This window comes from Streptomyces sp. NRRL S-1813, from assembly GCF_000719605.1.
In the GTDB taxonomy this organism is placed as follows: domain Bacteria; phylum Actinomycetota; class Actinomycetes; order Streptomycetales; family Streptomycetaceae; genus Streptomyces; species Streptomyces decoyicus.
In genome coordinates this window covers 1-114,921 of sequence record NZ_JOHB01000007.1, presented here as the reverse complement: position 1 = coordinate 114,921, position 114,921 = coordinate 1, and the positions used below count along the sequence as shown (strand labels likewise).

At 71.0% G+C, this 114,921-nt stretch carries 98 protein-coding genes, 2 tRNA genes and 1 riboswitch (1 of these 101 only partly in view); of the genes, 45 read left to right on the top strand and 55 right to left on the bottom strand.

Annotated elements, in window-relative coordinates; translation table 11 throughout:
* A protein-coding gene (locus tag IF67_RS0113650) for a TIGR01777 family oxidoreductase (RefSeq protein ID WP_030985422.1) crosses the window boundary here: on the top strand, positions 1-932 show its 3' portion. It extends 22 nt beyond the left edge of the window; the window shows 932 of its 954 coding nt (coding positions 23-954); its start codon lies off the left edge, out of view; the stop codon is at positions 930-932.
* A gap of 23 nt (positions 933-955) precedes the next feature.
* Here the strand turns inward: IF67_RS0113650 and IF67_RS0113645 are convergent, their stop codons facing one another.
* From IF67_RS0113645 to IF67_RS0113630, 4 genes are all read right to left on the bottom strand, one after another.
* Entirely contained in the window at positions 956-1,807 is an 852-nt protein-coding gene (locus tag IF67_RS0113645; protein WP_030985421.1) for a DMT family transporter, read from the bottom strand.
* Complete coding sequence (locus tag IF67_RS0113640; RefSeq protein ID WP_030985420.1) at positions 1,804-2,319, bottom strand: YbaK/EbsC family protein; 516 nt, start codon at positions 2,317-2,319, stop codon at positions 1,804-1,806. The genes IF67_RS0113645 and IF67_RS0113640 overlap by 4 nt, the downstream gene beginning before the upstream one ends.
* A gap of 99 nt (positions 2,320-2,418) precedes the next feature.
* Positions 2,419-4,071 carry a penicillin-binding transpeptidase domain-containing protein gene (locus IF67_RS0113635; protein WP_030985418.1) on the bottom strand — a complete coding sequence of 551 codons (1,653 nt, stop codon included), beginning with the start codon at positions 4,069-4,071 and terminating at the stop codon, positions 2,419-2,421.
* Positions 4,072-4,259: 188 nt separating this feature from the next.
* On the bottom strand, positions 4,260-5,990 hold the full coding sequence (locus tag IF67_RS0113630; protein ID WP_030985417.1) for a dolichyl-phosphate-mannose--protein mannosyltransferase: 1,731 nt from the start codon (positions 5,988-5,990) through the stop codon (positions 4,260-4,262).
* 97 nt (positions 5,991-6,087) lie between these two features.
* On the opposite strand from IF67_RS0113630, the gene rsmI reads away from it, so the two are divergent.
* The 6 genes from rsmI to IF67_RS0113600 all read left to right on the top strand — a co-directional run bounded on the left by rsmI (position 6,088) and on the right by IF67_RS0113600 (position 11,748).
* Positions 6,088-6,975: a 16S rRNA (cytidine(1402)-2'-O)-methyltransferase gene (gene rsmI / locus IF67_RS0113625; protein ID WP_030985416.1), complete on the top strand. Its 888-nt coding sequence runs from the start codon at positions 6,088-6,090 to the stop codon at positions 6,973-6,975.
* Positions 6,976-7,191: 216 nt separating this feature from the next.
* Positions 7,192-7,641, top strand: a complete 450-nt coding sequence (locus IF67_RS0113620; RefSeq protein WP_030985415.1) for a hypothetical protein — start codon at positions 7,192-7,194, stop codon at positions 7,639-7,641.
* A gap of 33 nt (positions 7,642-7,674) precedes the next feature.
* Complete coding sequence (locus IF67_RS0113615) at positions 7,675-8,550, top strand: TatD family hydrolase (RefSeq protein ID WP_030985414.1); 876 nt, start codon at positions 7,675-7,677, stop codon at positions 8,548-8,550.
* Positions 8,551-8,718: 168 nt separating this feature from the next.
* Positions 8,719-9,873 (top strand): resuscitation-promoting factor, encoded by a 1,155-nt coding sequence (locus IF67_RS0113610; RefSeq protein ID WP_030985413.1) that lies wholly within the window; start codon positions 8,719-8,721, stop codon positions 9,871-9,873.
* A gap of 22 nt (positions 9,874-9,895) precedes the next feature.
* Positions 9,896-10,846 (top strand): 16S rRNA (adenine(1518)-N(6)/adenine(1519)-N(6))-dimethyltransferase RsmA, encoded by a 951-nt coding sequence (gene rsmA, locus IF67_RS0113605; RefSeq protein WP_078889418.1) that lies wholly within the window; start codon positions 9,896-9,898, stop codon positions 10,844-10,846.
* Positions 10,843-11,748 (top strand): 4-(cytidine 5'-diphospho)-2-C-methyl-D-erythritol kinase, encoded by a 906-nt coding sequence (locus tag IF67_RS0113600; RefSeq protein ID WP_030985411.1) that lies wholly within the window; start codon positions 10,843-10,845, stop codon positions 11,746-11,748. Before rsmA ends, IF67_RS0113600 begins: the two co-directional genes overlap by 4 nt.
* A gap of 220 nt (positions 11,749-11,968) precedes the next feature.
* On the opposite strand, the gene IF67_RS0113595 is transcribed toward IF67_RS0113600, so the two are convergent.
* Genes IF67_RS0113595 through IF67_RS0113585 form a run of 3 tightly spaced genes read right to left on the bottom strand, consistent with a single transcriptional unit; the run spans position 11,969 to position 13,262 of the window.
* Positions 11,969-12,187 (bottom strand): DUF397 domain-containing protein, encoded by a 219-nt coding sequence (locus IF67_RS0113595; RefSeq protein WP_030985410.1) that lies wholly within the window; start codon positions 12,185-12,187, stop codon positions 11,969-11,971.
* Between the two features lie 18 nt (positions 12,188-12,205).
* On the bottom strand, positions 12,206-12,403 hold the full coding sequence (locus IF67_RS0113590) for a DUF397 domain-containing protein (RefSeq protein ID WP_030985409.1): 198 nt from the start codon (positions 12,401-12,403) through the stop codon (positions 12,206-12,208).
* Between the two features lies 1 nt (position 12,404).
* Entirely contained in the window at positions 12,405-13,262 is an 858-nt protein-coding gene (locus IF67_RS0113585; RefSeq protein WP_030985408.1) for a helix-turn-helix domain-containing protein, read from the bottom strand.
* Between the two features lie 189 nt (positions 13,263-13,451).
* Here IF67_RS0113585 and IF67_RS0113580 point away from each other — a divergent pair, with 189 nt between their 5' ends.
* The gene (locus IF67_RS0113580) at positions 13,452-13,667 is read left to right on the top strand and encodes a hypothetical protein (protein WP_030985407.1); all 216 of its coding nucleotides are present in this window, start codon (positions 13,452-13,454) and stop codon (positions 13,665-13,667) included.
* 95 nt (positions 13,668-13,762) lie between these two features.
* Positions 13,763-13,999, top strand: coding sequence for a hypothetical protein (locus tag IF67_RS0113575; RefSeq protein ID WP_030985405.1), 237 nt, complete (start codon positions 13,763-13,765; stop codon positions 13,997-13,999).
* 22 nt (positions 14,000-14,021) lie between these two features.
* Here IF67_RS0113575 and IF67_RS0113570 read toward each other — a convergent pair whose 3' ends face one another.
* Entirely contained in the window at positions 14,022-14,831 is an 810-nt protein-coding gene (locus IF67_RS0113570; RefSeq protein WP_030985404.1) for a hypothetical protein, read from the bottom strand.
* Between the two features lie 30 nt (positions 14,832-14,861).
* Positions 14,862-15,227 (bottom strand): hypothetical protein, encoded by a 366-nt coding sequence (locus IF67_RS0113565; protein ID WP_234341080.1) that lies wholly within the window; start codon positions 15,225-15,227, stop codon positions 14,862-14,864.
* Between the two features lie 147 nt (positions 15,228-15,374).
* On the opposite strand from IF67_RS0113565, the gene IF67_RS0113560 reads away from it, so the two are divergent.
* Positions 15,375-17,174: an ABC-F family ATP-binding cassette domain-containing protein gene (locus tag IF67_RS0113560; protein ID WP_030985402.1), complete on the top strand. Its 1,800-nt coding sequence runs from the start codon at positions 15,375-15,377 to the stop codon at positions 17,172-17,174.
* A 109-nt stretch (positions 17,175-17,283) separates the two neighbouring features.
* Here the strand turns inward: IF67_RS0113560 and IF67_RS0113555 are convergent, their stop codons facing one another.
* The 5 genes from IF67_RS0113555 to IF67_RS39130 form a co-directional block, all read right to left on the bottom strand.
* A complete protein-coding gene (locus IF67_RS0113555) occupies positions 17,284-17,616 on the bottom strand; it encodes a hypothetical protein (protein WP_158713085.1) in 333 nt (110 codons plus the stop codon).
* A gap of 190 nt (positions 17,617-17,806) precedes the next feature.
* A complete protein-coding gene (locus IF67_RS43685; protein ID WP_158713084.1) occupies positions 17,807-18,103 on the bottom strand; it encodes a hypothetical protein in 297 nt (98 codons plus the stop codon).
* A gap of 68 nt (positions 18,104-18,171) precedes the next feature.
* Entirely contained in the window at positions 18,172-22,980 is a 4,809-nt protein-coding gene (locus tag IF67_RS45720; protein ID WP_267959190.1) for a putative T7SS-secreted protein, read from the bottom strand.
* Positions 22,981-23,046: 66 nt separating this feature from the next.
* On the bottom strand, positions 23,047-23,664 hold the full coding sequence (locus tag IF67_RS0113545) for a hypothetical protein (RefSeq protein WP_037839308.1): 618 nt from the start codon (positions 23,662-23,664) through the stop codon (positions 23,047-23,049).
* Positions 23,661-24,092, bottom strand: a complete 432-nt coding sequence (locus IF67_RS39130) for an SseB family protein (protein WP_078889416.1) — start codon at positions 24,090-24,092, stop codon at positions 23,661-23,663. Before IF67_RS39130 ends, IF67_RS0113545 begins: the two co-directional genes overlap by 4 nt.
* Before the next feature lie 566 nt (positions 24,093-24,658).
* Here IF67_RS39130 and IF67_RS0113535 point away from each other — a divergent pair.
* Positions 24,659-25,426, top strand: a complete 768-nt coding sequence (locus IF67_RS0113535; RefSeq protein WP_051817997.1) for a response regulator transcription factor — start codon at positions 24,659-24,661, stop codon at positions 25,424-25,426.
* A gap of 98 nt (positions 25,427-25,524) precedes the next feature.
* On the opposite strand, the gene IF67_RS0113530 is transcribed toward IF67_RS0113535, so the two are convergent.
* Positions 25,525-25,833, bottom strand: a complete 309-nt coding sequence (locus tag IF67_RS0113530; protein ID WP_030985396.1) for a hypothetical protein — start codon at positions 25,831-25,833, stop codon at positions 25,525-25,527.
* A gap of 29 nt (positions 25,834-25,862) precedes the next feature.
* Positions 25,863-27,533 (bottom strand): sodium:solute symporter family protein, encoded by a 1,671-nt coding sequence (locus IF67_RS0113525; RefSeq protein ID WP_030985394.1) that lies wholly within the window; start codon positions 27,531-27,533, stop codon positions 25,863-25,865.
* Between the two features lie 267 nt (positions 27,534-27,800).
* On the opposite strand from IF67_RS0113525, the gene galT reads away from it, so the two are divergent.
* The 4 genes from galT to IF67_RS0113505 all read left to right on the top strand — a co-directional run bounded on the left by galT (position 27,801) and on the right by IF67_RS0113505 (position 32,103).
* Positions 27,801-28,895, top strand: a complete 1,095-nt coding sequence (gene galT, locus IF67_RS0113520) for a galactose-1-phosphate uridylyltransferase (protein WP_030985393.1) — start codon at positions 27,801-27,803, stop codon at positions 28,893-28,895.
* Positions 28,892-29,866 carry a UDP-glucose 4-epimerase GalE gene (galE, locus tag IF67_RS0113515; protein ID WP_030985392.1) on the top strand — a complete coding sequence of 325 codons (975 nt, stop codon included), beginning with the start codon at positions 28,892-28,894 and terminating at the stop codon, positions 29,864-29,866. The genes galT and galE overlap by 4 nt, the downstream gene beginning before the upstream one ends.
* Positions 29,866-31,062, top strand: coding sequence for a galactokinase (galK, locus tag IF67_RS0113510; protein WP_030985391.1), 1,197 nt, complete (start codon positions 29,866-29,868; stop codon positions 31,060-31,062). The genes galE and galK overlap by 1 nt, the downstream gene beginning before the upstream one ends.
* Positions 31,063-31,332: 270 nt before the next feature.
* Positions 31,333-32,103, top strand: a complete 771-nt coding sequence (locus IF67_RS0113505) for a response regulator transcription factor (protein WP_030985390.1) — start codon at positions 31,333-31,335, stop codon at positions 32,101-32,103.
* 120 nt (positions 32,104-32,223) lie between these two features.
* On the opposite strand, the gene IF67_RS0113500 is transcribed toward IF67_RS0113505, so the two are convergent.
* The 3 genes from IF67_RS0113500 to IF67_RS0113490 all read right to left on the bottom strand — a co-directional run bounded on the left by IF67_RS0113500 (position 32,224) and on the right by IF67_RS0113490 (position 35,783).
* The gene (locus IF67_RS0113500; protein ID WP_030985389.1) at positions 32,224-34,233 is read right to left on the bottom strand and encodes a beta-galactosidase; all 2,010 of its coding nucleotides are present in this window, start codon (positions 34,231-34,233) and stop codon (positions 32,224-32,226) included.
* Positions 34,234-34,295: 62 nt separating this feature from the next.
* A complete protein-coding gene (locus IF67_RS0113495; protein WP_030985388.1) occupies positions 34,296-35,090 on the bottom strand; it encodes an SDR family NAD(P)-dependent oxidoreductase in 795 nt (264 codons plus the stop codon).
* Between the two features lie 195 nt (positions 35,091-35,285).
* Complete coding sequence (locus tag IF67_RS0113490) at positions 35,286-35,783, bottom strand: MarR family winged helix-turn-helix transcriptional regulator (RefSeq protein ID WP_030082551.1); 498 nt, start codon at positions 35,781-35,783, stop codon at positions 35,286-35,288.
* 164 nt (positions 35,784-35,947) lie between these two features.
* Between IF67_RS0113490 and IF67_RS0113485 the strand changes: the two genes are divergently transcribed.
* Both IF67_RS0113485 and IF67_RS0113480 read left to right on the top strand, forming a co-directional pair.
* The gene (locus IF67_RS0113485; protein WP_030985387.1) at positions 35,948-36,772 is read left to right on the top strand and encodes a trans-aconitate 2-methyltransferase; all 825 of its coding nucleotides are present in this window, start codon (positions 35,948-35,950) and stop codon (positions 36,770-36,772) included.
* A gap of 61 nt (positions 36,773-36,833) precedes the next feature.
* Positions 36,834-37,196, top strand: a complete 363-nt coding sequence (locus tag IF67_RS0113480) for a VOC family protein (protein ID WP_030985385.1) — start codon at positions 36,834-36,836, stop codon at positions 37,194-37,196.
* A 171-nt stretch (positions 37,197-37,367) separates the two neighbouring features.
* Here the strand turns inward: IF67_RS0113480 and IF67_RS0113475 are convergent, their stop codons facing one another.
* Together IF67_RS0113475 and IF67_RS0113470 are read right to left on the bottom strand one after the other, a co-directional pair.
* Complete coding sequence (locus IF67_RS0113475) at positions 37,368-38,051, bottom strand: TetR/AcrR family transcriptional regulator (protein ID WP_030985384.1); 684 nt, start codon at positions 38,049-38,051, stop codon at positions 37,368-37,370.
* 22 nt (positions 38,052-38,073) lie between these two features.
* Positions 38,074-39,087, bottom strand: coding sequence for an acyl-CoA desaturase (locus tag IF67_RS0113470; protein ID WP_030985382.1), 1,014 nt, complete (start codon positions 39,085-39,087; stop codon positions 38,074-38,076).
* Between the two features lie 334 nt (positions 39,088-39,421).
* Here IF67_RS0113470 and ppc point away from each other — a divergent pair, with 334 nt between their 5' ends.
* On the top strand, positions 39,422-42,154 hold the full coding sequence (gene ppc / locus IF67_RS0113465; RefSeq protein WP_420708651.1) for a phosphoenolpyruvate carboxylase: 2,733 nt from the start codon (positions 39,422-39,424) through the stop codon (positions 42,152-42,154).
* A 67-nt stretch (positions 42,155-42,221) separates the two neighbouring features.
* On the opposite strand, the gene IF67_RS0113460 is transcribed toward ppc, so the two are convergent.
* The 7 genes from IF67_RS0113460 to IF67_RS0113430 form a co-directional block, all read right to left on the bottom strand.
* Positions 42,222-42,746, bottom strand: a complete 525-nt coding sequence (locus IF67_RS0113460) for a hypothetical protein (protein WP_030985377.1) — start codon at positions 42,744-42,746, stop codon at positions 42,222-42,224.
* A gap of 79 nt (positions 42,747-42,825) precedes the next feature.
* Positions 42,826-43,413: an aminoacyl-tRNA hydrolase gene (pth, locus tag IF67_RS0113455; RefSeq protein WP_030985376.1), complete on the bottom strand. Its 588-nt coding sequence runs from the start codon at positions 43,411-43,413 to the stop codon at positions 42,826-42,828.
* A 144-nt stretch (positions 43,414-43,557) separates the two neighbouring features.
* On the bottom strand, positions 43,558-44,154 hold the full coding sequence (locus IF67_RS0113450) for a 50S ribosomal protein L25/general stress protein Ctc (RefSeq protein ID WP_030985374.1): 597 nt from the start codon (positions 44,152-44,154) through the stop codon (positions 43,558-43,560).
* A 208-nt stretch (positions 44,155-44,362) separates the two neighbouring features.
* Positions 44,363-45,337, bottom strand: a complete 975-nt coding sequence (locus IF67_RS0113445) for a ribose-phosphate diphosphokinase (protein WP_030985373.1) — start codon at positions 45,335-45,337, stop codon at positions 44,363-44,365.
* A gap of 72 nt (positions 45,338-45,409) precedes the next feature.
* Positions 45,410-46,867 carry a bifunctional UDP-N-acetylglucosamine diphosphorylase/glucosamine-1-phosphate N-acetyltransferase GlmU gene (glmU, locus tag IF67_RS0113440; RefSeq protein WP_078889415.1) on the bottom strand — a complete coding sequence of 486 codons (1,458 nt, stop codon included), beginning with the start codon at positions 46,865-46,867 and terminating at the stop codon, positions 45,410-45,412.
* A 130-nt stretch (positions 46,868-46,997) separates the two neighbouring features.
* Positions 46,998-47,069: transfer RNA gene (locus IF67_RS0113435), tRNA-Gln, on the bottom strand.
* A 29-nt stretch (positions 47,070-47,098) separates the two neighbouring features.
* Positions 47,099-47,953, bottom strand: coding sequence for a hypothetical protein (locus IF67_RS0113430; RefSeq protein WP_030985370.1), 855 nt, complete (start codon positions 47,951-47,953; stop codon positions 47,099-47,101).
* Positions 47,954-48,109: 156 nt separating this feature from the next.
* Here IF67_RS0113430 and IF67_RS0113425 point away from each other — a divergent pair, with 156 nt between their 5' ends.
* Positions 48,110-49,588 (top strand): sensor histidine kinase, encoded by a 1,479-nt coding sequence (locus IF67_RS0113425; RefSeq protein ID WP_078889428.1) that lies wholly within the window; start codon positions 48,110-48,112, stop codon positions 49,586-49,588.
* A gap of 265 nt (positions 49,589-49,853) precedes the next feature.
* Here the strand turns inward: IF67_RS0113425 and IF67_RS0113420 are convergent, their stop codons facing one another.
* Both IF67_RS0113420 and IF67_RS0113415 read right to left on the bottom strand, forming a co-directional pair.
* A complete protein-coding gene (locus IF67_RS0113420) occupies positions 49,854-50,417 on the bottom strand; it encodes an SUKH-3 domain-containing protein (RefSeq protein WP_030985368.1) in 564 nt (187 codons plus the stop codon).
* 8 nt (positions 50,418-50,425) lie between these two features.
* The gene (locus tag IF67_RS0113415; RefSeq protein ID WP_030082525.1) at positions 50,426-50,944 is read right to left on the bottom strand and encodes a YwqJ-related putative deaminase; all 519 of its coding nucleotides are present in this window, start codon (positions 50,942-50,944) and stop codon (positions 50,426-50,428) included.
* Between the two features lie 321 nt (positions 50,945-51,265).
* Between IF67_RS0113415 and IF67_RS0113410 the strand changes: the two genes are divergently transcribed.
* From IF67_RS0113410 to IF67_RS0113395, 4 genes are all read left to right on the top strand, one after another.
* The gene (locus tag IF67_RS0113410) at positions 51,266-52,273 is read left to right on the top strand and encodes an HNH endonuclease (RefSeq protein ID WP_037839305.1); all 1,008 of its coding nucleotides are present in this window, start codon (positions 51,266-51,268) and stop codon (positions 52,271-52,273) included.
* A 5-nt stretch (positions 52,274-52,278) separates the two neighbouring features.
* On the top strand, positions 52,279-55,233 hold the full coding sequence (locus IF67_RS0113405; protein WP_030985366.1) for an SUKH-4 family immunity protein: 2,955 nt from the start codon (positions 52,279-52,281) through the stop codon (positions 55,231-55,233).
* Between the two features lie 357 nt (positions 55,234-55,590).
* Positions 55,591-56,526 carry an LCP family protein gene (locus IF67_RS0113400; protein ID WP_030985365.1) on the top strand — a complete coding sequence of 312 codons (936 nt, stop codon included), beginning with the start codon at positions 55,591-55,593 and terminating at the stop codon, positions 56,524-56,526.
* 164 nt (positions 56,527-56,690) lie between these two features.
* On the top strand, positions 56,691-57,698 hold the full coding sequence (locus IF67_RS0113395) for a hypothetical protein (protein ID WP_030985363.1): 1,008 nt from the start codon (positions 56,691-56,693) through the stop codon (positions 57,696-57,698).
* Between the two features lie 26 nt (positions 57,699-57,724).
* Here IF67_RS0113395 and IF67_RS0113390 read toward each other — a convergent pair whose 3' ends face one another.
* Positions 57,725-59,332, bottom strand: coding sequence for an MFS transporter (locus IF67_RS0113390; RefSeq protein ID WP_030985362.1), 1,608 nt, complete (start codon positions 59,330-59,332; stop codon positions 57,725-57,727).
* Positions 59,333-59,737: 405 nt separating this feature from the next.
* On the opposite strand from IF67_RS0113390, the gene IF67_RS40300 reads away from it, so the two are divergent.
* The 3 genes from IF67_RS40300 to IF67_RS0113375 all read left to right on the top strand — a co-directional run bounded on the left by IF67_RS40300 (position 59,738) and on the right by IF67_RS0113375 (position 65,050).
* Entirely contained in the window at positions 59,738-60,301 is a 564-nt protein-coding gene (locus tag IF67_RS40300) for a phospholipase A2 (RefSeq protein WP_158713083.1), read from the top strand.
* 191 nt (positions 60,302-60,492) lie between these two features.
* Complete coding sequence (mfd, locus tag IF67_RS0113380) at positions 60,493-64,038, top strand: transcription-repair coupling factor (protein ID WP_030985359.1); 3,546 nt, start codon at positions 60,493-60,495, stop codon at positions 64,036-64,038.
* A gap of 661 nt (positions 64,039-64,699) precedes the next feature.
* The gene (locus tag IF67_RS0113375; RefSeq protein WP_063754342.1) at positions 64,700-65,050 is read left to right on the top strand and encodes a LuxR C-terminal-related transcriptional regulator; all 351 of its coding nucleotides are present in this window, start codon (positions 64,700-64,702) and stop codon (positions 65,048-65,050) included.
* A 91-nt stretch (positions 65,051-65,141) separates the two neighbouring features.
* On the opposite strand, the gene IF67_RS0113370 is transcribed toward IF67_RS0113375, so the two are convergent.
* The 3 genes from IF67_RS0113370 to IF67_RS0113360 all read right to left on the bottom strand — a co-directional run bounded on the left by IF67_RS0113370 (position 65,142) and on the right by IF67_RS0113360 (position 68,931).
* On the bottom strand, positions 65,142-66,719 hold the full coding sequence (locus IF67_RS0113370; protein ID WP_030985356.1) for a DUF2079 domain-containing protein: 1,578 nt from the start codon (positions 66,717-66,719) through the stop codon (positions 65,142-65,144).
* A 404-nt stretch (positions 66,720-67,123) separates the two neighbouring features.
* Complete coding sequence (locus IF67_RS0113365; RefSeq protein ID WP_030985354.1) at positions 67,124-67,669, bottom strand: GNAT family N-acetyltransferase; 546 nt, start codon at positions 67,667-67,669, stop codon at positions 67,124-67,126.
* On the bottom strand, positions 67,666-68,931 hold the full coding sequence (locus tag IF67_RS0113360; RefSeq protein ID WP_030985352.1) for a hypothetical protein: 1,266 nt from the start codon (positions 68,929-68,931) through the stop codon (positions 67,666-67,668). The genes IF67_RS0113365 and IF67_RS0113360 overlap by 4 nt, the downstream gene beginning before the upstream one ends.
* A 191-nt stretch (positions 68,932-69,122) precedes the next feature.
* On the opposite strand from IF67_RS0113360, the gene IF67_RS0113355 reads away from it, so the two are divergent.
* From IF67_RS0113355 to IF67_RS0113335, 5 genes are all read left to right on the top strand, one after another.
* Positions 69,123-69,365 (top strand): hypothetical protein, encoded by a 243-nt coding sequence (locus IF67_RS0113355; protein ID WP_030985350.1) that lies wholly within the window; start codon positions 69,123-69,125, stop codon positions 69,363-69,365.
* A 241-nt stretch (positions 69,366-69,606) separates the two neighbouring features.
* A complete protein-coding gene (locus tag IF67_RS0113350; protein ID WP_107050215.1) occupies positions 69,607-70,596 on the top strand; it encodes a radical SAM/SPASM domain-containing protein in 990 nt (329 codons plus the stop codon).
* Between the two features lie 102 nt (positions 70,597-70,698).
* Positions 70,699-71,052 (top strand): hypothetical protein, encoded by a 354-nt coding sequence (locus IF67_RS0113345; protein ID WP_030985339.1) that lies wholly within the window; start codon positions 70,699-70,701, stop codon positions 71,050-71,052.
* Positions 71,053-71,412: 360 nt separating this feature from the next.
* Positions 71,413-72,051 carry a SurA N-terminal domain-containing protein gene (locus tag IF67_RS0113340; protein WP_030985337.1) on the top strand — a complete coding sequence of 213 codons (639 nt, stop codon included), beginning with the start codon at positions 71,413-71,415 and terminating at the stop codon, positions 72,049-72,051.
* 168 nt (positions 72,052-72,219) lie between these two features.
* Positions 72,220-73,269, top strand: coding sequence for a nucleoside triphosphate pyrophosphohydrolase (locus IF67_RS0113335; protein WP_078889410.1), 1,050 nt, complete (start codon positions 72,220-72,222; stop codon positions 73,267-73,269).
* A 122-nt stretch (positions 73,270-73,391) separates the two neighbouring features.
* Here the strand turns inward: IF67_RS0113335 and IF67_RS0113330 are convergent, their stop codons facing one another.
* Positions 73,392-74,705, bottom strand: coding sequence for an MFS transporter (locus IF67_RS0113330; protein ID WP_030985333.1), 1,314 nt, complete (start codon positions 74,703-74,705; stop codon positions 73,392-73,394).
* Between the two features lie 142 nt (positions 74,706-74,847).
* On the opposite strand from IF67_RS0113330, the gene IF67_RS0113325 reads away from it, so the two are divergent.
* The 10 genes from IF67_RS0113325 to IF67_RS0113280 all read left to right on the top strand — a co-directional run bounded on the left by IF67_RS0113325 (position 74,848) and on the right by IF67_RS0113280 (position 86,753).
* Positions 74,848-75,723, top strand: a complete 876-nt coding sequence (locus IF67_RS0113325; protein ID WP_030985331.1) for a LysR family transcriptional regulator — start codon at positions 74,848-74,850, stop codon at positions 75,721-75,723.
* Positions 75,724-75,792: 69 nt separating this feature from the next.
* Complete coding sequence (locus IF67_RS0113320) at positions 75,793-77,100, top strand: cytochrome P450 family protein (RefSeq protein WP_030985330.1); 1,308 nt, start codon at positions 75,793-75,795, stop codon at positions 77,098-77,100.
* 313 nt (positions 77,101-77,413) lie between these two features.
* Positions 77,414-78,361, top strand: a complete 948-nt coding sequence (locus tag IF67_RS0113315) for a transglycosylase family protein (protein ID WP_420708644.1) — start codon at positions 77,414-77,416, stop codon at positions 78,359-78,361.
* Positions 78,362-78,571: 210 nt separating this feature from the next.
* Positions 78,572-78,785: riboswitch (cyclic di-AMP (ydaO/yuaA leader) on the top strand.
* Positions 78,786-78,792: 7 nt separating this feature from the next.
* Positions 78,793-79,458, top strand: coding sequence for a transglycosylase family protein (locus tag IF67_RS0113310; RefSeq protein WP_030985326.1), 666 nt, complete (start codon positions 78,793-78,795; stop codon positions 79,456-79,458).
* Positions 79,459-79,861: 403 nt separating this feature from the next.
* Positions 79,862-81,148 carry a phosphopyruvate hydratase gene (eno, locus tag IF67_RS0113305; protein ID WP_030985325.1) on the top strand — a complete coding sequence of 429 codons (1,287 nt, stop codon included), beginning with the start codon at positions 79,862-79,864 and terminating at the stop codon, positions 81,146-81,148.
* 158 nt (positions 81,149-81,306) lie between these two features.
* The gene (locus IF67_RS0113300) at positions 81,307-81,759 is read left to right on the top strand and encodes an FtsB family cell division protein (RefSeq protein WP_030985323.1); all 453 of its coding nucleotides are present in this window, start codon (positions 81,307-81,309) and stop codon (positions 81,757-81,759) included.
* Between the two features lie 105 nt (positions 81,760-81,864).
* Entirely contained in the window at positions 81,865-82,425 is a 561-nt protein-coding gene (locus IF67_RS0113295) for a DUF501 domain-containing protein (protein WP_030985322.1), read from the top strand.
* Positions 82,422-83,366: a Ppx/GppA phosphatase family protein gene (locus IF67_RS0113290; protein ID WP_030985320.1), complete on the top strand. Its 945-nt coding sequence runs from the start codon at positions 82,422-82,424 to the stop codon at positions 83,364-83,366. The genes IF67_RS0113295 and IF67_RS0113290 overlap by 4 nt, the downstream gene beginning before the upstream one ends.
* Positions 83,367-83,818: 452 nt before the next feature.
* Positions 83,819-85,210: an NAD(P)/FAD-dependent oxidoreductase gene (locus IF67_RS0113285; RefSeq protein ID WP_030080449.1), complete on the top strand. Its 1,392-nt coding sequence runs from the start codon at positions 83,819-83,821 to the stop codon at positions 85,208-85,210.
* A gap of 199 nt (positions 85,211-85,409) precedes the next feature.
* Positions 85,410-86,753: an SAM-dependent methyltransferase gene (locus tag IF67_RS0113280; RefSeq protein WP_030985317.1), complete on the top strand. Its 1,344-nt coding sequence runs from the start codon at positions 85,410-85,412 to the stop codon at positions 86,751-86,753.
* A gap of 66 nt (positions 86,754-86,819) precedes the next feature.
* Here the strand turns inward: IF67_RS0113280 and IF67_RS0113275 are convergent, their stop codons facing one another.
* Positions 86,820-89,378: an ABC transporter permease gene (locus IF67_RS0113275; protein ID WP_030985315.1), complete on the bottom strand. Its 2,559-nt coding sequence runs from the start codon at positions 89,376-89,378 to the stop codon at positions 86,820-86,822.
* A 50-nt stretch (positions 89,379-89,428) separates the two neighbouring features.
* On the bottom strand, positions 89,429-90,241 hold the full coding sequence (locus IF67_RS0113270; RefSeq protein WP_030985312.1) for an ABC transporter ATP-binding protein: 813 nt from the start codon (positions 90,239-90,241) through the stop codon (positions 89,429-89,431).
* Positions 90,242-90,712: 471 nt separating this feature from the next.
* Here IF67_RS0113270 and IF67_RS0113265 point away from each other — a divergent pair.
* Together IF67_RS0113265 and IF67_RS0113260 are read left to right on the top strand one after the other, a co-directional pair.
* Positions 90,713-90,794 (top strand) — tRNA-Leu (locus IF67_RS0113265).
* 1,438 nt (positions 90,795-92,232) lie between these two features.
* A complete protein-coding gene (locus IF67_RS0113260) occupies positions 92,233-93,621 on the top strand; it encodes a family 1 glycosylhydrolase (protein ID WP_078889409.1) in 1,389 nt (462 codons plus the stop codon).
* Positions 93,622-93,627: 6 nt separating this feature from the next.
* Here the strand turns inward: IF67_RS0113260 and IF67_RS0113255 are convergent, their stop codons facing one another.
* The 10 genes from IF67_RS0113255 to IF67_RS0113210 form a co-directional block, all read right to left on the bottom strand.
* Entirely contained in the window at positions 93,628-94,389 is a 762-nt protein-coding gene (locus IF67_RS0113255) for an SDR family NAD(P)-dependent oxidoreductase (protein WP_051817985.1), read from the bottom strand.
* A 16-nt stretch (positions 94,390-94,405) separates the two neighbouring features.
* Positions 94,406-94,984, bottom strand: a complete 579-nt coding sequence (locus IF67_RS40295; protein WP_051817983.1) for a hypothetical protein — start codon at positions 94,982-94,984, stop codon at positions 94,406-94,408.
* Complete coding sequence (locus tag IF67_RS0113245) at positions 94,972-97,218, bottom strand: FAD/NAD(P)-binding protein (RefSeq protein ID WP_051817981.1); 2,247 nt, start codon at positions 97,216-97,218, stop codon at positions 94,972-94,974. The genes IF67_RS40295 and IF67_RS0113245 overlap by 13 nt, the downstream gene beginning before the upstream one ends.
* On the bottom strand, positions 97,215-98,360 hold the full coding sequence (locus IF67_RS0113240; RefSeq protein WP_234341079.1) for a 2-aminoethylphosphonate aminotransferase: 1,146 nt from the start codon (positions 98,358-98,360) through the stop codon (positions 97,215-97,217). Before IF67_RS0113240 ends, IF67_RS0113245 begins: the two co-directional genes overlap by 4 nt.
* A complete protein-coding gene (aepY, locus tag IF67_RS0113235) occupies positions 98,357-99,493 on the bottom strand; it encodes a phosphonopyruvate decarboxylase (RefSeq protein ID WP_234341078.1) in 1,137 nt (378 codons plus the stop codon). Before aepY ends, IF67_RS0113240 begins: the two co-directional genes overlap by 4 nt.
* A complete protein-coding gene (locus tag IF67_RS0113230) occupies positions 99,490-100,509 on the bottom strand; it encodes an isocitrate lyase/phosphoenolpyruvate mutase family protein (protein ID WP_063754341.1) in 1,020 nt (339 codons plus the stop codon). Before IF67_RS0113230 ends, aepY begins: the two co-directional genes overlap by 4 nt.
* A 15-nt stretch (positions 100,510-100,524) precedes the next feature.
* Positions 100,525-101,427 (bottom strand): sterol desaturase family protein, encoded by a 903-nt coding sequence (locus tag IF67_RS0113225; RefSeq protein ID WP_030985299.1) that lies wholly within the window; start codon positions 101,425-101,427, stop codon positions 100,525-100,527.
* Between the two features lie 18 nt (positions 101,428-101,445).
* Positions 101,446-102,090 carry a lysophospholipid acyltransferase family protein gene (locus IF67_RS0113220; RefSeq protein ID WP_051817978.1) on the bottom strand — a complete coding sequence of 215 codons (645 nt, stop codon included), beginning with the start codon at positions 102,088-102,090 and terminating at the stop codon, positions 101,446-101,448.
* A 132-nt stretch (positions 102,091-102,222) separates the two neighbouring features.
* Entirely contained in the window at positions 102,223-102,987 is a 765-nt protein-coding gene (locus IF67_RS0113215; RefSeq protein ID WP_030985297.1) for an SDR family NAD(P)-dependent oxidoreductase, read from the bottom strand.
* Complete coding sequence (locus IF67_RS0113210) at positions 102,984-103,547, bottom strand: nuclear transport factor 2 family protein (protein WP_234341077.1); 564 nt, start codon at positions 103,545-103,547, stop codon at positions 102,984-102,986. Before IF67_RS0113210 ends, IF67_RS0113215 begins: the two co-directional genes overlap by 4 nt.
* A 77-nt stretch (positions 103,548-103,624) precedes the next feature.
* Between IF67_RS0113210 and IF67_RS0113205 the strand changes: the two genes are divergently transcribed.
* Both IF67_RS0113205 and IF67_RS0113200 read left to right on the top strand, forming a co-directional pair.
* Positions 103,625-104,929, top strand: coding sequence for a phenylacetate--CoA ligase family protein (locus IF67_RS0113205; protein ID WP_030985290.1), 1,305 nt, complete (start codon positions 103,625-103,627; stop codon positions 104,927-104,929).
* Positions 104,926-105,636 carry a hypothetical protein gene (locus tag IF67_RS0113200; RefSeq protein ID WP_158713082.1) on the top strand — a complete coding sequence of 237 codons (711 nt, stop codon included), beginning with the start codon at positions 104,926-104,928 and terminating at the stop codon, positions 105,634-105,636. The genes IF67_RS0113205 and IF67_RS0113200 overlap by 4 nt, the downstream gene beginning before the upstream one ends.
* A 45-nt stretch (positions 105,637-105,681) precedes the next feature.
* Here the strand turns inward: IF67_RS0113200 and IF67_RS0113195 are convergent, their stop codons facing one another.
* From IF67_RS0113195 to IF67_RS0113160, 8 genes are all read right to left on the bottom strand, one after another.
* Positions 105,682-106,083, bottom strand: a complete 402-nt coding sequence (locus IF67_RS0113195; RefSeq protein ID WP_030985286.1) for a Zn-ribbon domain-containing OB-fold protein — start codon at positions 106,081-106,083, stop codon at positions 105,682-105,684.
* Positions 106,083-107,240: a thiolase family protein gene (locus IF67_RS0113190; RefSeq protein ID WP_030985284.1), complete on the bottom strand. Its 1,158-nt coding sequence runs from the start codon at positions 107,238-107,240 to the stop codon at positions 106,083-106,085. The genes IF67_RS0113195 and IF67_RS0113190 overlap by 1 nt, the downstream gene beginning before the upstream one ends.
* Position 107,241: 1 nt before the next feature.
* The gene (locus IF67_RS0113185; RefSeq protein ID WP_030985283.1) at positions 107,242-108,810 is read right to left on the bottom strand and encodes an AMP-binding protein; all 1,569 of its coding nucleotides are present in this window, start codon (positions 108,808-108,810) and stop codon (positions 107,242-107,244) included.
* Between the two features lie 28 nt (positions 108,811-108,838).
* Positions 108,839-109,909: an amidohydrolase family protein gene (locus tag IF67_RS0113180; protein ID WP_030985281.1), complete on the bottom strand. Its 1,071-nt coding sequence runs from the start codon at positions 109,907-109,909 to the stop codon at positions 108,839-108,841.
* Between the two features lie 95 nt (positions 109,910-110,004).
* Positions 110,005-110,859, bottom strand: coding sequence for a MaoC/PaaZ C-terminal domain-containing protein (locus tag IF67_RS0113175; protein WP_030985279.1), 855 nt, complete (start codon positions 110,857-110,859; stop codon positions 110,005-110,007).
* Positions 110,860-110,922: 63 nt separating this feature from the next.
* Positions 110,923-111,849: a UbiA prenyltransferase family protein gene (locus tag IF67_RS0113170; RefSeq protein WP_030985278.1), complete on the bottom strand. Its 927-nt coding sequence runs from the start codon at positions 111,847-111,849 to the stop codon at positions 110,923-110,925.
* A complete protein-coding gene (locus IF67_RS0113165; protein WP_030985276.1) occupies positions 111,846-113,171 on the bottom strand; it encodes a cytochrome P450 in 1,326 nt (441 codons plus the stop codon). Before IF67_RS0113165 ends, IF67_RS0113170 begins: the two co-directional genes overlap by 4 nt.
* Complete coding sequence (locus IF67_RS0113160) at positions 113,171-114,772, bottom strand: prenyltransferase/squalene oxidase repeat-containing protein (RefSeq protein WP_037839300.1); 1,602 nt, start codon at positions 114,770-114,772, stop codon at positions 113,171-113,173. The genes IF67_RS0113165 and IF67_RS0113160 overlap by 1 nt, the downstream gene beginning before the upstream one ends.
* Between the last annotated feature and the right edge of the window lie 149 nt (positions 114,773-114,921).

The window sequence follows — 114,921 nt, the reverse complement described above, 5'->3', positions numbered from 1 at the left end:
GGACCGGTCAGGTGGGCAACATCCTGAACCGTGCGCTGAGCGCCGCGGGCCATGAGGTCGTGGCGCTGACCAGACGTCCGGTGCGGGAGGGAGAAATGCACTGGGACGGTGCGACGCTCGGCCCCTGGGCGGCGGCGGTCGACGGCAGCGACGTCGTGATCAACCTGGCCGGACGCAGCGTCAGTTGCCGCTACACCCCGGCCAACCTCCAGGAGATGATGAGCTCGCGGGTGGACTCCGCCCGGGTCGTGGGCGAAGCGATCGCCGCGGCCGCCCGGCCGCCCCGCGTATGGCTTCAGATGAGCACCGCCACCCTCTACGCCCACCGCTTCGACGCCCCGCACGACGAGGCGACCGGTGTCGTCGGCGGCTCGGAGCCCGGCGTCCCGGACTACTGGGCGTACAGCGTCGAGATCGCCAAGGCCTGGGAGCGGGCACAGGAGCAGGCCAGGACACCGGACACCCGCAAGGTCGCCCTGCGCTCCGCCATGGTGATGAGCCCGGATCGCGGCGGGGTGTTCGACGTCCTGCTGCGGCTGGCGCGGCTGGGGCTCGGCGGCCCGGTGGCGGGCGGCGCACAGTATGTGTCCTGGATCCATGACCGCGACTTCGTCCGCGCGGTCGAGTTCCTGACCGACCGCGGCGACCTCACCGGGCCGGTGAATCTCGCGGCCCCCGCTCCGCTGCCGCAGCGCGGGTTCATGCGTGCGCTGCGGGCCGCCTGGGGTGTCCCGGTGGGTCTGCCGGCCACCAAGTGGATGGCCGAGCTGGGCGCGTTCGCGCTGCGTTCCGACACCGAACTCCTGCTCAAGAGCCGACGGGTGGTGCCCGGCCGGCTGCTCGAAGCGGGGTTCACCTTCGCGTACGACGCGTGGCCGGAGGCCGCGGACGACCTGGTACGGCGCGTCCGCGGCGCACGAGCCACCGGCTGAGCCGTCCGCGCGGCGCCCCTCCCTCAACCGGTGTGCAGCATCAGGCCGATGCCCACGACCATCAGGCCCGCCGCCGCGATACGGGGGGCGCCGAAGCGTTCCTTGAAGAAGAGGGCGCCGATGGCGGCGCCGACGATGATCGACGACTCGCGCAGTGCGGCGATGGGGGCGAGCGGGGCACGGGTCTGGGCCCACAGGACCAGGCCGTAGGCGAAGACGGAGAGCACCCCGCCGGCCAGCCCGCGCAGCGCGAAGGGGCGGAGTTCGGTGAGGAGCCGGCGGCGGCGGACGGCGAGTGCGTAGGCGGGGATCACGATGCCTTCGAGGATCATCAGCCAGGCGATATAGCCGAGGGAGCTGCCGGAGGCGCGTACGCCCAGACCGTCGACGGTCGTGTAGGAGGCGATGGCGAGGCCGGTGGCGAGGGCGGCGATGATGGCCGGCCAGTGCGGCCTGGTGCCGGAACCGCGGATGCCCCAGAGGGCGACGCCCACCAGCCCGGCGGAGGCCAGGGCGACACCGGCCAGGGCCCAGGTGTCGGGGATCTCGTGGACGAAGACGGCGGCCAGGACCGTGACGACCAGGGGCGCGGTGCCGCGGGCGATGGGGTACATCTGCCCGAAGTCGCCCAGGCGGAACGACTGCATCAGCAGGGCCTGGTAGACGATGTGCAGCACGGCGGAGGCCAGGAGGTAGGGCCAGGCGCCGGCGGCGGGCAGCGGGGTGAAGAAGGCCGCGACGAGACCGCAGAGCGCACCGCCGCCGCCGACCAGGGTGAAGGCCAGGAGCTGGTCGCGGATGCCGTGGGCGATGGCGTTCCAGCTGGCGTGGGTGATGGCGGCTATCAGGACGGCCGCGACGACGAGCGGGGTCACGAGGTGCGCTCGCGCACGTCCACGATCCGGCCCTGGGCGTACTCGATCAGGGACGCGGGGTCGAGCGGGAAGACGGCGTGCGGGGTGCCGGCGGCGGCCCAGACCGTGTCGTGCGCGAGCAGTCCGCGGTCGGCCAGCACACGGGTGCGGGTGCGGTGGCCGAAGGGCGGTACGCCGCCGATGGCGTAGCCGGTGGTCTCGCGGACGAGGGCGGCGTCGGCGCGGCCGACCTCGGTGGCGCCGAGTTCCGTGCGTACGCGTTCCACGTCGACGCGCGAGGCACCGTCCATGAGCACCAGCACCGGCTGCCCGTCCACCGCGAAGATCAGCGACTTGACGATCTGGGCGAGGTCGCAGCCGACGGCCGCGGCGGCCTCGGCGGCGGTGCGGGTGGCCTCGGGGAAGCGGCGGACCTCGACGGTCAGGCCCAGTTCCGTGAGCGCTTCGGCGAAGCGGGGGTGAGCCGGGGAGGGGATGGTCTCCTGGGCGGTGTCGGACCGGGAATCGCTCATGGCCCGCACGCTAGCGAAAGCTGTACGGGCCATGCGAACGGAATCCGGTCGATGAGACAAGAGGCACCCGGGAGGCACCCCGGCAGGCGCCCCGCCTCGTCAGCCGGCGGTGAGGATGGCGCGGACCACCGGGCCCGCGTTGGAGCCGCCGTGGCCGCTCGCCGGGACGACGGCCGCCGCGGCGACATCGTCGCGGTAGGCGGAGAACCAGGCGTTGGGCTTCTTCTGGTTGTCGACCTCGGCGGAGCCGGTCTTGGCGCCGATGTCACCGCTGACCCCGGCCATCGCCTCGGCGGCCGTACCGGAGGTCGCCGTCAGCTTCATCAGCGACTTCAGACCGCTGAGGGTGGACGGCTTCATCGTCCGGGCCGCCTTGGCGAGCGTCCGGTGGTCCAGCGACGGCGAGACGATGTACGGCTGGTGGAACGAGCCGGCGCGGACAGTCGCGGAGAGCGAGGCGACATTGAGGGGGTTCATCCGCACCCCGCCCTGGCCGATCAGCGAGGCCGCCATCTGGGCGTCGCTCTGCACCGGCACCGCACCGTCGAAGGTGGGGATGCCGGTCTGCCAGCTCAGGCCGATGCCGAAGACGTCCCGGGCCTCCTTGGTCAGGTCGTCGTCACTGAGGTCCTTGGCCTGCGAGATGAAGGCGTTGTTGCAGGACGCCGCGAAGCTCTGCGCGAAGGTGCCGTGCGGGATCTCGGACTTGTCGAGGTTCTGGAACTTCCAGCCGCCGACCGTCACGTACTTGGGGCACGGGTGCGCCTTGCCCGGCGAGGTCATGCCCTTGTCCATCAGCATCGCCGAGGTCACGATCTTCATCGTCGAGCCGGGCGCGAGCGACCCCTGCGTCGCCATGTTGAAGCCCTTTTCCGGGGAGTTGGCGAGGGCCAGGATCTCACCGGTGCTGGGCTTGACCGCCGCCGCGGAGGCGGACTTCCTGCCCTTGACCGCGCGCTCGGCCGCCGCCTGGAGCTTGGCGTCCAGGGTGGTCTTGAGCGTGCCCGGTGTCCCCTTGGAGAGCACCTTCAGCGTCTTGTCGGGCAGCTGGTCGGCCGGCTTGGCGCTCTTGGCGCGGTGGATGAACAGCTCCACACCGGGCTTGCCGTCGGTCTTGTCGCCGTACTTGTCCCGCAGGCTGTCCAGCACCCCGGCGAGCGCCGGATGCGCCTCGGGGGTCAGCGCGGCGCCGTTGCGGTCCACGGCCTTGATCGGCGGCGCCTCGGCCTCACCCGTATGCAGCTGATCGCCCTTGGCCAGGCCCGGGTGCAGCATCGCCGGCTGCCAGGCGATCTGCGGCTTCCCGCTGGTCTTGTCGCGCTGCACGGTCGCGGAGGTGCGGTACGAGTAGGCCGCCTTGGTGCCCTTGTAGTCGATCTGCGCGGCGACGGTGTACGGCACCTTGCCGCCGGTCGGCGTGCCCGGCTTCAGCGCCACCTTGGAGAACCGTGCCTGCTTGCCGAGGGACTCCAGCGCGGCCTTGCACTTCTCCGGGTCGTCCGTGAGCCCGGCCGCCTTGGCCGCGTCGCCGGACTGCCAGGCGGTCAGGAACTCCTGTGACGTCGTCTGGACTTCCTTGGCCGACACCGGGCCGGTCGGCACCTCGGGCGAGCCGTCGCCCGCCTTGCCGTCCGCCGACCTGACCTCCTGCGGGGACTCGTCCGAGCCGCCGAACAGCGTGAAGCCGCCCACGACTCCCGCCACCAGGGCCACCGATCCGCCGATCAGCCCGTACTTCACCTCACGGCGCATGCCACCGATTCCCTCCCAGAGCCTCGTCCTTGAATACGCACACAAGAACGTGCCCCGCACTCTAAGGGACACGGGGAGGCGGTGAGTCTCGATCAGGGCACGGTCCGGTGACACGCTGTTGTACAGCTGTTACAGACTTGTCGAACTGGGCCCGGACCGCCCCTGATCGCCGCACCGGGCCCCGTCGCTCACACCCAGGTGTCGAACCACATCCGGTTGTGCCAGGCCGACTTCGGGATCGGCATTCCCGTATAGAGCGGATGGAAGTAGATGAAATTCCACACGATCAGGAGCACCAGGACACCGGCCCCGACCGCACCGATCGTGCGGCGGCGTTCGGCCGAGCCCGGCGGGCCGATGATCGCGCCGATCATCATCGCCAGCGCCAGACACAGGAACGGGACGAACACCACCGCGTAGAAGAGGAAGATGGTCCGTTCCTGGTAGAGGAACCACGGCAGATAGCCCGCCGCGACCCCGCAGACGATTGCCCCGGCCCGCCAGTCCCGCTGGAAAAGCCAGCGGTAGAGGACATAGAGGAGCGCGAAGCAGGCCGCCCACCACAGCAGCGGGGTGCCCAGCGCCAGCACCTCACGGGCGCAGCCCTCGGCCGCCGTGCAGCCGTCCTGGCCGGCCTTGGGGTCCTCGTAGAAGTACGAGACCGGGCGGCCCAGGACCAGCCAGCTCCAGGGGTTGGACTGATAGGTGTGCGGGGTGGTCAGTCCGGTGTGGAAGGAGTAGACCTCGGTCTGGTAGTGCCACAGGCTGCGCAGCCAGTCCGGCAGCCAGGTCCAGCCGCCCCTACGGCCGTCCGGCGTGGTCGCCCAGTCGCGGTAGTAGCCGCCCTTGGTGGCGATCCAGCCCGACCACGACGCGAGATACGTGGCGAGGGCGACGACGACGGTGGCCCCGAAAGCGGGCAGGACATCGCGGCGCAGGGCCGAGCGGAACGGGCGCCGGGCGCCTGCCGTACGGCGTGCCGCGACATCCCACAGCACCGCCATCAGGGCGAACGCCGCCAGGTAGTAAAGGCCGTTCCACTTCGTCGCGGCGGACAGGCCCAGGCAGAGCCCGGCCACGATCCGCCACGGCCGCCACCCCAGCCGCAGCCGGTCGCCGGCCTCTTCGTCCGGGCGGGCCACATGGTCCGGGCCCAGCGGCAGCGCCGCCGCCAGCCGGGCTCTGGTGCGGTCCCGGTCCACCAGCAGCGCACCGAACGCGGCCACCACCCAGAACATGACGATGAGATCGAGCAGCGCGGTCCGGCTCATCACGAAGTGCAGACCGTCCACCGCCAGCAGGGTGCCCGCCAGGCAGCCCAGCGCCGTCGACCGCATCATCCGGCGGCCGATACGGCAGACCAGCAGCACCGAGAGGGTGCCGAGCAGCGCCACCATGAACCGCCAGCCGAAGGGGTTCATCCCGAACGCCCACTCGCCGAGCGCGATCAGCCACTTGCCCATCGGCGGGTGGACGACATACGAGTGCTCGGGCGAGAGCAGCAGCTGCGGCGGATGCCCGACCAGCGCGTCATTGGCGTTCTTGGCCCAGGTGCCCTCGTAGCCGTACTGGAGCAGCGACCAGGCGTCCTTGGGGTAGTACGTCTCGTCGAATATCACCTTCCGCGGGCTGCCCAGGTTCCAGAACCGCAGCACCCCCGCGAACAGCGTCACCAGCAGCGGACCGGCCCAGCCCGACCAGCGTGCCAGCCGGGCCGCGGCGTCCGGGCCCGCGCCGAACACCGCCCACAGGCGTCCGCTCGGCTCGGGGAAGGCGGGCACCAGCCGCGTGCGGACATCGCCCTGCGAGCGGACGGGATATCCGAAGCGGCGCAGTCGCCGCTGCCACACGGGGGGCTGGTCGGCCAGCTCCGGGGCAGGCTGCGCGGCGGCGTCGGTCGCGGTGGTGTCACTCGTCACCGGGCCATCGTAGGGAAGCCGCCTGTGGACCGGTGGGGAGCGCCACCAGGCGATACCGACGGATCGGCGCGCGGCGGCGTCCTGGGAGGATGGGGAGGTGACTGGATTGCTGGTACTTGCAGGGACGCCCATCGGAGAGATCGCGGACGCGCCGCCGCGGCTCGCCACCGAGCTGGCCGCCGCCGATGTGATCGCCGCCGAGGACACCCGGCGGCTGCGCCGGCTGACCCAGGCGCTGGAGGTGCAGCCGTCCGGCCGGGTCGTGTCGTACTTCGAGGGCAACGAGGCGGCCAGGACGCCCGAGCTGGCCGATGCGCTGGCCGGCGGGGCGCGGGTGCTGCTGGTCACGGACGCGGGGATGCCCTCCGTCTCCGACCCCGGCTACCGGCTGGTCGCCGCGGCGGTCGAACGCGGCATCAAGGTCACCGCCGTACCGGGCCCCAGCGCGGTGCTCACCGCGCTGGCCGTCTCCGGTCTGCCGGTGGACCGCTTCTGCTTCGAGGGGTTCCTGCCCCGCAAGGGCGGCGAGCGGCGCACCCGGCTGCGCGAGGTCGCCGACGAGCGGCGCACCCTCGTCTACTTCGAGGCGCCGCACCGCCTGGACGACACCCTCGCCGCGATGGCCGAGATCTTCGGTGCCGACCGGCGCGCCGCGGTCTGCCGCGAGCTGACCAAGACGTACGAGGAGGTCAAGCGCGGGCCGCTGGGCGAACTCGTGCCCTGGGCGGCCGAGGGGGTGCGCGGCGAGATCACCATCGTGGTCGAGGGGGCCCCGGAGAGCGGGCCGCAGGATCTGGACGCCGACGAGCTGGTGCGCCGGGTGCAGGTCCGCGAGGAGGCCGGGGAGCGCCGCAAGGAGGCCATTGCCGCGGTCGCCGCGGACACCGGACTGCCCAAGCGGGAGGTCTTCGACGCGGTGGTCGCGGCGAAGAACGCCGCCAAGGGCTCCGCGAAGGGCGCCCCGAAGGACCCGGCGCGGGATTGATGCGTGGCAGCGGGCGAAAAGCGACTCATCAGAAGGTAAATGGCTGACCGGCAAGGTAAAGCGCAGGTGGTCGCATTGGGGTGATTTTCCTACCGCTGGCCAAATCTGCGCCAATACCCTCGCTGAACTGCTGCGTTGTCGCCGCTGAAGGCGTCCACTGGACGAGGGACGAACGGTTCCCGGAGACCTTGTCCAGCGGACAAGAGGAGCGCGCAGATGAGCGATATCGCCAAGACCACTGGAGCCACCACCGGCGGAGACCACCCCGTCCCCCGGCCCGACGCCGCCGCACACGAGGCCTACGCCTTCGCCTGCATGAGGTGCGGCCACGGCTGGGAGCAGGCGTACGAGATAGTCCACGAGGTCGACGGCAAGGGCCAGATGCATGTCGTCTACTACGCGGGCGCCGAGCGGGTCCCGTCCCCGCTGACCTGCCCCACCTGCCTGAACTGCGGCAGCAACGTCGTACGCATCATGCGCTCCGGCCAGGTCTCGATGGTCTCCGACGCGATCGCGAGCATGCATCAGCGCCGCCCCGGCAGCGGGAAGAAGAGCGAACCGGCCCTCGGGGCGGACCGCGCGGGCAGCACCGCCGAGGAGGACCCCGGACGCCACCACTGGCACCTCTCCGACCTGCTGCACCCCTTCCAGCACCACCGCAAGTGAGGCCCGCGCCGGGTCCCTCGTAGGATCGCGGCCATGGCACCGCAGGACAAGAACACCCCGCCGCCGCTGCCCGAACCACTTCGGGTGGCGGTCGCGGATTCGCACACCCATCTGGACATGCAGGAGGGCACGGTCGAGGAGGCGCTCGCCAAGGCCGCCTCCGTCGGCGTGACCACCGTCGTCCAGGTGGGCTGCGACCTGGCCGGTTCGCGGTGGGCCGCCGAGACCGCGGCCGCCCACGAGAGTGTGCACGCCACGGTCGCGCTGCACCCCAACGAAGCGCCCCGGGTCGTACTCGGCGATCCGGAGGGCTGGTCACGGCAAGGGGCGCGGGAGCCCGGCGGTGACAGTTCCCTGGATGCCGCCCTCGCCGTGATCGACGAGCTGGCCGCGCTGCCGCAGGTCCGCGGCGTCGGCGAGACCGGCCTGGACTACTTCCGTACCGGGCCCGAGGGCATGGCCGCCCAGGAGCGCTCGTTCCGTGCGCATATCGAGATCGCCAAGCGGCACGGCAAGGCCCTGGTCATCCACGACCGCGAGGCGCACGACGACGTGCTGCGGATCCTGCGCGAGGAGGGCGCCCCCGAACGGGTCGTCTTCCACTGCTACTCCGGCGACGCCGCGATGGCCAAGATCTGTGCCGAGGCCGGCTACTTCATGTCCTTCGCCGGCAACGTCACCTTCAAGAACGCCCAGCCGCTGCGCGACGCCCTCGCCGTCGCCCCGCCCGAGCTGGTCCTCGTCGAGACCGACGCCCCTTTCCTGACCCCGGCCCCTTACCGCGGACGGGCCAACGCCCCGTACCTCATTCCGGTCACGCTGCGGGCGATGGCGGAGGTCAAGGCCGTGACCGAGGACGAACTGGCCACTGCCATCGCCGCGAACACGGCGCGGGCCTTCGGTTACTGAGCGCGCCGAAGCCGCCCCGACCGGCCGCTGACGGGCCTCCGGCGCCGCCGGAAAGCCCGTCAACACCCCCGGCTTGACCACGTTCCGTAACGGGTCGACTTTGGAGAGTCGCCAACACTCCGCTACATTCCGGCCGTCAACCGCATCCCGTGGCATGTGGAGCGCGCCGTGAGTCATTCGCAGAGCAGCCACCGCGCCGCGCGCGGCCGTCGTAGACGCCGCGCCGACGGGCCCGAAGCGCTGCGCCGGCTGTTGCCGCAGGCCCTGGTCGTCGCCTTCCTCGCCGGCGGCACCACCGCCTTCATCGCGCACGACAAGGCGATCCGGCTCACCGTCGACGGCACCCCGCGCACCCTGCACACCTTCGCCGCTGACGTCGACGATCTGCTCGCCGCCGAGCATCTCGACATCGGCGCACACGACCTCGTCGCACCCGCCCCCGGCACCGGACTCAGCACCGGCGACGAGGTCGTCGTCCGGCACGGCCGCCCGGTCTTCCTGACCATCGACGGACAGCGCCGCCAGGTGTGGACCACCGCGGGCACCGTCGCCGGCGCGCTCCACCAGCTCGGCGTGCGCGCCGAGGGCGCCATTCTGTCGGCCTCCCGCTCCCGGCGGATCGAGCAGCACGGCATGGAACTGGCGGTACGCACCGAACGCTCGGTGGTCATCGTCGCCGACGGCCGGGAACACCGGGTGCGCACCAACGCCGCCACCGTCCGCGAGGCACTGGCCGAGGCCGGTCTCGCGCTGCGCGACCAGGACACCACCTCGGCGCCGCCGGACAGCTTCCCGCGCGAGGGCCAGACCATCTCCGTGATGCGCATCACCGGCTCCAAGGAGGTCCGCGAGGAGCGCCTCCCCTTCCGCACGATCCTGCGGGCCGATCCGCATCTGGCTCGCGGCGTCCAGTCGGTCGTCCAGCAGGGGCGACCCGGTGTGCGGCGGGTCACCTATCGGGTGCGCACCGTCAACGGCGTCCGGCAGAAGCCGAAGCGGCTGCACAGCAAGGTCGTGCACGCGCCCCGTCCGCAGATCGTGCACCTCGGCACCATGGTGCTGCCCACCTCCGTGCGCGGCGCCGACCATCTCGCCTGGCATGCACTGGCGCAGTGCGAGACGGGCGGGCGGCCGCACGCCGTCGATGCGTCGGGCACCTACGGCGGGCTCTACCAGTTCGACGCCGCCACCTGGCGGGCCCTCGGCGGCCGCGGCCGCCCCCAGGACGCCTCCCCCCGGGAACAGACCTTCCGGGCCAAGAAGCTCTACATCAGACGGGGGGCGAGCCCGTGGCCGGTCTGCGGCCGTAAGCTTCACGGGTGAACGAGCGCAGCGAGGCTTTGGCATGAGCAAGAGCACCACCGACGAATCCGGTCCCCTCCTGGGCGCCGCCGACATCCGCGAGCTGGCCGCCGCGCTGGGCGTCCGGCCCACCAAGCAGCGCGGCCAGAACTTCGTCATCGACGCGAACACCGTCCGCCGGATCGTGCGGACCGCCGAGGTGCGGCCCGACGATGTCGTCGTCGAGATCGGCCCCGGCCTCGGCTCGCTGACCCTGGGGCTGCTGGAGGCCGCCGACCGGGTCATCGCCGTCGAGATCGACGAGGTGCTGGCGGCCGCGCTGCCGTCCACCGTCGCGGCCCGGATGCCCGAGCGCGCCGACCGCTTCGCGCTGGTGCACAGGGACGCCATGCACGTCACCGAGCTGCCCGGCCCCGCGCCCACCGCGCTGGTCGCCAACCTCCCCTACAACGTCGCCGTGCCGGTACTGCTGCACATGCTCGCGACCTTCCCCACCATCGACCGCACCCTGGTCATGGTCCAGTCCGAGGTCGCCGACCGGCTGGCCGCCCGCCCCGGCAACAAGGTCTACGGCGTGCCGTCGGTGAAGGCCAACTGGTACGCGGAGGTCAAGCGGGCCGGCGCCATCGGCCGCAACGTCTTCTGGCCCGCGCCCAACGTCGACTCCGGCCTGGTCTCCCTCGTGCGCCGCGACAAGCCGATCGAGACCTCGGCGAGCCGCGACGAGGTCTTCGCCGTCGTCGACGCGGCCTTCGCCCAGCGCCGCAAGACGCTGCGGGCCGCGCTGTCGGGGTGGGCCGGATCGGCCGCCGCCGCGGAGGCCGCGCTGGTCGCCGCGGGTGTCTCGCCGCAGGCCCGCGGCGAGGCGCTGACCGTCGAGGAGTTCGCGCGGATCGCCGAGCACAAGGGACCGGGCGGGGCGCCCGGCATCCGGCAGTCACGGGGAGAGCGCGCCTCAGGGGGAGAGCAGACATCAGGGGGAGAGCAGGCATGACGTTCACCACCTCGATCACCGTCCGGGTACCGGCCAAGGTCAACGTCCAGCTGGCCGTCGGCGCCGCCCGCCCGGACGGCTTCCACGACCTGGCCAACGTCTTCCTCGCCGTCGGCCTCTACGACGAGGTCACCGCGACCCCCGCCGAGTCCCTGCGGATCACCGCCGAGGGCCACGACGTCGACCAGATCCCGCTGGACCGGACGAACCTGGCCGCCCGCGCAGCCGAACTGCTCGCCGCCCGGCACGGCATCGAGCCGCACGTCCACCTCCACATCACCAAGGACATCCCCGTCGCCGGCGGCATGGCGGGCGGCAGCGCGGACGCCGCCGGGGCCCTGCTGGCCTGCGACGCCCTGTGGTCGACGGGTGCCTCGCGCGAGGAACTCCTTTCCCTCTGCGCCGAGTTGGGCAGCGATGTGCCGTTCAGCCTGGTGGGTGGCGCGGCCCTGGGACGCGGCCGTGGCGAACTCCTGACCCCCCTCCCCGTCGGCGGCGCCTTCCACTGGGTCTTCGCGGTCGCCGACGGCGGGCTGTCCACCCCGGCCGTCTACGGCGAGTTCGACCGGCTGACGGCGGGCACCGAGGTGCCCGAGCCCGAGGCGGACCCAGCCCTGCTGGCCGCCCTGGAGACCGGCGACGCCACCGCGCTCGCCGCGGCCCTCACCAACGACCTCCAGCCCGCGGCCCTGTCCCTGCGCCCGTCCCTGACCGCGACGCTGGAGGCCGGCACCGCCGCCGGCGCCCTGGCCGCGCTGGTCTCCGGCTCCGGGCCGACCACCGCCTTCCTGGCCAAGGACGCGGAGGCGGCAAAGGAAGTGGCATCGGCGCTGCTGGCGTCGGGGACCTGCCGTCAGGTGCGGGTGGCGGATTCTCCGGCGGTGGGGGCGAGGGTTCTTTAGGTCTGGCCCCGGGCGACGCCGGGCGGGCTGAGCCTGCCGGGCTGGGCCCGCCGGGCGGGCCCAGGTCCTGGTGATGGGCCCAGTGATCGGCCCGTGGAGCCCTTGGGGGATGTGGGAACAGATCCCGTAGGGGGTGCGAGCGCCCCCTACGGGGCCACAACGCGGCGGGGGCGGGCGGGTATTCCCGCGGGACCCCGCCGCGCTCAGTTGCCCGGGAGGCTCAAGCGCCCGGCAGGGCAGTGTCCTTGACGGCGGTGACGAAGGACGACCAGGCGGCGGTCGGGAAGATGATGGCCGGTCCGTGTGGGTCCTTGGAGTCGCGGACGGGGACGATGCCGGGGAGGTCGTCGACCACTTCGACGCAGTTCCCGCCGTCGCCGCTGGTGTAGCTGCTCTTGCGCCAGACGGCGGTGCTCAAGTCAATCCGTTCGGTGCCCACTTCGTTTCTCCTCTGCACTTAGATGCCCGGGAGATCGGTGTCCTTGACGGCGGTGACGAAGGACGACCAGGCGTTGGCCGGGAAGACGATCGCCGCGCCGTGTGGGTCCTTGGAGTCGCGGACGGGGACGATGTCGGGGAGGCCGTCGACCACCTCGACGCAGTCCCCGCCGTCGCCGTTGGTGTAGCTGCTCTTGCGCCAGACGGCGGTGCTCAAGTCAATCCGGTTGCTTGTCACTTCGGTAGTCCTCTGCGGCCGCCTCGATCATGGTCAGGGACGCCTCGGGAGCGAGTGCGGCGGCCCTGAGCCGATCGTATGCCTTGCGGTATTTCTTCACGAGGGCCGGATCGTCGATCGTGTCGCCGCTGTACTGCGATTCCAGGTAGGCGAGCGGCGGAGCATCCGCAAAGGTCATGATCTTGGCCAAGCCCACCGTCATGAGGGGATGCGGTCCGCAGTTCCACGGAAGGACCTGTGGAACGATCCGGCGCTTCCGCGCCAGCTCCGTGATGCGGTCGAGCTGATCAGCCATCGCGGCCGCAGGGAGGACCGGGCAGCGCCACACGTACTCGGGGAGGATCACCCAGTATTCAGGGCGCTTGTGGTCACTCTCGAAGAGGCGGGTCCTCGCCGTGCGGGCGCTGACCTTCTCCTCCACCTCCTCGTCGGGCGCCAGCGGATGGGTCGCCCGCACCACTGCCCGCATGTACGGCTCGGTTTGCAACAACCCAGGGATGAGCGTGGGACACCACTCCTCGATGGTCTCCGCGTACTTCTCCGCCTCCAGGACGCGCTCGAAGTACTCGGCATGGCCGCTCCGCCTCGCCTTCCGCACGTCCTCGCAGCGCCGTTGGAAGAAGCCATCCGTCTTGAGCGCCTTGTCCACGTGCTCGGCCAGTTCCGCCGGCATCCGCCGTTCGCCGCGTTCGATCTCGCTGAGGTGGCTTTGGCCGTAGAAGCTGCCCTCGACCAGTTGCTGGAGCGTGAGCCCGGCCAACTCCCGCTGGTAGCGCAGCTCCTTGCCGTAGAAGGTGGGGACTCCGGCCGAGCCGTCAATGTCCTTGCGTCGTGCCACGGTGCACCGCCGTACGTGTCGCTGGTTCACAGTTGTTGCGGACGGACTCCGGCGGTTCCCCGTATTTCCACCACTTCGCTCCACGCACTCCCCGGACGACGACCGGGAGCCCAACCCCCTTTCACGCTACGCCGCGTCACATCACTCTGTAAGCAGTTCGTTGCTATGCGTACAGAAAGGCCCGGCTCCATGCCCCTCGACCGCTCCCTCCCCGACGACGTACACGAAAGCGCCGAAGAGCTGCGCGCCGCGCTGAAGGAGCACGGCATCACGCTGCCGTCGCTCGGCGTCGATCTGCCCGGCTTCGCGGGCGTCTACGGCGTCTCGCTCGTCGCCCTCGGTAACTGCAACGCGGCGACCGCCCGCCGCCTCGCCGAGGTTCTCCGCAAGGCGGCCGCGCGTTGAATGGAGTGCCGCGCCCCGTCCGAACGGGCCTCGGACGGCTGCTGGGTTGGTTACTTCCGGGGCGGGGCGGCCATCGGGCGAGCACCAGTACCGGTGTGCTCGCCGCCACGGCCTGGCCGCCGAAGGCTCCGGCGCGGCGCCGCCTCGTACGCGTCCACGGGGTGCCGCCCGGTCTGCTGCCGCTCTGCGGTGAGGGCAGCGGCCTGGTCCGGCCGTACGTCGCTGCCGCCAAGGCGCGGCAGCGTGCGGCTCAGGACACCCGGCGCCGGGAGTTGGAGGAGGCCGTACGGAGGCTCAACACCTGGTCGTCCGGTGGAGGCGGACGCCGCTGAGGCGCCATGAGGGGCCGGAGCGTCACGCCCCGCCCCGGGCGGCTTCGGCCAGCACCCCGGCCACCAGTCGCCCCGCCCGTACGGCGGGCTCGGCGGTCGTCGGGACGCAGCGGTCCGCCGCCGGGTCGTACGCGGTCATGATCACGCCTGCGTGGTCGGTGTCCGGCTCCTGGAGCGTCACCGCCCGGCCCGGCGCCCGCAGCGTTTCGGCGAGGTCGCGGGAGCGGTGGGCGTCCACGACCGCGTCGCGGCTGCCGTGGACGAGGTGGACCGGTACGCCCGGGTCCCGGCCCGCGGGGAGATCGGCCAGCGGCGCGGTCCCGGTGGTACGTGCCGGAAGGTCGTAACGGCCCGCCACCCCCACCACCGCGCTCGGCCGCCACCCGTCCACGCTCTCCGGACGCAGCGCGACCCCCAGCGCGGCCCCGGCCCCCGCCGACCACCCCGCCAGCACGAACGACTCCCCGTCGCCGCCCAGCCCGCCCGCTTCCTTGCGGACGAAGGCCAGCGACTCCAGCAGGTGCGCCCGGCCGCCGTCCTCGGCGTCCGAGCGCCAGTCCGGTACGAGCACCAGCAGCCCGAGCGCCGCCGCGGCGCGCGCCAGCGGTTCGAGCACCTCCCGCTCGTCGGGGCCGATGCCGTGCCAGAGCAGCACGGTGGGCGCCGCCCCGGATGCCCCTGGCGCCCCGGATACCCCCGACGGCCCGGACGCCCTGGCGGCCCCGGCCGGACGATGGACGTCCAGCCGCTTCCCACTCGGCCCGTAGACCAGCCCGCGTACCGTCTCCACTGCCGTGCCTGCTGTGTCCGCCATGCCCATGTCCGGTGCCATGACGGCACGTTACAACGGGGGCGCGGTGCCTCAGGTGCCCGCGATGGCGTACGACACCACCCAGGCCAGGACCAGCAGACACGGGGCCACCAGGAAGCTGCGCCGGCCGGCAGTACCCCCGTTGCCCATGCCCACCACGGTCAGGAGGGCGGCCACGAAGGCGGCGGCGACCGGCAGGGTGCCGACGATCTGCTGGGCGCCCGTGGAACAGATCGTGCGGGCGTCGCCCTCGGAGCAGCCGTCGCTCGCCATCACCAGAAACGGCGCGAACAGACCGGTCACCCCGGCGAACGCCAGCAGGAGCAGGCCGACGGTGAAGCGGCCCACGGCGGAACCAGTCACCGGCGGTGCGTCGTCGGGCACGGAAGGTGCGGCCGGAGCCTGGTCGTTGATCACGCGGCCCACGCTAGGTCCGCCCGCATCCCCTGCCATCGGTACGGATACTCATCTCCCGGCGGCCCTCCTCCGCACGCCGACTAGGCTGGGTAGGTCGATCGATCTGAAGCGCAGGTCGGAAGCGCAGGTCCGAAGTGCAGGAGTGAGATGGCCGTCAACCTCGTCAATCTGGAAGCCGTCGGCAAGGTGTACGGAACCCGTGCCCTGCTCGACGGTGTCTCGCTCGGCGTCAACGAGGGGGACCGGATCGGCGTCGTCGGGCGCAACGGGGACGGCAAGACCACCCTGATCCGGATCCTCGCCAAGCTGGAGGACGCGGACAACGGCCGGGTCACTCACAACGGCGGCCTGCGCCTCGGCGTCCTTACCCAGCACGACTCCCTCGACCCGGCCGCCACCATCCGGCACGAGGTCATCGGCGATCTCGCCGACCACGAGTGGGCCGGTAACGCCAAGATCCGCGACGTGCTGACCGGCCTCTTCGGCGATCTGCACATGCCGGGCTTCACCCAGGGCCTGGACACCGTCATCGGCCCGCTGTCCGGCGGCGAGCGCCGCCGTATCGCGCTGGCCAAGCTGCTGATCGCCGAACAGGACCTGATCGTCCTCGACGAGCCCACCAACCACCTCGACGTCGAGGGCATCTCCTGGCTGGCCGGGCACCTCCGCGCCCGCCGCTCCGCCCTCGTGGTCGTCACCCACGACCGGTGGTTCCTCGACCAGGTCTGTACGCGGATGTGGGACGTCCAGCGCGGCGATGTCCATGAGTACGAGGGCGGCTACAGCGACTACGTCTTCGCGCGGGCCGAGCGCGAGCGGATCGCCGCCACCGAAGAGGTCAAGCGGCAGAACCTGATGCGCAAGGAGCTGGCGTGGCTGCGGCGCGGCGCCCCGGCCCGTACCAGCAAGCCCCGCTTCCGCATCGAGGCCGCCAACGAACTGATCGCGGACGTCCCGCCGCCGCGCGACAACGCCGAGCTGATGAAGTTCGCCAGCTCCCGGCTGGGCAAGACCGTCTTCGAGCTGAAGGACGTCAGCGTCCAGGCGGGCCCGAAGGTGCTGCTCAAGCACCTGACCTGGCAGCTGGGCCCCGGCGACCGGGTCGGCCTGGTGGGCGTCAACGGCGCCGGCAAGACCTCGCTGCTGCGAGCGCTGGCCGACGCGGCCCGTACCGAGGGCGAGGCGCAGCCGGCCGCCGGCAAGGTCGTCGTCGGCAAGACCGTCAAGCTGGCGTACCTCTCCCAGGAGGTCGGCGAACTCCCCCCGACGCTGCGGGTGCTGGAAGCCGTCCAGCAGGTGCGCGAGCGGGTCGACCTGGGCAAGGGCCGGGAGATGACCGCCGGCCAGCTGTGCGAGAAGTTCGGGTTCACCAAGGAGAAGCAGTGGACGCCGGTCGGTGATCTGTCGGGCGGTGAGCGCCGCCGCCTCCAGATCCTGCGCCTCCTCATGGACGAGCCCAACGTCCTCTTCCTCGACGAGCCCACCAACGACCTCGACATCGAGACCCTGACCCAGCTGGAGGACGTGCTCGACAGCTGGCCCGGTTCGCTGATCGTCATCAGCCACGACCGCTACTTCATCGAGCGCACCACCGACCGGGTCCACGCGCTGCTGGGCGATGCCACCCTGCGGATGCTGCCGCGCGGCCTGGACGAGTACCTGGAGCGCCGCCGGAAGGTCGTCGAGGCCGCAACGCCGGTGCCTGCGCAGCAGTCCGCCGCCCCCAAGAAGGCTGCCGCCGTCAACCGCGCCGCCCAGAAGGAACTCCAGAAGATCGAGCGCCAGTTGGACAAGCTCGGCGACAAGGAGACCAAGCTCCACGCCCAGATCGCCGAAAACGCCACCGACTTCGAAAAGGTCGCCGGCCTCGACGCCCAACTCCGCGAACTGAGCACGGAGAAGGACGAGCTGGAAATGCGGTGGCTGGAGCTGGCGGAGGAGGCGTAGCCACGGACGACGCGCGGCTCCTGGAGCGACGCCGGTCACCGCGGGGAACCGACCTCGTGATCACGTGGTGGCCGGCGGTGCTTCAGCGGGCATTTCCGCATGCGGGGGCTCATGCCAACGGTTTTCTGACCTCACGGCGAATCCCGTCTGCCTTGTCCGCGGATTCCTGGAGGTCGACGGGCTGAGGATCCTTCGCCAGATCCGAGGCATCGGTTCGCTCGATGGCCGTCTCAGGATCGTCGATGACACGGTAAAGCCCCAGCATCACCAGCGACTTGGTCCTCGACGAGTACTGGCCGCCCGTTGCCTTGATGTTGTGCCCATTGGCCCCGTCATGCGGCACCGTGATCCGGTATCTCGGCCCGTCGGACCCGCCCGACGAACACCCGTGTCTGAGAGCCGCGATCGATGCCAGTGTCCCTATCACCAGCACACCGGCCAAGGCGCCAAGGGTGCCCCACGTCTTTCCGGCATTCCGCTTGCTTGGGGGAGTACATCATGCCGCGATCTCCTTGGCAGATTCGTCGCCTCGATCAAGCCGCAATCTCGGCGCATGCGCGACTTCCGCATATCCTCCGCACGCTCATCGCCAGCAACCTCGTGCCACGGACACGCTGAGGTTCACTCTTCCACTATTGAAGCTCGATCTTTGATTTTTCGCGCTCGTAGCAATCGACGGCCCAACCTTCCCCGTCCATGAGGCTCTCCCAGAATCCTGGAACCAGCCAAGGGGAAGGGCAGATGGAAATCCCGCCATGCGCATCGATGAAAGTGTTCCAAGTCGAAGGGATTTCAGTTTGGGAGACTTCGAAGAGTCGGGTATCGAACAGCCCGGGAAGCTGCTGAGGGATGCTTTCGATGCGAACATAATTCTGACCGTCTGACTGGGCATATACTTCAAGTACTGAATATTCCTTTCCGGGGGTCAAGGAAGACGCTCCTTGAGTGATTGCTGCTTCAGAGGAAGGGGCTCCCGTGAATCGGACTTTCACTGTACTTAGCCTCCGAGTTTCGCCTTGTAGTCATAGAGGAGGATTTGGCCTGTCTTTTTGTTCATGTAGTAGTGAACTTCGAAGCCGCCCTGAGGGCTAGAGTACCGCGGCGTGGTGTACTTTCCCCAATCGCTAAGCTCTCCAGGTTGTTGGCGAAATAGTCCACCTTCTCCAGTGAGGTCCTTGTTGCCAATCCTTTCACCTGAAATGATCATTCTGGAATCCTTGATTGCCTGATCGGCCAGAAAGCCATCCTCACGGAATGGGGAGCTGGCTGAATCGAAGCGCAGCTTGTCGGTGAGTTGTCTCGCATTCATGGATCCAGGATTGAAATTCCCGAATTCATCCTTCCCTGCTTTCCCTAGATCGTTAAGGGAGGGTCGTGCAGGCTCGCACTTAAGTCCCATTGGGTCCACTGACGCGTGGGGATTGCGTACGTATGTAGCGGGGTTGGGGGATGGGGTCAAGCCGAGAGGGTCGGGGGAAAAATAGCGGGAGGTGTTTGGGTCGTAATGACGGTAGAAGTTGTAATGTAGTTGAGTTTCGGGGTCGAAGTATTGGCCGGGGAAGCGGAGGGGGGTGTAGGCCGTGGCGTCCCGGTTCCAAGCAGTCGTGCCCCAGAGAGTGCTGCGGGTGCGCCAGGCGATAGAGCCGTTGATGTTGAGGAGTTCGGCTGGGGAGCCGATGAGGTCGGTGGCGATGGCGAAGAAGCGCTTGTCGATGGCCGATTGGGGCGCGTTGGCGAGTGATGTGGTTTTGCGTTCCGTTTGAGTCAACGGAGATAGGCCCCCATAATCCCAGGTAAGGGCAATTGCTTCGCAGTCCCCTGAGGTGTGGGTTGTCTGTTCGGAGAGGGTGGGGCCGTCCCAGGTGAATCCTGTCTGTTGAGTAACCGATTGACCGTTCCGCGTCAGGCGCTGTTTGGCTATTCGACGGCCCAGAGGGTCGTAGAGGTAGCGCCAAGTGGTGCCGTCGGGGGTGATGACGGTGGTGAGCCGATCCTCGGTATTCCAGGTGTACCGCCAGGTGTCGGGTTTGCGGGAGAGGCGGGTTTTTTGGCGGAGGATTACTCGGCCGAGGGCGTCGTGTTCGTAGCGGATGGCGCCGGCTTTGGTGATGCGGGTGCCGGTGTAGGCGCGACTGCCTCGGGCGGAGGGATTAGCGTGCCGATCGGGCCAGGTGGCGTGGGCTTGGTTGCCGGCTTCGTCGTAGGCGTAGGCCTCGGTCCAGTCGGTGGCGTGGACGGCGGTGACGCGGCCGGCGCGGTCCAGGTCAAAGGTGCGGCGTCCGGTGTGAGAGTCGTCGATCGCGGTGAGGTTGCCGTCGGGGCGGTAGGTGTAGCCGCGGTGGAGGACCCGTTGGGCTTCGACAGCGGCAGGGTTCGGTGTCCGGGCTGTCCCGGTGGGGGACTGGAGCCTGTCGGTGGCAGCTGTGGTGAGGGACTGGGTGGTGAGGCGGCCGGTGGGATCCCAGGTGTGGGTGAGCTGGAGATGGTCGCCGATGGTCCGGGTGAGTTCTTGGCCGGCTGCGTCGTGGGCGAAGGCTAGGACATGGCCGGCGATGTCCATGGTGGTGCGGTTGCCGGCGGCGTCGTACGTGTAGGTGGTGGTGTGGCCGGTGGGGGTGGTGCGGGAGGTGCGGCGGCCCAGGGCGTCGTAGGTGAACGTCATGGTGCGGCCGTTGACCGTCTCGGCGGTGACGCGGCCGAGGGTGTCGCGGGTGTAGGTGACTGTGGCGTCAGGGTTGGCCGCTTGGTGGAGGTTGCCGGCGGCGTCGTGGGCGTAGGTAGTGACGAGACCGGCGGCGTCCTTGTGTGTGATGCGGCCGAGGGTGTCGCGGGTGTAGGTGGTGACTTCGCCGAGGGTGTTGGTGCGAGTGGCGAGTTGGCCCGCGGCGTCATGGGTGTAGGCCAGCACTCGGTCGTCGAAGTCAGTCTCGGATATGAGGCGTCCAGCGCCGTCGTATCCGTAGTTCCAGGTGAGACCTTGAGGGTTCGTGACCTGGGTGAGGCGGAGTTCGGTGTCGTGGGTGAACTCGTGGCGGACGCCGTCGGGGTCGGTGCGGGCCGTGAGCAGGTCGAAGTGGCTGTACTCGAAGCGGGTGGTCTGGCCGATGGCGTCGGTGTGGGTGAGGCGGTTGCCTTCGCCGTCGTAGGTCCATTCCTCCGTGGCGCCGGTCGCGTCGATGCGGGCGGCGAGCTTGCCTTCGACTGTCCACAGCATGTGGGTGGTCTCGCCGAGCGGGTCGGTGACGGAGGTGGTGCGGCCGAAGGCGTCGCGGCGGTAGTGGGTGGTGGCGCCCAGTGGATCGGTGACGGTCAGGGGCAGACCGGCCTCGTTGCAGTAGAGGCGGGTGGTGTTGCCGAGGGCGTCGGTGACTGAGGAGACGTGGCCGAGAGGGTCGTGGGTGTAGGTGGTCGTGGCGCCGGTGGGGTCGGTGGTGGAGGTCCGGTTGCCGTCGGCGTCGTAGGTGTGGGTCCAGGTGGTGCCGTCCGGACCGGTGCTGGTCAGGGGCAGGCCGAATTCGTTGTAGCTGGTGGTGGCGGTGGAGTCGTCGGGGAGGGTGACGGTGACCGGGCGACCTTCGTCGTCGTAGTCGATGTGGGTGGTGCGGCCCAGCGCATCGGTGGTGGACAGGACACGGTGCTTGGCGTCCCGGACCGTGCGGGTGGTGGCGCCGGTGGGGTCGGTCTCCGCGACGATCTGGTGGCGGTCGTTGACCTCGTAGCGGGTGACCTGGCCCTGGGAGTTGTGGAGCAGGTTGGTGCGCAGGCCCGTTTCGGGATCAGGGTCGCCCCAGGTGAACTGGGCGCGGAGGTGGCCCGCTATGCCGCCCTGTGAGGTGCAGCGGTCATCGTCGTCGTAGACGTAGGCGTAGCTGCTGTTGTTGGTGTCGGTCCAGGAGGTGATGCGGCCGGCGTCGTCGTAGGTGAAGCGCAGTGGCAGGCCGGAGGAGTTGGTGGTGGTGATGAGGTTGCCGGCGTCGTCGTAGCCGTACGTCATCAGGAGTTGGTCGGTGCCGTCGGGGGCTGCGTCGGCGAGGTGGAGGGCGGTGATGCGGCCCTCGTCGGTGGTGAGCAGGAGGCGGTAGCCGGCGCTGTGGGTGATGGCGGTGGGGGTGCCGTCTTCGGTGTAGTCGAAGGTGTGGTGGTTGCCGCGACGGTCGGATATCTCGTCGAGGACGGCGAGGTCTTCGGTGTAGGTGGTGAAGTAGCGGCGGGTGCCGGTGACCGGGTCGGTGAGGAGATAGTCGCCGTCCGGGGTGCGCTCCAGAGGGTGGCCGTCGCCCTCGGTGGGGAGGGTGGGCACGCCGACGGCCGGGTGCGGGTAGAGCAGGAAGTTGCCCTCCTCGCCGATGAGGATGACGCCCTCGGCGTCGATCTCCAGCCGCTGGTCGACGGTGCTCATCCACGTCGGGCCGAACCAGCGGCCGGTGCGGTAGGACGACTCGAAGGTGCGGGTGAAGGTGAGGGGGAGGCTGCCGGGGAGTACGACGTCGGTCTGCGGCAGGATCATCCGGCCGGTGGCCATGTCGATGGGGTCGTTGCCGAAGGTCTTGCACCAGGCGGTACGGGCCCGGTCCATGACGGTGCGCTTGCCGCCGTCCTTGACGGCCGTCCGCGCGGCCCCCTTGGCCGCGTCCTTCGCCCCCGCCTTCACCATGCCCTTGCCGATGGCGCCGGCGCCCTTGCCGCCGACCAGGTTGGCGATGAGGGCCCCACCCGCATCCCATGGGTCGCTGCCCCAGCCGTCGCCGAGCATCCCCTTGGCCAGGCGGCCGGGGTGGGCGGCGGCACTGGCCAGGCCGAGTCCGGTCTTGGCGACGTTGGCCAGGTACATCTGGGGGTGGGCGAGGTTGTACGGCTCCGCCGGGTTCAGAGTGCGGGCCAGATTGACCGTCTCCACAACGGCCTTGCCCGCACCACCGACGACGTGCATCAGGTTCATGCCGCCGGCCGCGATGCCGTCAGCGGTGTCGAAGGCCGCCTCAGTGGTGAACTTGGGTGCTTGCGGGGCGTGTTCCAGGGCGCCCTTGAGGGCGTGCTGTGCCTTCTCTGCGGCTTCGTTGCGCTGGCTGCGGGCGTTCTTGAGGATGTCCTGCGCCGCCTCGCGGCCCTGGTCGCCGGGGTCGTGGAATTCGCCGGGCTCATCGGGCTTGGGCCCGGGGTCGGAACCCTCGTCCCGCGCGGCGTTGTAGGCATCGGCCTTCGCGAGGTACGTATCGAGCTGGTGGCGGTAGGCGTCTTGCGCCTTCTTGGTCTTGTCCTCGGCCGCCTGCCACGCGTCGATGGCCGACTGGGCCTTCTTCTGGGCCCAGGAGACCGTCTCGGCGTAGGAATCGAGGGCCTTCCACGCCGCCTCACAGGCGTCCGCGGTGTGCATCCATTGTTTGGGGTGCACGTCGAACTTCTCGTGGAAGCTGTCGGCGGCCTTTCCCTTCCAGGATCCGGCGTCCAGTTTGCGGATTCCCTGGCCGACGCGTTCGAAGGCCGTGTAGAAGTCCTTCAGGTGCGCGGCGGATTCATTGATCTTCGCGACGTCTCCGTGGATCAGCTCCTTGGGGTCGTCACTCTCCCCCAGCTGCCGCTCATCGACCTGAGCGCCCAGCGCATCGGCGACGTCGTCACCGGCCGAGCGGACGGCCTTGGCCGCGCCGTCCGCACCGACGAAGTCGAGAGTATCGGCGGTTTTGTCCGTGGCGTAGTCGACCGCCTCGCCGGCCGCTTCCTTTACGCCGTCGACGGCGTTGCCGACCGTGTCGGCCGCGGAATTGATGCCGTCCTTGACGTCCCCGAGCATGTCGCCGAGACCCATCGGTTCTCAACCCCCCAGTTGTGCTGTGCAGCAGTGGATGTGCAGTGGTGGCGGTGCGACGGAGACTCAGGATCCGTCGTGGTCGTTGGCCTGCGCCTGGCTGTCACGCGCCATTTTCAGTGGCCGCATGGCCCAGTTGTGGTCCGCGTCGCCCGCCCACTTGGACGTGGAGAAGTCCTTGCCCGTCTGGTCCGCCGCTTGCTCGACTTCATGAAATGCCTTGCGGGATCTGGCCGAGCTGGGGTCCCAGTCCGCGTCCTCGAACTGGGTGACCGCGTTGTCCTCGCGGACTTGCTTCCACGTCCGGTGCTTCAGCTGTTCCTCCGTCACCGTCGGGTCACCCATCAGCAAGGCATTCGCCCCGACCTTCAACGTCGTCGAAACGTACTGCTCCTGCTCGTGATAAAGCCCGGCGGTCAAATCAAGACGGCGCGCGAATTCGTTGGCCTCATGGATGAGCAGACGAACGCCCCAGCCCCAGCGTTCACAGAACGAATCGAATGTGGAACTTACCTCGGCATGTCCGGCCTCCATGCCGGAGAGAGCCAGCTTGTCGAATCCCTGGCCGAGTTGGGCGCTGGTGTCGAAGCCCAGTTCGTTCAGTTCCGCGATCGCGTCATGGATGCCCTTGGTGACCTGTTTCAGGGCTTCCGGGTCGAGCTCGTAACCTTCGGCGGATGTCATGCCGCACCCCCGGCCGTGGGTGCCTCGGGCCGGCCTCCGGCCTCACCAGGCTCGGTGAGATTGACTGCCACGGAGCCTGGGACGATGCCGCTGACCGGCGGGAAAACCATCGCCTGCTCGCTGCCCGCGTCCAGCACCACGCCCGCGGGCCCCTCGATGGCGGGGATGACGACGTCCAGGAGCCGCGCACCGACCGCGCGGACGTAGGGCAGCTCGGCTTCAGGGTTGGCGCCTCGGGCCACGGCGAAGCGGGCCAGCTCCTGCTCGTCGGAGAAGGCGTACAACCAACGGATACCGGTCAACTCGGCTGACATGAGAGAGTCATTGACAACCGGCACCAATACCGACGTCCGGCGCAACTCACCCACCAGTGCGGCTGGATTCGGATGCCCTGCGTGAGCTGCCGCTACTTCGTCGGCCAATGACATGACGGATCGCTCCCTCCCCCGTTTTCCCTCAACTGCCGAACCTACTTTCGCATATGGCACTGACAGTGCAGGCAAAGGTACTTCGGCGAAAAACCGGCCGCTGGTTCTTTTTGAATTCAACAAGGTGGAGTGGAGCGTGAAGAGCGGCCTGATGGTGGACGCGCCTGGTGTGGGGCCGGCCCTGCTCGCTATGGGACCGCTATGGGACCGCTATGGGACCGCCTTGAGGGCGGCCAGCCGCCCTCAACTTTCCAAGGGAACAGTCGATTTCCGCCGATACCTCGTCTTGCGTGCTACCCACCCGCGGGGCGCGGTTCGCGAACGCCCCGCCGGCGCCGGGATATCGCCCTGCACACCGGCCTTGCACCCGGCCCCGTGCCCCGCCCGGAGAGCCCGGCCCACACCCCCGTAGCAGCGGCAACCAGCCCAGATTGGCCGGGATTCCAGCATTCCGGGGGCTTCTTCCGGGTAGGGGGCGCGCTATTGCAGCCGAGCGTGTAGCTTCCCGGGGACAAGCGGCCCGGCCGGGCCGCGCCGGGGCCCGCCGGAGCGGGGGAGGTTGCTCGATGGGCGTGCGGCTCATGGTGGTCGACGATCATCGTCTGCTCGCGGAGGCGCTCGCCTCGGCGCTGAAGCTGCGCGGGCACCGTGTCCTGGCGGCGGCCGCGCCGAGCGCCGGGGCCGCGGAGCTGGTGGTGAGCCGGGCGCCCGAGGTGTGCCTGCTGGGGACCGCCGCGCCCGCCCGGCCCGGCGCCTTCGACCCGGTCGTACGGATCAAGAAGGAGCGGCCGCAGGTCGCGGTGGTGGTGCTGGGACCGGTGCCCAGCCCGCGCGGGATCGCCGCCGCCTTCGCTGCCGGGGCCTCCGGTTACGTCCGTAACGACGAGCGGATCGAGGGCGTGGAGCGCGCCATGATGAAGGCGCGGGCGGGGGAGTCGGCGGTCTCGCCGCAGCTGTTGCAGCAGGCCTTCGAGGAGCTGCTGCACCCCGCGGCGCAGCCCGACGACGAGGGCGCGCGGCTGCTGGAGCTGCTCACCCCGCGCGAGGTCGAGGTACTGATGCGGGTCGCGGACGGCGAGGACACCCGGCTGATCGCGGCGGGGATGGAGATCGCGCCGAGTACGGCGCGTACGCATGTGCAGCGCGTGCTGATGAAGCTGGAGGTGGGGTCACGGCTGGAGGCCGCGGCCCTGGCGGCGCGTACCGGGCTGCTGGACCGGGCGGCGGGCGGCCGTGCGGCACGCGCCGCGGCGGGGGCGGGGCCGGGGCTGGAGCCGGAGCCGGGGCTGGAGCCGGATGATCCGCCTCCGCCCCTGCCCCCGCTGTCGCAGTAAGCGCGTTCCGCGCCTCCGCCCCCTGCTGTCGCAGTAGGCGAGTTCAGCCCCCGCCGTCGCAGTAAACGCGCCCCGCCCCCGCCGTACCCGCGCTCCCCTCAGCCCTCGGCGGCCCCGTCCTCGGTCGCGGCCTGTAGTTCCTCGGCCGTCGGCGGGACGGCCGGCCGCAGCTTCAGCCATATGAGGAAGAAGAGACCGAGGGCGAGCATGCCCAGGCCCGTCCACAGGTTGATGTTGATGTCCTGGGCCTTCTTGAGGTCGGCGTCCGAGGCCGTCAGGCCGGCGATGGTGACGATCACGCCGTAGACGACGAACAGGCCGCCGATGATGCGCCGTACGTCGAAGAGCCGCGCGGCGGTCGCCGACTCGCGCTCCAGCTCCTCGACCTCGTGCTGGTAGTCACTCATGGTGCGTCAACTCCGCTGTTCAGGCAGGTTCAGAAGGAGAAGGGGATGTAGCAGACGGCGGCGAGGACGACCGCTCCCCAGCCCAGCAGGGCCGGCTTTCGGTACCAGGCGTCGTCACCCTCGGCCGGCAGTTCCTCCATGCCGGGGGACCGCGATCCGTAGACCAGGCCCGCCAGCGATGCGGCCGGCTTGGGCTTGGTGACCAGGGTGACGAGGACCATCACCAGCGCGCCGACGACGAACGCCACGATCGAGGAGACGAAGTTGGCGCCCTGCTCGGAGGGGATCGCGATGATGCCCTGCTTGTAGAGCCAGAAATAGTTGATCATCGCGGCGACCGTGCCGGACAGCAGACCCCAGAAGCCGGCCGCGGCGCTGGTCCGCTTCCAGAACATGCCGATGATGAAGACGACGAACAGGGGGACGTTGAAGAAGGAGAAGAGCGTCTGGAGGTAGTTCATGATGTTGCTGAAGGACGAGGCGATGAAGGCCGTGCCCATGCCGATCAGCACACCGACCGCGGTGACCACGCGTCCGGTCTTGAGGTAATAGCGGTCCTCGCGGCCCTTCTTGAGGTACGCCGCCCAGATGTCGTTGGTGAAGACCGTGTTGAAGGACGAGACGTTGGCGGCCATGCCGGCCATGAAGGCGGCGAGCAGACCGGTCACCGCGATGCCCAGCACACCGTTGGGCAGCAGGTCCCGCATCAGCACCGGGATCGCGTCGTTGTACTGGAGCCCGTCCTTGGACTTGCCCAGCGTCGGCTCCATGACCAGCGCGATCAGGCCCGGGACGACCACCACCAGCGGGATGAATATCTTGGGGAAGGCGGCGATCAGCGGGGTGCGCTTGGCGGCGGAGAGGTTCTTCGCGGACAGCGCGCGCTGCACCTCGGCGAAGTTGGTGGTCCAGTAGCCGAAGCTCATCACGAAGCCGAGGCCGAGGACGATGGTGAGCCAGTTCGCGCCGAGCGCGTTGGTCTCGCCGATGCCGGTGCCCTTCCAGGCGGTGAGGAAGGCGTCGCCGTGCGAGGAGTTGAGTGAGTCCGTCAGGCCGTCCCAGCCCCCGACGCGCTTGAGGCCGACGATGGTCAGCGGGATCAGCGCGGCCAGGATGACGAAGAACTGGAGCACCTCGTTGTAGATCGCCGAGGAGAGGCCGCCGATGGTGATGTACGCCAGGACGAAGACACCCGCCACGACGATCGCGACCCACTGCGGCCAGCCGAGCAGCGCCTGGAGCACGATCGCCATGGCGTACAGGTTCACGCCGGCGATCAGCACCGAGGAGACGGCGAAGATGACCGAGGAGAGGAGATGGGAGGAGGGGCCGAAGCGGTGCAGCAGGAACTCGGGCACCGAGCGGACCTTGGAGCCGTAGTAGAACGGCATCATCACCAGGCCCAGGAAGACCATCGCCGGGATGGCGCCGATCCAGTACCAGTGCACGGTGTAGGCCCCGTACTGCGCACCGTTGGCGGCCATACCGAGGATCTCGGTGGCGCCGAGGTTGGCGGCGACGAAGGCGAGGCCGGTGACCCAGGCAGGCAGGGACCGCCCGGAGAGGAAGAAGTCCAGGCTCGTCTTCACGCTGCGCTTGGCCGCGAATCCGATGCCGAGGACGACGACGAAGTAGATGGCCAGGATCGTGTAATCGAGCCCGTTGGTGGGAAGCCGTAGCCCTTCGGCCAGGGTGATCATGGGCGACTCATTTCGCGGGTCCGGAGGCGCGGCCCCCGGAGGACACATCTTTGTGCGATCGGAACGCACAAAAACGTACGCGCGGTCGTCGCGAAACTGAATACTTTTGTTTGGTTCAGTTGTGCATTCGTGATCGGGCTGGCCGGGATGTCGGGAATGTTCCCCTGGGGTTTCTGTGAGGGCCCAGTGAGGTCCCGGCGTTGACGCAACTGTTTAGTTGTGCTTCATTGTGTTTGTTTGTGTTTGGTAGCAGGGTGAGGAGCTCCCGTGAAAAAGACGTCGACCCGGCTGGCGGACGGCCGGGAGCTCATCTACTACGACTCGCGCGACGACGTCGTACGCGATGCGGTCGACCACCGCCCCCTCGACCCCGTGGCCACCGCCTCGCAGATCCGCCACGACCGGCTCCTCGGCGACTCCGTCGCCATCGCCTCGCACCGCCAGGCCCGCACCTACCACCCGCCGGCCGACGAGTGCCCGCTGTGCCCCTCCCGTGACGGCAGGCACTCCGAGATCCCTGCCGCGGACTACGACGTCGCCGTCTTCGAGAACCGCTTCCCGTCCCTCGCCGGCGACAGCGGCCGCTGCGAGGTCGTCTGCTTCACCTCCGACCATGACGCCTCCTTCGCCGACCTCACCGAGGAGCAGGCCGCCCTGGTCCTGGAGGCCTGGACCGACCGCACCGCGGAGCTGTCCCAACTCCCGGGCGTGGAACAGGTCTTCTGCTTCGAGAACCGCGGCGCCGAGATCGGCGTCACCCTCGGCCACCCGCACGGGCAGATCTACGCGTACCCCTTCGTCACCCCGCGCACCACGCGCATGCTCACCTCGCTCGCCGCACACCACGAGGCGACCGGCGGGGGCAACCTCTTCGACGAGGTGGTCGCCGACGAGCTGGCCGACGGCCGCCGCATCGTCCTCGAAGGCGAGCACTGGGTGGCCTTCGTCCCGTACGCCGCCCACTGGCCCTACGAGGTGCACCTCTACCCCAAGCGCCGGGTCCCCGACCTGCCCGCCCTCGACGACGCCGCGCGCACAGAATTCCCACAGATCTATCTGGAAGTCTTGCGGCGCTTCGACCGGATCTTCGGTGGGGGGGACGGCGGGAAGGAAGGGGGCGGGGATCACGGGCCACGGGCGGCCGGTGCCGCCCGTACGCCGTACATCGCCGCCTGGCACCAGGCCCCGCTGCACGCCGGGCACCGCGGCGAATTTGCACTTCACCTCGAGCTTTTCACCATTCGCCGCACTTCCGGCAAGCTGAAGTTTCTCGCGGGTTCCGAATCCGGCATGAATGTGTTCATCAATGATGTGCCGCCGGAGGCCGCGGCCGAGCGACTGCGAGAGGTAGCGAGCAAGTGAGCAAGAAGTACCTGGTCACGGGCGGTGCGGGATATGTCGGCAGCGTCGTTGCGGCCCATCTGCTCCAGGCCGGTCACGAGGTGACCGTGCTGGACGACCTGTCCACCGGACACCGCGAGGGCGTCCCCGCAGGTGCCCACTTCATCGAGGGCCGCATCCAGGACGCCGTGAAGTGCCTCGACCCCTCCTACGACGCGGTGCTGCACTTCGCCGCCTTCTCCCAGGTCGGCGAGTCCGTCGTGGACCCCGAGAAGTACTGGCGCAACAACGTCGGCGGCACCATGGACCTGCTCGCCGCGATGCGCGACGCCGGCGTCCGCACCCTCGTCTTCTCCTCCACCGCCGCCACCTACGGCGAGCCGAAGTCCACCCCGGTCACCGAGTCCGCCGAGACCGCGCCCACCAGCCCGTACGGCGCCAGCAAGCTCGCCGTCGACCACATGATCAGCGGTGAGGCCGCGGCCCACGGCCTGGCCGCCGTCTCGCTGCGCTACTTCAACGTCGCCGGCGCCTACGGCAGCTGCGGCGAGCGCCACGACCCCGAGTCGCACCTCATCCCGCTCGTCCTCCAGGTCGCCCAGGGCAAGCGCGAGGCGATCTCCGTCTTCGGCGAGGACTACCCCACCCCCGACGGCACCTGCGTCCGCGACTACATCCACGTCGCCGACCTCGCCGAGGCCCACCTCCTCGCCCTCGACGCCGCCACCACGGGTGAGCACCTGATCTGCAACCTCGGCAACGGCAACGGCTTCTCCGTCCGCGAGGTCATCGAGACCGTCCGCAAGGTCACCGGGCACCCCATCCCCGAGGTCACCGCCCCGCGCCGCGGCGGCGACCCGGCCGTGCTGGTGGCCTCCGCCCGGACCGCCATCGACCGCCTCGGCTGGCGGCCCAGCCGCGCCGACCTCGCGGAAATCGTCGGCGACGCCTGGCAGTTCGCGCAGCACCTCGACCGGACGAAGGAGTCCTGATGACCGCTCACGGAGCCGCCGCCCCGGCCACCGGGCGCCCGCACGGCGCCCAGTACACCGCGGACGAATTCGCCGCGGTGTACGGCGCCGCCCCCACGGGCACCTGGGCGGCGCCCGGCCGGGTCAACCTGATCGGTGAACACACCGATTACAACGACGGTTTCGTGATGCCGCTCGCCCTCCCGCACACCACCCTCGCCGCCGCCTCGGCCCGCACCGACGGGGTGCTGCGGCTGCACTCCGGCGGCGCCGACGGCGGCATCGTCGAACTGCGCATCGACGAGCTGCGGCCGGCTCCCCAGGGAGGCTGGGCCGCCTACCCGGCCGGTGTCGTCTGGGCGATGCGGGAGGCCGGACTGCCCGTCGGCGGTGCGGATCTGCACTACGACAGCACGGTGCCCACCGGCGCCGGACTCTCCTCCTCCGCGGCCCTGGAGATCGTCACCGCGCTCGCCCTCAACGATCTGTATGCGCTCGGCCAGGAGCCGCAGCGACTGGCCCAGCTCGCCCAGCGGGCCGAGAACGCCTTCGTCGGCGTGCCCTGCGGGATCATGGACCAGACCGCTGCGGCCTGCTGCACCGAGGGTCATGCCCTGTTCCTCGACACCCGCGACCTCACCCGGCGCCAGATCCGGTTCGATCTTGCGGGGGAGGGGCTGCGGCTCCTCGTCGTGGACACGCGGGTGAAGCACGAGCTGGGGGACGGCGCATACGCGGAGCGGCGCGCCGGCTGTGAGCGCGGCGCGCGGGCGCTCGGGGTGCGTGCCCTGCGTGATGTGCCGTACGCGCAACTGCCGGAGGCACTCGACAAGCTGGCCGACGAGCCCGTCGTCCAGGCCCTCGTCCGGCACATCGTCACCGAGAACCACCGGGTCGAAGAGGTCATCGCCCGGCTCGACGCGGGCCGCACCCGCGCCATCGGCCCGCTGCTGACGGCCGGCCACGCCTCGCTCCGCGACGACTTCAAGATCTCCTGCCGCGAACTCGACCTCGCCGTCGACACCGCCCACGCGGCGGGCGCCCTGGGGGCCCGGATGACCGGCGGCGGCTTCGGCGGCTCGGCGGTCGTGCTCGTCGAGGAGTCCGGCGCCACGGCCGTCGGCGCGGCGGTCACCGAGGCGTTCGCGGCGGCCGGCCATGCCGTCCCGCGGATCTTCGAGGCGGTCCCGAGCGCGGGCGCACACCGCGTCGAGTAGGGCGCGCCGGGCGGCGCGCGGCCACCGCGGCGGCGCCGAACGGCCCGGGTGAGGGAGCAGTTTCGTCAATCACCCTCCCTTGCCGCAACCCGTCCGTACGCTGGGAGCCTGCACCGGTGGGGGCCGGTGCCGATCAGGGGGCGAGACCGTTCGGGTACGGCGCCCGGGGTGGGGTAGTCATGTCGGCACGGCGGCGGCCGTGCGGCTGAGGCGATCTTCAATCCTGGCGTCGTGCCCGCTATGGTCCGTTCACCGGGACAGGGGGTCTCTGTGCAACGCATCCGGGTTCTGGTGGTCGACGACCACCGCATCTTCGCCGAATCCCTGGCGGCCGCGCTCGCCGCGGAACAGGACGTGGACGTCGCGGCCGCGGGCAGTGCCCCCGCGGCGCTGCGCAATCTGGACCGTGCGGTCACCGACGGCCGCCGGTTCGACGTGCTGCTCGCCGACGCCGACCTCGCCGCGCCGCTGCTCGCGGTGCCCGCGCAGGGGGCGGCCCGCGAGACCGTGCCGCGCGCCGTCCCGCGGGACGGCATCGCGCTGGTCTCCGGCCTGCGCACCAGCCATCCGTATCTGCGCACCGTCGTCCTCGCCGACCGCGACGATCCGCGCCGCGCGGCCGCCGCGCTGCAAGCCGGTGCCTCCGGCTGGGTGGCCAAGGACTGCTCGCTCTCCCGGCTGCTCGCCGTCATCCGCGGGGTGCTGCGGGACGAGACGCATCTGCCGCCGGCGCTGCTGACCGGTGTGCTGCGGGAGCTGACGGCGGCCCGCAAACACCGTTCCGAGAGCGAGCGGCTGGTGGAGTCGCTGACCCCGCGCGAGCGCGAGGTGCTGCGCTGCATGGTGGCGGGCCTGGGCCGCAAGGCGGTCGCCGAGCGGCTTTTCCTCTCCCCGCACACGGTCCGTACGCATATGCAGAATGTGCTCGGCAAGCTCGGGGTGCACTCCACTCTCGCGGCGGTCGCGCTGGCCCGCCGGGCCGGGGTCGGCCCGGTCGAGCTGGAGGCGGCGGCCGCGGCGGCCTCGGTGCCGGTGCCGTGAGGGGCTGACGGGCCGAGGGACGGGGGCTGAGCGGCCGAACGTCGGGTGGTCGACGGTCGGGTGGCCGAGGACGGGTGACCGCCCCGCGCCCCACCCGGCCGCCGCGAGCGCGCAAGTGCCCTACGCGCCGGGTTCCGTCAGTACGGCCACACCCCGGGCGCTCAGCGTGACCCGGTCGACGGGCCCGGCCCCGCCCCCGCCCGTCGCGTCCGCCGCCAGCGCATCCCGCATCGGCGCCGGCAGCCCGACCTCGACGGTCCGCGCCCCGTGGTTGAGCAGGAAGACATAGCGCCCGCCGGCGCCCTCGCGGACGGTGGCCTGGACACCCTCCGGCAGCCCCGGCAGGACGGGCGCCACCCCGGCCGCCGCCCGTACGTCGTCCAGCAGGGCCCGCATCAGCGCGGCATCGAGCCGGGTGCCGACGTACCAGACCGTGCCCCGCCCGTAGGCGTGCCGGGTCACCGCGGGCCGGCCGGCGAGGTCCCCGTCCGTGAAGTGGGCGAGCGCCTCGGCCCCTTCGAGGTCGATGACCTCCGACCACAGATCCGCCCGTCCCGTACGGACGCCGTCGCCGACCGCCACCGACCGCCCCTCGTCCAGCGGCCAGAACTCCTCCACCCGCAGGCCCAGCAGCTCCCGCAGCGGCGCCGGACAGCCGCCGGGGTGCACCCGGTCGTGCGCGTCGACGATCCCGGAGAAGAACGACACCAGCAGCTGCCCGCCGTCGCGGACGTAGGAAGCCAGCCGCTGGGCGTCGTCCGCGGTGAGCAGATACAGATTGGGCGCCACGACGAGCCGGTAGCCGGACAGCTCACGCTGCGGCGGGACCACGTCGCAGGCCACACCCGCCTCGAACAGCGGCCGGTAGTGATCCAGCGCGATACGGGAGTGGTCCAGTGCGGTCGACGGCTTGGAGTCCAGCTCCAGCGCCCACCAGCTGTGCCAGTCCGTCAGCAGCGCCACCTCGGCCCGCGACCGGGTCCCCTCGATGCCCGGAACCGACGCCAACTCCCGCCCCAGAGCCGACACTTCGCGGAAGATGCGGGTGTCGGTACCGCTGTGCGGCAGCATCGCCGAGTGGAACTTCTCCGCGCCACCCAGCGACTGCCGCCACTGGAAGTACAGCACCGCATCCGCGCCCTGGGCGACGGCCTGCCAGCTCCACAGCCGCATCGCGCCGGGCGGCTTGGGGCCGTTGCGGGGCCGCCAGTTGACCGCGCCGGGCGCCTGTTCCAGCAGCATCCAGGGCTGTCCGGAGCGCGCCGAGCGCATCAGGTCGAAGACATAGCCGGCCCGGATGTGGTCGTCCGGCACATACGGGTCCTGGTAGAAGTCCAGCGCCATCGTGTCCATGTGCGCCGACCAGGCGAAGGCATCGACGGGCTTGTGCTGCGGCATCAGATTGGTGGTGACCGGAACCTGGGGGGTCACGCGCTCCAGCACCGCCTTTTCGGCCAGGTAGCAGGCGCGCAGGGCCTCGTCGCCAAAGCGCAGATAGTCCAGCTGCTGGGCGGGGTTGGGGAAGGTGGGCGCGGTGCGCGGCGGCAGCACCTCGTCGAAGTCGCCGTACGCCTGTGACCAGAAGGCCGTCGACCAGGCGGCGTTGAGCGTGTCGACGCTCCCGTACCGTGCGCGCAGCCAGCGCCGGAAGTCGTCGGCCGACACGTCGCAGTAGCACTGGCGGGTGTGGCACCCGTATTCGTTGCCGACGTGCCACAGGGCGAGCGCCGGGTGGCCGGCGTAGCGGGTGGCGAGCTGCTCGACGAGGCGTACGGCGTGGGCGCGGTAGACGGGGCTGGAGGGGCAGTAGTGCTGCCGGCCGCCGGGCCAGCGGCGCCGGCCGTCCGCGTCCTCGGGCAGGATCTCGGGGTGTGCGCGGGAGAGCCACGGCGGGGGCGAGGCGGTCATGGTCGCCAGACAGACGGCGATACCGGCGCCCGCCAGCCCGTCCATGACGCGGTCGAACCAGCCGAAGTCCCAGGCGCCGGACCGGGGTTCGACCTCGGCCCAGGAGAAGATCCCGGCGGTGACCATGGTGACCTGGGCCGCCTTCATCAGCTTCAGGTCCTCGGCCCACACCTCCTCGGGCCACTGCTCGGGGTTGTAGTCGCCGCCGAAATGGATGCCCATGGATCCCCCTAAGGATCGAAGCCCGGGCGGGGCGCGGCGGCCCCGCCGTCAGCAGGATCGGCTCACGAAGAGTTCTTGTACACGCTCCAGCCGCCGTCGACGACGAGGCTCGCGCCCGTGACGAAGGACGCCTCGGCCGAGAGCAGAAAGGCGATGGCGGCGGCGACCTCCTCGGGCCGCCCCAGCCGCCGCGCCGCCGTCTCCGCGGCGCTGGCCTGCCGTTCCTCCTCGCCGATAGCGTCCCAGGCCGCCGTCAGAACGGGGCCCGGCAGCACGCTGTTGACCCGTACCTCCGGCCCGTACTCGACGGCCAGCTGGCGCCCCAGACCGGTCAGCCCGGCCTTGGCCGCGGCGTACGCGGGCCGTCCCGGCAGCCCGATCAGCGCATGCACCGACGAGGTCAGCACCACCGCGCCCGCGCGCGCCCGCAGATCCTCCAGGGCGGCGCGCACGCCGAGGAACGAGGCGGTGAGATTGACCGCGAGCTGCCGGTCCCAGTCGGTGAGCGGGGTGCGGTCGGCGGCCGCGACAGAGGGCAGAAAGGCGTTGCTGACCAGCCCGTCCACCGGACCGTAGCGCTGCCGCGCCGCTTCGACCGCCCGCCGCCAGTCGTCCTCGCCCGCCACATCGCAGTGCTCGTACGAGGCCCGGCCGCCGGCCGCCCGGATGCGTCGCGCGGTGTGTTCGCCGCGTGCGTCGTCGATGTCCAGCAGCAGGACGCCGGCGCCCTCGGCCGCCAGCCGGTCGGCGGTGGCCGCTCCGATCCCGGCGGCGGCCCCGGTCACCAGGACCGTGCGCCCCTCGAACCGCTTGCCGTACGGGCCGTTCGCCGGATGCGATGCGCGCTGCTGGCTCATGGCGCGATCCAAGCCCACGGGACGAGCGGCGGGCAAGGGGACGCGGTAGGAGAGGGGCGCGCGCAGATTCAGGGGGCGCGCACACTCCGCTTACGCGCCGTCAAATACGGCGCACGCCGTTTCCCCGGCACGCGGTTTTTCGCACGCGTCGCACTCGTCGCACCCGCCGCCGCCGGCGGGCGCCGCGGACGCCCGCTACCCCGGGATGTTGTCGAACGGCCCGGTCAACCGCCGCAGCAGCCCGGCCAGTTCACCGCGCTGCTGACGGGAGAGCTCGGCGAGAATGGCGCGCTCCTGGATCAGCAGCCCGGCCAGCGACTGGTCGGCCTTGTCACGGCCCTCGGCCGTCAGCCTGACCAGCACTCCGCGCCGGTCGCTGGGGTCGGGCAGCCGCTCGACGAGGTCCTTCTTGGCGAGCCGGTCGATGCGGTTGGTCATCGTCCCCGAGGTCACCAGTGTCTGCGTCAGCAGCGCTCCGGGGGAGAGCTGATAGGGCGCCCCGGCGCGCCGCAGCGCGGTGAGCACATCGAACTCCCAGGGCTCCAGCCCCACCTCGGAAAAGGCGATACGGCGAGCCCGGTCCAGGTGTCTGGCCAGCCTGGAGACCCGGCTGAGCACCTCAAGTGGTTCCACGTCGAGGTCCGGGCGCTCGCGGCGCCATGCTGCGACCAGTCGATCGACCTCGTCCTCCATGACGATCAGTGTAGAGGGTCTGTCGACATGAAGTCTCTTGACGTCGAGATATATTTCCCTGGACTATGGGCATCGTCGGCGAGGGCTCGGTTTCCAGCCGAGACGGCCCGAATCCGACCGTGCCAGCCTTGAGTCAGCCCTGCATCGGCAAAGGGGTTTCGATCATGCATGACGCACCAACCTGGGATCCGCAGCAATACCTCCGCCACTCCGGGCACCGTACCCGCCCCTTCCACGACCTTCTCGCCCGGATACCCGGCCTCCCCCGGCCCGGCCGCCCCGCCCGTATCGCCGACCTCGGCTGCGGCCCCGGAAACGTCACCGCCCTGCTCGCCGCACGCTGGCCCGATGCGCACATCACCGGATACGACAACTCCCCGGAGATGCTCAAGGAAGCCGAGAACCACGCCGGCTTCACCCCGGGCGGCGGCCACCTCGACTTCGCCCTCGCCGACGCCGCCGACTGGGCGCCCGAGGAAACCTACGACCTGATCGTCTCCAACGCGGCGCTCCAGTGGGTCCCCAACCACCCGGAATCCTTCGCCCGTTGGATCGGGGCCCTCGCCCCCGGCGGCACGTTCGCCTTCCAGGTCCCCGGCAACTTCACCTCACCCAGCCACGCCCTGCTCGGCGAGCTGTGCGACGCCCCCCAGTGGCGTGAACGGCTCACCACCCACGGCCGCCGCTTCGTCCACATCCTCGAACCGGCCGAGTATCTGGAACGCCTCACCGACCTCGGCTGCGCCGCGGACGTATGGGAAACCATCTACGTCCAGCTCCTGGAGGGCGACGACCCGGTCCTCGACTGGGTCAAGGGCACCGCACTGCGCCCCGTGCTGACCGCCCTGGAGAACGACCCGGCCGCCCGCGACGCCTTCCTCGCCGAATACCGCGACGCCCTCCGCCAGGCCTACCCCACCGGCCCCCACGGCACCGTCTTCCCGTTCCGCCGCATCTTCGCCGTCGCCCGGAAACCGGCGGCCGGCTGACACCTGCCGCCCGCCTGCCCGCCGCCGCACTCCGGCTCATCCCCTCCGAGGTGACCCCTCCGTGATCACCGGCCTCGACCACATCCAGCTCGCCGCGCCCCCCGGCACCGAAGACGCCCTGCGCGCCTACTACGCGGATCTCCTCGGCATGACGGAGATCCCGAAGCCGCCGGCGCTCGCGGCCCGCGGAGGATGCTGGTTCGAGGCCGGCACGGCCCGGCTGCACCTGGGCATCGAGGCGGACTTCCGCCCCGCGAAAAAAGCCCACCCCGGTATCCGCGTCCACGGCATCGACGCCTTCGCCGCCCGGCTGACCGCCGGGGGCGCCGCCGTCACCTGGGACGGCCATCTGCCGGGCCACCGGCGCTTCTACTCGGTCGACCCGGCAGGCAACCGGCTGGAGTTCCTGGAGCCGCAGGGCTGACCCCCGGGCTGGCCCGGCCCGCGCGACCCAACCGTGCAGCCGGCCCCCGTGACGCAACCGTGCAGCCGGCCCCCGTGACGCAACCGTGCAGCCGGCCCCCGTGACGCAACCGTGCAGCCGGCCCCCGCGCGATCAGGGTCGTGCACCGGCCCCGTCCGAGCGGCCCGCGGCTCAGTTCTTCCGATGCCCTATCAACCGAGGCTTCGCCTCCAGATTGCCCAGCCCGTGCCAGGCCAGATTCACCAGATGGGCCGCCACTTCGGCCTTCTTCGGCTTACGGGCGTCCACCCACCACTGGCCGGTCAGCGCGACCATGCCGACCAGGGCCTGTGCATAGAGCGGGGCCAGTTTCGGGTCGAAGCCACGGGCCTTGAACTCCAGGCCCAGGATGTCCTCGACCTGGGTCGCGATATCGCTGATGAGCGAGGCGAAGGTGCCCGTCGACTGGGCCACGGGGGAATCACGGACCAGGATGCGGAAACCGTCGGTGAAGGTCTCGATGTAGTCGAGCAGCGCGAACGCCGCCTGTTCGAGGAGCTCGCGGGGATGGCCGGCGGTCAGCGCGCTGGTCACCATGTCCAGCAGCTGCCGCATCTCGCGGTCCACGACCACCGCGTACAGGCCTTCCTTGCCGCCGAAGTGCTCATAGACCACAGGCTTGGAAACGCCGGCCTTCGCGGCGATCTCCTCCACTGAGGTTCCCTCGTAGCCCCGCTCGGCGAAGAGCGTGCGACCGATGTCCAGCAGCTGCTCCCGGCGCTCCGCCCCCGTCATCCGGACCCTGCGGGCCCGCCGCGTGCCCGCGGGGGAGTGCTTGCCCTTGCTGTTGCTCGCGCTGCTGTCGTCGATCGCCACCCGTCAATCATGCCTTCCCCGGCTACCGCCGAGAGGCACCCCCGGCGGCCACCTCCGCGCGTCGGGCCTCGATCCGTGACGCGTCCGGCCACCGGACGTCATACGCCCAGCCCGCCTTCTCGAACCAGCGGATCAACCGGGCGCTGGAGTCCAGCTGCCCCCTCAGCACGCCGTGCCGGGCACAGGTCGGGTCCGCGTGGTGCAGGTTGTGCCAGGACTCGCCGCAGGACAGGACGGCCAGCCACCACACGTTCCCGGAGCGGTCGCGGGACTTGAAGGGGCGCTTGCCGACCGCATGGCAGATGGAGTTGATCGACCACGTGACGTGATGCAGCAGCGCGACGCGCACCAGGGAGCCCCAGAAGAACGCGGTCAGCGCGCCCTGCCAGGACCATGTCACCAGACCGCCCACCAGCGGCGGGATCATCAGCGACAGTGCCGTCCACAGGATGAACTGGCGGGAGATCGTACGCATCGCATCGTCCCTGATCAGGTCCGGTGCGTACTTCTGCTGCGGGGTCTGCTCCTCGTCGAACATCCAGCCGATGTGCGCCCACCACAGGCCCTTCATCAGGGCCGGCACCGTCTCGCCGAAGCGCCACGGGGAGTGCGGGTCGCCCTCGGCGTCGGAGAACTTGTGGTGCTTGCGATGGTCCGCCACCCAGCGCACCAGCGGTCCCTCGACGGCCATCGACCCCATGATCGCGAGCGCGATCCGCAGTGGCCGCTTCGCCTTGAACGCGCCATGCGTGAAGTAGCGGTGGAAGCCGATCGTGATGCCGTGGCAGCCGATGTAGTACATCGCCACCATCAGTCCCAGATCCAGCCAGCTCACCCCCCAGCCCCAGGCCAGCGGGACCGCGGCGACCAGCGCCACGAACGGGACGGTGATGAAGAGCAGGAGCGTGATCTGTTCGACCGACCGGCGCTGCTCGCCGCCCAGCGTCGCGGACGGCACCGGAGCGCCGGCGGCCGGGCCGACGGATGAATCAGCAGGAATCGGGGGATCTTCTACGGCTTCAGGTCGAGCGGTCATGGTGTCCCTCGTCGGGGGGCTCGGGGGCACGGCTACGGCTACGGGACCGTAACCTACGGTCTCGTAAGTATGGCAGTGCCGCCGTCACGGGCAAGGCCGTGACAGGCGCCACACCCCTGACCTGTGACGCAGATGCCCACCCAGCGGACGGTGTGATCTGCTGACGCTGGGCAGACCTATCCTGGGGAACGTCGGACAGCGCGGTCCGCAACCCGCCCGCCATCAGACCTGCCCACGCGTCGCCCGCCGCCACCCCTCCCGAGCCGTGGTGCGACGCCCCTGATCGCTGCAAGGAGCCGCACCCGTGAGCAGTGCCGACAACACTCCGGCCGAGATCGCCTCCGTCGAGAGCCTCGACCCCGGCCCGAGCGACAACATCGCCCTGCGTGCCGACATCCGCCGCCTCGGCGACCTCCTCGGCGAAACCCTGGTCCGACAGGAGGGGCACGAGCTCCTCGACCTCGTCGAGCGGGTCCGCGCCCTGACCCGCTCCGACGGCGAGGCCGCGGCCCGGCTGCTGGGCGACACGGACCTGGCCACGGCCGCCAAGCTGGTGCGCGCCTTCTCCACGTACTTCCACCTCGCGAACGTCACCGAGCAGGTCCACCGCGGCCGCGAGCTCGGCGCCCGGCGCGCCGCCGAGGGCAGCATCCTCGCCCGCACCGCCGACATGCTCAAGGACGCCGACCCCGAGCATCTGCGCGAGACCGCCCGCAACCTCGGCGTACGCCCCGTCTTCACCGCGCACCCCACCGAGGCCGCCCGGCGCTCCGTCCTCACCAAACTCCGCAAGGTCGCCGAGCTGCTGGACAGCCCCGACGGCGAGCGCCGCCGCGCCGACCTCCGCCTGGCCGAGAACATCGACCTCATCTGGCAGACGGACGAGCTGCGCGTCGCCCGCCCCGAGCCCACCGACGAGGCCCGCAACGCCATCTACTACCTCGACGAGCTGGGCCGGGGCGCGGTCGGCGACGTCCTCGAAGACCTCGCCGCCGAGCTGGAGCGAGCCGGCACCGAGCTGCCCCCCGGCACCCGCCCGCTCACCTTCGGCACCTGGATCGGCGGCGACCGCGACGGCAACCCCAACGTCACCCCGCAGGTCACCTGGGACGTCCTGCTCCTCCAGCACGAGCACGGCATCACCGACGCCCTGGAGCACATCGACGAGCTGCGCGGCGCCCTCTCCAACTCCATCCGCAACTGCGGCGCCACCGACGAGCTGCTGGAATCCCTCCAGCGCGACCTCGACCTCCTCCCCGAGATCAGCCCCCGCTACAAGCGGCTGAACAGCGAGGAGCCCTACCGGCTCAAGGCGACCTGCATCCGGCAGAAGCTCGTCAACACCCGCGAGCGCCTCGCCGGCGACACCCCCCACGTCCCCGGCCGCGACTACCTCGGCACCACGGAACTCCTCGACGACCTCGCCCTCATCCAGACCTCGCTGCGCGAGCACCGCGGCGGCCTGGTCGCCGACGGCCGCCTGGAGCGCACCCTGCGCACCATCGCCGCCTTCGGCCTCCAGCTCGCCACCATGGACGTCCGCGAGCACGCCGACGCGCACCACCACGCGCTCGGCCAGCTCTTCGACCGCCTCGGCGAAGAATCCTGGCGTTACGTGGACATGCCGCGCGACTACCGGCGCAAGCTCCTCGCCAAGGAACTGCGCTCCCGCCGCCCGCTGGCACCCACCCCCGCCCCCCTCGACGCGGCCGGCGCCAAGACCCTCGGCGTCTTCCGCACCATCCTCAAGGCCAAGGAGACCTTCGGCCCCGAGGTCGTCGAGTCCTACATCATCTCCATGTGCCAGGGCTCGGACGACGTCTTCGCCGCCACCGTCCTCGCCCGCGAGGCCGGACTGATCGACCTGCACGCCGGCTGGGCCAAGGTCGGCATCGTGCCGCTGCTGGAGACCACCGACGAGCTGAAGATCGCCGACCAGCTCCTCGACGAGATGCTCTCCGACCCCTCCTACCGGCGCCTGGTCGCCCTGCGCGACGACGTCCAGGAGGTCATGCTCGGCTACTCCGACTCCTCCAAGTTCGGCGGCATCACCACCTCCCAGTGGGAGATCCACCGCGCCCAGCGCCTGCTGCGCGACGTCGCCCACCGCCACGGCGTACGGCTGCGCCTCTTCCACGGCCGCGGCGGCACCGTCGGCCGCGGCGGCGGCCCCTCCCACGACGCGATCCTCGCCCAGCCCTACGGGACCCTCGAAGGCGAGATCAAGGTCACCGAACAGGGCGAGGTCATCTCCGACAAGTACCTGGTGCCGTCGCTGGCGCGGGAGAACCTGGAACTGACCGTCGCCGCCACGCTCCAGGCCTCCGCTCTGCACACCGAGCCCCGGCAGTCCGACGAAGCCCTGGCCCGCTGGGACGCCGCCATGGAAACCGTCTCCGAGGCGGCCCACGGCTCCTACCGCCGGCTGGTCGAAGACCCCGACCTGCCCGCGTACTTCTTCGCCTCCACCCCCGTCGACCAGCTCGCCGAACTCCACCTGGGCTCGCGTCCCTCGCGCCGCCCCGACTCCGGCGCCGGCCTCGACGGACTGCGGGCCATCCCCTGGGTCTTCGGCTGGACCCAGTCCCGCCAGATCGTCCCCGGCTGGTACGGCGTCGGCACCGGCCTCAAGGCCGCCCGCGAAGCCGGACTCGACAGCGTCCTGGACGAAATGCACGAGCACTGGCACTTCTTCCGCAACTTCCTGTCCAACGTCACCATGACGCTGGCCAAGACCGACCTGCGGATCGCCCAGCACTACGTCGACACCCTCGTGCCCGACGAGCTCCAGCACGTCTTCGACGGCATCAAGGCCGAACACGAACTCACCGTCGCCGAGGTCCTGCGCGTCACCGGGGAGAAGGAACTCCTCGAATCCAACCCGGTCCTGCGGCAGACCTTCCACATCCGCGACGCCTACCTCGACCCGATCTCCTACCTCCAGGTCTCGCTGCTGGACCGCCAGCGCAGCGCCGCCGAGCGCGGCGAGGAGGCGGACCCCGTCCTCGCCCGAGCCCTGCTGCTCACCGTCAACGGCGTCGCCGCCGGACTGCGCAACACCGGCTGACGCACCCCCGCATACGACGGCGGCCCGTCCTCCCACCAGGGGAGGACGGGCCGCCGTCGTATCCGCCCTACAGCGCAGCGAACGCCGCGCCCAACAACACCGCCCCCAACAACCCCATCACCCACGCCGTACGCCGCAGTCGCATCCCCCCGGCCACCACCAGCGCCGCCAGCAGCAACGACCCCGCGAACGGCACCCACGCATGCAATATCCCGGCAGACCCGGTCCGCACCGCCTGCGCCGTACCCGGCTTGACCGTCACCTCGACCCGCTCGCCCTTGTCCGGCGCCGCCGCCTGCACGATCGTCACCTTCGCCCGCGGCCGGCCATCGCCCCCCGTCGGCACATACGAGCCGGTGCACCGCTCGCTCTCACACGCCGACACCGTCATCATTCCGCGCTCCCGCGCCTTGACGAGCATCGCGTACTGCGCCGTGTGCCACGACGTCCACACCCCCGCCACCAGCAGGAGCAACGCCAGCAGACCCATCAACCCCGTCCTGGCGAGAAGCAACGCCCCATAGGCGCTCTCACCGACCCGACGGGTACGGCTGCGTCTGACCGGACTGGTGCGCGTACTGCTTCTGGGCATGGCGGCGATCCTTGGCCATAACCTGCACCCGGTCAACCTCGGACAACGGTTCGTCAGAGCCTGACCCCCACTGTCCCATTCAGGAGTTGTACGTACTCTGCGCCCGTTCCAAACCGTCCACGATCAACGTCTCCACCGCATCCGCGGCACGATCCACGAAGTAATCCAGCTCGCGCCGCTCCGCCGAAGAGAAATCCTTCAGCACAAAATCCGCCACCTGCATACGACCCGGCGGACGCCCGATCCCGAACCGCACCCGGTGATACTCCGCACCCAGCGACTTCGTGATCGACTTCAAACCGTTATGGCCGTTGTCACCGCCACCCAGCTTCAGCCGCAACGCACCGTAATCGATATCCAACTCATCATGAATCGCAATGATGTTGCCGACCGGCACCTTGTAGAAATCCCGCAACGCCGTCGTCGGCCCACCCGACAGATTCATGAAAGACAACGGCTTCGCGACCACGACACGACGACTCGACGGACCCGGCGCACCACAACGCCCCTCCACCACCTGCGCCCGCGCCTTGTGCGCCTTGAAACGGCCACCCATCCGCTCCGCCAGCAATTCCGCCACCATGAAGCCCACATTGTGGCGATTACGCGCATACTCCGGGCCCGGGTTGCCCAGCCCCATCACCAGCCACGGATCAGCGTCCGCCATCTCAGCCACTCCCACATCCGCCGGCACACCCCGCCGGCCCCGACCGCAACTGCCCATGAAACAGCCCAACCGCCACCCCGCACCCGAACGGCGCGCGGCAGCGGCTGGACCACTCGCTGAGAACCTTCCTCAGCGGAAAACGAATCAGGCCTCGGAGCCCTCGGCGCCCTCGCCCGCGGCGCCTTCCTCGGCCGGCGCCTCGGCCTGCGCCGCGACAACCTGGAGCACGACCGCATCGTCGTCCACGGCCAGCGAGGAACCCGACGGCAGCGTGATGTCCTTGGCCAGCACCGAAGCGCCCGCGTCCAGGCCCGCGACGGAAATCGTGACCGACTCCGGAATGTGGGTGGCCTCGGCCTCGATCGGCAGCGTGTTCAGCACGTGCTCCAGCACGAGCTGGCCCGGAGCCAGGTCGCCCTCGACGTGGATCGGGATCTCGACGGAGACCTTCTCGCCCTTCTTCACGGCCAGGAAGTCCACGTGCACCAGGAACTGGCGGATCGCCTCACGCTGCACGGCCTTGGGGATGACCAGCTCGTTCTTGCCGTCGAACTCAAGACGGATCAGCGCGTTCGGCGTCTTCAGGGCCATCATCAGCGCGTGGTTGTGAATCGCCACGTGCTGCGGCTCCTCGCCGTGACCGTAAATCACCGCGGGAACCAGGTCGGCGCGGCGCGCACGGCGCGCGGCACCCTTACCGAAGTCGGTACGAACCTCAGCGGTGAGCTTGACCTCAGCCATGACAGCACTCCTCGTATCGCAGAAAAACCTCTGGTGGGCGTCACCCGGCCCACGACAGACCTGCTACGAAGAGCGCGTCGATAACGGACAGCCACCACAAAAGGGCGGCCTCCCTCGCCGAGCAACTCGATGAGTCTACCCGGCCGGAAGGCCGCCCCAAAGTCGATCAGCGCCGGACTACGTCACAGACCGGCCCGCCGCCGTCAGCTCACTGCTCCTCGAAGAGGCTCGTCACCGAACCGTCCTCGAACACCTCACGCAGCGCACGGGCGATCGTCGGCGCCATCGACAGCACCGTGATCTTGTCCAGCTCCAGCTCCGAAGGCGTCGGCAGCGTATTCGTGAACACGAACTCGCTGACCTTCGAATTCTTCAGCCGGTCCGCCGCCGGACCCGACAGCACCCCGTGCGTCGCCGTCACGATCACATCCGACGCACCATTCGCGAACAGCGCATCCGCCGCCGCACAGATCGTGCCACCGGTGTCGATCATGTCGTCGACCAGGACACACACCCGGTCCTTCACATCACCGACGACCTCGTGCACGGTGACCTGATTCGCCACGTCCTTGTCACGCCGCTTGTGCACAATCGCCAGCGGCGCACCCAGACGGTCACACCAACGGTCCGCGACCCGCACCCGGCCGGCGTCCGGCGACACCACCGTCAGCTTGTCGCGGTCCACCTTTGCGCCCACATAGTCCGCAAGGACCGGAAGCGCAAACAGATGATCCACAGGACCGTCGAAGAAGCCCATGATCTGATCCGTGTGCAGATCCACGGTCACCACACGGTGCGCACCCGCGGTCTTCATCAAATCCGCGATCAGCCGCGCCGAAATCGGCTCACGGCCGCGGTGCTTCTTGTCCTGCCGCGCATATCCGTAGAACGGCACGACCACCGTGATGCTCCGTGCCGAAGCCCGCTTCAGCGCATCGATCATGATGAGCTGTTCCATGATCCACTTATTGATCGGAGCCGTGTGGCTCTGAATCAAAAAGCAATCCGCACCACGCGCCGACTCCTGATAACGGATATAGATCTCACCGTTGGCGAAGTCGAAAGCCTTCGTCGGGACCAGGCCCACACCCAGCTGATGCGCGACCTCCTCCGCCAGCTCGGGGTGGGCGCGGCCGGAGAAGAGCATGAGCTTCTTCTCGCCGGTCGTCTTGATCCCGGTCACAGCAAATCTCCTCGAATCACAGTTTGCGTGCGTTCATCACGGTACGCCCCGCACGGCGCACCCCTAGCACGATCACCGCTCGTCCTCGGAATCCTGACGAGCAGCCGAAGCCGCCTGCGCGGCGGCGCTTCCGGGCCGCTTACGCGCGACCCAACCCTCGATATTCCGCTGCTGGCCACGCGCGACCGCCAGCGAACCCGGGGGCACATCCTTGGTGATGACCGAGCCGGCCGCCGTATAAGCGCCGTCCCCGACCGTGACCGGAGCCACAAACATGTTGTCCGACCCCGTCTTGCAATGCGACCCGACCGTCGTGTGGTGTTTGGCCTCACCGTCGTAGTTCACAAATACACTCGCCGCACCGATATTGGAGAACTCGCCGATCGTGGCATCGCCCACATACGACAGATGCGGCACCTTCGTGCCCTCACCGATCGACGCGTTCTTCATCTCCACGTACGTACCGGCCTTCGCCTTCGGACCCAGATCCGTCCCCGGCCGCAGATACGCATAAGGGCCGACACTCGCACCCTCACCGATACGCGCACCCTCGGCCACCGTGAACGACGCCACCGCGCCCGCACCCACCGACGTATCCGTCAGCCGCGACTGCGGACCCACCTCGGCACCCGTCGCGATATGCGTGGCACCGAGCAGCTGCGTACCCGGGTGGACCGTCGCATCCGGCTCGAACGTGACCGACACATCCACCCACGTCGACGCCGGATCGACCACCGTCACACCGGCCAGCATCGCCCGCTCCACCAGCCGGTCGTTCAGCAGCCGGCGCGCCTGCGCCAGCTGCACACGGTTGTTGATCCCCAGAATCTCCCGGTGATCGGCGGACACCGCCGCACCGACCCGGTGCCCGGCCTCCCGCACGATCCCCAGCACATCGGTGAGGTACTCCTCGCCCTGGCTGTTGTCCGTACGCACCTTGCCGAGCGCATCCACGAGCAGCCGCGCGTCAAAGGCGAAGACCCCCGAGTTGATCTCACGGATCGCGCGCTGGCCGGCGGTCGCGTCCTTGTGCTCGACGATCGCGGTCACCGCGCCGGTGCCCGCCTCGCGCACGATGCGCCCGTAGCCGGTGGAGTCCGGGACCTCGGCGGACAGGACGGTCACGGCATTGCCGTCCGCCGCATGCGTGTCACTGAGCAGCCGGAGGGTCTCGCCGGTCAGCAGCGGGGTGTCACCGCAGACGACGATCACGGTGCCGTCGAGGGCGACACCGCTGTTGCTCAGCTCGTCCAGGGCCGTACGGACCGCGTGGCCGGTGCCCTTCTGCTCGTGCTGCACCGTGGTGTGCGCGGCGGGGTCGATCTCGGAGAGATGCGCCTGCACCTGCTCACGGGCATGGCCGACGACCACGACGAGATGCTCGGGATCCAGCTCTCGGGAGGCGGCGACGACATGTCCGACGAGGGAGCGGCCACAGAGGGCGTGCAGGACCTTCGGGGTCGCCGACTTCATGCGGGTGCCCTCACCCGCTGCGAGAACGACGACGGCTGCCGGGCGGTTGGCGCTCACGGGGATGCCCTTCGGCTTCTTGGCTACTTCGGGTGGTGGTCACCCGAAGGATACCGGTGCGTATAGCAGCCGAAACGCGGGCGGGTCCTGACTTGGTAGTCAGGACCCGAAATTTGCCCGTTGAGCGGGGCTCCCCTGCCAGGACTCGAACCTGGAACAAATCATCCAAAGTGACCCGTGTTGCCCATTACACCACAGGGGAGTGTATAAGCTGCCAAACCGGACATTCCGTCAGGCTGGCCGCTCGGCACCCAACACTATGCCGTACCACCAGCCCTCGATGCGACGGTATAGGTCAGCGCTTTGCAGGACTCGGATCACCAGGCAGCCGTGGTAGGTGTCTCCGGCGTTCTTGCGGACGGTCTTGGGGTTGTGTTTTTTGATGGTGGTCTTGTGGAGTGCGGTCACGGGCACGCCGACAAGATCGGCCCAGTACTGCTCGGCGGCTGCCACGTCGGCGGTGCAGTGGATCATTGCTCGGTAGCCGACTCGCTCCGGTTCCACGCCGAGCAGGTTCAGCCAGGCCAGGTAGAGCCGGATCACATTTGGGTCGCTGTTGACGAAGGTGACGCCCTCCCGTCGGGCGTACGGCTTGTCCTTTGTGCCTTCCGCCCAGTAGAGGGCCACGCCGGCGATGAACAGATCGCGGTCCGAGAGGGCGCCGATTTCTCGCGTGGCATCGGCCTTGGTTTGTTGGCGAGCTTCGTCGCGTCGCTTGAGTGTTGCCTCCCAGCCTCGCCGGGCGATGGCCGAGGCCTCTTCGGGGGTTCGGGGTGGCGGCTTCGGCAGATCCCGTACCCACAGCGAGATCGAGCTCTTCGAGCAGCCCAGCTCGACCTGGATCTCGTCGTAGGTCTTGCCTTCCTTCCGCAGCTCGCGGGCCCGCTCGCGCAGGTCGTCCTTGGCGTTCGGGCGGCGGGTCCAGTCGGGGGCGGGAATGCCTTCGAGGAGGCGGTTGAGGATGTCGTTGTTGTGGACGTGGAGGCGGTCGCGGATCTGACGGCGGCTCAGGCCGGCGCGGCGCAGGGCGACGGCCTGGGGGCGTAACGCCTCGTAGTCGGGGTGGCTCCGATGGGTGTTCGGCATGGGAACAGGGTGCCGCGTCCATGTGTATCGAAGAGGCGAAAATGTGGGCGATTCAACAGTTCGAGGGATAACCGGCGGTAAGGGCTGGTAATGGGCCTGATCCGTGACCGGTATTGGGTCGGGGAATCGGGGGTGGGCGCCCGTAGGCTGGGCGGTATGACCGCGACGGGGGCAAGTGAAGGTGTGGGCGCGCGGGGTGCGCCGGTGAGCGGGCCGTGGTGGTGGGCCCGCAGGCGGAGCGCCGTGCTGGACGTGTTTCTGGCGGCGGCTTCCACGGTGGAGTGCGTGTGGGAGGGCGGCCTCTTCGCGCACGAGGCGCAGCTGCCCGGGCTGCTGGGGATGCTGCTCGGCCTGTTGGCGGGGCCGGTGTTGCTGGTGCGCCGGCGGTGGCCTGTGGTGGTGGTGCTGGTCTCGATCGCGGTGATGCCTGCGGAGATGGGCGGGCTGCTGAGTGTGGTGGGGCTGTACACGCTCGCCGCGTCGGATGTGCCGCGCCGGATTACGGGCTTGCTGGCGGGCATGACGGTCGTGGGGACGTTGGTGACGACCTTCCTCACGCTGCGGGAGGACGTCGCGGCGCAGCAGGACTTCCATCCGCCGATGTGGTTCGTGCCGCTGATGGCGCTGGCGGTGGGCTTGGTGCTGACGGCGCCGCCGGTGCTGTGGGGTCTGTACATCGCGGCCCGGCGGCGGCTGGTGGAGAGCCTGCGGGAGCGGGCGGACGGTCTGGAGCGCGAGCTGTCGTTGCTGGCGGACCGGGCCGAGGAGCGGGCCGAGTGGGCCCGTAACGAGGAGCGGACCCGGATCGCGCGGGAGATGCACGATGTGGTCGCGCACCGGGTGAGTCTGATGGTGGTGCATGCGGCCGCGCTTCAGGCGGTGGCGTTGAAGGATCCGGAGAAGGCGTCGAAGAACGCGGGGCTGGTCGGCGACATGGGGCGCCAGGCGCTGACGGAGCTGCGGGAGATGCTGGGGGTGCTGCGTACGGCCGACGGGGCGTCGGGGCGTGGCACCGCGGCGTCGGGTGCGCCGGAGCGGCTGGCGGCGGTGGCGTCCCGGGCGGGGGCGAAGGCGACGGTGCAGGCGCGGGTTCCGGAGCCGTCGGCGGACGGGGCTTCGGCAGCGTCCTCGTCGGCCGGCTGTTCCGTTGCCGGGGCGGAGTCGTCGGTGCCGGGTGCGGGGGACGCGGATGCCGAGGGGCCGTGTCTGACGGAGCTGGCGGATCTGGTGGGGCAGTCCCGGGCGGCCGGGATGGTCGTCGAGCTGATGGTGGACGAGTCCGCCGAGGGGGAGGCGGCGGCTGTTGCCGGGCGGCGTTATGCGGCGCGGGTGGAGCGGACCGTGTATCGCGTGGTCCAGGAAGCGCTCACGAATGTGCACAAGCATGCGCCGGGCGCGCGGGCGCGGGTGCGGCTGGCGCACCGGGACGGCGAGCTCGCCGTCCAGGTGGAGAACGGGCCCTGTGAGGGCGGCGCGGCCGATGCGGGTCTGCCGAGCGGCGGCAACGGCCTGGTGGGGATGCGGGAGCGGGTGACGGCGCTGGGTGGTGTGTTCGTCTCGGGTCCGACGGAGGCGGGTGGCTTCCGCGTCTCGGCGGTGTTGCCTCTTGGGGCTGTTTCCCACGTTGCCGGGTGAGCCCGCCGTACCTCGTCTGTTGTTCTTGAGGGGCCCCATCCCGGTGGGGGAGCAGTAAAAGACAAAAGACCAGAAGCTCGGCCGCGCGACGATGCGGCCGAGCTTCTGGTCTTTGAGAACACTCCCCACCGGGCGGCGGTCGCCCCACCGGCACCCACCACGCACAGCAAGCGGCCCCCGCCCAAACACGCCCCACCCCCGCCGGAGGCGAAGGAGCGAGAGGAGACGCGGCGCCGCAGCCAAAAACGTGCGGATGCACGGCGGGTCAGCCCGAAACGTGGGCCGCAAATCCGAGCCGGCTCGGCCGCGTCCCCAGGACCAGCGTCCCCAGTGCGGTGTCGAGGTCGGGGCCCAGGTACCAGTCGCCGGTGTGATCGAGGCTGTAGACGCGGCCTTCGGTGTCGATGGCGAGGGCGGCCTGGCTGTAGGTGGTGCCGTCGGGGGCGGTGAGTTCTTCGCGGCCGAGGGGGGCCACGTCGGTTTCCAGTGCGCGGCCGAGGTCGCCGAGGGTGCGGGCGAGGTGGAGGCCGTGGAGGGGGTTGATGGCGAACGGGGTGGGGGCGATGTGGCGGCCGGGGCCGGGGCCGGTGATGTGGAGGTCGCCGAATTCGGCCCAGGCCTCGACGGCGGCGGGGAAGACGGTGTGGCGGTGGCCGGCGGGGGAGGCGTGGGCGCGGAGGGTGTCGGCCCAGTGTTCCGCCTGCTGTATGTCCCAGCGTCCGGGTTGCCAGCCGGCTTCCTGGAGGGCGACGTCGACGGCGGCGGGGAAGCGGGTCGAGTCGGTGCGGTCGTGGTCGGCGGAACGGGGGCCGGGGGTGGTGGGCGGCATGGTGGCGGTCAGCTTCCTGTGGGCGTGGTGCCGCTGATGGGCATGACGCCGAAGTGGGCGAGGAGCGCGTCGCAGGAGCGGCAGGGCGGGGCGTAGCTGCCGTGCTGGGGGTCGCCGTCCTCGCGGATATGGCGTGCGGTGATCTTGGAGTGTTTCAGGGAGCGGCGGGCTTCGCCATTGGTGAGGGGTTTTCGGGAGGCGCGTTTGCCGCGGTTGCCCTCGACGGCGGTGAGGTGGCGGGAGAGCAGGACCGCTTCGGGGCAGCGTCCGGTGAATCGTTCGCGCTGTGCGGTGGCGAGCGTGTCGAGGAAGTCCTGGACCAGGGGGTGCAGGGCGGGGGGCTGTTCGGCCTTGCTCGCCGTGCAGGTGAGGGTTTGTCCGCGTACGGACAGGGCGGCGCCGATGGTGGGGAGGATGCCGTCGCGGCGGTGGTGGAGGGCGGGCGCGCGATGGGCGTCGGCGGTGCCGCTCCAGCCGATGCGGGGGTCGCCGGCGGCTGAGTGGTGATGACGTGCGGTGGTGCTCATGGTGGTGCTTTCCCTCCCCGAATCCCCGTGGTACTGGGGGTCTCCCCGCCGTAGGTGGGGGAGGGTCAGCCTGCCAAATGTGCTGGGCGTTGCGGTAGTCGGGCGGCCTGTCGGCGATCTCACGGTGAGCTGACGGGGCGTCGGCCGGGGCGGAACGGGGCTGGTCGGCGGGGTGGTGCGCGGGGGGCTCGGGGGTGGTGCGGCGGTGGGTGACACCGGTGTGTCGCGGGGCTGACGTGCGGGGGCGGGCGGGCGGGGGCGGGTGTTGCGGTACGGCATAGGCTGTGCCCCAAAGCCAGCTTCAGCCAGGGGGCAACCGCGATGACGACAGGTCGGCAAGGGCTGGGGGCACTCCCCGGCCCCCGGGCGGCGGGAGATGCCGCCCCACCGAATTCGGCCTATGCCGGGCAGGTCGTGCAATTTCCGGACCCGGTCCGCGCCACGCGGTATCCCGCCGGAGTGCGCATGGACGAACACGGTTTCCCCCAGTTCTCGCCGTATGCGCGGGCCGCGGCGGAGATCGCCGAGCCGCCGGAGGGGTTCGGCGTCGACGAGCTGCGGCTGACGGACTATGTGTCGGCGAATGCGGCCCTGCACGCACAGGGGCACGAGCTGTGGATAGATGTGCCGGCGGTGGCGACGCCGCACGGCTGGACCTGGCATCACGTGGCCGGTACGCGGCGGATGGAGCTCATTCCGGTCGAGGTGAAGGCGCTGTTGCGCCATCACGGCGGGCTGGCGACGGCCGCGGTGGCGCACGACAGGCGTGGTACCCGCCCGTTGCAGGAGACGCGGCCGGTGCACTTCGGGCTCCCGCACCGCGATCTGGCGGTGGCTGAGGAGCAGGTGGCGCAGGCCGAGGAGGTGCTGGGCTATCGGCTGCCGGGTGCCTACCGGTCGTTCCTGAAGGCGGCGGGCGGCTGTGCGCCGGTGGGCGCGGCGCTGGACGCGGAGTTGGGGCTGCTGATCGACCAGCCGTTCTTCACGGTGCGCGATGACGCCGCGGTCAACGATCTGGTCTACGTGAACAAGTGTCTGCGGGACCACTTCACCAAGGACTATCTGGGCGTGGTGTTCGTGCAGGGCGGTGTGGTCGCGGTGAAGGTGCGCGGCGAGGCGCTCGGCTCGGTGTGGTTCTGCCCGTACGACGATGCGCGGGATCAGGACGGATGGACGGTGCAGGAGCGGGTGGAGCGGCTGCTGTTGCCGTGCGGTGCGGATTTCGATGAGTTCCTCCAGCGGCTGGCGGGCAATCCGCCGGAGCTGGACACCGTGGCGAACTTGATGGTCGACGGCGGTTTTGCGTACGCGGTTGCGGTGGAGGGCTGAGCACGGTGGTGACGTTCGCGCAGGCGCAGGAGCGCGCGGAGCGGTGGGTGAACGGCGAGGTGCCGGTGCCGCTCCATCGAGAGGTGCGGGTGCGGGAGTTCGATCTGGGCTTCGTGGCCTGGGCCGAGGACCGGGAGGGAGGACCGTCGACGGATGGCGGCCGGGCCCGGATGGTGATCGCGCGGGACAGCGGAGAGACGACGCTGTGGCCGGGGCTGCCGGTGGGCGAGGTGATCCGGCGGTACGAGGAGGTGTACGGCGCTCCCGCGGACGGCGGGTACGGCGCGTCCGAGGCGCCTGCCCAGCGGATCGATCTGGAGGCCACCTCGTTTCTGCTGACGCCGCCGGAGTGGTTGCAGGAGGCGGCGGACGGGATCGGCGGCGCGGACCGGCGCGGGGCCGGGAGCGCGGGGGCCGCGGGGACCGCCGGCGAGACCCCGGCGGCTTCTCCGCCGGGTGCGCCTGCGCCGGCTGCCGCGCCGCCGGCCTCGGACGCCTGGGCCGAGGTGAGCGTCAACGGCACCGACGGCGGGGTCACCGGGCCCGGTGAGGAGGCGGCCCCGGGTGCCGGGGCCGGTGCCGGGGCGCCGACGCCGTGGGCCGGGACGGACACGACCGCCGGCGCGGGCGGCGAGGACCGGTCGGTGGGGCTGCCCGCGACGGTCTTCGCGCCGCCGCTGGCCGGTTTCGACGAGGAGGAGGACACCCCGTCGACGCCGCGGGCCCGGCCGGAGGCCAAGACCGAACTGCTGCACGGCGGCAGTCAGTTGCCGCGTACGCAGGTCGCGCCCGCGCTGGATCTGCCGGAGGGGGCCGGGCCCGACGGCGGTCCGGCCGGTCAGGCACGTCCGCCCGTCGGGCCCGCCGGCGCTCCGCTGCCGCCCCCGATGCCTCCCGCGCCGCCCGCTGCGCCGCCTGCCGCGCCGCAGGCCGTGGGGCTGCCGGATCTGCCGCCGCCGTCCGGGCCGCCGGTCGCCGATGTACCGCCTCCGCCGGGTGCCGGTGCGCCCGCCGCGGACGGGCCCGGCGTACCCGCCCCCGGTATGCCGCCCGCCCCGCCCGCGGGCGGTGGGGTACATGCCGCCGCGACGATGCTGGCGGACGGTTCGTCGCTGCCCGGGAACGCCGCCGCGGGACCGCCCCCGCCTCCCGGCGTGCCCGGTCCCCCCGGTGCGGGCCGTTCCGCTGCGGCGCAGGATCCCGCGCAGGTCGCCCAGGCCGGGACGGGCAAGGCCGAGGTGCGCCCGCCCGGCGGGCTCGCGGCGTCCGGCACCGGTGCGCCCGGTGCACCGGCCGGTGGTTATGTGCCGACGCAGATGGTCTCGCAGCTGGACGGGGCGGATCTGGATCTCAGCGCGGTCGACGGGCCGGGCGGGACGGGTGAGGCCGCTGGTTCCGACGGGACCGGTGCCGGTGCCGGTGCCGGTGCTTCTGGTTCCGGTTCCGGCGGCACGGGTTCCCCCGGTGCCGGCGGTCCGGGCCGCGGTGGGGTGCATGCCGCCGCGACGATGCTCGCCGACGGCGCGTCCCTCCAGGCCGGTCTCGCGGGCGGCAACGGGCCGGGCGGCGCTGCCGGCGGCCCCGGTGTGCCCCCGCCGCCCGGCCCGCCCGGTGCGCCCAGGCCTCCCGGCCCGCCCGGCAGGCTCGGCGCGCCCGCGGGCGGCCGGGGCTCCGGCGGCCAGGACGGTCCGCCTCCGCCCTCCGCACCGCCCGCCCCGCCCGCCGCTGGTGGTGGCGGCGGGGTGCATGCCGCGGCGACGATGCTCGCCGACGGCGCGGCGCTGTCCGGGAACGGCCCGGCCGGTCCCGGCGGCCCCGGTGCCCCGGGCGTGCCCGGAATGCCGCCGGCGTCCGGCCCCGGCGTCCCGTCCCCGCCCGCTCAGCCCGCCCCGCCCGGGCCTCCGCCGGGCCCGCCCGGTGCGCAGGGCCCCGGCGGCGGTGGTGCGTACGGCTATCCGCAGGCGCCCAGCGGTCAGCCGACCGTCGGGCCGGGCTATATGGCCGTGCTGAGCTATCGCGCGCCGGACGGCTCCGAGCAGAAGATCGTGCGTCGTTCGGCGCCCGGTACGCCGCATCCGGAGTGGCAGCTGCTGCATGAGCTGCGCGCGATGAACATCCCCCCGCAGCAGGTGCTGGAGCTGCACACGGAGCTGGAGTGCTGTGATCTGCCGGGTGGCTACTGCGCCCGGATGATCCGGGACAACTGGCCGCAGGTGCGGATCAGCCACACCGCCGCGTACGGCAGGGACCATGCCTCGCGGCAGCAGGGCGTACGGCATCTCGTCGAGCATCAGGGCGAGTTGCACCAGGTCGCGGACGGTCCGGCGCGGCCGGCGCCGGTGCGGGTGCCGTTGCCGCATCCGTCGCAGGTGCAGCCGGTGCCACCGGTGCCGCCGCAGGCGATCGGGCAGGAGCTGGAGCAGGCGTTCGGGCCGCAGGGCATCTTCCGTTTCGACCAGCGGGCGGTCTCCCGGCACGGTGTGCCCGACGTGGTGGCGCAGACGCTGGTGTGGTCCGGGCTGCCGGTCGACTTCGGGCCGTTCTTCTGGGCGCAGGCGCAGCCGGGCCGTCCGGTGCCGACGCTGGCGGAGCTGGCGGCGGAGCGGATGGTGCAGCCGGCGTCGGATGCCGGTTCGTATCTGGTGATGGGCAACGACTTCGGCCGTCAGCTGTGTGTGCAGTTCGGGACCGCGCACATCGTGGCGGTCCCGATGGAGGCCGGGCCGGGCGGTGCGCCGGCGACGCCGCAGTTCGTGAACTCCGGGCTGCCGGAGTTTGCGCGCTGTCTGGCGATGCTGGGGCGGATGTGGCGGCTGCGGTACGGGCTGACGCCCGAGCAGGCGGGCCGCTGGACCGTCGACTTCCAGGCACAGCTGGTCGCGCTGGACGCGCCGGCGCTGGGTTCGCCGGAGACCTGGTGGTCGGTGCTGCTGGAGCAGATGTGGGACGGGCTGCTGTAGGGCGCGCCGTCCGGAGCACCCCGGGCCCGGCCGATCCGGAAGACGTGGCTCAGGGCCCCTCCGGCGGATCACGGCCGGGCCCCCGGTGGAGCGGACCCGGCCGGAGGTCCCGGTGGAGCGGGCCCGGCCGGAGGCCCTGGCGTGGCGGGCGGGCCGGGGGCTCGACAGGCGGGACGGGGCGGGTGCCCCGACCATGCGTATATGGGCCGTCCGATACCCCCGTTGTCGCAGTCGTCGTCGACGACGGCGCTGTACCGGGTACAGCGTCCGCGCTGGTGGCACCGGCAGCGGGCGGCCAGGTCGCTGCGCGGTCCGGGCCCGCCCCGGCGGCGGTGGAGGTGGCTGGTCTGGCTCCTGGTGTCGCTGCTGGCGCTGGTCGTCGCCGTGGTCGCGGTCGGGGCCTGGCTGTATGTCTCGGCGAACCGGCAGCTGCGGCACATGGATGCGCTGGCCGGCTACGCGGGGAGGCCGGCCGCGGGCAAGGGCACGAACTGGCTGCTGGTCGGCTCGGACAGCCGCAGCACGCTGACCCCGCAGCAGCGCAGGGATCTGCACGTCGGCAACAACCAGGTGCGGAACACCGACACGATCATGGTGCTGCACTACGGCGATCACGGGCCCTCGCTGGTCAGCCTGCCGCGCGACAGCTACGTACCGATACCGGGCCACGGCAGCCGGAAGATCAACGAGGCGTATGCGGACGGCGGTCCGAAGCTGCTCACCCGAACGGTGGAGCAGGCGACCGGGCTGCGGATCGACCGCTATGCCGAGGTGAACTTCCTGGGGTTCGTGCAGGTCGTGGACGCGCTGGACGGTGTGCGGCTGTGTCTGGACAAGCCACTGCGGGACGAGAAGTCGGGGGCGGACTTCCCGGCGGGCTGCCGGGAGATGAACGGCACGCAGGCGCTGGCGTACGTACGGGCCCGGTATACCGACCCTGACGGTGACCTCGGACGGGTGAAGCGCCAGCGGCAATTGCTCGGTGCGGTTGCCGACGAGATGGCATCCCCTGACGTGTACCTCGACCCGTCCCGGCTGAAGCGGGTGCTGGACACCTCGCTGGCGGCGCTGACCGTGGACGACGGTGCGGACCTGGCGCGGGTGCTGGATATGGGCTGGTCGATGAAGCAGATCGCCGGGGGCGGCGGGACGGCGACGACGGTTCCGGTGATGCGGCCCGGGGTGATGGTGAGCGGCGTCGGGTCGGTGCTGCGGTGGGACGAGACCGGGGCGCGGCGGTTGTTCCAGGCGCTGCGTAACGATGATCGGATTCCGACTTCTGGCGATAAATAACGCATCCTTGTGGGGTGGGTTGGGCGGAGTGTCGCGATGGTGCGGCTTCGGCACGATCCCCGGGAAGTGCGCGTAACTGCACAGGGCTGCACGGAATCATGCGAAACGACGCGGAACGCTGCGGGTCGCGCGACTGCTGTGCGCGGCGGAGAGGGGCTTGAGGGATGAGTGCATCGGTTTCGCCTCACGGGTTCGAGGCCGTACGAGGGCGTGGCTACCGGCCGGAGGATGTGGACCGCCGGGTCACGGGGCTCTCGGTCGACCGCGACTCCTGCTGGGAGCGCGCCGCACGGCTCACCGTCCTGTCCAACGAGATGGCGGCCGAACTCGAACAGCTGCTGGTCTATCTGGCCCAGCAGCCGCCGCAGACTTACGAGTCGCTGGGCCGCGAGGCACGGCTGATCCTGACGACCGCGGAGTCCGAGGCGGCCCGGCTGCGGACCGAGGCGGAGCAGGCGGCCGGGCAGGCCCGTGGCGCGGCCGCCGCCCATGCGGACGAGGTGCGGGACGCGGCCGAGCGGGCGGCGTACGAGGTGCGCGCCGAGGCGGACACGCGGGCCCGGCGTACGGAGGGGGCGGCGCGCGGCGAGGCCACGGAGCTGGCGGCCGTGTCGGCCGAGGACGCCGAGCGGCTGCGGAGCGAGGCGGCCGAGGGGCTGGCGGACGTACGCCGGCGCACCGCGCAGCTGCTGCGCGACCAGGAGAAGCGGCAGGCGGAGGAGGGGGACGCGGCCGCGCGGGAACTCGCGGCGATGGAGGCGGAGACGGACCGGCGCGTCGCGGAGCTGGACGCGCGCGGGAAGGCCGTTCGCGCCGACGCCCGGACGCGGTACGCGGAGGCCGAGGAGACCGCCCGGCACCGCCAGGAGGACGCCGAGGACCGCGCGGCCGGGCTGCTGGCGCAGGCGCGGGCGGAGGTGGAACGCATCGAGCGGGCCACGGAGCGGATCCTGCGCACCCACGACGCGGAGCGTGAAGAGGTCCGCGTCCATATGACCCATGTACGCAACAGCCTGGCGGTGCTCACCGGGAAGGCGCCGGCGGCGGAGGGGGACGACGGGGACGCCGCGGGGGCTCGGGGCGGCGGACGGGGCTCCGGCTCCGCCGGCCCCGACGAGGAGGACACCCTGGAGACGCAGGTGCCCCGTGGGGGCGGTGCCGCGGGCGGCTGACCGCGCGGACTCCCCGCGCCGGCCGGCTACTTCCCGGCCGGCTCGCCCTCGCCCGTGGCGCGGACATCCGTATGTACCGGGAAGTGCCGCGGGGCCAGCAGCAACAGCGCCGCCAGCGCGAGCGCGGCGGCCGCGGCGGCGCCGAGGTAGACGTGGTCGACCGTGGTGTCGACGGCGCGGCGGAGGTAGTCGGTGGCGTGTGCGGTGAGGGCGCCGGGGTGCTGGAGGGTGTGCGAGACCGCGTCCAGGTCGCCGGGCAGGCCGGGGCGGATGTCCGAAGGGGCGTGGGCGAGGCGGTCGTTGAGGGTGGCGTTGGCGAGGGCGCCGAAGAGCGCGGCGCCGAGGGACTGGCCGACCTGGCGGCAGAAGAGTATGGAGGCGGTGGCGGTGCCGCGCTCGGCGTAGCCGACCGAGGACTGGACGCCGATGATCAGCGGGAGCTGGAAGAGGCCGAGTGCCGCGCCGAGCGCCAGCATGATCAGGGCGGGCTGCCAGGCGGCGCCGGGGTAGGGCAGCAGGGGGAAGGCGAGCAGGATCAGGCCGGCCGCGCCGATGCCGAGCACCGCGCAGCTGCGGATCCCGAGGCGGTTGTAGACATGGCTGCTCAGGGCGGCCGAGACCGGCCAGCTCAGGGTCATGACGGAGAGCACGAAGCCGGCGGCCGTCGGCCCCAGGCCCAGTACGGACTGCGCGTAGGTGGGCAGGAACACGGTCGGGGCGACCATCAGCAGGCCGAGGGCGCCGAGGGCGACGTTGACGGCGGAGATGGTGCGGCGGCGCCAGACCCAGCCGGGGATGATCGGTTCCGCGGCGCGGCGTTCGATCAGCACGGTGAGGGCGGCGCACAGCGCGCTGCCGCCGAGCAGCAGCAGCGACGGCACGGAGAGCCAGGGCCAGGCCACACCGCCCTGGACCAGGGCGGTCAGCAGCAGCCCGCCACAGGCGAAGATCGCCAGCGCGCCGGGCCAGTCGACGCGGGGGCGGCGGGCCCGGGGGCTCGCCCGGCCGCGTTCCGGCTCGGTGAAGTACCGCACGATCAGCCAGAGGGCCACCGCCCCCACCGGCACATTGACCAGGAAGATCCACCGCCAGTCGGCGTACGCGGCGAGCAGCCCGCCCAGTGCGGGCCCGGCGACCGCCGAGGTGGCCCAGACGCTGGAGAGCCTGGCCTGGATCTTGGGGCGTTCCTTCATCGGGTAGAGGTCGGCGGCGATGGTCTGGACGGTGCCCTGGAGGGCGCCGCCGCCCAGGCCCTGGACCACGCGGAAGGCGATCAGCGAGGCCATGTTCCAGGCGCCCGCGCAGGCCAGCGAGCCGGCGAGGAAGAGCACGATGCCGGTGATCAGGATGGGCCTGCGGCCGAAGGTGTCGGAGAGCTTGCCGTAGACGGGCAGGGTGACGGTGACGGCCAGCAGATAGCCGGAGAAGAGCCAGGAGAAGACCGCGAAGCCGCCGAGGTCCCCGACGATCTGCGGGATGGCGGTGGCGATGATCGTCGAGTCGAGCGCGGCCAGCGCCATACCGAGCATGAGGGCGGCGACGACGGGGCGGCGGCGCGGGTCCGCGGGTGCCGGGCCCGCCGGTCGCAGGGCATCGCGTTCGCTGTGGCCGGTAGGCCGCGCGCTGTTGCTCACCGTTCCCCCTCCGCAGGTCCTTGTACGGTGCACCCTTCCATGCGGGAGGCGGGTCGCGGAACCGCGTTTCCGGGCCCGGCGCGGGGCAACTGGCCCTGGGGTCCGTCCCGTTGGCGCCCGTGAGGCAAGAAGTGTCCCACGTCACAGGATTGGTCGCACGGGAGGGATCTATGCGTATTCGCCCCCATTTGGGTGACGGTCGCATCCGGACATAGTGATCGAGTCCGGTATCAATTCATCATGTCCGTGGTTGCGGACTTTGAGGTTCCCTTGAGGATATGCACGGGCATTCCCTTTAATTCCCTCTTCCGCACCGCACGGTCGCGCTATTTTCCCTCCCGGAGCCGGTTTCGGATACGGCTTCCGATGCAGCATGAAATCGGGGAAGGGAAACAAGTGAACACGATGCGGACCTCTTTCGGAGGTGTCGTACTGGCCGGTGTCCTCGCTCTGGGGACGGCGGCACCCGCGCTCGCCGCGGCGCCGGCGGAGACGGTCGGGACCGGACCGTCCCGTGTGGTGCGGCAGGTGGACGTGGCCGGTCCCGCGGTCGGCGCGGCGTACCGGCTCAAGAAGCTGAAGTCGCTGACCAGCAAGGGTCAGGCGTCCCAGGACGCCTGGTTCAAGTACCTCGGGCTGTACCGCTCGGGCTCGAACTACTTCCGGTTCAACTGGAGCACCAACGGCTGCAACAGCTCGCCGGAGAAGCTGCCGGGCGGCTACGACTTCACCTACTCCTGCCACCGCCACGACTTCGGTTACCGCAACTACAAAACAATTGTGGGGAAGCCGGCCTGGCGCCGGGATCACAAGAAGCGTATCGATGACGTATTCCTCCAGGACATGCGCAAGGCCTGCCAGTACAAGCCCTGGGCCGACCCGCTCACCCCGGCGATGCGGAAGAAAATGAAGGCCGCCTGCCTCAAGACCGCGAACAAGTACTACGCCGCGGTCAGGGTCGCCGGCTGATCTCCGCCGCTCGCGGCTGACGGCGTGCGCCGTGGCCGGGAGCGGGGCCCCGGCGCACGCCTTCCGGCGCGCCGGGGCCGCCCCGGGTTGCCGGCCCGTCCGGGTGGCGGGCGGGCGTACGCTTGGCAACCCCGGCCCGTGAGACGTGTCGGGCTGCTGCGTTGTTCGCCTCGCTGGGACGGAACCTTCTGATGAGCCTGACTGGTCTGCTCGACGCCGTCGTACGGGACCCGGCGCTCGCCGAAGCGCTCCAGGCCGCGACCGACGGGAACCGGCCGCATGTGGACCTGGTGGGGCCGTCGGCCGCCCGCCCGCTCGCGGTCGCCGCGCTCGCCCGGGAGGCCGGCCGCCCGGTGCTCGCGGTGACCGCCACCGGCCGGGAGGCGGAGGACCTCGCCGCCACGCTGCGCAGCCTCGTGCCGGCCGGCGAGGACAACTCCGTCGTGGAGTTCCCGTCCTGGGAGACGCTGCCGCACGAGCGGCTCTCCCCGCGCTCGGACACCGTCGGCCGGCGCCTCGCGGTGCTGCGCCGGCTCGCCCACCCGCGCCAGGACGACCCCACCGCAGGCCCCGTCTCCGTCGTCGTCGCGCCCATCCGCTCCGTGCTCCAGCCGCAGGTCAAGGGCCTGGGCGACCTGGAGCCCGTCAGTCTGCGCACCGGCCAGAGCGCCGACCTCGAAGAGATCGTCGACGGTCTGGCGGCGGCCGCGTACGCGCGCGTCGAGCTGGTCGAGAAGCGCGGCGAGTTCGCCGTCCGCGGCGGCATCCTGGACGTCTTCCCGCCGACCGAGGAGCACCCCCTGCGGGTGGAGTTCTGGGGCGACGACGTCGAGGAGATCCGCTACTTCAAGGTCGCCGACCAGCGGTCCCTGGAGGTCGCCGAACACGGCCTGTGGGCGCCGCCGTGCCGTGAGCTGCTGCTGACCGACCAGGTGCGGCAGCGGGCCGCCGCGCTCGCCGAACAGCATCCCGAGCTGGGCGAACTGCTCGGCAAGATCGCCGAGGGAATCGCCGTCGAGGGCATGGAGTCGCTGGCTCCGGTCCTGGTGGACGACATGGAGCTGCTGCTGGACGTGCTGCCGGCCGGGAGCATGACGGTGGTGTGCGACCCGGAGCGGGTACGCACCCGGGCCGCCGACCTGGTGGCGACCAGCCAGGAGTTCCTCCAGGCGTCCTGGGCGGCCAGCGCCGGTGGGGGAGCGGCGCCGATCGATGTGGGCGCGGCCTCCCTGTGGGGCCTCGCGGACGTCCGGGACCGGGCGCGCGAGCTGGGGATGATGTGGTGGTCGGTCAGCCCCTTCGCGGCCGATGAGGAGCTGGTGACGGGGGGCGACACCCTCAAGCTGGGCATGCATGCCCCCGACACCTACCGTGGTGACACCCAGCGGGCACTGGCCGACACCAAGCAGTGGGTGGCGGACGGCTGGCGCACGCTGTTCCTCACCGAGGGCCACGGCCCGGCGGCCCGTACGGTCGAGGTCCTCGGCGGCGAGGGCATCCCCGCCCGCCTGGACGCCGACCTCGCCGAGATCTCCCCGTCCGTCGTCCATGTCTCCTGTAGCTCCCTCGACAACGGCTTCCTCGACCCGTCGCTCAAGCTCGCCGTCCTCACCGAGACCGACCTCTCCGGCCAGAAGGCGGCCGGCAAGGACGGCGCCCGGATGCCGGCCCGCCGCCGCAAGACCATCGACCCGCTCACCCTCGAAGCGGGCGACTTCATCGTCCACGAGCAGCACGGTGTGGGCCGCTACATCGAGATGGTGCAGCGCACGGTCCAGGGCGCCACCCGCGAATACCTCCTCGTCGAGTACGCCCCCGCCAAGCGCGGCCAGCCCGGCGACCGCCTCTACATCCCCACCGACCAGCTGGAGCAGGTCACCAAGTACGTGGGCGGCGAGGCCCCCACCCTGCACCGGCTCGGCGGCGCCGACTGGACCAAGACCAAGGCCCGCGCCAAGAAGGCCGTCAAGGAGATCGCCGCCGACCTCATCAAGCTGTACTCCGCGCGGATGGCGGCGCCCGGCCACACCTTCGGCCCGGACACCCCCTGGCAGCGCGAGCTGGAGGACGCCTTCCCGTACGCGGAGACGCCCGACCAGCTCACCACCATCGCCGAGGTCAAGGAGGACATGCAGAAGTCGGTCCCCATGGACCGCCTGATCTGCGGCGACGTCGGCTACGGCAAGACGGAGATCGCCGTCCGTGCCGCCTTCAAGGCCGTCCAGGACGGCAAGCAGGTGGCGGTCCTGGTCCCGACCACCCTCCTCGTCCAGCAGCACTTCGGCACGTTCAGCGAGCGCTACGGCCAGTTCCCGGTCAACGTCCGGGCGCTCTCCCGCTTCCAGACCGACACCGAGGCCAAGGCCGTCCTCGAAGGGCTGCGGGAAGGCTCCGTCGACCTCGTCATCGGCACCCACCGCCTCTTCTCCTCCGAGACCAAGTTCAAGGACCTGGGCCTGGTCATCGTCGACGAGGAGCAGCGGTTCGGCGTCGAGCACAAGGAGCAGCTGAAGAAGCTCCGTGCCAACGTGGACGTCCTCACCATGTCCGCCACCCCCATCCCCCGCACCCTGGAGATGGCGGTGACGGGCATCCGCGAGATGTCCACGATCACCACCCCGCCCGAGGAGCGCCACCCGGTCCTGACCTTCGTCGGGCCGTACGAGCAGAAGCAGATCGGCGCCGCCATCCGCCGTGAACTCCTGCGCGAGGGCCAGGTCTTCTACATCCACAACCGGGTGGAGTCGATCGACCGGGCCGCCGCCCGGCTCCGCGAGATCGTCCCCGAGGCCCGTATCCAGACCGCCCACGGACAGATGGGCGAGTCGCAGCTGGAGCAGGTCGTCGTCGACTTCTGGGAGAAGAAGTTCGACGTCCTGGTCTCGACGACGATCGTCGAATCGGGCATCGACATCTCCAACGCCAACACCCTGATCGTCGAGCGCGGCGACAACTTCGGCCTCTCCCAGCTCCACCAGCTGCGCGGACGGGTGGGCCGCGGCCGCGACCGCGGCTACGCCTACTTCCTCTACCCGCCGGAGAAGCCGCTGACCGAGACCGCACACGAGCGGCTGGCGACCATCGCCCAGCACACCGAGATGGGTGCGGGCATGTACGTCGCCATGAAGGACCTGGAGATCCGCGGCGCGGGCAACCTCCTCGGCGGCGAGCAGTCCGGCCATATCGCCGGCGTCGGCTTCGACCTCTACGTACGGATGGTGGGCGAGGCGGTCGCCGACTACCGCGCCTCCCTGGAAGGCGGCGTGGAGGAGGAGCCCCCGCTCGAAGTCAAGATCGAGCTCCCCGTGGACGCCCATGTCCCGCACGACTACGCCCCCGGCGAGCGGCTGCGCCTCCAGGCCTACCGCGCCATCGCCTCCGCCTCCTCGGAGGAGGACATCGCGGCGGTCCGCGAGGAACTGGTCGACCGCTACGGCAAGCTGCCCGAGCCGGTCGAGAATCTGCTGCTGGTCGCCGGCCTGCGCATGCTGGCCCGCTCCTGCGGCGTCTCGGACATCACCCTCCAGGGCTCCAACGTCCGCTTCGGTCCCGTGGAGTTGCGCGAATCCCAGGAGCTGCGCCTCAAGCGGCTGTACCCCCGTACGGTCCTCAAGCCGGCCACCCGGCAGATCCTGGTGCCGCGCCCGGCCACCGGCAAGATCGGCGGCAAGCCGCTGGTCGGCCGCGAACTGCTGTCGTGGGTGGGGGAGTTCCTGGCCACGGTCCTCGGGTCGTAGGCGGTCGTCCGGCCTTCCCGTTCCGCGGCGGGACGGAGGGGCTGTGTGCGTCCGGCGGGGCTGGCCCGATGGGGGTGCGCGGCCAGGTCCGATTGTCAGTGGTCGCTGTGAGAATTGATGCCATGACGCGGACGGTTCGCACGGAAGCCGGACGCCGCCCCCTGCGCGCAGCGGGGGCGGCGATGCTCGGTTTTCCGTCGGTTCTTCCGCTGATGTCCGGCAGTTTCTGAGTATGCGTCACCATCGTGCGCAGTTGGCGAATGATGCCTCGTCAAACCATTCGTCATCGCAGGTCAACGGGTGTGTGCTGAGGGTGCGAAGGGGGGCTCGCGAACTAGGTACGGGTACTCATGCGGGCGGCTTCGACGGATGTGACGGTGGTAGTAACGGGGGGCCGAGTGCGGCGGAGGGAAGCGTGGGCCGAACGGCGCGGGGGCGTCGGGGAGCCGGTACACCGCTCGAGTTCGTGTCCCCGGCGCCATACGGGAAGGGAGGGGATGCTCCCACCGAAGGGGGCCTGTGTGACGGCACGCAGGCATTCGGCAGCGGCAGTGGGACGGGCCGGTACCCGGGACCGGGGGACGGTGTCCGACCGCTGACGTGCAAGCAGGGTCCGCCCGGGATGTGTTCACCCTCGCGGGCCCGGACCAGGGGGAAAGCAATGAAGACGTCCTTGCGCGCACGGGACGGTATGCCCTGTCCCTACCAGGGATCGGACGACGGCCCGCTCGAAGGCCCGGTGGATCTCAGCCTGTTGACCGAACGGGAGAAGCAGGTGCTCCTGCTCCTCGGGGGCGGCCCGTCCAACGGCGAGCTGTCCCGGCGGCTGAAGATCTCCGAGCGGACGGTCAAGGCGCATATCTCGCGCATCCTGATCAAGACCGGCCAGAGCTCCCGCTTGCAGGCCGCCATGGTCTCCGCCCTCTACCACCACCAGTTGTGCCCGTCGCCGAGCTGCCGGTGGAGCCCCGCGGCCGGCTCGCCGTCCCATGGCGTGGTGTCCGCCGCATAGCCGGCCAAACGGACAAGGAGCACGCTGTGCCGTCCCTGAGGGCAGTGGCCCTCGGGGCGGTGGCACTCGACGCGAGCGCCTGCGCCGGTGGTCAGCGCGAGGAGGTCCGGTGCAGGACGAGGAGGTCCGCGGCGCCGCCGAGGACGACGTAAGTGGACTTGGGATGGCGGGCGGTGGCGTCCGCCAGTGCCTGGCGCGGGGTGCGGTTGTCGCGGAGCTGCACGGCGACGTAGTCCGGCGACAGACCGCCGGTGTCGCCGGTCCAGAAGACCCGGGTACGCCCGGTGAGGCGGCTCAGCGGCCGGATGTCGGACTCCACGCTCGCACCGTCGGGTATTCGGTCCAGCAGCTTCTCGGCGGCGGCGACGTCCGGCGGGGTGCGGTAGGTGGCGCTTTCGGTGAGGCGGGCCAGCGGAAGCGTGGTGGTCAGCGCGACGGCCACGGCAACCACGGCGGCCGGCAGATGGTGGGCGTACGAGCGCAGCCAGGGGCGGGCGGAGACCCGGGCCTTCGGCAGGGCGTCGATCAGCGCGAGGAAGACCACGGGCATCAGGACGGCGTTGTAGTGCCAGTCGATGCCCCAGTAGTGCGGCTCGTGGGACAGGAAACGCCACCCCAGGGTGGGCAGCGCCACCAGCAGCAGAGGGGAACGCAGCGCGAGCAGGCCGGTGGTGGGCAGCAGGACCCACAGCGTGGTGCGCAGGGCGGTGTCGAGGGGAATGGTGAGGCCGCCGCCGTCCGCGCCGAACTTGCTCCAGTAGTCGTACGAGCCGGAGCCGTTGAACCCCGGTATGAGTACGCCGAGGGTGACGGCGGTGGCGGTGATGCCGAAGACGACCAGCCCGATGGCCAACAGGCTGGCCCGCCGGGTCCGTAGCAGGGCGAGCGCCCCGATGACGGCCGCGGTCACCCCGAGGTCCTCCTTGACCAGCACCAGGGGCGCGGCCCAGCACACCACCGCGGTCCACCGTCCGCGCAGCACCGCTTCGAGCGCGAAGGCGATCAGCGGAAGCGCGAAGGCGATCTCGTGGAAGTCGAAGTCGACGGCCTTCTGCACGCCCCAGGACGTGCCGTAGGCGACACCGATCGCGAGGCCCGGGACGCGGCCCAGGTAGCGGGCGGCGGCGCGGGTGACCGGTATCGCGGACAGCGCGAAGAGCGCGGACTGCGCGATCAGCAGGGTCAGGGAAGAGGGGAACAGCCGGTAGAGGGGGGCGAGCACGACCAGTACGGGACTGAAGTGGTCGCCGAGGATGTTGGTGCCGGGCCCCTTGAGGTCGACGATCGGGGCCCGGAAGTGGGCGTAGCCCCGTATGGCCTGCTCGAAGATGCCCAGGTCCCAGGAGGACGTGGACAGGGTTCGGAAGCGGTAGAGGGACAGCAGCGCGAAGGCGACGAAGAAGAACCCCGCCGTCCAGTACGGGTCGAGGCGAGGGGCGCGCAGGGGAGCGGTCCGGGTCCGCAGGCGCTGCGCGGTGCGCCGCAGGCGTCCCGGCCGCTCCGGCGGTGAGGCGACGGTGGCCGCGGCCTCGTCGCCGGGCGGGGTGGCGGACCGCGGCGGCGGCACGGCACCGGCCGGGCCGGCGGTGCGGGGCGGGGGTACGGCGCCGACGTCCTCCCCAAGAACCCGTCCGGGGGCACCCCCGGCCGATACTGCGGCCGTGTCCATGCGGATCCTCACTCTCCAATGTCGAAAACATACTCGAAGCAGATCCCCGGACGGCCCGGCGGCCGCTGCGCTGAGACGGCGGGGTGCCAGTGGGTCAGACGCGGGTGCGGGGCGGTCCGTTCCCGGGGCGGGAACGCGGGCGGCCCGGGACCGCGTAAGTCGCGGTTCCGGGCCGGTGCTGTGGAGAGCGATGTCGTTATGAGCCTTCGGTAGGGCGGTGGACTGTGGGCACCTCGATGCCGGTGCCGTCACCAGCGATCCCCTGGGCCGAAGGGCTGGCCGCTCTTGTCACCACCCTTCGTGGTGGATCTGAAGTAATGCCGCGGGCCGCTGAGCAGATGGCGCCCATGGTCTGTAGAGCGCCATCGGCAAGCTGTGAGTCGAAGACCCACCCTCCCCGCAGATCAGTGCTGCTGATTGCGTACAGGGCGGGCCATACACGCCAAGACCGGTGACTCCGGCGACGGCTGTACGTTTCCGATGACCGTGTATCCCCATCCCTCGTACAGCCTCTGAACCTTCCCGTCGCCGGCGGCCGGGTTCACCATCAGCGTCGCGTACGGTTCCTTCCTCGTAGCCAGTAGCTCATCGTGGATGCGGCGTGCTAGGCCCTTCCCCCGCCATGACTGGATGACCCCGATCTCCTTCACCGCGACCGCGGGCACCGCCGTGTACACGACGGGGGCGGGTGTGGCCATGCGAGCCCACCAACGGTCATCCGATGCAACGGTGTTGGCGTAGGTGTAGCCCACCGGGACATCGGCCGCGAAGGCGACGACGGCCTGCCAGCCGGGGTCCGCGCTGTGGCGCTGGAGACGCTCGGCGAATACTTCCGCGCGGTAGTTCGGCAGGTGCAGCAGATCTGCTCTTACCTGCCGGTACAGGCCAATGAGGTGTTGTTGCACGCCAGGCAGAGCCGTGAAGCGCTGAAGTGTGACGGGGGCGGTCATGCCAGGGCCTCTCGCCGGTGCTCTGTCCACATGCGGGTGTGCGGGCTGTGGGGCGCGCACTCCCGCAGGCGGGCGCCGAAAGCGCCGAGCATCCCGGAAACACGTGGGTGCCGTTTCGCTCCCTGCGGGATGTTCATCGCGGTGGAGACGGCTGGGCCGAGGTCTCCCTGTCCGAGCTGGGCGCGAGCGAGTCGTGCCGTGGCGATGGCGCGGGATCGGTGCATGTGGGGTGGGAGCGCTGCCAGGCTGCGGTGCGCACGGGCTTCCGCCTCGGCCCAGTCGCCGAGGGCGAGGTACGCGGCCAGGGCGAGGCTGTCCAATTCGGATTGACCGTAGAACGCTTCGAGCCATACGGGTCGAGCCGTTGAGCCGTCTGCCCGGTCGAGCGCTTCTTGGGCATGGCCGAGCGACCGCCGCACCCCCGCACCGTCGCCGATGGTGCCGTGGATGGCGGCGTGCCGGGCGTGCCCCAGGGAGCCGAAGAGCGGGTCCCGCCGGACAATGGAGAGGTTTCGAGCTACGTCGTTGGCCGCGAGTGCGTCCGTGGGGCGCCCCAGGTGTCGGTACAGCGTTCCGGCGTGCGACCAGATGCGGAACTGGATCGCCTGATCGCCGGACATGCTGGCCAGGCTGGATGCCCGCTCGTGGTGGCGCCGTGCAGCATCGAAGCGGCGGCCGTCGATCGCTGCCCACATCGCACTTGAGGTGAAGGCGGCAGCTACGCCGTAGAGCTGAGCGCGTACGCGCTGGCTGGCTGCCCCCCGGCTCTGAAGGTGTACGGCTTCGGCGGCCAGTTCGAGAGCGCGGGTTTCGATGCCGCGAATGCCCCCGTGCTGGTGGTCGCCGGCCACGACTCCGGCGAACTTGTGCTGAAGCTTGGCGACGGCGGATGCCCCGACGCGGTGGGGTGGGGCAGCGGCCGGTGCGGGCATTGCGGCGGTAGCCGCGGTGGCACTGAGGAAGCTGCGGCGATTCACGGGGTCCTCCTGCGGTGGAGCCGGGGCAGATGCGGCGCGGCCCCGGGGCACGAACCCTAAAGCGGTGGCCGAGAGACCGGTGACCTTTGTCAGCGCGGCACGGGTGGCGGACTTCGGCCATCGGACGCGGCCCGCCTTCCAGTCCCGCACCGACGAACCGTCCAGCCCTCCGAGCCTGCCGGTGAGGTCGCCGATGGCCTGATTGACCGCGTCGGCAAGCGTGTTGGAGCTGTAGCCGTGCTCTGCCATCCACGCAGTGAGTACCAGGTTTCGCGTGGTTTGCATGTCCGCACCGTAGACCCAGGAACAGCGGGCAGTCAGGTAAATAGGCAGTCAAATCCCCCTAGGGAGCGTGAAGAGAAAGCGATGGGATCGCACTAACCGCAGCCCAATGACGCCGCGTTAGCTGGTCAAAGCCGCCGATGTGCGGCGATCGGCTCACGTCAATTGGCTCCGGAAGGGACTTGATGAATTCGATGACGCAGGCGCACGTGCTCGGTCTGGGCCACCTCTCGCACCCTCTGCTCGGCCGATGGGTGATCGACCATGCCCACGGTGGCCGCATCGGGGTCTTCCGCGCACTCGCCCCCGACGTAACGGCACCGCGCCTCGGGCCGGTCCTCAGGGTTCCGGACACACCCCCGGTGGCCTGGCTTTCGCCGGAGGGCGGCGGTGTGGAGTGGACGACCGTCCCGGACGCGATCGAGGCCCTGAAGTGAGTGCTGAACGGCCGCCTGAGGTTGGCGACGAGGTCGAGTGCGGCCCGGGGCGTCTGGCCGTGGTGACGGACATCCGCAAGGGCGTCCTCTATCTGCGGGGTCCAGGGAGCCGGGAGTGGCCGGTTGAAGATCCCGCAGTCCTGGTGGTTTCGCGGACGCGGGCGGAGCGGAACGCAGCAGGTGATGTGTGGTGAGCGGACAGACGCCATTCACAGGTCAACATCCCAGGGAGTCAGGACGTATGGGCTTATTGATGCCTCATCCCGGGCGGCTTCCGACTCCACAGTTCGCATGGCTGGAGATCACCGGTTTCTGCAATCTGTCATGCCGTCACTGCTACGCGGACTCGTCTCCGCAGGGCGACCACGGCACCATGACGGAGACGGACTGGCTTCGGGTCATCGACGAGCTCGCCTCGATGGCCGTTCGCGATGTGCAGTTCATCGGCGGCGAACCCACTCTCCACCCGAGTCTTCCGGCACTGATTCGCCATGCTCGCAGCAGGCGCATGCGGATTGAGGTTTTCAGTAACTTTACGCACATCTCGGATGCCGTATGGGAAGCGCTCCGATTGCCGGACGTGCGGCTGGCCTTCAGCTACTACTCGGACGAGAGCCAGGATCACGATGACGTGACCGAGAGCCGGGGCTCACACAGTCGTACTCTCGCCAACATCGAAAAGGCAAAGTCTCTCGGCATCCCGATGCGTGGCAGCGTGATCAAGGTGTTGGAGGGACAGCGTGGCGACGAGTCGCGCCGGCAATTGCTGGACATCGGTATGCGGGATGTCCGAACCGACAGGGTCCGGCCGTTCGGCCGGGCCGCGGGTGGCTCCGTCCCGCACCTCTCGAAACTGTGCGGCCAGTGCGGACGGAACAAGATGGCCATCTCGCCGGAAGGTGAGGTCTGGCCCTGCGTGTTCGCGCGCTGGATGGCTGTGGGCAACGTCCACCATCAAAGCCTTCGCGACATCTACAACGGCGTTCCTATGCAAGGGGCTCGCGCGGAACTGACTGCCGCCTTTCCCGAAAAGGCCCCCGAAGCGGACGGCGATCCGAGTTGTCTTCCTGACTGCAATCCGTCGTTCGATACGTGCTCGCCGCAGCTCGCCTGCGCGCCAGATGCAGCCTGCACGCCAACCGAGGGCTCAGATCGTCTCAAGGATCCGATCATGTCGCCGCAACGGTCAGTGCGATACAACAATCCGCGCATCGCAGGTACGGATTGCTGACGAGCCACACGGAGAGGTCAAACACTTGCTGCACGGGTGGGATCCGGGGTGTTCCCGAGTAGCGTGGCCGCGCTCACCTGTTCCCGCGCGTATGGAGAAGACATGAGCACGGCCGCCTCGGATCTCTATCTGGCCCGCCGCGATGCGTACGCAGAGTTCCTCAGCGCTGCCGACGAGGAATCGGCCGTCTGCTGGCGCAAGGCCGAGGGCCAATACGCCGGCCCCGAGGAGACCACGGCAGCGCAGGACGCGGCCTACATCGTGACCCGCGACAGCTACAACCGGATCTTGGTTGAGCCGGTCGGCCCGCATAAGGAAGCACAGGCCCTGATCGAGCAGATCCGGCTTCTCGGGCGGGCGACGAAGCAAGAACAGGACTGGGTCGGTTTCAAAAAGGCGCGGGAGGTCTTTGTGGACGCGGCCCGTATGTGTCTCAAGGACTCCTTGGGTGGTTGAGCCCTGACCGGCCGGCGACGGACTCCCGTCGTCAGCCGGTTAACGCTGGGGCGCACGGAGCCGACGAGGGCCGACGAGTGTGGCCGGGTACATCGACCCTTCCGTCCATGCTGACCAGTACCGATTATCACTGGTCAGAGGCCCGCCGACATCGAACGTCACCGCTTCCGTCATGCGGCCGGTCTACGGCCGCCGGAAACTGATTAGCACGCCGATGAGGGCGGGCAACGAGCCGCCGCTCGGGAGCAGAACCGACCCCGCCCCAGATCGTTGGCCGAAGCAGTGGCCTGGGCCACGCCGACTCCATAGCATCGATCCACCAAGGTCGAGACTCCGTCGCACGATCTGCCGGGAGGCCAAGTGTTCCGCCGTAGGACAGCGCTCTCCGTATCCGCCACCGCCGCTCTGCTGGCCGCGGCCCCGTTGCTCGCGGCCTGCGGGAGCGACGCCCATCCCGGGGCCGCGGCCATCGTGGACGGGAAGCGGATCACCGTCTCGCAGTTGCAGGCGAAGGTGAAGGACGTACGCGCCGCCCAGGCGAAGTCCCCGCAGGGCGGCCAGATGATCATGAACACCGGGCGGCTGAGCCTGGCCACGCTGAACGGCATGATCTTCGACGAGGTGCTGGCCCGCGGCGCGAAGGACGCCGGGGTGACGGTCACCCGCCGCGACGTCCAGCGGTGGCGGGCCGAGGCCGAGAAGCAGGCCGGCGGCGCCGAGCGGCTGAAGGCGATGTGGCTCCAGCAGGGCGTCGCCCCCGCCGAGATCGACTCCACGGTCCGCAATCAGCTGCTGCTCGACGGTGTCGCCCGGCACCTCGGCGCGGACCGCGGCAAACCGCAGGGGCAGCAGAAGCTCGCCCAGGCGCTGGCCAAGACCTCCCGTTCCATGGGGATCGACGTCAATCCGCGGTTCGGCAAGTGGGACGACCACCAGGTCATCCTCGGCGAGACCAAGGAAGCGTGGATCACCCGGGAGCCCGCGAAACAGCAGGCCTGAGAGGCCGGGCCGTACGGGGCGGTCCATATGCGCTGTCCCACGGCGCGGCCCGTATGGCCCGGCCTTCACGGGGCGGTCCGTACGGGGTGAGCGAAGGGGAGCGCGGGGCGTCCGGGCCCTTGACGGCCGGGGCCGGGCGTTGTCGGTGCGGTGCGTTACGTTCGAGGCGTGAACGCTGACGCCTCTGCCGCCGAGACCGGCGCCGACGCCCGCCCCGAGGGCACCGGCACCGGACGCCTGGTTCTGCTCACCACCAGCCACCGGGTCGCCCCCGGACTCCTGTCATGGCCTGCCTGGCAGATCCTGCGCGGGGCGGACCGGGTGCTGTGCGCCGCCCCGGACCATCCGCAGCTGCCCTATCTGCGGGAGGCCGGCATCGAGGTGGAGACGGCCGCCCCCGCCGCCCGCGAACTGGTCGACTACTGCGTGCCGGAGGACCGTACGGCCGTCGTCCTGACCTCGGCGGACGGTGAGAGCGCGCTGACCGACGGCCTGGCCCGGCTGGCCGGCTCCGGCCGCGAGACCATGCCGGACCTGGAGCTGCTGCCCGGCTCCTACGACCTGCCCGGCGCCCGGCTGCTCGACCTCGTCCAGGTCATGGACCAGATCCGCGCCGCATGCCCCTGGAGCAGCATCCGTACGCACCGTGACCTCGCCAAGTACGGCATCGAGGAGGCGTATGAGCTGGTCGAGGCCATCGAGGAGGGCGACCGCGAGGCGCTCCGCGAGGAGTTGGGAGATGTCCTCCTCCAGGTCGTCTTCCATGCCCGGATCGCCCAGGACGACCCCGATGAGCCGTTCTCCCTCGACGATGTCGCGGGCGGCATCGTCGAGAAGCTGATCCATCGCCATCCGCATGTCTTCGGGGAGGAGGATGCCGCGACCCCGGAGGACGTCAAGGCGCACTGGCTGCGGACGAAGGCCGAGGAGAAGCAGCGCGAATCAGTGACCGAGGGCATTCCGCTGGCTCAGCCCGGTCTGGCGCTGGCGGCGAAGCTCGCCTCGCGGGTCCGCACGGCGGGGCTCGACGTGGCGCCCCCGGCCGGCCAGGGCATCGGGTACGAGCTGCTGGCGCTGGCCATGCGGGCCGAGGCGGAGGGCGTGGACCCGGAGGCGGCGCTGCGGGCGGCGGCGCGGGCCTACCGGGATGCGGTGGTGGCCGCCGAGGGCGGTGCCGCCCCGGGCCGGTCCGGCGGATCAGGGCCGGACTTGGCCTGAGGGACGGAACCGTCCTGAGGGCCGGTGCGGCAGCGGCTTCCGCAAGGGGCGGGTGGGGCGCCGGAGCTGACGCGGCCGGTGCCACCGCCTCCGTCACGAAGTGACCGACGCGACCGTCTCCGTCACGAAGTGACCGGGGTGGTCGCTTCGCCGGCGGACGCCCCTTCGCCGGCCGCCGCCGGTTCCCGCTCGCCGCGGCTGGCCGCCGTGGGGCGGCGCCGTAGCCGGTCGGCGAGCCAGAGCCCCACAACCGCCAGGGCCAGCGCGGCACCCAGTGCACACACCCCGCCCCAGCCCGCCATGCCCCACACCACGGACGTCAGCGCCGAGCCCGCCGCCCCGCCCACGAAGTAGCTGGTCATATAGGCCGAGTTGAGGCGGTTGCGGGCCTCGGGGCGGACCGCGTAGACCAGATTCTGGTTGCTGATGTGGACCGCCTGCGCGGACAGGTCCAGCACGATCACCCCGGCCACCAGCGCCGCCAGCGACCAGGCACCGCCCGCCCCGCCGGCCGCCAGCAGGCCCCAGGACCCCAGCAGCAGGAATGCCGCGGCGCCGGTGACGTGATGCGCCAGACCCCGGTCCGCCAGCCGTCCGCCCACCGAGGCGGACAGCGAACCGGCCGCGCCCACCAGCCCCAGCAGACCGATGGCCGACTCCTGCCAGCCGTAGGCCGGTCCGGACATCAAGAACGCCAGCGCCGTCCACAGCACGCTGAAGCCCGCGAAGGTCAGCGCGCCCAGCGCGCCCCGCCACCGCAGCACCGGCTCCTGGGCGAACAGCGCCAGCGTGGAGCGCAGCAGCGCCGGATAGCGCAGCCCGGCGGTGGTGCGCAGCGCGGGCAGCCGGAGCCGCAGCAGCACCGCCATCAGCAGCATCAGCGCGGCGTTGACCCAGTACACGGTGCGCCAGCCGCCCAGCTCGGCCAGGAGTCCGGCGGCCGTACGGGCCAGCAGGATGCCCAGCAGCAGCCCGGTCATGACGGTGCCGACGGTCCGGCCGCGCGCGGCGGGCGCCGCGAGGGTCGCCGCGTAGGGCACCACGACCTGGGCGGCGGCCGAGGTCAGGCCGGTCAGGGCGGTGCCGGTCAGCAGGAGGGCGGCGTTCGGCGCGCTCGCGGTGACGGTGAGGAAGGCCGCGGTCGCAGCGGTCAGGGTGACGGCCAGCCGGCGCCGCTCCAGCAGATCGCCGAGCGGGACGAGCAGCAGCAGGCCGAGGCCGTAGCCGACCTGGGCGACGGTGACGACCAGCGCGGCGGTGGACGCGGACAGCTCCAGGTCGCGGCCGATGACGTCCAGCAGCGGCTGGGCGAAGTAGTTGCCGGCGACGGACAGCCCGGCGGCGACCGACATCAGCAGCAGCGTGCCGCGGCCCAGCCCCGGCCGCGGGCCCGCCGCGCCTTCTGTGGCCGGCTCGGGTATCTGCGCGCTCGCCATGACATGACCTCCCCTGTACCGCCCGCGGCCACCGCGGCGGCGGGCACGTCCCAGCCTGGGCCCGCCCGATCGATGAGTCCAACACATCGTTGTCATCGCATCCATCGTGGATCGAGATCAGTGCTGGCTAGGATCGGTGGACATGGAGCTCCAGCAGATGCGCTATGTGGTCGCGGTGGCCGAGACCGGTGGGTTCACCCGGGCCGCCGAGCGCTGTCATGTGGTGCAGTCCGCGCTCAGCCATCAGATCGCCCGGCTGGAGAAGGAGCTCGGGGCCCGGCTCTTCGACCGGACCAGCCGCAGCGTCCGGCTGACCGCCGCCGGTGAGGCCTTCGTTCCGGTGGCCCGGCAGGCGCTGGAGGCGGCCGAGCGCGCCCGCGCGGAGGTGGCGGCGGCGACCGGCGAGGTGCGCGGCCGGCTCGCGGTCGGCGCGATCTCCACCGTCGCGGCCGTGGACCTCGCCCGTGAGCTGGGCGCCTTCCGCACGCGTTGTCCCCAGGTGCGGATCAGCCTCCAGATGGAGATGAGCGATGCGCTCCTGGAGAAGGTGCGCCAGGGCGTGCTGGACGTCGCCTTCGTCGGGCTGGTGCCCGGCGCCCGCACCGTCGGCGTACGGGAGAAGGAGCTGGCGCGCGGTGAGCTGGTCGCCGTGGTCCCGCCGGGGCATCCGCTGGCGGGGCGGGAGTGGACCACGCTGTCGCGGATGGCGCGGGAGACCTTTGTGGACTTCACGGCGGGGTCCGCGGCCCGCCGGCAGCGCGACGAGGCGTTCCGTGCGGCGGGGCTGACCTCGGAGGTGGCCTTCGAGGTGACCACCCTGGAGTTCCTGGCGAAGCTGGTACGGGCGGGCCTCGGCGTCGGAATGGTGCCGGAGGCCATCGCCTCCGAGCTGTCCGGGCTGCACATCGTGCGGGTGCGGCCGGCGCCGGAGCGGACCGAGCGGGTGGTCTGGAGCGGCCTCGGCCCGTCGCCGGCGGCCGTGGCGTTCCTGCAAGGGCTGGGGGTGGATACGGCGTAGCGCGGGGGTGCTGCGGGCCCGGCCGGTGCGCGGGCGCGCCGTGGTGCGCCCAGCGGTTACGGTCGGAAGGTGCACGACAAGCCCCACGCCCCCTCCGCCGACGCCCCCGCGGGCTGCCCCGCCGCCGCGCCCGCCCCCGAGCTGTTCACCTGGGAGTTCGCCGCCGATCCCTACCCCGCGTACGCCTGGCTGCGCGAGCATGCGCCGGTGCACCGGACCGAGCTGCCCAGTGGCGTCGAGGCCTGGCTGGTGACCCGTTACACCGAGGCGCGGCAGGCGCTCGCCGACGGCCGGCTGTCCAAGAACCCGGTGCATCACAGCGAGGCCGCGCACGGCAAGGGCAAGGTCGGCATCCCCGGTGAGCGCAGCGCGAACCTGATGACGCATCTGCTCAACATCGACCCCCCGGACCACACCCGGCTGCGCCGGCTGGTCTCGAAGGCCTTCACCCCGCGCCGGGTCGCCGCCTTCGCCCCGCGGGTCCAGGAGCTGACCGACCAGCTCATCGACCAGTTCGCGGCGAAGGGGGAGGCGGATCTGATCCATGAGTTCGCCTTTCCGCTCCCCATTTACGCGATCTGCGATCTGCTGGGCGTACCGGGCGAGGACCAGGACGACTTCCGCGACTGGGCCGGCATGATGATCCGGCACGGCGGGGGGCCGCGCGGCGGTGTCGCCCGGTCCGTGAAGAAGATGCGCGGCTATCTCGCCGAGCTGATCCACCGCAAGCGCGAGTCCCTGGGCGACACCGCGGAGCCGGACGAGGATCTGATCTCCGGCCTGATCAGGGCCTCCGACCACGGCGAGCACCTCACCGAGAACGAGGCCGCCGCGATGGCCTTCATCCTGCTCTTCGCCGGTTTCGAGACCACCGTCAACCTCATCGGCAACGGCATCTATGCGCTGCTGCGCCACCCCGCCCAGCGGGAGCTGCTCCAGAAGTCGCTGGCGGCGGGCGATACCGAGCTGCTCACCACCGGTATCGAGGAACTGCTCCGTTACGACGGACCCGTGGAGCTGGCGACCTGGCGGTTCGCGACCGAGGAGCTGACGCTGGCCGGGCAGCGGATCGCGAAGGGCGACCCGGTCCTGGTGGTGCTGGCCGCCGCCGACCGCGACCCGGCACGCTTCGACGAGCCGGACATCCTCGATCTGACCCGTCGTGACAACCAGCACCTGGGATACGGGCACGGCATCCACTACTGCCTGGGCGCGCCGCTCGCCCGGCTCGAAGGACAGGCCGCTCTGGCGACGCTGCTCAACCGGCTCCCGGACATCCGGCTTGCCGCGGAACCGGACGATTTGCGCTGGCGCGGCGGGCTCATCATGCGCGGACTGCGGTCGCTGCCGGTGGAGTTCGGGCCCGAGCGGCCCTGACCAGCGAAAAGGACAAAAGTGACGCCGAGTCAGCCGTGTGACCTTTACGTGATCTCCACTACACCGACTTGTGACTACCCGTGACCCCGGCTACCTTTCGACCGACGATCGACGGCTTCACTCGATCGGCCGAAGCGGTGATGTGGGGGACCGGTGTAACGGTGCGCCCCGTGCGCGCAGGCCGGGCGGGTGACCCGTCGAGCAGCTCGACGAGCTCGTCGTACAACTCAACCGCCGCGCGAAAGGCATCCGCATGCGTTCCGGGAACGGCCGACATCGTCGCCCCCGTCAGGCACCGGCCATCTTTGTCACGGTGGGAGTGACCGGCGCCGGCATCGCCCTGCCACTGCTCGGTGCGAGCGGCGCTCACGCCGCCGACACCGCGACCTGGGACAAGGTCGCCCAGTGCGAGAGCGGCGGCGTCTGGAGCGCGGCCTCGGGCAACGGCTACTACGGCGGGCTCCAGCTCACCCAGGAGCTGTGGGACACCTACGGCGGCGCGGCCTACGCCTCGCGCCCCGACCTCGCCAGCCGCTCCCAGCAGATCGCGGTGGCCCAGTCGATCCTCGACGCCCGCGGCCCGGACCAGTGGTCGAGCTGTGCGGTGAGCGCCGGTCTCGCCAAGGACGGGCGCGCGCCGGAGGTCGACCCGGGCAGCGTCGCCACCCCCTCGCCCGCCCCGTCGGACGCGGACGGCTCCTCGGACCCCTGGGACTCGTCCGGTTCGTCCGGCACGCACGACGACCCGGACTCCGCCGGGCAGCAGCGCGACGAGCCCGGCGACGAGCCGTCCGACCCGGCGCCCTCGCCCGACGCCACGGATTCCGGCCGCTCCGGCGACGCGTCCACGAGTCCGGAGCCGTCCGACCCGCCGCCGTCCGACCCGGCGACGCCGGACGACCGGGACGGCGACCCGTCGCAGTCCGCCGACCCGTCCGACGGGGGCAGCCGTCCGGACACGACCGGCACCCCGCAGGAGACGCCCTCCAAGGGCAAGCACCGCGGCGGCGCGGGTGACGACGAGGACAGGTCCGCCGGCGGCCGGCATGCCTCGCGGGGCGATGACGCGCACCGCACGGGCCCGGCGGCCGACGGCAACTACACCGTGCGGCCGGGTGACACGCTGTCAGCCATCGCCCAGGCCCACCGGCTGCCCGGTGGCTGGGCCGCGCTCTACGAGGGCAACGAGGGCGTCATCGGCTCCGATGCGGACCTGATCAAGCCGGGCCAACTGCTCGATCTGGGGCACGCGGCAGGGTAGTTCGCCGCCTTCGCCCGCTTTTGGGGAAAGTGAGACATGGCTCTCGTTGGCTCCGGTGAACCCCGGTTCGTCCCACCTCGTCGAACCGGGGTTCACCTGCGGATATGTGACCTACCCGTGATCAAAAACGGTCAACTTGGTTCACATGATGGGGTTTGAACCCCAGGGCGGTTACTGCTTAACGTCAGGACCGCTCGCCAAAGCGGGCCCTTTGATCACACGCCGAATCCTGCCGGTGATCGGAGGCACTTGACGCGCAAGCGCCGAAGGCAGGAGCGGGGGACCCAAGGTACGTGCCGGCCCCACCCGTGAAAGCGGGTCAACCGGCTTGGGGTGAAGCCACGTGCGCCACGCGCACGCGGCCGGGCGATTTCTCACAGCCCGAACCCGACAGCTCACCTCGTAGGCGTCGGTGAGGAAACGAACGAACCATGCTGATCATCAAGGGCAAGCACCGTCGTCCGTCCAAGGCCGTCCGCGTCGCCACCCTCGCCGGCATCGCCGGTGCTGCTGTGGCCGTCCCGCTGATGGGCGCCACCTCCGCCTCTGCCGCCTCCGTGGCCACCTGGGACAAGGTCGCCCAGTGTGAGTCCGGCGGCAACTGGTCGATCAACACCGGTAACGGCTACTACGGTGGCCTCCAGTTCTCCAACTCCAGCTGGGCCGCCGCCGGTGGCACGCAGTACGCGGCGCGCGCCGACCTGGCCAGCAAGTCCCAGCAGATCGCCGCCGCCGAGAAGCTCCTCGCCATCCAGGGGCCGGGTGCCTGGTCCTGCGCCGGTGCCGGCAACCTGACCGCCGGTGGCCCGGCCGCCGACGTCGACACCTCCGGCTCCGCGCAGACCAAGTCCGCGCCCCAGCAGGACCAGGGCAAGACCGAGGCGAAGAAGGCCCCGGCCGCCCCCGAGCAGCACGCCTCGCGCTCCACCGAGCGCAAGTCGATGGGCCACGGCAACTACACCGTCAAGGCGGGCGACACCCTCGCCAAGATCGCCAAGGCCCACGGCAGCGACTGGAAGTCGGTCTACAAGGCCAACAAGTCGGTCATCGGCGGCAACCCGAACCTGATCTTCCCGGGTCAGAAGCTCAACGTCTGAGTCCCTCCCTCACCGGGACGCGGGCGGGCCCGAGCGGCGGGCCCCCTTCCCCCGTGAGACCGCCCCGCCCCGGCGCGCCCTTCCCCCGAGCGCGCCGGGGCGGGGTTTCTTCTGCCCGGACGGAGCCCGGACGGAGCCCGGACGGAGCCCGGACGGAGCCCGGACGGAGCCCGGACGGAGCCCGGGCCGAGGCCGGACCGACGCCGGGGCGGCCGCACGCCGCCGACCGCTCCCGCTCGGCGCATGTTCCCGTTCAGCGACAATGTGCCCAAACGCCCGTGAGCTGGGTCCTCGGGGAGCTTTGCGCGGCTTTCCATCCCACAGAGCGGGCCAAGGGCAGGCGGACGAGCCCGAGGCCGTTAGGCTCATGCGCATAACGCCTGACACCCACGAAGGAGACAACGTGCCGTCGATCGACGTCGTCGTAGCCCGCGAAATTCTCGACTCGCGAGGTAATCCCACGGTCGAGGTCGAGGTCGGCCTCGACGACGGCAGCACCGGCCGTGCCGCCGTCCCGTCCGGCGCCTCCACCGGCGCCTTCGAGGCCGTCGAGCTCCGCGACGGCGACCCGAACCGCTACCTGGGCAAGGGCGTGGAGAAGGCCGTCCTGGCCGTCATCGAGCAGATCGGCCCGGAGCTCGTCGGCTACGACGCGACCGAGCAGCGGCTGATCGACCAGGCCATGTTCGACCTGGACGCCACCGACAACAAGGGCTCGCTCGGCGCCAACGCCATCCTCGGCGTCTCCCTCGCCGTCGCGCACGCCGCCTCCGAGGCCAGCGACCTCCCGCTGTTCCGCTACCTCGGTGGCCCGAACGCGCACGTCCTGCCCGTCCCGATGATGAACATCCTGAACGGCGGCTCGCACGCCGACTCCAACGTGGACATCCAGGAGTTCATGATCGCCCCGATCGGCGCGGAGTCCTTCTCCGAGGCGCTGCGCTGGGGCGCCGAGGTCTACCACACCCTCAAGAAGGTCCTGAAGACCAAGGGTCTGGCCACCGGCCTCGGCGACGAGGGCGGCTTCGCCCCGAACCTGGGCTCCAACCGCGAGGCGCTCGACCTCATCCTCGAGGCCATCAAGGAAGCCGGTTACGCCCCCGGCCAGGACATCGCGCTCGCGCTGGACGTCGCCGCCTCCGAGTTCTACAAGGACGGCAAGTACCAGTTCGAGGGCAAGGACCGCTCGGCCGCCGAGATGACCGAGTACTACGAGGAGCTGGTGGCGGCCTACCCGCTCGTCTCCATCGAGGACCCGCTGTTCGAGGACGACTGGGCCGGCTGGAAGGTCATCACCGACAAGCTCGGTGCCAAGGTCCAGCTCGTCGGCGACGACCTGTTCGTCACCAACCCCGAGCGCCTCGCCCGTGGCATCGAGGAGGGCTCCGCCAACGCGCTGCTGGTGAAGGTCAACCAGATCGGCTCGCTGACCGAGACCCTGGACGCCGTGGAGCTGGCCCAGCGCAACGGCTTCAAGTGCATGATGTCGCACCGCTCCGGTGAGACCGAGGACGTCACCATCGCCGACCTCGCCGTCGCCACCAACTGCGGCCAGATCAAGACCGGCGCCCCGGCCCGCTCCGAGCGCGTCGCCAAGTACAACCAGCTGCTGCGCATCGAGGAGATCCTCGACGACGCCGCGGTCTACGCCGGCCGCTCCGCCTTCCCGCGGTTCCGTCACGGCAGCTGACCTACGGCGGCCCGCCGCCCCGGCCCACCGGGGCGGCAAGGGCTGAACGGGCGAGACAACCGCCCAGCACCCCGTACGTCCCCGGCGACGGTCCCGTACCGTTGCCGGGGACGCGTCTGCTTCAGCAGTCAGGCGTCCGTCAGTGAAGGGGAGACGACGTGCCCGCGGACCGGTTCTCGACCGCGACCCGACTCAAGGCGCTCGGCGAGCAGGCCGCCGCCCGCGTCTACCGAGCCCGCCCGCCCCGCCGCAACCGCCTCACCGGCCGTGCCGCACTGCTGGCGCTGGTGATGTGCTCCCTGGTCGTCGCCCTCGCCTACCCGATACGGCAGTACGTCTCCCAGCGTTCCGACATCGCCGACCAGCGCCGCAGGGCCCAGGACGCCGGCGCCGCCCTGGACCGGCTGCGCGAGCAGAAGGCCCGCTGGCAGGACCCGGAGTACGTACGCCAGCAGGCCCGCCGGCATCTGCACTACGTCATGCCGGGCGAGACCGGATACATCGTCCAGGACGGCTCCGGCACCGGCTCCGCACCGAAGGGGCCGCAGGCGGCGCAGCGCCCCTGGTACGAGAAGCTGTGGGACACCGTCGACGCGGCCGACAAGCGGTAGCCGCGGCCTGCCCGTACCACCGCCGGGCGGCAGCCCGTAATGTCGGCACGGGACGGCCCGCCCCGGCCCGCCGTCACCTCACCACTCACCTCACCGAAAGCGCACATGGACACGCCCCCGCCCCAGACCGAGTCCACCGAGCCCACCGACGCGGACATCGCCGCCTTCCGGGAACAGCTCGGCCGCCCGCCGCGCGGCCTGCGCGCCATCGCGCACCGCTGCCCCTGCGGGCAGCCGGATGTCGTCGAGACGGCGCCGCGCCTGGAGGACGGCACGCCCTTCCCCACGCTCTACTACCTCACCTGCCCGCGCGCGGCCTCCGCGATCGGCACGCTGGAGGCCAACGGCGTGATGAAGGAGATGACCGAGCGGCTGGCGGCCGACCCGGAGCTGGCCGCCGCCTACCGGGCCGCTCATGAGGACTACATCCGGCGGCGGGACGCCATCGACGTGCTGCAAGGCTTCCCGAGCGCGGGCGGCATGCCGGACCGGGTCAAGTGCCTGCATGTCCTCGTCGGCCATTCGCTGGCGGCCGGGCCGGGCGTCAACCCGCTCGGCGACGAGGCCCTCGCGATGCTGCCGGAGTGGTGGAAGAAGGGGCCGTGCGTGACCCCCTGCCAGGACACCCCCGGAGCCCAGGACGCTCCCGAAGGAGACGCCAAGTGAAGCGGGTCGCCGCCATCGACTGCGGTACGAACTCCATCCGGCTGCTGGTCGCGGACGCCGACCCGGTGACGGGCGAGCTGAAGGACCTCGACCGCCGGATGCAGATCGTCCGGCTGGGCCAGGGCGTGGACCGCACCGGGCGGCTGGCGCCCGAGGCCCTGGAGCGCACCTTCGCGGCCTGCCGGGAGTACGCCGCGGTGATCAAGGGCCTGGGCGCCGAGCAGGTCCGCTTCGTGGCGACCTCCGCCTCCCGGGACGCCGAGAACCGCGAGGACTTCGTCCGCGGTGTGGTGGACATCCTGGGCGTGGAGCCCGAGGTGATCACCGGTGACCAGGAGGCCGAGTTCTCCTTCAACGGCGCCACCAAGGAGCTCACCGCCCGCGAGGATCTTCAGCGGCCCTTCCTGGTGGTCGATATCGGCGGCGGCTCGACCGAGTTCGTCCTCGGCAGCGAGTCCGTACGCGCCGCCCGCTCGGTCGACGTCGGCTGCGTACGGATGACCGAGCGGCATCTGGTGCACGGCGGCGACATCAGCGACCCGCCGGCCCCGGGGCAGATCGCGGCCATAAAGGCCGATGTCGCGGCGGCACTGGACCGGGCCGAGGAGACCGTCCCGCTGGGCGAGGCGGCCACCCTCGTGGGCCTGGCCGGCTCCGTGACCACGGTCGCCGCGATCGCGCTGGGCCTCGGCCAGTACGACTCCGAGGCCATTCACCACTCCCGGATCTCCCTGGCGAAGGTCCGCGAGATCACCGACATGCTGCTGTCCTCCACCCATGCCGAGCGCGCGGCCATCCCCGTCATGCACCCGGGCCGGGTCGACGTGATCGCCGCGGGCGCGCTCGTGCTGCTGTCGATCATGGAGCGGACGGGCGCCGGGGAGGTCGTCGTCAGCGAGCACGACATCCTGGACGGCATCGCCTGGAGCCTCGCCGGCTGAGGCACTTCGGAGTGCGGCAGAGGCCGGCAACGGGCCTCTGCCGCGTGGCCTTTCGAGCGGCGGGTATCCCGTCCGAGCGCCCTTCGGGGGGCGCCGGGAGGTCCCGCGGACAGGTCCGCGGAGAAAGTTCGTGAAATCCTTCACATGAAAAAGCCTCCCGTTGGACGAACAATCTGATCGTCCGACCCTCATTCGAAGGCTTCAGGGCGTCCGGACCCGGAAAATGCGCGGCTGCCGATGCGCGGGCGGCGCGCTCGTGCAGGCGCTGGTTCCTCCGTCGGACGGGCGACAATCCCTGATCAACAGGGGTCTCCAACGCCTCGCATGACATGGTGGTTCCGGATTGGACTATGGCGTCGGTCACGAAAGCGGCGGAGTGTAGCAGATGCCTCCCGAGTGCTTGTGAAGGGGCTCACGAGCGACCCCCCATGTGGGGGTGGATACTCGATTGCATGAGCACCACGGAGCGTCCCAGGATCCTCGTTGTAGGCGGTGGGTACGTAGGCCTGTACGCGGCACGTCGCATCCTCAAGAAGATGCGGTACGGCGAGGCGACCGTCACGGTCGTCGACCCGCGCTCGTACATGACGTACCAGCCCTTCCTCCCTGAAGCTGCGGCCGGCAGCATCTCCCCCCGCCACGTCGTGGTTCCGCTACGACGTGTGCTCCCCAAGGCGGAGGTTCTCACCGGCCGGGTCACGACCATCGACCAGGACCGCAAGGTGGCGACGATCGCCCCGCTGGTCGGCGAGGCGTACGAGCTGCCCTTCGACTACCTGGTCATCGCGATGGGTGCGGTCTCCCGTACCTTCCCGATCCCCGGTCTGGCCGAGAACGGCATCGGCATGAAGGGCGTGGAAGAGGCCATCGGCCTGCGCAACCACGTGCTGGAGCAGCTGGACAAGGCCGACTCCACGACCGACGAGGACGTCCGCCGCAAGGCGCTGACCTTCGTCTTCGTGGGCGGTGGCTTCGCGGGTGCGGAGACCATCGGCGAGGTCGAGGACATGGCCCGTGATGCCGCGAAGTACTACAACAACGTGAAGCGCGAGGACATGCGCTTCCTGCTGGTCGACGTCGCCGACAAGATCCTCCCCGAGGTCGGCCCGAAGCTCGGTGCCTACGGCAAGGAGCACCTCGAGAGCCGCGGCGTCGAGGTCTACCTCAAGACCGGCATGGACTCCTGCGTCGACGGCCACGTGAAGCTCAACAACGGCCTCGAAGTCGACTCCAACACCATCGTGTGGACCGCGGGCGTCAAGCCGAACCCGGCGCTGGCCCGCTTCGGTCTGCCGCTCGGCCCGCGCGGCCACGTCGACACCGGCACCACCCTCCAGGTGCAGGGCACCGACTACATCTGGGCGGCCGGCGACAACGCGCAGGTCCCCGACCTGGTCGGGCGCAAGGCCGGCAACGAGAACGCCTGGTGCCCGCCGAACGCGCAGCACGCGCTGCGGCAGGCCAAGATCCTCGGCGACAACGTGGTGTCCGGGATGCGCGGCTTCCCGCAGAAGGACTACAGCCACGCCAACAAGGGTGCGGTCGCCGGTCTGGGCCTGCACAAGGGCGTCGCGATGATCGTCATGGGCAAGATGAAGATCAAGCTCAAGGGCCGTCTCGCCTGGTACATGCACCGCGCGTACCACGGCATGGCGATGCCGACGTTCAACCGCAAGATCCGGGTCTTCGCCGACTGGACGCTGGCGATGTTCCTCAAGCGCGAGGTCGTCTCGCTCGGCGCCATGGAGAACCCCCGCGAGGAGTTCTACGAGGCCGCCAAGCCGGCGCCGGCCCCGCCGACCGCCGCCGAGGCCGGGGACAAGACCAAGGCCAAGGCTTCCTGAATTCCCGGTCGGGTACTCCGACCAGCCCGAAGGGCGTCCGCCATCCGTGGGGCGGACGCCCTTTGGCGTGTCCGCTCTGGCGAAAACCGGGCGGTGTGCGGTTCTCTTGCGTGTGAACGGGACTATCTGGGCGCCCCATTGGCGTTTACGTGGTGGGTGAAACTTCTTTGCCCGACTCGTCAACACGGAGGTGTGCGACATGGCCGACGCCGCTGGACGGCTCACCAAGCTCGCCGAGGAGGTGCTGGGAGCCCCGCTCCCCGTACGCATCCGCGCCTGGGACCGCAGCGAGTCCGGCCCGCCGGGGGCACCCACACTCGTCATCCGCCATCGCCGGGCGTTGCGGCGGCTGCTGTTCAAGCCGGGTGAGCTGGGTCTGGCCCGTGCGTGGGTGGCCGGTGACCTCGATATCGAGGGCGATCTCTACGCCGCGCTCGATGTGCTCGCCGGGCTGATCTGGGAGCGCGGCACCGACGCCCCCAAACCGCAGCGCGCCGCCGTGCTGCGCGCCCTGGCCCGCCCGGAGATCCGCGCCGCCGCCCGGGAGATGCTGACCCTGTCCGGCGTCCCGGTCCCGCCGCCGCCGCCCGCGGAAGAGGTCAGACGCCGGCGTGGACCGCTGCACACCCTGCGGCGTGACAAGGAAGCCATCAGCCACCACTACGACGTCGGCAACGACTTCTACGCCCTGGTGCTCGGCCCGTCGATGGTCTACTCGTGCGCCTACTGGGGGAGCGTGGAGACCGCCGGAGATGCTGTCACCAGCCTCGAGGACGCCCAGCGCGACAAGCTCGACCTGATCTGCCGCAAGCTCGGGCTCCAGGAGGGCGCGCGGCTACTCGACGTCGGCTGCGGCTGGGGTTCGATGGTGCTGCACGCGGCCCGCGAGTACGGCGTACGGGCGGTCGGCATCACGCTCTCCGAGGAGCAGGCCACCTTCGCCCGAAAGCGCATCGCCGAGGCCGGGCTGGCCGACCTGATCGAGATCCGGGTGCAGGACTACCGCGAGATCAAGGACGAGCCGTTCGACGCCATCTCCTCGGTCGGGATGGCCGAGCATGTCGGCCGGACGCAGTACGCGGAGTACGCCGAGGCGCTGTACTCCCTGCTCAAGCCCGGCGGACGGCTGCTCAACCACCAGATCGCCCGCCGGCCGGTGGCCGACGAGGAGACGTACCACGTCGACGAGTTCATCGACCGGTATGTGTTCCCGGACGGTGAGCTGGCACCGCTCGGCCGGACCGTCGGCCAGCTGGAGGACGCCGGGTTCGAGGTGCGGGACGTGGAGGCGATCCGGGAGCACTATGCGCTGACGCTGCGGCGCTGGGTCGCCAACCTGGAGCAGCACTGGGACGAGGCCGCGCGGCTCACGTCCGTGGGGCGGGCCCGGGTGTGGCGGCTGTACATGGCCGCGTGCGCGCTGTCCTTCGAGCGCAACCGGATAGGAGTCAACCAGGTGCTGGCCGTCCGTACGCCGGAGCCCGGGGCCTCGGGGATGCCGTTGCGGGCGCGCGACTGGCGCACCGGCACCCACCGCGGCTGAACGCCGTCCGCCCACCCGCTGCCGTGACGGAGCGGGTGGGCGGGCACCGGGGCCGGGCCGGGGGCGTTATTCGGCCTTGATGGCGGCCAGCACGTTCAGCCTCGCCGCCCGGAACGCCGGCCACAGGGCGGCCAGTACGCCGACGAGTGCGGCCAGGCCGAGGAAGAGGCCCATCCGGGCCCACGGCAGCACCAGTTCGTAGGTGGGCAGGTGGGCGCCGATCAGCTGACCGACCGCCCAGCCCATGAATACTCCGAGCCCGACGCCGAGCACCCCGCCGAACAACGAGATGACCAGCGACTCCAGCCGCACCATCCGCTTGATGCCGCGCCGGTCCAGGCCGATTGCCCGCAGCATGCCGATCTCCTGAGAGCGTTCGAAGACCGACATCGCCAGGGTGTTGATGACCCCGAGCACCGCGACGATCACGGCCATGGCCAGCAGGCCGTAGAGCATGTTCAGCAGCAGGGTGAACATCGAGGCGATGGCGCTCGAGACGTCCTTCTTGTCCGCGACCGTGACCGCCGGGTTCTTGCCGAGCGCCTCGACCAGGTCGTCCTTGTGCGCGTCGGTCGCGCCGCCGGCCATCTTGACCAGCAGCTGCTTGTCGCTGATGTCCTTCTGGTGCGGAGCCAGGGTGCGGTTGTCCAGGAAGACGCCGTTGAGCATCTGGTTGGCCTTGTAGAGACCCGAGACGGTCAGGGTGGCCGTCTTGCCGTCCTCGAACGTCACGGGGAGCCGCGAGCCGGCCCGCCAGCCCTTTTGGGCGGCGGTGTCCTGGTCCACCAGGACCCGGTCGCCGCGCAGGGTGCCGAGCGACCCCTCGCTGATGTCGAGCCGGACGAGCGAGCCGAACTGTGCGCCGTCCACCCCGGTCAGCTGGGTCGGCTGCCGGGCGGCGCTGCCGGTGCCGATCGTCGCCATGCCCGCGCGCAGCGGGGTGAAGGCGGTGACGCCGGGCACGTCGCGGACCTTCTTCTCCGCGGTGGTGGGCAGCTGCGTGTTGCCCTGCATCGAGACCGTGTAGTCGGCCTTCAGCGCATCGACGGCCAGCTTGTCGATGCCCTTCTGTGTGCTGCCCGCGATCACCGTCATGCCGGTGATCAGGGTCAGCCCGATCATCAGCGCGGAGGCGGTGGTGGCCGTACGGCGCGGATTGCGCAGTGCGTTCTGCCGGGCGAGGAGGCCGGAGATGCCGAAGGCGCGCAGAACGGGGGTGGCCAGCGCGATCAGTGGACGGGACAGCAGCGGCGTCAGGATGAACACGCCGACCAGCAGCAGCATCCCGCCGCCGCCCAGCATGATCTTGCTGGAGTCGTCGCCCTCGTACACGGAGGTGGCGACGACGACCGAGGCCGTGCCGATGCCCGCGATGAGCGCGCCGATGGTGTTGCGGACCAGCAGCGATTTGGTGCCGGCGACGGCGTGCACGCTGTTCATCGCGGCGACCGGCGGAACCTTCGCGCCGCGCCGCGCGGGCAGCCAGGCGGCCAGCACCGTGATGACGGTGCCGATGCCCAGGGCGGCGACGGCCGTGGAGGGCGAGACCACCAGCGGCCCCTCGGGGAACTTCGCGACGAAGCCGTTCAGCACCTCCCGCAGCACTGCGGCGATGCCGATTCCGGCCGCCAGGCCCGAGACTCCGGCGATCGCACCGACGAAGAACGCCTCGATCAGCACCGAGCGGGTGACCTGGCGGCGGCTCGCGCCGACCGCCCGCAGCAGCGCCAGTTCCTTGGTGCGCTGGGCGACCAGCATGGTGAAGGTGTTGGCGATGAGGAAGATGCCGACGAAGAGCGCGACGGCGGCGAAGGCCAGCAGCGCGGTCTTCATGCCCTGCATGTTGTCGTCGATCATCTTGGCCTCGGCGCCGGCGAGTTCCTTGCCGGTGGCGGTGGTGGCGCTGTCCTTGGGCAGCGCCTTGCCGATCGCCTGCTGGAGTGCGGCCTGGGACGTCCCGGCCGCGGCCTCGACGTCGATCTCGCTGTATCCGCCGGACAGTCCGAGCAGCTTCTGCGCGGTCCGGGTGTCGAACAGGGCCAGCGAGCCGCCGGCGGCGACCCGGCCGTCGTCGGTGGTGAAGATGCCGGTCAGCTTCTGCTGCCGGACCGTCCCGTCGGCGGATATCCGGACGGTGTCGCCGACGTGGTAGCCGCCCTTCGCGGCGGTGCCCGCGTCCAGCGCGAACTGGTCCGCGCCGGTGGGGGCCGTGCCCTGCTTCAGCGGGTAGCGGGCGTCCTTGCCGTCCTTGCCGGGGAAGTAGTTGCTGCCGCGGCTCCCGCCCGAGCCGATCAGCTTGCCGTCCTTGTCGCCGATCCCGGTGAAGCCGGTGACGATGCCGGTGACGGAGGCGGTGCCGGGGAGACGGGACACGGTGTCGAGCGCCTTGCCGTCGAGCCGGGGGTCCTTGGTCCGGGTGCCGGGAGGCCCGTCGGGCGACGAGGGCCGCACGGCGACATCGACATGGTCGAAGCTCTTCTGGGAGCTGGTGCGGAAGGCGTCGGAGATGGTCGAGGTGAAGACCAGGGTGCCGGAGACGAAGGCCACGCCGAGCATCACGGCGAGGACGGTCATCAGCAGCCGGGCCTTGTGCGCAAGCACATTGCGCAAGGCGGTACGGAACATGGTGGTTCAGTCCTGGAGGAGTGGTCCGAAGTGAGGGTGGCGGCTGCTGGTCAGGTCGTACGGCCCTGGGCGCCGGGGCCGGGGGTCCGGGCGGAACCCCCGGAGAGGTGCCGCATCCGCTCCAGCACCATGTCGGCGGTCGGGTCGGGCACGTCGTCGACGATCCGGCCGTCGGCGAGGAAGACCACCCGGTCCGCGTAGGAGGCGGCGACCGGGTCGTGGGTCACCATCACCACGGTCTGGCCCAGTTCGCGCACGGAGTTGCGCAGGAAGCCGAGGACCTCGGCGCCGGAGCGCGAGTCGAGGTTTCCGGTGGGTTCGTCGGCGAAGATGATCTCGGGCCGGGAGGCCAGCGCGCGGGCGACCGCGACCCGCTGCTGCTGGCCGCCGGAGAGCTGGGCGGGGCGGTGCTTGAGACGGTCGGACAGCCCGACGGTCTCCACGACGCGGTCCAGCCAGGCGCGGTCGGGCTTACGGCCGGCGATGTCCATGGGCAGGGTGATGTTCTCCAGGGCGTTCAGCGTCGGCAGCAGGTTGAACGCCTGGAAGATGAAGCCGATCTTGTCGCGCCGGAGCTGGGTGAGCTTCTTGTCCTTCAGCCCGGTCAGTTCGATGTCGCCGATCGTGGCGGAACCGCCGGAGATCGCGTCCAGTCCGGCCATGCAGTGCATCAGTGTCGACTTGCCGGATCCGGAGGGGCCCATGATCGCTGTGAACTGGGCCTGGTGGAAGGCGACGGAGACCGCGTCCAGGGCGACCACCTGGGTCTCGCCCTGTCCGTAGACCTTGGTGAGGTCGGTGGCGCGGGCGGCCGCCGCGGTGGCGCGGGTGGCGGTGGAGACGCCGGAGTGGGTGGTGGTCACGGGAAGGGGCTCCTGTCGGGACGAGGGACCGGACGGCGAGGGCCACGAGGGCGGCTGTCGCGGAGGAATGCAGACGCTTTCCATCGTGGGACAGCGCGGGGGGTGTGGACGTCAACCCCTGTGCCCGTCCTCGGCCACACCTGGGAGGTAGCAGTGCCGCGCGTGGTCATCCCTGGGGAGGAGAAGGCCCCTGAGGGCGCTGCCGCGTCCGCAGTAGTCGGACGGGCGTGCCCGTCGGGGTGACGGGGGCGCTGAGAAGGCGTCGAGTTTCCGTCAATTCGGGCACGGAATTGTGCGCGGGCGCGTCATGACGAAGGGGGGCTTCAGGCATGTGCCCAAGGCCTGTACCGGTCACTGATGCACCCTCAGTTGCCAATAAAATAAGACAACCTCGGGAAGAGCGGCCGATCTGTGTCGTGCGCTGCGGGCTACGCTCGTGCTGCCTCTTTGGGGTGGCATGGGGGAACCCAGGCCCGGATGGTGGAATGCAGACACGGCGAGCTTAAACCTCGCTGGCCTACGGGCCGTGCCGGTTCAAGTCCGGCTCCGGGCACTGCGCAGCCGCAGCTTTGAGACCTTGAACAAACAACCATATAGAGCCGAGGCTCATGCCGCGCGCGGGAACACGCCGCGAACGCATGAGTCTTTGATGGTGCGCAGGCGAGTGTCACGCGGGCGGAAAAGCCGTGCCGGAAATATCAGTGATTACCAAGTGAAGTGCCGCGATGACGGTACCTGGGAAGCGCCTCGCCTGCCTGCGGGGGAGCGCGGACGAAGCCACCCCGGCCGGTTGAGCGGCCGTCAAGTCGAGAGCGCCGCAGCGTGCTTCGGGAGTTTCGGACGGTCGTGGACCACGGGACGCCGAAGAGATGTTCGGCGGGGCGCAGTTGCTTCGGCCTCTTCGTGACGCGGCGGATGCCCCGCACGGTCATCGAAGGGCGTACCCGTGACGCATACCCGAGGTAACTTGAATATTGGATTTTCCTTCCTCCGGTGCGGGCGGCTTGCGCGGCGCCGCGCACTTCCGCCGGCGCCATCCGCCCGTCGGGGCGGGAAAGCGTTGCGCTTGTTCTGTTGCCCGTGAGCACGTTCGTCTTCTTCGCGCCGGGTTCCGGGCGGGAGGGGCGGCCGGCCCCGAGTGCGGCCGCGTACGGGAGCAGGCTGCGGCGGGGTGGCACCTTCGACGGAGCGCGCCGGGCTTTTCCGGTTTTCCGGTGTGCGTCCCTTCCGCCGGCCGCGGGGGAATTCTCGTGAACGCGCCGGGCTTTCGGGAGTTCCGCGGCACGAAAGGAAAGCGCCGGGAATCGTCATGAGTGCGCGGGGTCGCGGCGGTACCGACCGGGGTGAGCCCGCGCACTTTCCGGTTGCCGGAAGTATGTCGCCGGAGGGCGCGGAGAAAATAAGTCGCAGGGTGCGGCGTCGGCCCGCGGACCGGTGATCCGGGCCTGCTGAAGCGGAGCCCCGGGGTGCCCCGTCGGTGATGTGTGTGTGCCGTCCGCTCGGCGGACGGATCCCAGGCCGCGGCCCGGCCCCCACCGTGCCTCGCGGCCCGCCGATCAGCCGTGATCGCCGCGCGGTCCGTGCCTGCCGGTGACGTGCGGAGGTGCGGGTTCCCGGTCTTCGAGGGGGCTTGGTCCGTCCGCGGGCCCGCTGGCTTTGGAACAACGTTGCATATAAACAAGCGGAGCCGCACAACCCTTTATCGTCTCATTACTGTGCGGGTAATTCGGTCGAGGAATCCGGGGTCGGCCGGGTATCTTCGCGCGCGAGATCGTCTCGAATTCAACTTTCCGAGTCTCGGGTTCGCCTCAACTCGGGCCGCTCGCTTGACGTGTTTCTTGGATGCGACGATGATCCCCGATGGTGGGATCTCGTCGGGGGGCGAAGAAAGCAGCGCCGCACGGACGCGGCGTCGAGGTTTCGGCCAGGTGTCCCCGGGATCCCTTTGGCGCACGTCGGTGGCGTGCCCAAGGAAGTAAACGGGGGTAGAGATGACGGATACGCGCGATCGATGTCAGCTCGCGGGACTCGACGGACTTGTATGGGGCGGCGCCACTCAACGGAGCGCGGCCGGCCTGGACCACCCTGACACGGCCGTGCGGAGATCTCCGCGATTCGAACGGTGGGCGGCGGACGTCCGGCAGGTGACCGGCGCGGAACCCACCTCTCAGCGGCTCTCGCTCGGCTGGTCGGCCCTCCAGCCCGAGGGCCCCGGCACCTGGGACCGTGCGGCGCTCGACCGCTGCGACCGTGTCCTGGACACCCTGCTCGCCCAAGGCGTGCAACCCTGCGTGAACTTGGTGCACATGGACCTGCCCGGCTGGCTGGACGCGGCGGGAGGATGGCTGGTCAGAGACGCCGCCCAGCGGTTCGCCGACTACGCGGGCGAGATGGGGCGGCGCTTCGGGGACCGCGTCGCGCGCTGGGTCACCGTCAACGACATCGCCGCTCCGACGCTCGCCGACCGGGTGGCGGGGATGTTCTCCACGGAGCGGGGGGCCGGCCCGCAGGGGCTGGCGGCCGTTCACCATGCGCTGCTGGGGCACGGCCTGGCCCTGCGGGCACTGCGCGCCGCGGGTGCGACGGGTCCGGCAGGGCTGACCACCTCGCTGGTGGCGGCCTACCCTGCGGCGGACGACCCCTGGGACCGGCAGGCCGCCGAACGCATGGAGTTCTGGGGAAACCGCTTCTTCCTCGATCCCCTCTTCTTCGGCGAACATCTCACGACGGAAACCGGTGACTCCCCGATCGGGGATCTGGGCTGTGTCCGGCCCGGGGACATGCAGATCATCGCGACCCCGCAGGACTTCCTGGGCGTCTCCTGGCACGCCCCGCACTGTGTCACCGGGCCCGAGAACCTCGCCGACATGTCCGACCAGTTGGCGCCCTTCGACGCCCTGCGGGACCTCAACCGTCTGCTGTCCCGGCTCGACTTCGCGGTGGTGCCGTTCCCGGACCTGGAGACGACCTCCTACGGCTGGTCGATATTCCCGGAGTCCCTGGCGGACGGACTGGCCGGCCTTCATGAGCTCTACGGCGCTCTGCTGCCCGCGCTGTACGTCACCGACCACGGGCTCCAGGACCAGGAAGTCGTCGACGACCGCGGCCGGCCCGATGACGACCGGCGCCGCTCCCTGCTCGCCGCGAAGCTCTCCTGGCTGCACCGCATCATGGAGTCCGGGGTCGACGTCCGGGGCTACGAATACTGGTCCGTCTTCGACAACGCCGACTGGAAGCAGCGCTATGCGCGCCTGTACTCGGGCGGCGTGCGGGCCGGCGGCCCCGACCACGTCAGGCCGGATATTCCGCAGCAGTGGGTGTGCCGGTTCGAGGCCGGGTCGCGTGCGCCGGATCTCGCTCCAGGTGTCCAGGTCCCGTGAGGGGCGTCAGTAGGCCACGCCGCCATCGGCGCGGATCAGAGTCGCGTTGATGTAGTCCGCCTGCGCGGAGGCCAGGAAGGCGGCGGTGGCGGCCATGTCCTCCCCCCGGCCGGCACCGAGCAGGGACCGCCCGGCCTTCTGCGTCCGCAGGTCCTCGCCGAGCTCGGCACCCTGACCGGTGTCGAGCAGGCCGGGGGCCAGGACGACGGAGCTGATGCGGTAGCGCGCGTACTCCTGCGCCACGGTGTTGGACAGGCCCAGCAGGCCTCCCTTGCTCGCCGCGTAGGCGGCCTGGCCCGCATTGCCGAGGACCGCGGAACCGGAGGAGACATAGACCATGCGGCCGTAGCGCTGACGCATCATGAGCCGCAGGGCGTGTTTGGTCACCAGGAAGCTGCCCCGCAGATTGACCCGCTGGACCGCGTCCCAGTCGGCCACGGGCATGGTGACCAGGGGCTGGTCACGGATGATCGCGGCGTTGTGGATCACCGCGTCCAGCCGGCCCAGCCCGCGCGCGGCGGCGACCAGCGCCTCGGCCGCGGACTCCTCGCCGATATCGCCCTGGCACAGATGCAGCCGGCCGGGGTGGCTCTCGTGCAGCGCCGTCAGTTCGTCCGTGGGCGTGCGGTAGTTGGCGAGCACCCGGGACCCGCCGTCGAGCAGCGCTTTGACGATGAGCAGGCCGAGTCCGCGCCCGCTTCCGGTGACCGCGACGGTCCGGGAACTCTCCGTGGTGCCGGCCGTCCGGTCCTGCATGGTGTCCGTCATCGTGTCGCTCCTCTGATCAGCGGTGGGTGGGAACGGGCGGGCAGGGGATATCGGCGGGCCCTTCCGGATCGCCGAAGAGGTAGGAGGCGACCTTGGCCATGTGCGAGGCGGAGATCGCGGCGCTGCCGGTGCGGTAGGCGAAGCGGACGTGCGGGGCGTCGCTCCGCGGCGGAGCGACCAGCAGCGGCGGCAGCAGCGGGTGCGGGTAGTGGGCGAGCAGCCGCTCGCACTCCTGGAGGTGGTCCAGTCCGCGGCTGCGGAGCGCGGCCGGCAGCCAGTCCAGCCGGGGGATGCGGAACTCGACCAGCTCCCCGTCGTCCGTGCTGACCCCCGCGAGGTCCGGGCCCCAGGCCGCACCGGCGCATTCCTCGGGGAGCAGGGGGACGACGGGCGGCTCGCCGTCCAGGACGACGAGGAGGGGGCGGCCCTCGCCGAGGTGGGCGTGCAGCGCCCGGACGTCGGCAGGCTCCGGCCACAGGGCACGGACCCGCCACTGCTCGCCCTCGCCCCGGTGGAGGATCAGCCGGTCCTTGCCCTCGAAGACGACCATGATGTCGTCGCAGTGCAGCACCGGGTCACAGGTCAACGTCCGCATTCGCGCTCCTCATGGTGAGCAGTCAGGGCTTCCCGGAATGCGGTCAGCCAGTTGATGACATCGCGCATGACGTAGTGGTCGCGGTCCGGCCGCAGGGCGGAGAGCAGGAAGGAGCGGCGGCCCTCCGCGGCCGGACCCAGGACCGTGAGGCCGGGCTCGGCCGAGCCGTCGGCCCGTACCGGATGGAACCCGGCGGTCAGATCGAGACCTCCCGGCTCGAAGGATGTGCCGTCGGCGGACTCGTTGCGCCACAGCCGTACCAGCCCGCGCTCCGTCAGCCGGCGGAACAGCGGAGCGGAGTCCAGCCGCGGATCGAAGGGATGGATACGGGCGTCCACCAGGGTGTCCACCAGGTGCACCGCGCCCGTCGCCGGTCCCGTGACGCGGAACCTCCCCTCGGTGTCGTCCGTTTCCACCCTCGCTCCCGGGCCGGTCGTCAGATCGAGCAGCCCGTGCCGGGCGAGCGCCTCGATCCGGGTCATCACCTCGACGGCGGCCCCGTTCGCCAGCCGGTTGTGATGCCGGGTGTGCCGGGCGAGGAAGGCGCGGTGCGACGACGCGGTCAGCCCGGCGTCGTCGACCGCGTAGGACAGGACGGACCGCAGATCGCGCCAGACACCGTCGGTCGCCGCCTTGTGGGGGTTGTCGGTATTGCCCTGCCGCGCCCAGACGCGGTCGGTGGCCATGGCCCGGAGCAGGGCCGCCCGGTACTGGCCTGGCGTGGCATACGCGGACCGCGGGACCGGAGCGATCGTGCGGTGCCAGCTGAAGCGGTTTCCGGTCGGGCTCTCGTCGAGCTGCCAGGGGGAGCGCCAGGCCGCGGCGCCGCGCTGGAGGGCGGCCGGGTCGTTCCCGGCTTCCCGCAGCCGTTCCCGGGCGTCGTCGCCGAAGACGACACCCGTCCAGTGGGCGAGGGTCGCCTCGACCGGCCACTCCCGCACCCGGGCGCCGGCCGTGGCCGGTGCTTCTTTTCCGGCCAGTACCCGCTCCAGCACGGCGCCGATCTCGTCCACCGCGGCCCGCAGCGGGCCCAGCAGCCGTTCGGGATCGTCCGGCGGACCCGCCGCGGTGCAGGCGCCGTCGAGGAAGGCACGCCAGACCGCGGCGGAACGCTCCGCCAGGAAGCGGGCGGCGGGCCGGAACAGCGTGGCGTAGTGCAGCTGGGCCATCTCCAGGACGACCAGCGGCAGCACCTCGCGGTCGAAGTCGAGCTGGGCGAGCGCCGCAGCGGCGGGGGCTGTCCCGACGCTCGCGCGGAGCCGGTCGACGGCCTCGCGGGTGAAGAAGACGCCCTGGTGCTCCCGTATGCCGGCGCCCGGTTCGCCGCCCTGTTCCTTCGCGTGGTGCGGACGGGCGAAGGTGAACATCCCGGCGTCGCTGAAGGCCACGAGGGACGACGGCTCCCGGCCGCTGGGGACATAGCGCAGCCCGTGCCGGGCATCGGGGACGAAGCTGCCGCCCCGCCCCTCGGTGAGGTGCAGGACGACATCGATCGCCGTCAGCCCCATTCCGGCACAGCCCACGACCGTGCCGGGCCCGGTGACCGCGGGGGAGAGCGTGGTGGCGAGGGGGTAGGCGGACGGGAGGTACGTGGAGCGGGTGCGCCGGGCGAACGCGGCGCGCTCGCGGCCGGCCGGGAACCGCTCGGGGTCGTGCGGCCCGTGCCCGGTGACGAGCAGGACGTGATCGGCGCGGTGGCGCTCCCCGGCCGCCGTACGGAGCTCGAAGCCCGTGTCCTGCCGGGCCACGTCCACCACCTCGTCGGGGCAGAGGTGCACCGGCACGCCGTGGGACCGCAGTTCGCGCACATAGGCCGTGAAGCTGTCCTGGAGGGCGAGCCCGTGGACGTAGCGCTTCGGCCAGTCCTCGGGGCCGAGATCGAAGTCCGGTTCACCGGTCTCGGCGAACCGCCGCCGGCACCACTCGTGCAGTGTGGGGCGCCCGGCACGCGGCCGCAGCGGGCCGGCGCCGGGCATCGACTCGTCCGCCGCGAAGCTCACCTGGCCGGCGATCCGGTTGAGGAAGCTGGTGGCGGGCTGGGTGGGGCTGTGGGCCTGGCCGGCGCCGAACTCACCGGTCCGCTCGTAAACCCGCACCTCCAGCCGCCCTTCCCGGCCCGGCCCCGCGGCGTCCGCCGAGAGGCGCTCCAGGACGTAGGTGGCGCGCGGGCCGCCCCCGACGATCGCCAGACGGAACGGGGCACGTGGCGCGGTGGGTGCGGGGCGGTCGTTCATCGGACCGCTCCGGTGGCGCCCGCGGACGGCGTTGCCGTGAGCCGGGGCAGCAGACGGGCGAGCGTGGCGAGGAAGCGCTCGATGTCGTCCTCGGTGAGCTGTCCCATCGTGGACAGCCGGAAGAAGCCCTGGGCCAGCTGCTCCTGGGCGGCGTAGATGACGAACCCCTCGGCCCTGAGCGCGGAGTGCAGGGCCTCGAAGCCGACCTCGTCGGGAAGGCGGACGGCGGTCAGCCCCACGGCCCGTTGTCCAGCGGGCAGCAGCAGTCGCAGGCCGAGCCGCGCCAGGCCCTCGCGCAGCCGGCCGGCCAGGGCGTCGTAGCGGGCCCGCCGCCCCGCCACGCCCTCCGCCAGTGCCAGGTCGAGGGCGATGTCGAAGGCGTGGAAGGCCGGTACGGCCGGTGTGAACGCCGGTGCCCCGGCCTTCTCCTGGGCCGTGAAGTGCCGGTGGAGGTCGAGGTAGTGGGTGCGGCGGGGCCCGGTGGCCAGCGCGACGAAGGCGTCCCTGCGCGCACACACGAAGGACAGGCCGGGCGCGCCCTCCAGGCACTTGTTGGCCGATCCCGCGAGCCAGTCGATCCCGTCCCGCTCCAGCGAGAGCGGCTCGCACCCGACGCTGCTGACCGCGTCCACCACGACCTCCCGGCCGTAACGGTGCGCGAGCGCCGCGACGGCCGCGACGTCATTGAGCATTCCGGTGCTGGTCTCGTGATGCACCACGCCCACGTGGGTGAGACGGGGGTCGTCCCGCAGCGCGCGCTCCACCGCGCCGAGGCTGAGCGGGGTGCCCCAGCCGAACTCCAGCCGCCGGGACGGGATGCCGTACGGCGTGGCGATCTCGTGCAGCCGGTGCCCGTAATGGCCGTTGTCCAGGACCAGCAGGCCGCCGTGCGCCGGGACCGCCGAGACGATCGCGGCCTCCACCGCGGAGGTCCCCGAACCGGTCAGGACCACGGCGGTATGGTCCCCGCCGCCGCCCGAGATCCGGGTGACCTTGGACCGTACGCGGGTCATCAGCGTGGCGAAGTCCCGCTCGCGATGGCACATGTCGGGCCCCGAGAGCGCGGACCTGACACGGTCGTCGGTGACGACCGGGCCCGGGTTCATCAGCACCAGCCGCTGCGGCTGCTCGTCGGTGGTCACGGGGCGATCGCCTCCTGGAAGCGGGCGGCGGACACGGGAGGACTCAGTGCGGGACGGCCCAGCCGCGGATCGGAGCCGGGTGCGATACGGACCCTGATCAGCCGGGGTCCCGCGGCGCCCGGCCGGGCATCGGCGAGGGCGGCGCGCAGCCCCGCGGCGTCGTCCACATCGGCCGTCGAGCGGTAGCCGCAGGCCGCGGCGACGGCGGCGAAGTCGGTGGCGGCGGACCCGGTCGGCTGGGTACCGGTCGAGTCGTAGGCCTCGTTGTCGAGCAGCACATGCACCAGACCGGCCGGACCGGCCCGGCCGATGGTGGCCAGCGCCTCCATCCGCATCAGCGCCGCACCGTCGCCGTCCAGCACCACGACCTGCCGGGCCGACGAGTGCAGGGCGACCCCGAGGGCCACGCTGGAGGCGCAGCCCATCGAGCCGACGACATACAGATTCTCCGGACGGTCCCAGTCGCGCTCCAGTTCGCGGGCCGTCTTGCCGGTGGTGGCGATCACCGGTGTGCGGGCGTCGACGGCGCGCATCACCTCCGCGATCGCCGCGGTGCGGAGCATCCGCTCCGGCCGCGGCGCGGGCCGGGCGTCGGGCCCCTCGTACGGCGCCACGAGGCCCTTGGGCACCACGAACGCGTACGGCAGCCGGGTGCTGCGCATATGGTCCACGGCGACACCGAGCCGTTCCGCGAGGGCGGTCTGCTCTGCGGGCAGCACCTCATGGCGGATCTCCATCGCGGTGAGCAGGCCGGGCGTGATCCGTCCCATCAGCTCGTGCTGCGGCTCGTCGGGGGAGCCGGGGCGGCCGCGCCAGGTGATCAGCAGCAGGACGGGGAGCCGCAGGGTGTGGCACAGCGAGGTGAGCGGGTTGACCGCGTTGCCCAGGCCGGAGTTCTGGAGGATGACGACGGGCAGCCGGCCGGCCAGCCGGGCGCCGGCGGCGATGGCCACGGCCTCGCCCTCGTTGGCGGTGGTGAGGTAGTCCGCCGGGTGTTCCTGCTGGAGAGCGCTGATCACCGGCCCGAGGAACGAGCAGGGCACCCCGCTGAAGGGGCCCAGGCCCGCCTCGCGGAACGTGCGGACGACCACGGCCGGATCGAGCGTGCGGGGCAGGGCGGGCGCGGCGGTCACGGGGCGTCCCCTCCGGTCAGCGCGGGGACCGGGCGTGCGTGGTCCGCCGGCTCGCCGTCGCGCTCGGGGGCCGGGGCCGGGGGCGCCTCCGGTGCGGCACCGCGGACGAACCGCTTCTCGTTCTCCTTGAACTCGTCCATGCCCTGGAGGTCGAAGACGGTCTTCAGCGGGGCGATGCGGTCCTCGACGGCGGTGCTACGGCCGTCCTTGAGGATCGTCTCGAAGGTCTGGCTGACGGCCTGGATCCCGGCCCGCAGCCCGTGGTTGGCGTAGACGACCATCTTGGCGCCGGCCGCGCCCAGTTCACCGGCCGAGATGGTGTGGTACGTGGTGGGCACCACGACCACCGGCTGCGGGAGGTGCCACCGCTGGAGGAAGTCCAGCACCGGCTGCGGGGAGCCGGACTTGGCGTGGATGAGGACCGCGTCGGCGCCGGCCGCGGCGTAGGCCTCCCCGCGGCGGAGCGCCTCGTCCAGGTCCCAGCCGGCGATCAGGGCCTCGATCCGGGCGATCACCATGAAGTCGGGGTCCCGCTGGGCTTCCTTGGCGGCTTCGATCCGGCCGCAGAACTCCGGTACGGACGCCAGCTCCTGACGGCCCGGTATGAAGCTGTTGACCTTGGGGAAACGCTTGTCCTCGATGGTGACGGCGGCGATACCGGCGGCTTCGTAGCGTCGGACCATGTGCATGACATTGTTGGCGTTGCCGTACCCGGCGTCGCAGTCGGCGACCACGGGCACGCCGACCGCGGACGCCATCGACCCGGCGACGCCCAGGAGTTCGGTCATGGTCAGGATGTCCGCGTCGGGCAGGCCCTGGGACGCCGAGATCTCCAGACCGCTCGACCAGATGCCGTCGAACCCCGCGCGTTCCGCCAGGCGGGCGCCCAGCGGGTTGTGGGCGCCGGCGATGCGCACGGTGCCGGGGGCGTCGAAAAGGGCGCGCAGTTGTGCCGCGCCACGACGCGGGGCGGGCCGGGCCGAGGGCTCGCGATGTGTGCTGTGGAGGTGGTCCACGGAATTCCCCTCTGCTCAGCTCTGTGCGTGTGCCGGAAGTGCCGGCGAAGTGTCCTGCTGCTTTTGGGATTCCGGGCGCCAGCCCGGCCGGCCGAAGAGATAACCCATGCGGTGCCGCCAGGTGTCGGCGCCGCGTACCTCCCGGGCCATGGTGGCGAATTCATGCACCTGGATCTTCCAGATGCTGTAGGTGTTGATCTGCTTCGTCAGCCCGTAGGTGGGGCGTCGGCCCTCCGGCTGGAAGGTGCCGAACATCCGGTCCCAGATGATGAGAATGCTGCCGAAGTTCTTGTCGAGATACTCCGGTTCCGTGCCGTGGTGGACACGGTGGTGCGACGGCGTCACCAAGAGGAATTCCAGCGGGCGCGGCAGCTTTCCGACCTTTTCGGTGTGGGCGAACAGACCGTAGATCAGGTGGAAGGAGTGCATGGTGAAGACCAGTACCGGCGGCACACCCAGCAGCGGCAGCGGAAGCCAGACGAGCTTTTCGAACCACTGCGCCCACTTGCGCCGCAGCGCCGTCGAGGTATTGAAGTACTCGCTGGAATGGTGGACTTGGTGACCGGCCCAGATGATCCGGATCATATGGGCCGAACGGTGATACCAGTACAGCAGGAATTCGACGCCGAAGAAGAGCACCACCCAGGTCCACCAGGCGTCGGCCGGCAGATGGAACGGGGCGAGGTACGTATAGACCACCGCGTAGAGCCCGAGCGCCGCGGCGCGCAGCAGCGTGGACACCACCAGCGCGCCCAGCCCGGTCAGCACGCTGGCCCGGGTGTCGCGGGCGTCGAAGCCCTTGGCGTCCTTGTCGTCGCCGAAGCGCAGGGCCAGCATTTCCACGGCGACCAGCAGGCCGACGGCGGGCAGGGCGAAGACGATCGGATCTCTGAGACGGTCGAGGATCTGTGACAGCACGTATTTCTCCAGGAACCCTTATTCGCTGACGGTGGCGAGTGCCTTCGCCTTGGTGGCGTACATGTCGACGTACTCCTGACCGGAGAGCACCGCGATCTCGTGCATGACCTGGTCGGCCACCTGACGGCGCAGACGCGCCTCGCCGGACCGCCCCCGGTGCTCCGAGAAATCCATGGGGGCGCCGAAGCGCAGCCGGAAGCGGTGAGGGCGGAACATCAGCGTCCCGGGCGGCTGGACCTTTTCGGTGCCGATCAGCCCGCACGGAATCACCGGTGCCCCGGTGAGCAGGGCCAGATAACCGACCCCGGTACGGCCGCGGTAGAGGCGGCCGTCGTGGGTGCGGGTGCCTTCCGGATGAATACCGAAGATCTTTCCCTCGCCCAGTACGCGCTCGGCGAGCTGGAGCGCGGCCACACCGCCGTGACCGCCGTCGCGCTCGACCGGAACCAGCCCGATGGCCCGGAAGAAGCAGGCGGCGAGCCGGCCTTTGACGCCTTTCCCGGTCAGCCGCTCGGCCTTCCCGATGAAGGCAACGGGGCGCTTGACGGCCAGCGCGATGAAGACATGGTCGGAGAACGACAGGTGATTCGCCGCGATGATGCAGGGGCCTGTGGTGGGAATGTGTTCGGTGCCGTCGATATGCGGCCGGAAGACGATCCGCATCAGCGTCGCAAGGACGACTCTGAGCGCTCTGAAAAACACCGTCCGCCTCCAATCTGCAAAGGAACGTGCGGGGTTGCCGACGCCGGTACGCGGTGGGTACCGGGAAAGGTTCTGGGGAGGGGGAGCGGCGCCTCAGTGCACGATCGTGCGGCCGCCTTCGAGGACGAGGGTGGCGCCGGTGAGGTAGCGCATCCCGTCGTCGGCCAGCGCCACCACGGCCCGGCCGATGTCCTGCTCGGCGTCCCCGAGCCGGCCGAGCGGAATCTCCGACAGCACCTCGGCGTGCTTCTCGGGGTGCGCCTCGAAGTACGCGGCCGCGCCGGGGCTGAGCGAGACCGGGCAGATCGCGTTGACCCGGATGCCGTACGGGCCCCACTCCCGGGCGGCGACCCGGGTGAGCCCGCGGATCGCCTCCTTCGCCATCGCGTAGGAGGCGAAGCCTTCCTGGCCGATGAGCGCCGCGGAGGAGGCGAGGTTGACGATGCTGCCGCCGCGCCGCTTCAGGTACGGCAGGGCCGCACGCATTGCGTGGAAGGTGCCCAACGGGCCGCTGCGGTAGGCGAGTTCGAGGTCCTCGTAGCTGGTTTCCGCCAGCGGCCGCTGCACGACCGACTGGGCGTTGTTGACGAGGATGTCCAGCCCCCCGAAGGTCCGGACGGTCTCCTCGACCATGCGGTCGACCTCGTCGCGCTGCCCCACGTCAGCGACGACGGCGTGCCCGGCGGCCCCGCGCTCCTCGATCTCGGCGACCACGGCCCGCAGCGTTTTCTCGGTGCGCCCGGTGACGACGACGTCGGCGCCGTCGGCGGCCAGCGCCAGGGCGATGCCCCGGCCGATGCCCTGGCCGCCGCCGGTGACCAGAGCCGTCGTCCCGGCCAGGCGCTGGTGGGAAGTCATGGAGTGGTGTGCCCTTTCGCGTGCGGTACGGGGGCGTCGTCGCCCCAGAAGGTCTGCCAGGTGGGGAAGGAGTGCGGGAGGGCGGGGTGTCCCGCGGGCGGCCAGTCCGCAAAGCCGACGGCCTGCGGGCGGTCCGTCACATCGGCGGCGTACCAGTGCCGTTCACGGCGCCGGGTGAAGAGCCATTCGCCGTCCACGCACGCGTAGTCGTCGAAGTAGCAGATCGCCATGACGATCCAGCGGTCGTCCACCTCGTGCTCGGCGCGGCAGTAGACCGTCCCGGTCGCCCGCTGCGTCCCCTGCCACTCGATGCGATGGCCGGTGATGTGGTGCACCGACCGGTGGAAGGTGCGCAGCATCGGTGCGATGTGGTGGCGCAGCACGTCGCGGCCGCGGCCGGCCCGCCCCATGTCCACGTCGGGGTGGAAGCACCCCACCCATGCGTCCAGGTCGCGTGCGTCGACGGCGAGCGCATAGCGGAACGCGAGCTGCTGGATCGCCAGGTGTGCTTCCACCCGTGCCAGACGCCGCTCGATCTCCGGGCCGGTCACTGCGTCCACCCTCCCACCGCCACCCTCAAAGGACTATATTAGTTAACTAATATAGCGGGTTAGGTACCTGGAGGTAAGGGAGAGCCATGCCCGACAGAGAGTTCTTCGATCCGGAGGCAGAGACCCTGCCCAGGGAGCGGCTGCTGGCCCGGCAGGAAGCGCGCATCCTCGAACTCGTCCCGTACGTCTTCGAACGCTCCGCGTTCTACCGGGAGTTGTGGAGCGGACACGGTGTCCACCCGCGCGACGTCCGCTCGTTGGAGGACTTCCGCCGGCGCATCCCGACGATCACCAAGGACATGGTCCGCGCGTACCAGGACCGCACCGGCGACCCCTTCGGCGGGCTGCTCTGCACCGACGTCTCGGAGCTGACCTCGGTCTCCTCCAGCTCCGGCACCACCGGCCGGCCGACGTTCTTCGCCGAACAGTGGGATCAGTGTCCGCCGCTGCCGGCCGCGATGCTGCGCGACCTGTGGGGGCTGGGACTGCGGCCCGGCGACCGGGTGCTGAGCCAGCCCGGCACCATACGCAATCTGCTCGACTACGTCTTCCACGCGCTGGGCACCACCGTCGTCTGCGTGGAGTCGGGACCCGGGCAGATGGCCGGGGTCGTCGAGGCGGCCCGGCGCTACCGGCCCGCCTTCTTGCAGCTCACCTACGCCCAGGTCGTCGAGCTGACCCGGCTCGCGGACCGGCTCGATCTGCGCGAGGCGTTCTCCTCCCTGAAGGCCGCCGCCTTCGCCGGCGCGCCCATGAGCCGCCGGATGCGGGAGATGGTCCGACAGGACTGGGGCATCGAGCTGTTCGAGTACACCAGCGCCGCCGACACCGGGATGGCGTGGGAGTGCGACCGGCACGACGGCTTCCATCTGTGGGAGGACACGGTCTTCGCCGAGTGCCTTGATCCGCAGGGCCTCGCCGAGGTCCCCGAGGGGGAACTCGGCGAGCTGGTCGCCACCGACCTCGACAACCCCACGGCGCCGCTGATCCGCTACCGCAGCGACGACCTCGTCCGGCTCAGCCGGAAGCCGTGCGACTGCGGGCGCACCCACGGCCGGATGTGGCTGCGGGGCCGGTGCGGCGACGAGACCCTGGTCGGCGGAGTGCCCGTCATGCTGCGCGACATCGGACTCGCGGTCGAGGACCAGCCGGAGTGCGCCGGCGGGGTGTTCCAGATGGTCCGGCCGCAGCGCGAACTGAGCGCGCTCACGGTCCGGGTCGGCTATGAGACCGCCGGGGCCGGCGCGCCGCCCCCGGATCTGGCGGAGCGGCTGCGCAAGGCGATTCACGCGCGCACCGGGGTGACTCCGGTGCTGGAACTGCGTACGGAGCACGAGCTGCTGGCGGGTTCCAGCGGCGTGGGCAAGCTGACACGAGTGGTGAGGTCATGATGGTACGAACGGAATCCCTGGCGCGCGCCACGTCCCTGGGCCGGCCCGAAGTCGCCTACGTGGCCCGGTTCACCGCCGCCGACGGCGCCGGCGAGGAGTTCAAGGTCACCTGGTCCGACATCGCCCGGGACACCATGTGGCTGCAAAAGCGCTTCACGGCATGGGGGATGGGGCGGGGCAAGCAGGTCCTGCTCTCGACCTCGGGCCACGAGGGCGCATGGTTCCTGCCGGTGATCAACGCGTTGAAGGCGATCGGCTGTACCTATGCGATCGCCGAGGCGATGGCCTGGGACTGGCGCCGGTCGCTGGTCTTCCACGAGGAGCTGGAGCTCTACGCGATGCTGGGGCTGTCCGGCGAGATCGTGGCGGAACAGACCAAGTGCCGCAAGGCGGCCGATCTCTTCGGCGATGTCCCGGTGCTCCTGGCGCGGCCCGCCGCCGTCCGGCAGCTGGCCGCGGGCGGGGTCGGCGCGGGCGTGCTGACGCCCATGGGTCCCGCGCTGGCCGTGCAGTGCCCCGAATCCCCCGGGGCCCATATCGACTCGGTGCGGTGGTGGGTGGCGGAGCGCCGGGGCCGGATCCACCTCTCCGCCCGCGCCGGCGGCGGGGGCCGCGGTGCGGCGGAGACCGGGCTGGGCGTCGAGGGCGTGGTGCTGGGCGGACGGTGCGGGTGCGGCAGCGACGACCCCCGGGTGCTGCTGAGCTGACCGGGGCTGCCGCGCCCCGGTACGGCCGGGGCGCGGCAGCGGTGGTCAGCGGGTGCCGTCCGGCACGAAGTACGGCAGGCTGATCTCGTCGCTGACGGGCCGGAAGCTGACCCGGACCGGCATCCCGATCACGACCTGCTCGACGGGCACGTCGACCACATGGCTGAGCAGGGTGCCGCCGTCCTCCAGATCGACGGCGGCCAGGGCGAAGGGCACCTCGAAGCCCGGCCCGGGGGCACGGTGCACCACGGTCACCGCGTACACCGTGCCGCGGCCCGTGCTGGGCTCCCAGGTCCAGTTGTCCGACCAGCACGCGGGGCAGACCGGTTCGGGCGCGAAGAAGCGGTGGCCGCAGGGGTTGCAGGCCGGAACGACCAGCCGGCCGTGCCGCGCGGCCGCCCAGAAGGGCCGGGTCAGCTCCGTCGGTACGGGAACGGGGCGGGCCATCACCGGCTCCTTCCCAGCAGGCACATTTCGTAGTGCTGCGCACCGGAGCCCGCGTTGGCGACCAGCGCCAGCTCGGCGCCGGGGATCTGGTGCACGGCGCTGCCGCGCAGCTGGCGTACGGCCTCCACGACCCGCAGGGTCATCTGCTGGGTGCCGTTCCAGGCGTAGGACAGACAGCCGCCGTCGGGGTTGACCGGATGCCTGCCGTCCGGGGCGATCGCGCCGTCGGCCGCGAGCAGGCCGCCCTCGCCCTCCGCGCACAGCCCCAGCACCTCCAGCTGCCGGATCACCTCGAAGGAGTTCGGGTCGTAGAGGGAGAAGACGTCGATGTCGTGGGCGGTGAGCCCGGCCCGTGCGTAGCAGCGCGCGGCGGACGCGGCACCGATCCGCCCGACCTCACGGCCCAGCGCCGGATTCACATACGCCGCATGGTGGTACTCCATCGATCCGGCGAGCACCGCGACCGGCGGCCGCGGCAGATCGCGGGCCCGTTCGGCCGTGGTGACCACGAAGGCGGCGCCGCCCTCGCCGACGATGCAGCAGTCCAGGAGGTGCAGCGGGCTACAGATCATCCGCGAGGCCAGGACGTCCTGGGCGGTGTACGGGCCGCGTCCGTACATCATCGCCTCGGGGTTGGTGCTGCCGTTGTTCCGCAGGGTGGCCGCGACCTGCGCCAACTGCTCCTCGGTGGTGCCGAATTCATACATGTGGCGGGAGGCGACCAGGGCGAACTGGGCCACCACGTACGCGCCCCACACATCGGTGAACTCCAGCGGCCGGCCGGCCCCGACCGGTGCGCGGTCAGTGCCCCGGGAGACCAGCTTGCAGCCGCCCACCACGACGGTGTCGGCGTACCCGGCGCGCACCGCGGCGGCCGCCTTCAGCAGCCCGCGGACCCCGGCGTTGTCCATGAAGGAGTCGCTCGTCCAGTGCAGCCGGCCGCCGAACAGCCGGGCCCAGGAGGCACCGTCGTCCGGCGCACCCCCCGGCCCCGGCCAGTCCAGCTGCACACCGTCCACGTCCGCGGGACGCAGGCCCGCGTCGGCCACCGCCTCCCGCGCCGCCTCCAACGCCAGGTCCATCGCACTGCGGTGGGGGAGGGACAGCGCCTGTTCGGTCGCGTGCATGCCCACGATCACGGGCCGGCGGTCACTCATCTCAGCGCCCGGGGCCGAGCGTCGCCGAGCCCGGGTAGCCGCCCCCGCCGTACTCCTTGTCGAGCGCGTCGTAGTCCCGTGCGCCCGACACGGTCCGGGGCAGCGCTGCGGTGAACTCCACCGACTTGGGCTTCTTGTACGAGGCGATTCGCGGCCGGCAGTGCTCGATGATCTCCCGCTCGCTCACCCCGGCGTCCGGCTCCAGGACCACGATCGCCTTGACGTCCTGCGCCCAGCGGGTGTTCGGCACGCCGATGACGGCCGCCTCACGGACCGCGGGGTGCTGCTCGATGCAGTTCTCCACCTCGGCCGGGAAGATGTTCTCCGCCGCCGACTTGAGCATCCGGGTCGTGGTGCCGAGGAAGGTGATCGAGCCGTCCGGCTCCCGCCGGCCGAGGTCGGTGGTGTGCCACCAGCCGGAGCGGAAGCGGTGCGCGTTGACCTCGTCCCGGTTCCAGTAGCCCCGGTGGACGACGGTGCCGCGGGCACAGATCTCACCGGCCTCGCCCACCGCGCACTCCCGGCCCTCGGTGTCGAGGATGCGGACCGTCAGACCGGGGCCCGGCCGTCCCGCGTTGCCGGCGGCCGGTCCTCCGTACGCGGCCGTGACCGAGAAGCCGGACAGCTCCGTCTGGCCGTAGCCGCGCCCGGCCGCACCGCCGCTGCGGGTGAACCGGCTGGTGTCGGTGGTGGCCATGCCCTCCCACAGATGGGGCGCCACGGTCGCCCGCAGCCGGGAGAGGTCGTGCCCCGTACCGCGGTTGAGCCGGACGATCTCCGCGACCGTGGGCGGCATCAGGAACGCGTGGGTGCACTCCTCGGCGACGAGCAGGTCCCGCACCTCCTCGGCCAGCACCCGCCGCACGATGACGTTCTTGCCGGCCATCAGCAGCGTCGGCATCCCCCAGAACTGGTAGTTGCCGATGTGGAACATGGGGCCGGAGTTGAGGAACGCCGTGGTGTGGTCGATATCGCCCAGCCAGGCCGCCGCGGTGGCCATCGCGATCAGATTGGTGTGGGAGAGCAGCGAACCGCACTGCCGCCCGCTCATCGCGGCGGTGTACAGGACCAGGACGGGGGAGTCGGGATCGATGTCCAGGTCCGGGTCGGCGAGCCCGCCCGCGGCGAGAAAGGCCTCGTATCCGTCGGGGTCCTGTGGCGCGCTGTCATGGCGCAGCCACCGCGCGGTGTCGTCGGACCCCAGCGCCTCCCGGGTCCGGGCGACGGTCTCGTGGATCTCCTGGTGCTGCCAGACCACGAGGTGCGGGTCGAAGTCCCGCAGCGCGAACTCCATTTCCGGCGGCGCCCAGCGCCAGTAGCCGACGCACACCATCGCGCCGAGCTTGCCGGCCGCGGCGATCAGTTCGTAGACCCGGAACGAGTTCTGTCCCAGCCACATGATCCGGTCGCCGCGGCCGATCCCCGAGGCAGCCAGGGAGCCGGCCAGCCGGTTGACCCGGTCGTCCAGCTCGGGCCAGGTGAGCCGGACAGGGCCGTCGACCAGGGCGGTACGCCCCGGATGCGACCGGCGGTGTTCGCGCAGGACGTCGCCGATGGTCGTGTGCTGCAAGGTGGCTCCTAGGCGGTCGGGGACCCGGTCAGACCGTGGCCGGCAGGGCGGGCACGGTGAACAGATCGGTGAAGTTGCGCCGCGTGATCAGGTCGCGGACCTCGGGGTCCACCCCGGCGAACAGCTCGGTCACCACTTCCTGGGTGCGCGGGAAGGTGCCTTCCAGGTGCGGGTAGTCGCTGCCCCACAGCACGTTGGTGTAGTTCATCGCCGTGACCGCGCCGATCGCCGTCTCGTCGTGCTGGAAGGACGCGTACACCTGGCGGCGCACCAGCTCGCCGGGGAGCATCGAGAGCTTGGGCCGTACGAACATGCCGTGCTGGCGGTAGGCCTCGTCCATCCGGTCGGCGAGGGCGGGCACCCAGGCGCAGCCCGCCTCGGCGATGAGGACCCGCAGCCCCGGATGGCGGTCGAGCGCTCCCGAGGCGACCAGCTGTGCCACCGCCCGCTGCGCGGGGAACAGGGTCTCCACGTAGTTGATGACCGCGCCGCCGGGGCCCCGCGCGACGACGGTGTCGGCGCCGGTGCCGATGTGGATGCTCACCGTCATGCCCGCTTCTTCGGCGGCGGCCCACAGGGGCTCCCACACGTCCATGTTGAACTCCCGGCCCGGCGGGGGAGTCGCGGCGAGGAAGACCGTCTGGTAGCCCATGTCCGCGGCCCGCCACAGTTCGGCGACCGCGTCGTCGGTGTCCAGCATGGACACCATCGCGGCGCCCACCAGCCGCGGCGACAGGGAGAGGAAGTCCGACTTCAGCCAGTCGTTGTAGACCTTGATGCACTCATGGGCCAGCACCGGGTCGGTCATCACGGCGGTCCACAGACCCCGGGAGGGGAAGACCACCTCGCCCCAGATGCCCTGGTCGTCGAGGTCCTTGAGCCGGATGTGGTGGTCCAGCGCACCGGGCGGGCGCATGGCGTCGGCGAAGTCGAGCGGGTCGCGCCGCACGACCTGGCCGTCGACGTAGACCGTCTCGCGGCCGTTGTCGCGCACACAGCGCGGTGCCCGGTCGCGCAGCGCCGCGGGCAGGGCGCGCTCCCAGAGGTCGTCGGGCTCCAGGACATGGGAGTCGGCGGAGTTGAGCCAGAGCTTTTCCATGGAATTCTCCAGACGTGAGCTGTTCGGTGGGCCCGGGACGGCGGGCGGATCGGGACAGGAGCGCGGCGTCCGGCGCGGGGGCCGGGCGGCGGGTGTCAGCGCACGGTGAGACAGGTGTCGGCCAGGACGGGCGCGTCCGCGCGGTCGGCGGCGGTGGCCAGGGCGCGGATCTCCCCCGCTTCCTGCCAGGTGCGGACGCACACGGTCTCGCCCGGGTGGAGGACGCCGGCGAACCGGGTGCCGTACGCGGCGACGCGGGTGACCTCGCCGCCGAGGTGCGCGTCCACCACGGCCTTGAGCACCATGCCGTAGGTGCACAGACCGTGCAGGACCGGCCGGTCGAAGCCCGCCGCCGCGGCCACCGCCGGATCCGCGTGCAGCGGGTTGAAGTCGCCGCACAGCCGGTAGAGCAGCGCCTGGTCCTCGCGGGTGGCCAGGTGCAGGACGCGGTCCGGCGCCCGGTCCGGCGCGGGCCGCCGCCGGTCAGGGCCGGGTCCGCCGCCGAAACCGCCCTCCCCGCGCAGATGGGCGTCCCCCTCGGCGGTCCACAACGGCCCGTCCGCGTCCGCGACTTCGGAGCGCAGCACCACCACCGCGGCCCGGCCCCGGTCCAGCACCTCCGTCACCCGGGTGGTCTGGACGGCCTTCCCGTGCACCGGCAGCGGACGGTAAAGCGTGAGGCGCTGCGCGCCGTGCAGCATCGCCGCGGGGTCCACGTCGATGCCGGGCGGGGCGAAGCCGCCGCCCGCGGCCTGCCCGCCGCCCGCCACGGTGGCGAAGGACGGCAGCACCTGGAGCGCGCTCTCCAGCGTGTAGCGCAGCTCGCCGGGGTCGGTGGCGGGCCGTCCCGCGCCGATCGCCAGGTGGTAGAGGAGGACGTCGCGGTGGTCCCAGGTGAGGTCGGTGACGGTGGGCGGGGCCGCGAGGACGGCCGGGACATCGAGGGGCATGGGAAGGCCTTCTGCCGGTGGATGGGACGGCCGGCGGTCGGTGCGCGCGGGGCCGGCGGGCGGTCAGAGCGCGAGCAGCGGGATGGCGCAGAGCAGGAGGTCGCCGCCCATCGCCAGCGAGAGGCTGTGCTTGCGCATCGTGGACTCGTGCGGGAGGTTCTCCCGCGAGATGTGCCGCAGCAGCTTGATCTTGTCCACGAGGAAGGCGGCGCTCGCCAGGATGCCGAGCAGCGCCCAGAGGACGCCGTACGGCCACAGCCCGGCGCCGATGAACAGCAGCCCGAGCGCGGTCCACAGGCACGCCACCACCAGCGCATGGCGCGGGCCGTGCTGTACGGCGGGCGTACGGTCCCCGGCCTTGGCGTCACCGATCAGGTCCGGGATGCACCACCACAGGGAGCGGCCGAACAGCAGGATGCCGAGCCCGGTGAGGAACAGCCACGCGCTGAGCGGTACGTCCGCCCGCACCGCCGCATACGTCGACAGCGACGGCAGGAAGGCGAAGGTCGCCCCGAAGTAGGCGGGGTTGGCGTAGCCGCGCCGCTTCAGCCGGACCGGCTCCAGGTTGTAGGCGAGGTGGAGCACGATCGACAGCGCCACCCCCACCGCGACGAGCGGCCGGCCGAGCCAGAGCGCGACCCAGACGGACAGCCCGAGGGCGAGCGCCATCTCCAGTGCCGCGCAGGTGAACGCGGTGCGGACGCTGAGGTGCTGGGTGGCGCGGGCGATGCTCTCCTTGCCGCTGGTGTGGGTGTCCGCCCGGATGTCCAGACCGGCGTTGAGCGGGTTCTGGGAGATGATCGCGACGATATTGGCGAACAGCATGATCAGGACGGGCGCGGCGGCCAGGCTGCCCGGACCCGTCGCCGCGAGGCAGGCGCCCCACAGGACATGGCAGAGATAGATGACCGGAAAGGGGTATTCCAGCCGGTGGATGCGGACGAGGCTCCGCAGCCCTTCGCCGCGTGCGGCGGGCAGTTCCGACGTCATGCTGGACACTCGGTCACCGTCATTCTCAGGTCTTCGCTCGGACCCATCGCCGGACCGCGCAGCTGCGGTACCCCGGTCTCCGGATTGACGCACTTCAGTTCTCGCCGGCGCAGCACCGCCGCCACCACCATCCGCATCTCCAGCATCGCGAGGTCGGCACCGAGACAGCGGCGGGTGCCGCCGCCGAACGGCAGGTACTCCTGGGCGGACTTGCGCTTGCCCAGGAAGCGGTGCGGGTCGAAGCGCTCCGGCTGCGGGTAGAGATCCGGCTGCTGGTGCGCCAGGTAGATGCACGGCGTCAGCCGGGTGCCCGCGTCGTGCGGTACCCCGTCGATCTCCTGGCCCTCGTTGAGCACACGGTTGCCGGCCACCACGGCGGGCGGCGAGATCCGCAGCACCTCCCGGCAGGCCGCGTCCAGCAGCGGTACGTCCTCCGCCGCCGCACCGCTGGAGGAGGTGGCCTTCAGCTCGTCGATGATGTCGCGGCGCACCTCGTCGTGCTCCGCGAGCCAGAACAGCGCCCAGGAGATCGCCGAGGCGGTCGTCTCGTGGCCCGCGAACAGCAACGAGACGATCTGGTCACGCAGTTCGCCGTCGCCCAGCGGGCCGAGCGGCTCCTCACCGCTGCGCAGCACCTCGGCGAGCGTGGCCGGCGACGGCTCCGGCGCACCGGAACCCGCACCGCCGCCGGCGCTCTTGCCGCTCACCGGGCACAGCAGCTCCTTGTCCAGGCTCTCGCGCTGCCGCACAAAGGTGCGCCAGGGAGACGGCAGGGCGTGCGGCAGCCGCAGATAGCGGTAGGCGAGGGTGCGGCCGCGCGAGCCCAGCACCCCCTCGATCCAGGAGGTGAAGCGGTGCAGCAGACCGTGGTCCACCGGGCCGAGGATGATCTGGCTGACGATCTGAAGGGTGAGCCTGCGGGTCCAGTCGGGCACCTGGAAGTCGGTGCCCGGCCGCAGTTCGTCGATCGCCGCCCGGGTGGCCTCGGCGATCAGCTCCTCGTAGCCGCGCAGCGGACGGCCGCGCAGCCGCGGGCCGATCACCTGGCGGTACGCGGCGTGCCGCGGCCCGTTGGCGAACAGCAGCGAGGTGTCGCCGACCAGCGGGCCGAGCGTGTCGGAGCCCTCCAGCGTCATGTTCCGGTCGCCGCGGAAGACCTGGCTGATGATCTCCGGCTTCCACACCAGGAGCGCCCGGCCGGGCGGCCCGCTGAGCTCGGCCACACCGGAGCGGTCGTTCTTGTGGGCGTCCAGGAAGGAGAGGGTGCGGAAGGCGAAGCGGTACTTGTTGCCGCGCGAGGCGGCCGTGGGGCGGGTGGTCATCAAGCACCTCCGGAAGCGGCGGACTCGGCGCCGCCGAGCGCCAGTGCCGCGAGCCGCGCCGCCCGGATGACGGTCACCGGCGCGTAGATGTCCTTGTCGTGCCAGAGCCCGGGGTAGGAGGCCGGGTCGTCGTGGGCCAGCAGCGCGTCGCAGCCGCGGGCCGCCGACCGGGCGACGGTCCCCGGGCTCCCGGGGGTACGGGTACGCATCAGGAGCTGCACCATGTACGCGGTCTCCTCCGTGGTGCCCTGCCAGCGTCCCCAGGAGCCGTCGGCGCGCTGGGTCGCCAGTGCCCACGCGGCGGCCCGGCCGACCGCGGCCCGTGCGGACGGGCCGCCGAACTCGGCGAGCGCCAGCGCACAGCAGGCCGTGGCGTAGTACGGCGAGGCGTGCCACTTGTCCATCCAGCTGCCGTCGGGCAGCTGGTTGTCCAGCAGCCAGTCGCTGATCATCCGGATCTCCGCGCCATAGCGTCCCGCGTCGTCGGGGCGCACCGTGACGTGATGGCCGAGGGCCTCCAGGATGTGTGCGTTGGTGCTGGTGGAGGGGGTGCGCTCGACGCCGAAGCAGGAGAAGTAGCCGTCCCGGCGGAAGTGCATCAGGCTGTCGGGGCGGTGCGTCCTGCCGTGCTGCGCCAGGGCGAAGAGGACGGCGGCGGTGTCGTCGGAGTCGCTCGGCAGACCGGGGGCGGCGGCTGTGCCCTCGTCCGTGAGACCCGCTTCGAGGCTGTCGAGGAGCGCGGCCGGGGCCTCGTAGCGCAGGCCGGAGGCGGCCAGCGAGTTGAGGACCCACGCCTGCTCGAAGTAGACGATCGGGGTGATCGAGGGCACCGGCCCGCCGAACCGCGCCTGGACGTCACGGAGATAGGCGACGCCCGGCGCGGCCGGATCGGGCGAGGCGCCCAGCCAGGCGGCGGTGGCGGCGGGGGAGCAGCCGACCGAGCCGTTGTGCGGCGGTGCGCCCTCGTGCGGCCGGGCACCGCGGGTGCCGTCGCGGGTGATGGCCTCCAGTGTGTGCCACAGCTTCTCCGGCAGCGGCGCCTGCTCGGTCATCTCCCGGACGCCGGCCAGCAGCGCACCGTCCAGGTCGGGCGCCGGTGACGTCAGGGTGGTGCCGGACCATGCCCCGAGCTTGCCGGGTGCCTGCTCGGTCAGCGCGGCCAGCCGGGTGTTGATGTCCGCGAGCAGGGACGGCGCGACGAACTCGACGCCGATGGTGTCGGGCACCGGACCGGCGAGCAGACCGTCCTGGAGGGCGCCCAGACCGCCGGCGCAGGCCGCGGCGAGGTCGTCGTGGGGCGGGTGCGGCGCGCCGGATTCCGGCCGGGCGAGTTCGGTCAGCAGCGCCTCCACCGCACTGAGCGTGGGTACCAGGCCGTACCCGTCGGGTGCGCCCCAGCTTCCGTCCTGGTTCTGCTCCTCGACCAGATAGCCGAGACGCTCCCGGTGGCCGTCGAGCCACGGGGCGAGGGAGACCAGCCGGGCGGTGTCGTACACCGACGGAGCGACCAGGCCCCAGGGGTCGTGGACGGTCGCCGCGAGCAGCGCGGCCGCCTCGGCCTCGCGGGGGGCGGGCGTGGGCTGAGCGGGAACTTCGAGCACGGCTCTCCCTTGGTCGGGCGGCGGCCTGGCGGACGACGCGGCGATGGATGAATCATTTATATAATCCAACTTAGAGTGCTAGTCTCGCAACTGTTGTTGTCGTTCGTGGTGTTGGGGGGCTGGCTGGTGGCTGGGCTGGTGTGGGAGCC

What these genes read in the sequence shown, in the direction of transcription:
- IF67_RS0113170 (WP_030985278.1), bottom strand. Translation starts at nt 111,849, where the DNA reads ATGACGTCGGAACTGCCCGCCGCACGCGGCGAAGGGCTGCGGAGCCTC.
- IF67_RS40300 (WP_158713083.1), top strand. Translation starts at nt 59,738, where the DNA reads ATGCGGACCTCTTTCGGAGGTGTCGTACTGGCCGGTGTCCTCGCTCTG.
- IF67_RS0113420 (WP_030985368.1), bottom strand. Translation starts at nt 50,417, where the DNA reads ATGCCGCCCACCACCCCCGGCCCCCGTTCCGCCGACCACGACCGCACC.
- IF67_RS0113615 (WP_030985414.1), top strand. Translation starts at nt 7,675, where the DNA reads ATGGCACCGCAGGACAAGAACACCCCGCCGCCGCTGCCCGAACCACTT.
- IF67_RS0113525 (WP_030985394.1), bottom strand. Translation starts at nt 27,533, where the DNA reads ATGATCACCCTGGCCGAAGGGCTACGGCTTCCCACCAACGGGCTCGAT.
- IF67_RS0113530 (WP_030985396.1), bottom strand. Translation starts at nt 25,833, where the DNA reads ATGAGTGACTACCAGCACGAGGTCGAGGAGCTGGAGCGCGAGTCGGCG.
- mfd (WP_030985359.1), top strand. Translation starts at nt 60,493, where the DNA reads ATGAGCCTGACTGGTCTGCTCGACGCCGTCGTACGGGACCCGGCGCTC.
- IF67_RS0113165 (WP_030985276.1), bottom strand. Translation starts at nt 113,171, where the DNA reads ATGACCACCCGCCCCACGGCCGCCTCGCGCGGCAACAAGTACCGCTTC.
- IF67_RS0113260 (WP_078889409.1), top strand. Translation starts at nt 92,233, where the DNA reads ATGACGGATACGCGCGATCGATGTCAGCTCGCGGGACTCGACGGACTT.
- IF67_RS0113325 (WP_030985331.1), top strand. Translation starts at nt 74,848, where the DNA reads ATGGAGCTCCAGCAGATGCGCTATGTGGTCGCGGTGGCCGAGACCGGT.
- IF67_RS0113395 (WP_030985363.1), top strand. Translation starts at nt 56,691, where the DNA reads ATGAGTGCATCGGTTTCGCCTCACGGGTTCGAGGCCGTACGAGGGCGT.
- pth (WP_030985376.1), bottom strand. Translation starts at nt 43,413, where the DNA reads ATGGCGGACGCTGATCCGTGGCTGGTGATGGGGCTGGGCAACCCGGGC.
- IF67_RS0113345 (WP_030985339.1), top strand. Translation starts at nt 70,699, where the DNA reads ATGAGCACGGCCGCCTCGGATCTCTATCTGGCCCGCCGCGATGCGTAC.
- IF67_RS0113460 (WP_030985377.1), bottom strand. Translation starts at nt 42,746, where the DNA reads ATGCCCAGAAGCAGTACGCGCACCAGTCCGGTCAGACGCAGCCGTACC.
- IF67_RS0113600 (WP_030985411.1), top strand. Translation starts at nt 10,843, where the DNA reads ATGACGTTCACCACCTCGATCACCGTCCGGGTACCGGCCAAGGTCAAC.
- IF67_RS0113415 (WP_030082525.1), bottom strand. Translation starts at nt 50,944, where the DNA reads ATGAGCACCACCGCACGTCATCACCACTCAGCCGCCGGCGACCCCCGC.
- IF67_RS0113580 (WP_030985407.1), top strand. Translation starts at nt 13,452, where the DNA reads ATGCCCCTCGACCGCTCCCTCCCCGACGACGTACACGAAAGCGCCGAA.
- IF67_RS0113285 (WP_030080449.1), top strand. Translation starts at nt 83,819, where the DNA reads ATGAGCACCACGGAGCGTCCCAGGATCCTCGTTGTAGGCGGTGGGTAC.
- IF67_RS0113490 (WP_030082551.1), bottom strand. Translation starts at nt 35,783, where the DNA reads ATGGAGGACGAGGTCGATCGACTGGTCGCAGCATGGCGCCGCGAGCGC.
- IF67_RS0113430 (WP_030985370.1), bottom strand. Translation starts at nt 47,953, where the DNA reads ATGCCGAACACCCATCGGAGCCACCCCGACTACGAGGCGTTACGCCCC.
- IF67_RS0113485 (WP_030985387.1), top strand. Translation starts at nt 35,948, where the DNA reads ATGCATGACGCACCAACCTGGGATCCGCAGCAATACCTCCGCCACTCC.
- IF67_RS0113330 (WP_030985333.1), bottom strand. Translation starts at nt 74,705, where the DNA reads ATGGCGAGCGCGCAGATACCCGAGCCGGCCACAGAAGGCGCGGCGGGC.
- IF67_RS0113360 (WP_030985352.1), bottom strand. Translation starts at nt 68,931, where the DNA reads ATGCAAACCACGCGAAACCTGGTACTCACTGCGTGGATGGCAGAGCAC.
- rsmA (WP_078889418.1), top strand. Translation starts at nt 9,896, where the DNA reads ATGAGCAAGAGCACCACCGACGAATCCGGTCCCCTCCTGGGCGCCGCC.
- IF67_RS0113500 (WP_030985389.1), bottom strand. Translation starts at nt 34,233, where the DNA reads ATGGGCATCCATTTCGGCGGCGACTACAACCCCGAGCAGTGGCCCGAG.
- IF67_RS0113450 (WP_030985374.1), bottom strand. Translation starts at nt 44,154, where the DNA reads ATGGCTGAGGTCAAGCTCACCGCTGAGGTTCGTACCGACTTCGGTAAG.
- IF67_RS0113535 (WP_051817997.1), top strand. Translation starts at nt 24,659, where the DNA reads ATGGGCGTGCGGCTCATGGTGGTCGACGATCATCGTCTGCTCGCGGAG.
- IF67_RS0113365 (WP_030985354.1), bottom strand. Translation starts at nt 67,669, where the DNA reads ATGACCGCCCCCGTCACACTTCAGCGCTTCACGGCTCTGCCTGGCGTG.
- IF67_RS0113425 (WP_078889428.1), top strand. Translation starts at nt 48,110, where the DNA reads ATGACCGCGACGGGGGCAAGTGAAGGTGTGGGCGCGCGGGGTGCGCCG.
- IF67_RS0113375 (WP_063754342.1), top strand. Translation starts at nt 64,700, where the DNA reads ATGAAGACGTCCTTGCGCGCACGGGACGGTATGCCCTGTCCCTACCAG.
- IF67_RS0113370 (WP_030985356.1), bottom strand. Translation starts at nt 66,719, where the DNA reads ATGGACACGGCCGCAGTATCGGCCGGGGGTGCCCCCGGACGGGTTCTT.
- IF67_RS0113205 (WP_030985290.1), top strand. Translation starts at nt 103,625, where the DNA reads ATGCCCGACAGAGAGTTCTTCGATCCGGAGGCAGAGACCCTGCCCAGG.
- galK (WP_030985391.1), top strand. Translation starts at nt 29,866, where the DNA reads ATGACCGCTCACGGAGCCGCCGCCCCGGCCACCGGGCGCCCGCACGGC.
- IF67_RS0113410 (WP_037839305.1), top strand. Translation starts at nt 51,266, where the DNA reads ATGACGACAGGTCGGCAAGGGCTGGGGGCACTCCCCGGCCCCCGGGCG.
- IF67_RS0113310 (WP_030985326.1), top strand. Translation starts at nt 78,793, where the DNA reads ATGCTGATCATCAAGGGCAAGCACCGTCGTCCGTCCAAGGCCGTCCGC.
- IF67_RS0113200 (WP_158713082.1), top strand. Translation starts at nt 104,926, where the DNA reads ATGATGGTACGAACGGAATCCCTGGCGCGCGCCACGTCCCTGGGCCGG.
- IF67_RS0113280 (WP_030985317.1), top strand. Translation starts at nt 85,410, where the DNA reads ATGGCCGACGCCGCTGGACGGCTCACCAAGCTCGCCGAGGAGGTGCTG.
- IF67_RS0113545 (WP_037839308.1), bottom strand. Translation starts at nt 23,664, where the DNA reads ATGACATCCGCCGAAGGTTACGAGCTCGACCCGGAAGCCCTGAAACAG.
- IF67_RS45720 (WP_267959190.1), bottom strand. Translation starts at nt 22,980, where the DNA reads ATGGGTCTCGGCGACATGCTCGGGGACGTCAAGGACGGCATCAATTCC.
- IF67_RS0113640 (WP_030985420.1), bottom strand. Translation starts at nt 2,319, where the DNA reads ATGAGCGATTCCCGGTCCGACACCGCCCAGGAGACCATCCCCTCCCCG.
- IF67_RS0113570 (WP_030985404.1), bottom strand. Translation starts at nt 14,831, where the DNA reads ATGGCACCGGACATGGGCATGGCGGACACAGCAGGCACGGCAGTGGAG.
- IF67_RS0113295 (WP_030985322.1), top strand. Translation starts at nt 81,865, where the DNA reads ATGGACACGCCCCCGCCCCAGACCGAGTCCACCGAGCCCACCGACGCG.
- IF67_RS0113635 (WP_030985418.1), bottom strand. Translation starts at nt 4,071, where the DNA reads ATGCGCCGTGAGGTGAAGTACGGGCTGATCGGCGGATCGGTGGCCCTG.
- IF67_RS0113495 (WP_030985388.1), bottom strand. Translation starts at nt 35,090, where the DNA reads ATGAGCCAGCAGCGCGCATCGCATCCGGCGAACGGCCCGTACGGCAAG.
- IF67_RS0113245 (WP_051817981.1), bottom strand. Translation starts at nt 97,218, where the DNA reads ATGAACGACCGCCCCGCACCCACCGCGCCACGTGCCCCGTTCCGTCTG.
- IF67_RS0113275 (WP_030985315.1), bottom strand. Translation starts at nt 89,378, where the DNA reads ATGTTCCGTACCGCCTTGCGCAATGTGCTTGCGCACAAGGCCCGGCTG.
- IF67_RS0113355 (WP_030985350.1), top strand. Translation starts at nt 69,123, where the DNA reads ATGACGCAGGCGCACGTGCTCGGTCTGGGCCACCTCTCGCACCCTCTG.
- IF67_RS0113175 (WP_030985279.1), bottom strand. Translation starts at nt 110,859, where the DNA reads ATGCCCCTCGATGTCCCGGCCGTCCTCGCGGCCCCGCCCACCGTCACC.
- IF67_RS0113190 (WP_030985284.1), bottom strand. Translation starts at nt 107,240, where the DNA reads ATGAGTGACCGCCGGCCCGTGATCGTGGGCATGCACGCGACCGAACAG.
- IF67_RS0113255 (WP_051817985.1), bottom strand. Translation starts at nt 94,389, where the DNA reads ATGACGGACACCATGCAGGACCGGACGGCCGGCACCACGGAGAGTTCC.
- IF67_RS0113220 (WP_051817978.1), bottom strand. Translation starts at nt 102,090, where the DNA reads ATGCGGATCGTCTTCCGGCCGCATATCGACGGCACCGAACACATTCCC.
- IF67_RS39130 (WP_078889416.1), bottom strand. Translation starts at nt 24,092, where the DNA reads ATGTCATTGGCCGACGAAGTAGCGGCAGCTCACGCAGGGCATCCGAAT.
- IF67_RS0113470 (WP_030985382.1), bottom strand. Translation starts at nt 39,087, where the DNA reads ATGACCGCTCGACCTGAAGCCGTAGAAGATCCCCCGATTCCTGCTGAT.
- IF67_RS40295 (WP_051817983.1), bottom strand. Translation starts at nt 94,984, where the DNA reads ATGCGGACGTTGACCTGTGACCCGGTGCTGCACTGCGACGACATCATG.
- IF67_RS0113195 (WP_030985286.1), bottom strand. Translation starts at nt 106,083, where the DNA reads ATGGCCCGCCCCGTTCCCGTACCGACGGAGCTGACCCGGCCCTTCTGG.
- IF67_RS0113180 (WP_030985281.1), bottom strand. Translation starts at nt 109,909, where the DNA reads ATGGAAAAGCTCTGGCTCAACTCCGCCGACTCCCATGTCCTGGAGCCC.
- IF67_RS0113215 (WP_030985297.1), bottom strand. Translation starts at nt 102,987, where the DNA reads ATGACTTCCCACCAGCGCCTGGCCGGGACGACGGCTCTGGTCACCGGC.
- IF67_RS0113560 (WP_030985402.1), top strand. Translation starts at nt 15,375, where the DNA reads ATGGCCGTCAACCTCGTCAATCTGGAAGCCGTCGGCAAGGTGTACGGA.
- IF67_RS0113350 (WP_107050215.1), top strand. Translation starts at nt 69,607, where the DNA reads ATGGGCTTATTGATGCCTCATCCCGGGCGGCTTCCGACTCCACAGTTC.
- IF67_RS0113620 (WP_030985415.1), top strand. Translation starts at nt 7,192, where the DNA reads ATGAGCGATATCGCCAAGACCACTGGAGCCACCACCGGCGGAGACCAC.